A 115343-nucleotide genomic window follows, 5' to 3' on the forward strand; every position below is an offset into this window, starting at 1 on the left:
ACTCCTTTAATCCTAGTCAATCCTATTAATTGTAGCACTCTTATAAGTATTATCAACCAAAAATAGTTTACTGCAAACATTTATGCGAAATATCTTAGTGCGGATCTTCCCCAACAGAAAAACCTCCTGAACCTTTTAACGATTCCGGAGGTTTATTCTATGCACCTAACGCCAAGTAACTAAGGGAGCGTTTCGCTTAGGACGACGATAATACTTATACTGTGGGTAACCAAGCATAACCGCACCAAAACAGCGATGTCCTTCCGGCAGACCTAAAGCTTCACGCAGCGGCGGGTATACGTTAGCGGCTGATGTAAGATAGCCGGCCCAACACGTTCCCAACCCTTTAGAAGCGGCATAAAGTTCCAGATAGGTTAAGGATATCACGCAGTCGGCATGGGCAGATGGGATATCGCCTTGAGAATGAACCATAATCAAGTGAGGCGCCCCACGAAGTATTGCGTCTTCTCCCTTATCCCAAGCCAAGGCTAAGCTCTCCATACTCTTGGCTGTAGCCTGATCCGGAATTTTTGGAGCCATTAATCTTGCCCAGTCAATCACCAACGGCACAAGTCGTCTAACCTCTGCAGCGTTTTCAAAGACGGTCCAATGCACCTGTTGTTTATTGCTCCCAGTAGGTGCATAACGACCTAAGTCAATCAGCTCTTCTAAGAGTTCGTGACTCACGGCCTCCTTTTTATACCTGCGAATGGAACGCCTAGCTGTTAAGAATTGCTTAACTCCTTCAGAACTAGGCAACAAATCCTCTTGCACCAAGGGCCTTAACTATCTGACGTTGTCGTTCCAAACGATGAAGATATTTGACACGAGTAAAAACAGATCCATCTCATAGTCATGGCTAGCATCCGCCATGATGCCTGAGGCAACACAACCATTAGATTAGTTCTATGAACAGTATAACTCAAAGAATGGACAAAATTTTGAGAAGCTCTCATCACAAAAGCGCCCGGACCGATGCAAACCAATCTGGGCGTTTTTTGCTTTTCTAACTCAATAACTGCTTTTTTCATTAATCGTCCGTAATCCCATTCCTGATTTTTTCGTCTTGCATCTGCCGTGCTTTTTTCTCCCTAAGTTTTAACACATTGATCATGGGTATTTTTACAGGAGGCTGAATACCCGACTGAGATGTAACGCTCAACAAATAAGCTCTTGAAATGTGCAGCAAGGTAACTAACCCATTCATTTCAAGCATATTCATGAACTTCTCTTGGGAAATTTCCCTAGCGTCACCTGCAAATAGACCATCCATCTCAAGCTCAACTCTAAAAAGGATTTTATTCTTGATTTTCGCCTTTACCTGAATAATTAAACTCAGAGTTGCCAAGAATTTGTTTTCCTTCGTCTCAACTTCATTGACTTTATAATCAAAGTCAATTGTAACTTCAGCACGTCCTTTTTCCTCCTCAATCAGTCTGGTATCCAAAACCAGCTTACTAACCCTATTACCCAGAAACTGAAAGTCTGCCAATACGCTCTTTGAATTCATGATCCCACCGCCAAAAAATCCATCTCATAATCGGCTATATCATCCTGAATTTCCTCCCTAGAGAAAACTGAATACTCATTCTGTTTAATTTCTTCGAAGTCAATACTGAGCTTAAAATTAAGTTTCGTAGCAAGTTTCCAGAGTTGCTCGACGGTGTAATTGTAATCGCCGCTCTCCAGTTTGGCAACCATAGGTTGAGTTACTCCTAACTTCTCCGCCAGCTTTTTTTGGGACAGATCATACTTCAGTCGATAGTCGAAGATAGCGGTCGAAATTTTGTAATAGATATCATACAACTCGTCTTTCTCGCATGCTTCTTTTCCGCCAAGTCGTTCAACCATTTCCCAGGCGTCCGGTAAACTTGTGATGTTAATCATTATATAAAACCTCCTTAAGCCGCTTTTGTGCTATCGGGATCCTCGTACTATAGCAGTACTGACTCTTTTTCTTATTATCTTTCTCCTCAAAAGCACAAAGCAAAAGGGCATATTTAACTTTGTTATATTCTATGAAAGCAAAAAGGATGCGGATATTCTTTTGGGATTTATCAAATATCATCGAATATAAACCTTCCGCCTGCCGCAGCTCTTCAAACCAATCACTTTTCAAAACACATTTTTCTTTCCGTTCATCTAGGAAACGGAGTCTCTGCTTATATTTCCCCCAGAAATCAGCCTTCTGTCCGCTTCTTTCCAGCATATTTGTTAAGTCAACCTCAAACTCAAAATGTGTCCGGATATATTTTGAGTTGAAAACTTCAGGATAAAGTATGTTTCCCATGCGGTTCATCATTCTAACCTCACTAACATTATATTACCCATAGGTTATATTTTCAATACATATTATTGAAGTATTACTTTTAAGTTATTATTTTAGCAATCCTATCTGTTCAGAACTCATCTTGTTTGACATACTTCTGCGTGAATCACCATATTCCTGCTATTAAAGTAAAATTATGGTCATTTAGTGCACAGACATTTAAGATTGGAGCAATAGCGAAGAACTCTTTATATGCTTAACCATCGTAATGGCAAAAAGAAAAAGAGCCACTTCTGCTCGATTAATTTATAGATGAAATGTCATATTAGAACTCCAACGTATTTCCTGCCGAAGCCCAGGCGAACTCACCTGGGAATTCAGCCGCTAACTTACTCAACATGCCCAATCCAGTGCAGTGATTAGGAGCCAAACAACTTAAATCAAGCCCTCTAAGATACTCTATCGTTTGTTTCTGCTGATCTGGAGCGGCTGGCCCGAGATGGGTCCCGCCAATGATCGCTCGTACTCTGTCCTCACCGGTCACCCGTTTCGCATGTTCTACAATGTTTACCAGACCGGAGTGAGCACAACCGAGAAGTATGACTAAGCCTTGGTCTGTCACATAGAATAGGCTGAAATCATCAGGAATAGTGTCCGGAACGACTTTCCCCTCCTTAATCTCTACTAGTCTGTCATCCACTTGTTCAAAGGCCGATTCACGGGGAATTTCACCACTTAACCAAAGTCCAGGGCTCAACTCCACAGGGTCTCTGTGCCAGTGGAACTCAGCCCCAGCACTCTCAAGTTGCTCTGAACAAAACGGTACACCGTTATATTTGTCCCCTTGCCCATTAAATCCCCGTCCGTAGTGTCCGATAAACAAATCCGGATGAGCGTATACAGGAATTCTTCCCCTATATTGTAGGAACTTTAAAAGTCCTCCCGTATGATCATAATGTCCGTGGCTTAAGATCAATCGATCAACTTGCCGAAGATCGTGCCCCAAGATCTGGGCGTTACTCATGAGATTGCCCTGTTCTCCCGTGTCGAATAATATACGCTCATCCCCAAAATCTAAGAGCATTGACAAACCCCACTCTGACAAGAGCCCCAAGGGAACCCCTACCGTGTTTTCCACCAAGATTGTTACCTTCAGCTTTCTCATTGTCGAACTCCCTTCCACCACTGATTTTAATTAGCAATTCTCAGAAATGTTATGAATTTATTTGCTGTTGCTCAATTGCTCTTATTATAGAAGTCCAGTTTCTGTTCTTCCAAAGCCGCTATGAAGGAACCCATTAACCATCAACTGATCGTTCATAATCAGTCTTGAAGTTCTACCGTTGCCGTCAACAAAGGGATGTATCTTCACAAACTCCGCATGAGTCCATGCCGCAAGCTCTATAACGTTCATTTCAGCCTTGCACGGTAAATCAATATAGAAATTCTTAACCTGTTTGTATGCTTCATTCGGTGATGGCGGAGTATGTCTTGCCCCAGATATGTAAACATCGACATTGCGATATACACCGCCTATCTAGACCATAGGACCGTCCCCCTTTTGCCCTAACTTCCCTTTGTAAGATTATACCATGCTTTAAAAGACAGCAAAAGCCCTGCTTAGCAGAGCTTTTGACAGCGTTGTATGTATTAAAAATTAAAAGGCCTTAAATCCATTGATACTTTGATTCACAAACATATCGAGTATCGGACCAAGCACAAAGCTTAAGAATAGTCGGAACCCTTCAGCCAGTACTAAGGCCACCCCAAAACGGAGCAGAAGCCGTCCCCAGCGTGACGTCGTACGTCGCAAAATACCGTCGAAATCAAGGGCTCCGGCAGCACCCCAGCCGAGCACTAGACAAAGTATAAAAAATCCATAACTCATCCCAGTGGTTAGATCAAACACGGCCTTCACCCCCTTGCCACAACTTATGACGTGACTGCGGGTTTTATGTTTAAATTTCCATATGGCCGCTTGTTTCCTTCCAGAATTCCCAGCCCGAGACTTCGCTTTAGCGTTAGCGAATCCTTCAGCAAGTGGTTACCAAACTTTGTGAAAGCGCGACATGCATAGCGGGGCTGAGCACACGATGTGCGAAGCCGCCAACTGAGCCAAGGTCGCCTCCCGCCATCCTTGGCTCCGGCGACACTAGACCATCCATGGTCGTCGGATGGCGAATTTGGCGGGAACCCCGCTCACCCCATACTGCGCTTGAGCAATTAGTTTGGTCCACGAGCGCCCGGATGAGCGGTGCTAAAGCGAAGTCTCCCCTATTAGATCGCGCTTTTACCCATAAGGTATTTATCGACTTCCCTTGCGGCAAGCTTTCCTTCCTGGATAGCCCAGACAATTAGACTCTGTCCTCTTCTCATGTCGCCTGCGGTGAATACTTTCTCCACATTGGTCTCGAAAACCTCGTATTCCGCTTTCACATTACTCCTGGAATCTCTCTCAAGCTTAAGCTCATTCGGAATCATATCTTCCGGGCCTAAAAATCCCATGGCAAGAAGCACAAGGTCAGCTTTCCAAACTTTTTCGCTACCCGAAACTTCTTGAGGAACCATTCTTCCGGAGGAGTTTTTAACCCAGGTTATTTCCACAGTATGAACTTCTTTAACCTCACCGTTCTCATTTCCGACAATCTTTTTCGTGGAGATGAGGTAATTTCTCGGATCCTTTCCATAAAGGCTTATCGCTTCTTCCTGGCCGTAGTCCACTTTAAGCTTCATCGGCCATTCCGGCCATGGATTAGACTCTTCTATTCTCTTTTTAGGCGGTTCAGGCATAATTTCAAACTGGTAGACGCTCTGGCAACCATGCCGTATGGATGTGGCGACACAGTCAGTTCCTGTATCCCCTCCGCCAATGATAATGACATTCTTGCCCTTGGCGCTTATATAGTTGCCGTCCTTAAGATCGGAATCAAGGAGGCTTTTGGTATTAACCTTCAGGAAATCGACCGCAAAGTGAACACCCTTAAGTTCTTTTCCTTCAACCTCCAGACCACGTGCCTTAGTTGCACCTGCACACAGCACAACTGCATCAAACCTGTCAACCAGTTCCTGAGCACTGATGTCTTTGCCCACCTCTGTATTCAGCACGAATTGGATTCCAGATGCCTTCATGAGTTCAAGGCGCCTTTCCACGACTCGTTTTTCGAGCTTCATGTTGGGTATCCCGTACATCATCAGTCCGCCAGCTCTGTCGTTTCTTTCATACACCGTCACGTCATGCCCTACTGCATTTAAATAATAGGCCGCTGACATCCCAGAAGGGCCTGAACCAACAACCGCGATTTTCTTTCCGGTTGCTTTGGCTTTTTTCGGTGCTACCCAGCCTTCGGCAAATGCCTTCTCAATAATTTCATATTCAATACTGTTAATCGTAACAGACTCCATGATATAGCCTTCTGTGCATGCGCCTTCACACGGCGCAGGGCACACTCTTGACGTAAATTCCGGGAAAGGACTGGTTCTTGTCAGCCTTCTGTAAGCTTCCTCCCACTGTCCCTTATAAACCAGTTCATTCCACTCAGGAATAAGATTGTGCAGTGGACATCCCGATGCCATGCCGTTTAACAGAACCCCGCCATGGCAAAAAGGAACTCCGCAGTCCATACATCTCGCACCCTGAGTTTTTATGACCTCAGGATCCCGGGGGAGCCTTAGTTCATTCCAGTCTTTGATTCTTTCTTCTGGAGATCGTTTCTTTGGATTTATTCTTTCATACTCTAAAAATCCAGTAGCTTTTCCCATTATAAGTCCCACCTTAATTCCTAAAGTCCTTTAATTTTTAAAATGCTCTTCGAACGCGACCATCAAAGCTTCTTCACCGCTTAAACCCGCCTTGTGAGCCTTATCAATGTTTTCAAGCATGCTTTTGTAATCTTTAGGAATGACCTTACTGAATCTCAGCGAAAAGTCTTTCCAGTCATCAAGAACCTTCTTGCCCTGTGGACTGCCGGTATACTCAACATGTTTTTCAATCATTTTCTGAATTTCATTCAATTCCTCTTCAGATTCGATTTTTTCCAGTAACACCATGGACTTGTTGCAGTATATTTCGTCAAAGTCCAGAATATAGGCTACACCACCCGACATTCCCGCTGCAAAGTTTCTTCCTGTTTTACCCAGAACAACCACTTTGCCGCCTGTCATATACTCACAGCCATGGTCACCCACACCTTCAACAACCGCTTTAACTCCGCTATTCCTTACGCAGAATCTTTCCCCTGCGATCCCGTTGATATAGGCTTCTCCTGAAGTTGCCCCGTAAAAGGCGACATTTCCGATCAGGATATTTTTCTCTGGATCAAAGTCAGAAGTCTTCGGAGGATAAACCACAATTTTACCGCCGGAAAGCCCTTTTCCTAAATAATCGTTCGCATCTCCTTCAAGTTCCAGAGACATCCCTTTCGGAATAAACGCTCCAAAACTCTGTCCGGCTGAGCCTACAAAGGTGAGCTTGATTGTATCTTCTGGAAGTCCATTTTCACCGTATCTCTTGGAGATTTCGCTTCCAATGATTGTTCCGACAACCCTGTCTACATTATTGATCTTCAGTTTAGCCCTTACGGATTTTTGGTTCTCAAGCGCCGGCTTGCAAATCCTAAGGAGCTTTTTCATATCGAGTGATTTTTCCAGCATATGGTTCTGCGTCTGGGTGTTGAATCGACTGACATCGGCACCCGCATACGGTTGATACAAAATCTGAGACAGATCGATATTCAAGGCCTTCCAGTGCTTAATAGCCTCTTTGGTTTTAAGTTTATCTGTTCGACCAACCATTTCATTAATGGTCCTAAAGCCCAGTTTAGCCATAATTTCACGCATTTCCTGCGCGACAAATCGCATGAAGTTCTCAACATACTCCGGTTTCCCTGTAAAGTTTTTTCTTAATGTCTTATCTTGAGTGGCTATCCCTACCGGACAAGTGTTGAGGTTACAGACCCTCATCATGACACATCCCAGTGCAATAAGCGGTGTTGTTGCAAAGCCGTATTCTTCTGCTCCAAGCATTGCCGCAATGACAACATCTCTTCCAGAGAGTAACTTTCCATCGGTTTCCAAGACTACTCTGTCTCTCAGCTTGTTGAGAACCAAAGTCTGATGAGTCTCAGCAAGTCCAAGCTCCCACGGAAGTCCTGCGTTCCTAATACTCGTCCTTGGGGAAGCTCCGGTTCCTCCGTCGTAGCCGCTAATCAGGATTACGTCAGCTTTTCCTTTCGCTACCCCTGCAGCAATTGTTCCAACACCAACTTCAGAAACGAGTTTGACGTTAATCCGCGCATCCCTGTTAACATTTTTCAGGTCATGGATAAGCTCAGCTAGATCTTCAATCGAATAGATATCATGATGCGGCGGTGGTGAAATAAGATCTACGCCCGGTGTTGAATGCCTTACCTTGGCAATTGCCGGATAAACCTTACGTCCCGGAAGCTGGCCGCCTTCACCGGGTTTTGCTCCCTGAGCCATTTTTATCTGTATCTCTTTAGCATTCACCAGGTAGTTGCTGGTCACGCCGAAACGTCCTGAGGCAACCTGCTTAATGGCGCTGTTTTTGGTGTCTCCGTTTGCCATGACCTTGAATCGTTCGATGTCCTCTCCACCTTCACCGGTGTTGCTCTTTCCGCCCAATCTATTCATGGCGATAGCAAGACATTCGTGAGCTTCCTTGCTGATGGAGCCGTAGGACATTGCCCCGGTCTTAAACCTTCGGACGATGGAATCAACCGATTCCACTTCTTCAACAGGAATAGTATCCCCTGCATGGTACTTAAAATCAAGAAGATTCCTTAGGGTGTATAGTTCTTCTTCGTTTATCTTTTTGGAGAAATCTTTATAAAAAGAGTAATTTCCTTCCCGGCATGCTTTCTGAAGCAGATAAATGGTTTCGGGATTGTAACTATGGATTTCTCCGCTCTCTTTGCACTGGAAATATCCACCAACTTCCAGGGTGTCTGTATACGGCGAATTTTCAAGATAGGCGCTTTCATGCCGCATCTGATTTTCTAGAGCGATTTCTTCAAGACCTATCCCTTCCACTCTTGATGGGGTCATCGTGAAGTAGTTGTCGATAAGATCCTTTCTAAGACCAACTGCCTCAAAAATTTGGGATCCGTGGTAACTTCGCACGGTTGAAATACCCATTTTAGTGAGAACTTTAAGCATGCCTTTTACAGAAGCCTTTATGAAGTTCTTTTTACCCTCTTCATAAGTCAGTCCGTCCAACAACCCTTTTTCGGAAAGATCCTTAATGGTCTCGTATGCTATATACGGATCAATGGCTGTGACACCATACCCGATAAGGGTACAGAAATGGTGCACTTCCCTTGGTTCTCCCGATTCCAGTACGATTCCAAGGTTGGTCCTGATCTCTTTTCTGATCAAGTGCTGGTGAAGCCCTGAAGACGCTAAAAGTGCTGGGATGGGTGCATAGCTCTCATTGACGCCTCTGTCAGAGAGGATGATGATATTAGCCCCTTCGCTGATCGCTTTATCAGTTTCTTTAAAAATCCTATCCAATGCTTTTTCCATCGATTTTGCCCCTTCTGAGGCTTTATAAAGGATGGATAGGGTAGCTGTTTTAAACTTGTCATTATTGAGATGCTTAATCGTATTCAGCTGTTCATCGGTCAGTATCGGATGCTCCAAGAATAGACTGGCTGAATTTCTTTGATCGGGATCCAGCAGATTTCCAGTATCCCCAAGGAGTATGCTGCTTGAAGTGATGAGTTCTTCTCTTATTCCGTCGATAGGGGGATTGGTGACCTGTGCAAAAAGCTGTTTGAAGTAAAGGTATAGCATCTGGGGTTTCTCAGATAACACAGCGAGCGGCGAATCCATACCCATGGCTCCAACAGGATCAACGCCTTGTATCACCATAGGCTGAATTATTTTCGTTATATCCTCAAATGTATATCCAAAGGCTTTCTGCAGCTTAATCAGGTCCTCGGTTACTTTCTCTGCCTTCACGTTCTCAACCGGTATATCTTTAAGACGGACGATATGACGGTTATTCCATTCTGCATAGGGATGTAATATCGATACACTTTTCTTGATTTCGTCATCGGAGATGATTCTCTTCGCTTCGGTATCGATAAGCAACATTTTGCCCGGTTCCAGCCGACCTTTGTATTTGACATTTTCAGGTTTGATGTCAATGACTCCGACTTCCGAAGCCATGACAACCTTATCATCTTTAGTCACATAATATCGAGAAGGTCGAAGTCCGTTTCTGTCCAGCACTCCGCCGATGACCACACCGTCAGAGAAAGCCATGGCCGCAGGACCATCCCAAGGTTCCATTAAATAGTCATGGAATTGGTAGAAGTCCTTTTTTTCCTTAGACATCAGCTCATTCTTTTCCCAAGGCTCAGGGATCATCATCATCACAGCATGAGGAAGCGACCTTCCAGTAAGGTGAAGGAATTCTAGGCTATTGTCGAACATTGCAGAGTCACTGCCTGATTCGTCGACGATAGGGTAGACCTTTGAGAGATCATCAAAAAGCGGTGAATCGATACATTTCTGTCTCGCCTTCATCCAGTTAACATTCCCGCGAATGGTATTGATCTCGCCGTTGTGAACGAGATATCGATTGGGATGTGCCCTTTCCCAGCTTGGGAAGGTGTTGGTGCTGAACCTTGAATGAACCATAGCCAGCGCCGATGCAAAATCAAGATCTGCAAGGTCAAGATAGAAATTTCTTAGCTGTTCAGCTGTAAGCATGCCTTTATACACAATGGTCTTTGAGGAAAGGCTTGAGATATAGAATGTGCCCCCCTTGTCTTCACTCATCGGAACAATGACTTTCTCTGCCCGTTTTCTTATCATATAAAGCTTTCTTTCAAAATCCATGTCATCCGATATACCATCATCCTTGCCGATAAAGACCTGGATGAATCTGGGCATGACGGCTTTTGCACCTTCGCCGATAGTCGTCTTATCGATGGGAACTTCTCTCCAGCCCAGGATCTTTTGGCCTTCCTCCTGAACAATTTTTTCGAAGGTTTCCATCTGCGTTTTTCTGAAATCATCATACTTGTGGGCAAATACCATACCTACGCCGTAGCTTCCTTTTTCCGGCAAATCAAAACCCAGCCCATCGCATTCCCTTTTGAAGAAATCGTGAGGTATCTGGACCAGTATTCCGGCACCGTCGCCTGTATATTCATCTGCTCCGCTTGCCCCTCTGTGGCTTAAGTTTTCCAGTACAGTTAAGGCTTCATCAATAATATCATGAGACTTTTCCCCCTTGATATTAACAACAAATCCCATGCCGCACGCATCATGTTCAAATGCTGGATCGTAAAGACCCTGTTTCTTTGGTAAACCATAACTTTGCATTAATACACACCCTTTATTGGAGCTTTAGTTTTCTATGATAAAAATTGTAGCATAAATACTTCAATTGAAAACTAATTTTATCAAATTATAATGTATTCTTGTTGTTCTACTGCTTATCGAGTTTAATTTTAATTTTAACATATTTGCGAGTTTTAAATAACTGGAAGCCTTAATGTATTTTGTATTTTTAAGAGATTAATTGTATTACAAAATCACTTTTTAAGCTCCAGTCTTTGTCCAAGCCTTCCCGTATTCTCTACCGTAGCTATCACCTGAACAACGACATTAGCACTCGCAAACAATTCCCTCCAGTGCGATTTAATCTTTTTCCAGTCGTTCGGACTATAGCGATGTAACTTTTCGGAAAAGCCCAGACAATCCGCTTCATATCCCTGAAGCATTTCTATTGAATGCGTAACCATTTGTCCAATTTGTTCCGAAATTGTATGCTCGATTTGCCCTATTTCGCTAGGCGCCAGATCAACTCCATTATCCTCAATAATTCTACCCTTAACTTCAATTGTTACATTGATGTTTAGTTTGTCCTCAATTAATGTTGCTTTAATTTTAGGTTTTGATTTTTCAACTAGAAACGCAAACCATTTACCTTCCTTTTGTACCCGAATAGTGACAGCCCCTCTATTAATCTCATTCGTTATTAAATTATATCCAATAGCTTCTTCTTTATCTAACCAGCCAACCAATTTGGCATCTTTAAATATTCCTATCCCTTCAACTAATACAGCTTTTTTAGGCCCTGCTAATTCCTCACCCCTTTTTTCTTGGGGGTTAATCAACCTGACTTCTGGAGCAACCGGATCCCTGTCAGTACTCAGTAGATTTGAAGTAAAATCCATAAGCTTAACCCCTCCAGCAATCCCCGTGCTTTCTGCTGAGCCTTGAGCTAACTCTTTTAAATTTCTCGATACTGAGATAGATGCCTCAGGTTCTGTTTCAAATAGTGGACTTGCATCTCCTTTGGCAATCATAACATAAGAGCCCGGACGATACTCCCTGAGTCTATTCAAATAATCTATAATAGACAATAAATCTTCTTTTGCTGCTCTTTCCCCAATGATCACCGAATAGGTATCTGCAAAAAAGGGAAACCGGGGCGACCTTTTTGTGAAATCCCGAATTGCCTCTGAGATCGTTAACCCCTTACCCCTCCATACAATTTCCGGTTTAGCTTCCCTTCCCCCTGCCCCTGCCCCTCCTCCACCAACCTCCGCCTTACCAGCCTGCATCACAAAGGAAGATACTTGCCATTTGTCCACACCGTCCTCATCAGTAATCCTATCAAACCCTAAGACCGTAATGATGGCAAGGTTACTAACGTCTCTTTGATCCCAGCATCCAATACAGAGCATTTGCAGAAAAATGACAAGCATGCCAATCCTAATTAGTGACCTCACTTTTTTAATCCCCCCAAGGGCTTTTTCCTAAGTTTAACCATCAATAGAAGAAACACCGGGATAAACAACTCAAACGCAATTCTAAAAAAGGGCCAATAATCGGTCAGGATAATGTGTACCTGTGCAGTATTCCCTAGAATAAAGTCAGCAATATACACTACAAAAACAGCCTTAATACTTAAAACTGCTGTAGAATTTTTAAATCCGAAAACCTGTGTTAGCCCCAAGCATATTAGATAACATAGAAGTGCTTCTTTGATGATAATTCCAGTGATCCAAAAAACCAAAAGGAAACTTTCAAGCCTTTGAAAAACCTCACCAATTTCGATACCCCTTGCCATAGACCAAAAAGGAAGTGCAAACGCACTTGCTAAACTAGATCCAAGTACCCCTATAGTAACTGCCACATCAAAGCTTACAAACAGGGTTACAGCCACCAAGGCTATAATTCCCTTTCTCTTGAGCTCCATGGGCTTGTTAACAAACGGAAAAAGCATTGCCAGCAGACACATTTCTCCATACCAAGATGACGGTGCAATTGAGCCTCTTATTATTGGCAATAGCCCATCTTCCATAATGGGTAGTAATCTCCCTACCTTGAAATTAGTTAAAGCACCCAAGATTGCTACTGTAAAACCTAGCAAATAAATTCCCAATACGAACTGACTTGCCCGAGCGATAACCTCTATGCCTTTGTACGCGCCATAGGTTGCTAAGGCCACGAGACTAGTTAGGAGCCAAATTCTCGGCGTTAGAGGTAGGGTTGTAACTCCTAAAAAGTCAGAGAATTCTCTGGCTACCAAAATATCCATGCCTATCAGAAATAGTATGTAACCTATTCCTAAACCCTTTCCTATAAACTTACCCATAATAACTTCACAGTATTGGAAGATCGTAAGTTTGGGGAAAGATCTTCCTAACTTATAAACGACCCAAAGCGTTAGATATCCAAAGGCAAACGGAATAATTGAAGCCGCAAGCCAGGCGGATTCTTTAGCCTCTTTAGCCGTAAATCCCGGAACATATATTGTTATTGTAGAAGTAACAGAAATAAACAATAACATGGAAACCTGAGTTCCTGTGACTTTTGCCTTTTGCTCCATGTTAATCCGTTCCTTTGCTTGGCTTAGTAGGGCCTTGATTGGTATCCATCCTGGCAGGTTCTTTTGCCCCTGTTAAGCGTGGACGAGTTAGCATTGCCCACCAAGGGGCACGAATAAAGGTATCTTTCAAGTCCCCAGGACTTAAGGGGGCAATCGGAGATAAATAAGGTACCCCAAACGAGCGCAATCCACAGAGATAGAACAAAATAAACATCAGCCCCAGCATAACGCCAACCCCACCTAAAAAAGCTGCTAAAATAATGAGACCAAATCTTAAAATGCGAATTGCAGTTCCCGCCGCATAATTTGGTATAGCAAAAGATGCCACAGCTGTTAGGGCTACGACAATCACCGGTTCGAACCCAACAAAACCAGCATTTACCGTAGCTTGGCCTATAACTAAGCCGCCGACGATACTGACGGATTGTCCAATGGTTCTAGGTAACCTTACTCCTGCTTCTCTTAAAATCTCAAAAAACATCTCCATAAGTAGTACTTCTACATATATAGGAAAAGGTAATTCCTTCCTAGTGATTATTATTATACCCATGAGTTTGTCTGGGATAATTTCCTGATGGAAGGTCATTATTGCTACGGTTACAGCCGGCAGCATTAAGGCCATATTTAAGGCCATAAACCTTATGATCCGAATAAAAGAAGCAAAGATAAATTCGTTGTAATAATCCTCACTGGACTGCAATAGAGATATAAAGGTAGTGGGAACTATTAGTGTCATCGGAGTGTTATCCACAAGAATTGCAACCCTACCCTCCATTAATGAACCGGCGATCTTGTCAGGACGTTCCGAATACTGTACAAGCGGAAATAAACTAAACGGCTGGTCCGTTATCATTTCTTCTATAGTTCCACTACCAGGAACTGCATCGATTTTTATCCTGCTAATTCTAGTTTTGACCTCTTCGATTAGGCTATCTTGGGCAATACCCTTTATGTAACAAAGGGCTACGGTAGTTTTGCTAATTGCTCCAACTTCGATTAACTCAACTTTAAGCCTACTGGATTTTATCCTTCTACGTATTAAGGATAAATTAGTATGATAATCCTCGACAAAGCCGTCTCTTGGACCTCTGACGACAGGTTCAGTTATCGGCTCCTCAATTGCTCTTCCTTCAGGACTACCAACAGAACAAATAAGGGCACGGGGCGAGCCATCTATTATGATTGCAACTCCCCCTTTAAGGACAAAATCCACCAATTCGAGAAAGTCGCTGGTGTCTTTTGTGCTCATTACGGTCAACAATCGATCACTGAGAATCTGGATCGCGTTCGATTTTGTTATCTGTACATTGGAGGGTAAAGAGGTTGTCTCTTGCATGATGGCCTTTAGAATAGCTTCACTACCGATTTTTTCATCAATCATACTATCAGCAAATACAGCGATAGCATTTATAGGCGGTTCACAATTAAGTGTGAACTTTCTAAAGACAATGTCTGCGCATAAATCAAAGATTTTCTGTAATTCCATTAAGTTTTGCTCCAGAGAAGTGGACAGTGGGTGTTTTTCTGGGGGCACTTGATCTGGCTTTTTTAATCCTTTTTCTCCGGAAAAACCAAGGGCCTTTTTAATCAACGACTTAAGCTTTATTTGTGAGCCCCCCTTCCCTATGATAAGACTTGCTATTAATATGAACTTCTTTTGTTTTATTTATCAAAAGAGAAAGCTCGTTTTCTTTATCCCCCTAAATGTTTTTTTCTAACCTTGAAAATTCCTAGTAGAAACGTGGGTATGACCAATTCAAATACCATAGCAAAGGGGGGCCAATAACTACTTAAAATAACACTTACTTGCGAAGCATTACCTAGAAGAACCTCTGCAATAAATAGTTCAGAAATCGCACTGATTCCTAAAACCACTTTGAGTCTTTTCCATCCGAAAACTTGTGTTAGGCCCAAGCATATTAAATAACTCAGCAACGTTGCTTTGATGATAATTCCACTGATCCAAAAAACCAAAAGAAAACTTTCTAACCTTTGTACAACCTCACCAATTTCAATACTCCTTGTTACGACCCAAAAAGGTTGTGCCAATGCACTTGTTAAACCAGATCCGAGTACCCCTATGGTAACTGCCACGTCTACAGTTACAAATAAGGTTATTGCAAATAGTGCTATGAATCCCTTTCTCTTTAGCTCCACAGGTTTGTTGACAAAAGGAAATAGCATCGCAAGTAGACAAATCTCTCCATACCAAGACGACGGTGCCATTGAACCTCGGATTATTGGCAATAGACCCTCTTCCATAATGGGTAATAATCTACCTGCCTCAAAATTAGTTAAAGCAAACAGGACAGACAGCAGAAACCCTAGCAAATAAATACCCAATATAAACTGAACTGCCCGAACGATAACCTCTAATCCCTTATACGCGCCATAAGTTGCCACGGCCACAATACTGGCTAGGAGCCATATTCTCGGAGTCAAAGGTAGTGTTGTAATAACTAGGAAGTCCGAAAATTCCCTAAGAACTAAAACATCCATGACCAACAAGAATATTATGTAGATTATTCCAAAGCACTTGCCTAAAAATTCACCCATAATAACTTCACAATATTGGAAGATCGTAAGTTTAGGAAAATAGCTTCCTAGCTTATAAATTACCCAAAGTGTTATAAATCCGAAGGTAAACGGGAGTATTGAAGCCGCTAACCAAGCGGACTCTTTAGCCTCTTTTGCTGTAAAACCTGGAACATAAATTATTATTGTAGAACTAACAAAAACAAACATCAGCATGGAAACTTGAGTTCCGGAGATTTTCGCATTTTTTTCCATGTTACTCCTCTCCTATCCATTAAGAGCGAATAATTGCAAACCCGTAAGTATCTAATATGCCTCGATTCGAGATTTTTATGAGTGAAAAAGGGGCTGCAACGTAACCTGTTTACCAGTTTGTTGCAGCCCTTTAATATTCATAAATTCAAGCTAACTTTGCCTCATTTTCGGGGTGTCTCAATTTCACAGCATCCTATTAGTTGAAGCAGAGCATCGTTGATTTTAGAAACTTTATCCTCATTCGTCAGGACAATCAAGTAATCCCCCGGGCAAATCATCGTATCCCCTTTGGGTATTATCTCCTGTTCTCCACGTTTAACCGAAACTAGTAAGCAATCTGACGGCCATTTAATTTCTTTGATTTGTTTCCCATCCAGTATCGAGCCCATACACACTGCAAACTCTAAGATAGATTTTGTTTTCTCATTTCCGTTAGCTATCCCCTCACCTTGTTTTTGTAAAATTCTTTCCAGTAAGGACTCATAGATTGGTTTTGAACCTAGAAGATCCGCTACCATATAGGCTACGATTGATACAACTGCCAAAGAAAGCAAATGGTTGAAGGTGCCGGTCATTTCTGTAATTAGAATCGTCCCGGTGATTGGAGCTCTAACTACCGCTGTAAAGTAACCCGCCATAGCCAAGATGATAAAATTGTTAATAAAGCCATTATCAAAATGGAAAAGCTGAACAAGTACCACGCCATAGATATTCCCGATTACCGCGCCGATGGCAAGCAAAGGGAGAAAAATTCCTCCGGGTGCACCAGATCCAAAACTTACCATTGTAAACAAAAATTTACTGACCAGTATGACTAAGAGAATCGCAAGAGGGAAATTCCCAGTAGTAACTAGCGACGCTATCAGCTCATGCCCTCCACCTAAGACCTGAGGTAAACTAAATCCTAAGACTACGGAAATTAAGAGAGGGATAATTATCCAGAACCTTTTCGGGAGCCATTTTTGCCCTGTATATAAATCCTGCGTCCTTAAGAGCGTTTTATTAAAAACTACCCCTAGGACCCCAACGATCGCTCCCAATACTATAATTGAAGCATAAGATTTAAGAGGCAAAACAATCAAATTTGCAAAGTGAAACACCGGTTTCAGACCGAAAAATTGACTAGTCACGAAATCAGCCGATAAGGCTGCGGATAAAGCGGAAAGCAATACGAGAGGAGAAAAGTTTTTATGCACCTCCTCTAAAGCAAACATGACCCCTGCCAAAGGAGCATTAAAGGCTGCAGCAAGACCCGCACTTGCTCCACTGGTGATGAGATATTTTTCTTCGATCTTAATTCTCTTGAAGACTTTACTAAAACCTTGACCGACGGCCGCACCTAATTGAACAGAGGGTCCTTCGCGTCCCATAGAGAGACCTGCACCTATGGCCAAAACTCCTCCGATAAACTTTCCTATGATAACCTTCCACCATTGCATATTGAGTTTCCGTAACAAGACCCCTTCAACCTGAGGAATCCCACTACCACTAATCATAGGTTCATAGTTAACCATCAAACCGACAACATAGCCTATCCCAACCAAAGCCACCACCCAAATGGGAATTAACCAAGGTCTTTGGGACAAATCACGATATACTTCTGTGAGCATGACCCCCGCCCGTTCCAGAGCATAACGATATAGAACCACCACAAGGCCCGTCAAAATCCCCACACAGATTCCTTCAAGTACTAATTTTAAGCGAAAACTATGCCAATGAAATAACGAATTATAGGTATTATGTTTATTTTTCACTGTGTGAGATCCTCCTACAGTTAAGAAAAAATTCAAGCATTAGTTATTCTCCGTAGGATCGAGATAAATGCGAGGAACTCGCTTAGAGATCCCGCAGATTACTTCATAACTAATAGTCCCCAGCCAATCTGCCATTTCTGTCGCTGTGATTTGTTCATAGCCATCTTTACCCAAAATTGTGACGACGTCACCCACGTTCACTTTCTTAATCTTGGTCACTTCGAGCATGGTTTGGTCCATACAGACCCGCCCAATCATCATCGATCGTTTACCATGTATTAGCATTTCACCATGATTAGAAAGTGCCCTACGCAATCCATCCGCATATCCTACCGGGATTGTCGCAACACACGTAGGGTAGGCCGCTTGAAATGTGCGGCCATAACTTACGGTTTCTCCTGTCTTTATGCTTTTGACATTAGACACTTTTGCTTTCCAAGACATAACGGGTTCCAACCCAACATTACCGCCAACTTGAGCAGACGGGGAGAGGCCATAAAGGGCAATACCTGGGCGAACCAACTCAAAATGAGATTCCGGGAATTGAAGGATCGCCGCACTGTTTGCCGCATGGCGAATTGGAATTTTAAGTCCAGAACTCTTGAGTTTGGCATAAAGACCCTCAAAGCGTTTAAGTTGCTCTCTGGCAAACGACAAATCACTTTGATCGGACGTGGCAAAATGAGTGAAAATCCCTTCGATAAATAGATTGGGCAACGCTGAAATTTTAAGGATCTTTGCCAAATCTGCCTCGCGAAATCCGATTCGATTCATGCCTGTGTCAAGCTTTATATGTAATTTCGCCGTTTGGTTTTGTTTCACGGCCGCATCAGAGAGCGCTTGGGCCTGAGACAGTTGAAAAATTGAAGGAATGATCCCTTCCCTTACCAAGGTATCCGACTGTTCCAAATCGGTAGCCCCAATGACCATAACCGTGAGCTCTGGAAACACCTCTTTAATTTCCAACGCTTCTTCCAAGCGAGCAACCCCAAAACGCCGTGCCCCACACGCGATTAACGTTTTCACAACAGGAATTAAACCATGTCCATAAGCATCCGCCTTGACAATCGGCATCATTTCACTTTGGGTATACGCCTGAAGTTTGAAATAATTTTCTCTAAGTGTTTGTAAATTCACCTCAGCCCAGACCTGTCGCAATCTCATGATTTCATCCCCTCTTTCCGTCTAAAGGCTTCAATTCTAACCCGCGTCGCACTTTAGGGAGGTAATCTGCAACTTCTAATGCCGTGAATCCTGACCACCCATACTCTGACGCTAAGCTATCCGCCGATTTCCCATGTAAATAGACTCCCAAACAGGCTGCTTCAAGTGGCGGAACCCCTTGGGCCAACCATGCGAGTATGCTGCCTGTAAGCACATCCCCTGTGCCCCCGGTTCCAAGTCCTGGATTCCCAGTTGGATTGAAAAAGGCGCGACCGTCCGGGGAAGCAATAATGGTCACGGAGCCTTTCAAAACAACCACCGCCTCCCATTCGACGGCTTTGGCCACTGCTAAATCCAGACGATTATTCTCGACATCATCCACGCTGCATTGACAGAGCCGGGCCATTTCACCTGGATGGGGTGTAAGGATCAAAGGACCTCTGCCATTCCTCGAAGTTAGCAAACCTGCTTCTAACGCTACTAGATTAAGGGCATCCGCATCCAAGACAACCGGACAACTTATAGTTTTCAAGATTTCATCTAATACGGATATAAACCGAAGATTCTGCGCTAAGCCTGGACCAACAGCCAAAGCTTGGGCCTTCTCAGCTTGCTTCAAGATCACGGACCAAGCTTCTTCATTAAGGGAATCCTCTCCTGACGCCGACCAAACCGTCGCTTCCGTGATTCTAGCATCCACGTCTTGCGCAATCCCATGAGGAGTAACAATCTGCAACAGTCCTATGCCGCTGCGCAGAGCCCCCTGTCCAGCGAGAACAGCCGCTCCACTCATTCCTTTAGACCCAGCAACAAGAATTCCTTTGCCATGGGTTCCTTTGTGTCCCTTTAGCTTTCGAACGGGGAGCAGAGCGCGAACATCGTCATCGGTTAAAACAAACGTAGAAATCCCTTCATCTTGAAGATAGGAGTTAGGAATAGAAATTGGATCCACAACAACCCTGCCACAATAATCCGGACCTTCACCAAGAAAAAGACCCCACTTAGGGAGTCCAAATGAAACCGTGGTTTGGGCGCAAATCGCGGTACGGTAGACTTTACCCGTGTTGGCCTCCACTCCACTGGGAATGTCGATGGAGATCACCCATCCTGGCGCCCGATTCACTTCACTCACATACTCCTCAATTAAACTGGGCAACGCACCACGCATTCCAATTCCGAAAAGCGCATCCACAACAACATCCGCTTGCGCCAAGGCAAAACGTGTTAAACGGCGTTGTTTCTCCCCTTTGATTTCAAAGCATTTTCCTGTTGTTCCTTGAAAAAGGCGCAAATTTAAGGCAGCGTCTCCTTTGAATTCCTGAGGCTGTGCAAATAGAAAGACGGTAACATCCATGCCTTGGAACACTAACAATCGAGCAACTGCCAAGCCATCTCCGCCATTATTCCCCTTCCCAACTAAGATCACTGCTTTACGGCCGTTTAAATCTCCCTCCTCATCCTTGGGGAGACAACGCCGAATTTCATCGACCACAGCCCAGGCTGCATTTTCCATAAGAAGCAAACTTGGAATGCCATACTGATGAATGGCCCTTTCTTCGATCTGCCGCATCTGTTCCACGCTGACCACACGCACTTTCCCCACCCCGATTCTCTCTTTTTACCTCGACATAATTTTACTTTGCGTGTTCTCCAAATCAGAGAAACTTCCGTTCCTTCCTAGTCGTAACCCATACCAATGAATGAAATCATTCATCCCCTAGCTTAAAATTGCGAACCCCACTGCCTTCGTACGATCGTGGGATAAACTCACTCGCACTTGGCAACCGCCACGGGCCTTGACCAAATCAAGAGCTCTGGAACTGAGATAGACCAGAGGCTCTCCACTTACATCGCTCAAAATTTCGATATCATGCCAAGATAATCCCCGCAGACCCGTCCCCAATGTTTTAAGTACAGCCTCCTTACCAGCGAAACGGGCAGCATAACTCTGGACGCCTTTACCACTTAAGTTTTCCCGTTCTTGTGTTGTGAAAAGACGTTCATATAACTTAGGTTGCCGCTTAAACGCCTGCTCCACTCGTTCAATTTCAATAATATCAATACCCGGATACACTTCGCACACTCCAAATCACAGAATTAACTGCCGCAACTTAGTTTGACCCTCAGCTGAGCCTGCCGCTAGCAGGACATCTTCTCCACGGAGTACAAAGCCAGCCTCTGGTGAAAACTGTTCAAAACCGTCTCGAATCACCGCTACAACCGTTGTCCCCGTGCGCTCACGAATCTTTAATTCCCGCAACGTTTTCCCTATCGCTGAAGAGGTCTTACCTATTTCAATTTCTCCAACATCTAGCCAGCGGGACATGACACGATCCATATATCCCTGCAATTTGTTGAGATGACTTTCAATCTTTAAATCGTTTTCTCGCCTCTGATCCATTAGACCTTTTAAATCTTCTATAAAGGATTGAATTTCTCCTTTTTGATCAAACGATTTGAGAAATCGTTCTGCCATAGCTTTCGATGTTACGGTAATCCCCACGCCTTGATTCACCATAACCACGCCAACATTTTGCAATATGGCGATGGCTCGACGAATGGTTTCCGGCGAGACATTATACCTCCCTGCTAAAGTTGAACGGCCAAGAATTCTTTCCCCTTCGTGATATTCTCCCATCATGATGGCGTGAGCTATATCAATGGCAATTTCCTGATAGCGTGCCTGTTCCAAACCTTCCACCCCTATAAGTTTCATTTACACTATTATAGCATAGCCATCTTCAAGTGGCATCATCCTATTGACTTCCGACAACCCATATGATAGTATGAGGTTGTCAGTTAAACATGTAGAGTTTTTTCTGATCGTAATATAAGGAGGAATAAGTATGGCTGTTCAACTTGGCAATAAACCAGACACCTTTCGTCAATTTGCACTACGGCGAGCCGCTGAGCTTAAACAAAAGATTACCCCTTATATCGAGAAGTGTAAAACCATCCCAACTGGTTTATCGAGTATAGATTCCACCCATTCGACCCGAAAAAAAATTCTCAACTATTTCGACGCCACGCTTCAAGATTGGGAAAATTGGCACTGGCAAATGCAAAACAGAATCACAGACCCTCAAGTCCTAAAGGCTTTGTTTCCCAAATTCCCCTCTTCGGCTTGTGAAGATATTGAACGTGTCGGCAAAACCTTTCGTTGGGCCGTATCTCCCTATTATCTTAGTTTAATGGATCATAAAGATCCCCTTGACCCTATTCGGCTGCAGGGATTACCAAGTCACGCTGAACTTGACGATGAGTTTGGCGAAGAAGACCCGATGGGAGAAGCTATTACAAATCCTGCCCCTTGCATCACCCGACGTTACCCGGACCGTCTGATCATTAATGTCACGAACATGTGTGCAATGTACTGTCGACATTGCCAGCGTCGCCGTAATATTGGTGAAACGGACACCCACGCCGAGCGAACTCAGCTTATAGAAGCGCTCGACTATATTCGGGCAAATCCAGAGATACGAGATGTCCTTGTGACGGGCGGAGATGCTCTACTACTCAGTGATCTAACCCTTGATTGGCTTCTCGGGGAACTTCACGCCATTCCTCATGTGGAAATAAAGCGCCTCGGAACTCGAGTACCTGTGACCATGCCAATGCGCATCACGCAGGAATTATGTTCGATATTGGCTAAATATCCGCCCTTGTATATTAACACTCAATTTAACCATCCTAAGGAAGTAACCCCTGACGCCAAAAAAGCGGCTGACAAACTTGTTGCAGCCGGTGTGGTCTTGGGAAATCAGGCAGTTTTACTCAAAGGAATCAACCATCAACCCGAGGTTATGAAGAAACTCAACCAAGAATTACTCAAAATAAGAGTTCGACCCTACTATATTTTCCATGACAAAAACGTTAAAGGTACACGACATTTTGTTCCACGGATCCAAGACGGACTTGCCGTTATGGAACATTTACGCGGATATACTTCGGGCCTTGCGATACCAACTTATATCATAAACGCCCCCAAAGGCGGAGGCAAAACACCTATTTTACCTCAATACCTAGTATCCCTCGAAAAAAACAAAGCAACGCTACGTACGTGGGAAGGAAAGCTTATCCAATACGAAACCCCCTAAGGCAAAACAGAGGGACAGGTACGTTGTTTCAGAAGACTATCGAACTTAATTGAACTTATAAAGGAGTTGTGCTAAATGACAGAACGTCTCAATAACACCGAAATATCACAACGGATCATGGATGCTAATTCGGATTTGCAACGTTACTTGAACTTAGCGCCTAGCTTTAAACCAAATCCCGCTCACCCTAAAACTGTTAACGAATATCCCCAACCTCCGATTTCCACAGCCCGGTTTCTAAGGCCCAAACTTAAACCTTAGAATTAAAGTTTTGACCCCTCCTCTCCATTATTATAACTTGGCGGTCCTCGCGGACCGCTATTTTTTTGCTTTTTTCCCCTGCCAGGTATCCCGTCGTTCTAACTCCGCATCGATCGCATTGAGAACCTCCCATTTTTTGCGGCTCCAAAGGGGCCCAATAAGCTCCTCAGGTGGGCCATCCCCAGTTAAGCGATGAATCACCATCTCCGGAGGTAAAATTTCCAAACTATCGACGACCAGCGTTACATAGTCTTCTCTCGTCAAAAGAGCGAACGGTTCGCGCTGATAATTTACCCCCAAAGTCGTTCCCTTTAAGACATGAAGCAAATGAAGTTTGATCCCTTGCAACGGCAGCTTAGCAACCGCTTGGGCCGTAGCCATCATCTCAGCTTTCGTTTCTCCCGGTAAGCCAAGAATAACATGGGCACAAACCCGTATTCTTCTAGCACGCAGCTGATCAAGGCCCTTCAAGAATTGCGCATAGTCATGCCCCCTGCCGATCGATTCCATGGTACGGTCATGAATGCTTTGCAACCCCAGTTCGACCCACAGGTAGGTTCTCTGGTTCAGTTCCTCAAGATAATCCAGCACAGCCTCGGGTAAACAGTCCGGCCTCGTTGAAATAGATAACCCAACAACGTTCTCCTCTGCCAAAGCCTCTTCATACACCTCACGCAAGCGTTCTACCGAGGCATAGGTATTCGTATACGCCTGAAAATAGGCGATGTAGTTGGCATTAGGCCATTTCTTCTTCATCCGTTCTGTCACTTCAACAAACTGATCATGAATCGATAACCCTTGACCTCCGGCGAAATCCCCAGATCCCCGTGTGCTGCAGTAGACACACCCGCCCCTTCCCAGCGTCCCATCTCGGTTTGGGCATGTGAATCCAGCATCCAAGGAGACCTTAAAAGTTTTTCCTCCGAATCTTTCCCGCAAATGTTCGTTGAAGGTGTAATATCGCTTCTTTTGCATCATTGATTCCATTCTTGTATTAATTATCAACCGATCTCACTTTATCCAGACTATCTGTCGATTTTGGGCTTATGTCTTGATTTTTTGTGAGCCGCCCCCAAGTATTAATAACATTTCCTAATTCTTTAATTACCGCATCTTCGTATTCTGGCTCTCGATCAGTCTTCTTAATCCATAAGTGTATACGAGCCACAAAGGACTTCAAGTCTTGTTCATTCGGATTAATCGCAATTTCATTTCTCCCTAAGAGCACGAACACGGCTAAAACAGCAATCCCGGCATTATAATCCGGAAAGACTTGATTTTTTATAATTAACCACGCCATATGGGCGGCCTTATCGAAAAGATCGGGGAACCGTTCAGCGCCAAATATAGGGTATTGCTGATCTACGACCCCTTCCACTTTTTCCATCCAACCAAAAGGACAAGCACATCCCACATCCGCGGGACGTATCAGTCCGTAAAAATACTCGATATCCCACTTTGAAAGAAGCCACTTCTCATTCACTGTCTCTCCGTTATTGTTCTGAGCTTCTTTTGTTCCTTCATTTTTTTCCTCCGCAGGGATCGGACATCCCACCTGAACCCAAGCAAAGAAGTCGAAATAACGTTCTACCACTTCTTGTGCGCACAAGGCTGTCTCCTGTTGGAGCCCCATTGGAAATGGGACTTGCATTTTCAGCTTGAATTCCATAATGATTGACCCTTTCTTTCTGAACTAACCCTGATAAAGTTCGAGTTTTTCTCCGCTAGGGCCACGGAAAAAGAAATTATATCGTCCTTCTCCTATGTCCATAGGCTCTGAAGAGGGCACCTCCACCTGATGTTGTTTTAAGTGCTCGATGGCTTTAAAAATATCCACTACCCGAAGAGCCAAATGATTGACAACCCCGTCTTCAAACCGACGACCATCGACGACCTCAACCAATTCCACGACAGTACCCCCTAATTCCAAAAACGCTAACTCTACCTCTCCCGGTTTAATCCGATGGGAAAACTTAAAACCGAGCACCTCTATATAAAACCGAATAGCCGTCTCCATGTCCAAGGCCTTGATTCCAATGTGTTCGACCCCCGTAAAAAGCGTTGTGGTTTCCAACTTCTCCATTTTTATTTACCCCTTCCCTATCTCTATAATAAGAACATAACCCATGATATTTGTTAAGCTTTATCACACGTTATATCCAAGATAGCCCCTTCCAACTCCAAAAGCCTTTGTTTAATCTCCAAACCTCCGGCATACCCAGTCAAACTTCCATTTTTCCCGATCACTCGATGACAGGGAACCACAATTCCGATGGGATTTCGATTGTTAGCCATACCCACTGCTCTCTGCCCTTTTGGATTGTCCACGCTCATAGCAAGATCACCATAACTGCGCGTCTCTCCGTACGGAATACGCCCAAGTTCTTCCCAAACCTTAAGCTGGAAAGGGGTCCCCATTTGATGAAGCGGAATGGTGAACTCCTTGCGTTTTCCGGCAAGATACTCTTGTAATTGTCCTACAGCTTTACGATTCGGGTCGCCCCTCCGCATTAAAAACCATTTTGGGAACCAGCGCGCCGCCCAAGTCCGCAAGGACTGTTCCTCCTCAACTGACGGACCAAGACTTAACCAGCACAACCCCGTCGAAGTAGAAGCAACCGTCAACTCAACCTCTAGGTCTTTAATCATCACCGTTTCCGTCCAAAAAACGATCGTTTGAGCTTGCCAAAGTTCTAGTACGCTATAGCTTGCTAGTTTCCCATCTTGATAGATTTCGAACGAATTTTGATCATTTTCGAGACGATGATTAAGATCAACTGTGACGCTCCATTTAGGCCCTTCGGCACGATAAAGGGCCAATTCATCGTGTGAAGTCCTCATAAGTGCATAAATTAGCGCCGCCAAACCTCGTGTCAAAGTTTCTGTAGACTCCAAAAAGGGCTTTATCCGTTCTTCCAAAGGGTCCACTAAATGTGGAGCAACTTGGGCCAATTGCGCTAGACCCCAGAGAGCGCCATCGCGTAAACTTTCATCTTCTAGCAACCCCGAAAGCATCCAATTAAAATGGCCGCACGTCTTCGGACAATGGGCAAGAATGCTTCCTATGGCCTCGGAAGCATTCCAAGCCGTCCCTCCTGATTCTTCATTGAGCATCCAAAAGTAACGTCGCACAAGTTCAATGGCATAGTTTCGCTCTTCCTGCTCAACGTGATGCACGAAAACCCCTAAAGCCTCTACCGCTCGCCAGAAGACAATCCCATCTTTAACATAAATCCGAGCCATCAATTGTCGATAGAGGTTCTTATTTTCTTCAGCCCAGTCACGCAGTTGCTTCCAATCCCGAATTTCCAGGACACGTTCAACATCTCTTTTCGTAGGCATTGGACTCCCTCTCTCCCGCAAATTCCTCTAGTTTATCCTGCCAGTCGCATACTGACTCATTTTAGGACAATCTTATCATAAGTTAATCTATAAGAAAACTTGTCTCAGGTTCAATTGCCAGGCTCAAGAAATGCACGAACCGTCCCCGAACTTGCATCGTGCACCACGAAGCGGCCTCCTAAAGGAGGCCGCTTCGTGGTGCAAACCCAGACTTAGTGAAATTATATCCAGATCGTGACTTGTGATGATTTTAGTTCCATTGGACCATTCTATTTGAATAAGCTCAAAACAACGACCGCAACCAGCAATAAAGTGATAACCATTCCAATTCTTGGCCATATATCTCTAAAATGTTTGGTACACACTTCTTGATTCTCCCCTCTTGATCGGGAACTTTCCCGCTGCCCTATGAACAGTATCTCGAACTCTGCCCAGAAAATTCAACGTACGAGGTACATTAAGAAACTATATTAAGTATGTCCTTCTGATTTACGAGTAAAACGTTGAATAGCAAACCCAATGATCCCAATAACCAACAAGGCGAAAAAGGCTGATATTATATAGCCAAGAGCTTGTTGCCAGAATGATTGATCAAACCCAGCGATGCCGTAGTCTTTAAATAAGATATGATTCCAAAAATCCCCTAATTTTTTCAGACCAGTAGGAACGAACCCCAGTTTAGCTTGTAAATCTTCTCCGCCCCATTCCCCCCAAGCGGTTCCGGAGGCCAATAAACCCAGCGGTGTCAGCAAGGCAATAACGATCAAGCCTGCAATGTAGCGACCATATTGGATGGGCGATGCAGATTTTTCAGAGTCCGCGCGCATTTGAAGCAGAACGGGGTTTGAACGTTGCAAATAGGCAATGACCAATCCCGTCACAACCCCCTCAACCGGTCCCGCAATGGTGATGTGTGCAAAGGCCATCGCAGGTATCGCAACACCAAGTCCATACGGGCTGTAGAGAGGGGTTCCATTAGCAGCATGAAAAAGCATAGGCTGTAGCCCAAATTCAATTCCAGCACAAAGTGCGGCCATATTGATTCCGATGTAACCAGCAATTCCCGCTCCTATCATGCGACGTTTAGAAAGTATGTCACTTTTCCCTGCGATGAGTTGATAGATTCCGTAACTGACAAAGGGCAATGCAACCCCCATATTGAAGATATTTGCACCCAAGGCCAGAATACCACCATCCCCGAAGAAAAGCGCTTGAATAATTAGTGCGATAGACACAGAGATCATGGCTGCCCAAGGACCTAAAATAACGGCTAGCAGCGACCCGCCTACGGCGTGAGCGGTCGTTCCATCTGGTATGGGAACATTGAACATCATGATAGTGAAGGAAAAGGCCGCACCGACTGAAAGCATCGGAATGTACTTAGCTCGAACCGTACTTGCTGTTTTTGAGGCGGCTACTGCTGCTGTAATTGCACTAGCTATGCCAAGGACCGCATCTGTTTGGGGACTAAGATATCCGTCAGGAATATGCATACTAAAACTCCTCCTCTTTCTCATAATTGAACGAGTGATTTGTTCAAAGACTAGGCAATTTCACTAAAGGCTTGAAACACCTTCCTTTCAAGCAAATAAAAAGACCACAAAGCAGACTCTAACGAGTCAAACCTCCATGGTCTTTGCAAACACCTTCATGGTCTTGCCCTGCAATATTATTATTTCAATTTATTCTACAACTGTTCAGAAATTCCTGCTAATGATGCAAAAAAGATTTCTGCAAAAACCCTCCTCACCTTGGGATCACGACAATTTGGTTTTGTACCCTTTCCACGCTAACCGGAACTCCATACGCCTGAGTGATATTTTCTGCCGTCATCACCTCCGGGCCGCCGGCCACGAAAACCTTCGTATCCTGTAGTAATACGAATTTGTCCGAGAAGCGCAAGGCTAGGTTAAGATCGTGCATGACGGCAATCACCGCAATAGCCTTCTCTTTAGCCGCGGTCTGGATGGTTTTCAACACTTCCATTTGATTTCTCAGATCCAAGTTGCTAGTAGGCTCATCCAATAACAGAACCTCAGGTTCCTGGGCCAAGGCCCTAGCGATGACGACTTTCTGCAGTTCTCCTCCGCTCAGTTCATCTAAGTAGCGAAGAGCAAACTTCTCCAGACCCGTTTTTGCTAAGATCCCGTGCACCAACGCCAAATCCGACGCTGTCGCCTCCCACTTGATGTAGGGTTTGCGGCCCAAGAGCACAGCGTCAAAGACGGTCTGGCGGTTGCTCTCGTAGCGTTGTGAGACATACGCCATTTTAAGGGCTATCGCCAAGCGACTAAGCTTAGACACTTCCTGCCCCTCCAATAAGACACTTCCCTTTTTCGGTAACAAAATCTTGTTCAAGGTCTTGAGCAGCGTCGATTTTCCAGCGCCATTGTTCCCTAAAATAGATAGGAACTCCCCCCTTTGTACAGTAAAGCCTACATTCTCTAATATTGTGCGAGAGCTGTATCTAAATTCTATCCCATTCACTGCTAAGATCATCGCAACTTCGACCCCCTCACCAGAAGATAGAGAAAGAGAGGAGCCCCTAGAAAGGAAGTGACTGCCCCAACAGGCAAAACCACGGGCGCAATAATCCTTCTGGACAGGGTATCTGCAGCCAGAAGGAGCAAGGCACCCATCACCCCAGACGCTGGAATAAGGAAGCGATTGTCCCCTCCGATCAAGCGCTTCACGAGGTGTGGAGCCACGAGACCAATGAAGGCGATGATTCCCAAAAAGGAAACGACTGTGGCTGTGATCAAAGAGGCAAAGAACATCCCCCACTGTCTCGTCTTTTCCACGTTGACACCGAGACCCTTGGCCGTTTCTGCCCCACTGTCAAGGGCATTGTAATTCCAACGGTTAAACAAGAAAAAGAGCAAGGATCCTAAGACTACAAAGGACATAATCCCCAACTCACCCCAAGAAGCCCGCCCGATGTCGCCGAACGTCCAAAAGACGACGGCAGCTACATTAACATCATTGGTGAAATACTGCAAAAGCATAGTGGCTGCGGAAAAGAGAGATCCCAACGCGACCCCAGCTAACACCATAGACTCCGGTGACACTCCCTTATATTGGGCCAGAAAGAGAATGATCATGGTCGTAAGCATGGCCGCTACGAAGGCTGAGATTGTGACAATATAGGGGCTGTTAATCAGCAGCGCTCCTCCGCCTGTACTTGGAGTACTACCTGCTCCCCAGCCGATGATGGCCAGCGCAGCCCCAAAGGCTGCGCCTTGAGCAATACCGAGGGTACTCGGAGAAGCTAAGGGATTTCTGAGAATAGTTTGCATGACCGCACCAGCAACCGCCAAACCCGTCCCAGCCACCATCGCTGCCAGCACTCGGGGCAAGCGGATGGACCAAATGATAATCTGAGAATTCCCCTCGGTTTGGCCGAGTAAAGTCAGTAACACTTGCATGGGAGAAAGCTCGGCTGAACCGGCACTGATGGCATATAAAGCAAGTACTGCTGTCATAACAACCAAACCTAACAGGATTAATTTCTTCTTCCACGTATATCTCAAGTAATGGGTGGTTATCCCGCCCTCTAGCACGCTTTCCTCGCCTACCAACTCTATCACCTTCCTAGCTCCAGCTTTTTGAAGCCCCCTAAATCCCGTTCCATTTCTGAATATAAAGGCTTACCTAGAAGGAACTGATAAATTTCATCACTCTTCTTGATCGGATCGATGTCTTGGAACTGTTGAGGAAAGATAATCTTTCCTGCGTAATAAGAGTCAGCAAATGCCGTCTCTATATTGGTGGAATAGTTATTATAAGGAATCTGGTTATAAACTTGGCCCTTCTTCACAGCACTCAAAGACTGGTACAATGCCGGGTTTTTCTTATAGTCCTCCGTAACTAGCGCATACCCTCCTGCATCAAGAAACAAAATATCCGGATCCCAGCTAATGAGTTTTTCTTTATCGATCATAAAGCTTCCGCTTTTTCCCGTTTCATCCACGACATTTTTTGCTCCAATGAACATAAATGGCGGGTATTTGGCCTGAGTGCTTTCAATCCCGTGCACTCCTTTCATGCCCACAGCCCCTACATAAACTTTTGCTTTATTCCCCTCAGGAACTCCCTTCGTCCGTTCCCCCAGGTCCTTTTCACTTTGTTTGAGATAAGCAACAACATCTTGGGCCCTCTTCTCCTTACCTATGATCACGCCGATCATACTTATGGAATTGTAAAGATTCTCGTCAAACGTCGCCGCATTGCCATAGCTCAGAACGACTACCGGAATGCCCGTCTTGGCTTGAAGTTGATTCGCCTTCTCTTTATCTACGAGAGTGCTAACAAAAATCACATCTGGTTTGACCCCAACCAAGCTCTCCTCATTAGGGGCTGTATCCGGTCCTCCCTGTCCAATACTCGGGAGCTTTTTCAAGTCTGGATAAGCCAGCATATAGGATCTTCCTGGCGAAGGTTTTTTCTCAATTTCTTCAATCCCCACCACCATGGACGCTCCTTCGTCGTAGGTCACCAACCGTAATGCACCGGGTCCAATCGCCACGACCCTTTTGACAGGAACCGCTAGTTCTACCTCTCTCCCAGCCAGATCCGTAATTTTATGTTTCTGAACCTTAGCCACTGTTGGAACTGTCCCAGCTTCCTTCGTACCTGCAGTCCCTCCGCATCCCGCTAAAAGCAACATCGGCATAAGCAGAGCCAATAATAACGCCATCACTTTTCTCATTTTACCCATCCTCTCAACACAGCATCCACACCACAAGCATCATTCTGCATAATGCTGACTATCCCACTTTTCGGATTGTACGGCTCCCCCTCTAAGGCTCGGAGCACCTTCAATCCGATCCGAGCCGCTTGGAAGCCAATCGCCGAACCAGGGCAAATATGCTCGTGAAATTCCACACAACGCTCCCAATCTTTCTTAACTAGTTCGTCCATATTTCCTTCACTCCTTAATTTTGATTTTTCTTTGAATAAAAAAGACCATGAAGCTGACCTTATTAAAAGGCCAGACCTCCATGGTCTATTTTTCATGATTCAGTCTCATCTTCTCATTAATTGTTAATAATTGATAATTGTGTATTCTACATTAACTTCGAAATCCCTGCTTTAGTATGGAAAAATATTACGCCCTCCTGCCGCAAGTCGGTGGGAGGGCTTCGTACTTTGGTAACTTCTTTGGCTTTCTCGGCTAGTACTTTATGAAGCGATTTTGGCACTCGGATGTTGAACTTGCCGGAAAAATCACTGCTCTTTGATACTCACAATAAATCAGATTACAACAGTTTGGTTTTGCATTCTTCCAACTAACCGGAACCCCATACACCTGAGTGATATTTTCTGCCGTCGGCATCTTCGGGAGACAGATCTACAGCACTCCCCCAATCAAAGTCTTTGGTAATATTAAGGGTTGGAAAAGAACCAGGAAATTTAATCTTGACTATTGAAAATCATAAAAAACTATAAACCGTAGAAGGGATTAGCACATTTGTGTAGAATACTATCTGCATAGACAAATATTCATTATGAAAACGAGACCATGGAGGTCTTGACTTGACATTAAGTCTGGTCATTATTTCCATGGTCTTTTTCTATTTACAAGGAGGTGATTATAGGCATATGAGCCCATGCCGGATGTCTTTCCATAGTTTGTAATGTAATGAATTCCACGTTCCAAAACCTTCAAAATCTTGCTGCATCTTACGTGCGAAAATGTCAACTCATAATCCTAAGGAAAGTTTGGATCCTTACGGTATACTATCAACTTCAGACCTAATGATAGCCTGATCTGACCGTCACGATATCATTGGGTCTGACCCTAACTAAAATGAGCCTTTCCCAGGCAACCACAAATGGACTTGTTCTGGTAAAGCTTTTATAATTCTAAAAGAAGGAGCTAAACGAAATGTGTGAATCAAATGCCTATCTCAAAGATGGAGATAACGAAGTCATGCTCATGGAGTCGGTTGATACCATTGAGCCCTACGAAAATGGCCTTAAACTAATGGATAGCTTCGGCAAACAAATGTTTATCAAAGCTAAAATTAAAAACATGACCCTTCTCAATCACCGTATTATTTTAGAAAAGTTACCCCTAGATAACCTCTAGGAGAGCCCTTTATGTGAAAGGAGATCAATTTGTATGTGCAGAGAAAAAACAACGTGGGAAAAATCAGTAGAATTTCATGGGCATGAATGCCCAGGCCTTGCGATCGGCTATAAAGCCTGTGAGGCCGCGATTAAAAAAATGGGTATCCGATTTTCTTCCGATGAAGAAATCATATGTGTAACCGAAAACGATGCCTGCGGAGTCGATGCAGTTCAAGTAATCACGGGCTGTACCTTTGGGAAAGGGAATCTTTTGTATAAAGGCACGGGCAAAATGGCCTTCAGCTTTTATAACAGGTCCAATGGTGAAAGTCTGAGAATGATAATAAAGCCCCTCAAAGGAGAAATGGACCGCCAGCAGCGTCAGGAATACATACTGAACTCGCCTGTAGATCAACTCTTTAATTTCTCAAAGCCGCCGTTTGAGCTGCCCGAAAAGGCACGACTATTTACCACAGTAGAATGTGACTTATGCGGGGAAGGTGCTCCGGAGCATAAGATTCGAATCAATGACGGGAAAAAAGTATGCCTTGACTGCTTCAAAGACTATTCGAGAGGATGGCAATAGCATGGATATAGACTATTTTACCCGTCTCTGGAGCGAGGGAAAGCCTGCCGAACCATCCGGTAAGTCGTTTTGGGACAACAGGGCGGATGAGTTTAACAAGTTGGTTAGTCAAGGCAGTCCTGATCAGCGCATTCGCAAAATCGTTCAATTTTTGTCACAAAAAGGCATTTTCACCCAGAATAGTAGCGTCCTGGACATAGGCTGCGGTCCAGGACGGTTTGCGGTTGAATTTGCCAAGCAATCAACAGATGTTACAGGCATAGACATATCGGATAAAATGTTAGACTACGCGGTGAAGAATGCCGAAGCCGCGAACCTCACCAATGTCTCATTTAAAAAGTTGAACTGGGATGAGGTCAACCTTGACGAATACGGCTGGAGAAAAAGGTTTGACTTGGTGACCGCCATCAACAGCCCCGGGATCCATGATCAAATCACGCTTGAGAAGATGATCGATGCAAGCAAGGGATACTGCTTTTTGTCCAATTTTGTTGATCGTACAGACTCTGTTCAGGACATTATTCGCACGGAAATTCTTAAACTTAAAGGGATCAAATTTTACAGTAATACAATTTACAGCATTTTTAACATCCTTTGGCTAACTGGATATTATCCCAGTATTACCTATGTCGATACGGATCGAGAACATGTCCGAACGGTGGAAGAAGCTTGTGTTTATTATGGTACGCTCTTTGCAACGGAGAATAACTCAGGCGACGAGAAAGACCATTTAATAAATAGCTACCTTGAAGAGATCTCTATCAATGGATTTGTGACGGAGAAAGTTCAGACGAAAACTGCCTGGATTTATTGGAAGGTCTAGAAAGCCATGAAGCTGATTCTACTGAGTCAGTTTCATGGCTTTTCCTCTGCAAAATCTTAGTGACCAGCCTTCACCAATACCTCTTTCCCCCGAAAGACGATGCCCAGCTTGATGATTTTATGGATTCCCCGCTCGAACAGTTCCTGCTGGTATTCCTTCGCTTCGATCTGCTGCAAAGCTAGCTGAGCGATCTGTTCTAGGTCCTTTACTTCCTCCGGATCGACACTCCTAAACTCGATAATTAGGCCTGCCTTGCTCGTATCCCGGGGGATGACCATGACATCATAGCGTCCATACCCGCCCTCGCGGTTGGACTTGATTTCATAATCAGGACGCAACCCTACCAGGAGACCCAACACAAAGGCATGGTAGATCTTTTCCGGTACTAAACTATCATACGTTACTTCCCAGGTATTATGTTTGAGATCCTTAAAGGTCAGATAGATAACAGGGTATTGCCCCTGTTTGTCCATGCAGTCCGAATGCTGACTGATCGCCAGGTTCTCGAAAAGGGAGCTATTATCTGTCGCTGATTTTTCCAAAAAGTAATTCAACATAGACATGTTTAGGGTTTTGCCAAAACGCCGTGGGCGGGGAAGCAGGATTACTTTGGAGCCATCTTCCAGGATATCTTTTATAAATAAGGTCTTATCGACATAGTAGTAAGCTCCTGTTAGCATTTCTCGAAAATCACTGACACCTATGGCAATTCTTTTCTTCATTATTTAGCACCACCTATCTAAGATCGAACATCGGATCTCCGGTGCTATCACGAAGACCGCACGGAATCGTTCTTAGATTTATACTAATATAATTACCTAAAATTTACAAGTAATTGTTGGGGTCTGGCACCGCAGTTTGCATGACCGCACCCGCCACCGCAAAACCCGTCCCAGCGACCATCGCTGCCAATGTCTATACTTTTCTCCCCGACAAGAGATAACGCTGAGGCATATCTTCAAGGGTAATATTCTCGAAACCTGCTTCAGAAAAAATTGCGTACATAACCTTCTCTTCCGGTATCAAACAGTTCCTCACCGCACCTCCAAGAGACACATGCAGATCATTAATATACACTCTGCTATGCGGATGAAAAACAGAAACTCTTCCCCCACTTCTCAGCACTCTAGCCATTTCATTGGCAGCCCTCTTAAGATCATCAAAGTGCGGAAAGGCCGAGTTACACACAACTTCATCGACTGCCTGATCTGCCAAGGGAATATCCTCAGCATCTCCCTCCAAGAACTCTAAATTAGGCCACTGATACTTTTTCTTAGCTTCTGCCAGCATCTGGGGAGCAAAATCTATTGCCACCACGACTCCGGATGGACCCACGGCCTCGATCAACATCGGAACGAGCACTCCCGTTCCCGTACCTAGGTCAAGAACCTTACTGCCTCGGGACAAAGCAAGTTCTCTTACCATATCTTGCAAGCGGTTTATTACCTCATCATGGATAAGAGTATCCCACTTCGCAGCCTTCTCGTCAAAATAGTCTTTCTTATGCACATCCTGCCACCTCACTTTCTACATTAGGTCCACAGATTCACTTTCGTCCTTAGAATACACCTCCATATCCCTTACGGTTGAGTTAAATCAAGTTTCTTAAATCCGCCATAATCCTTAACCATTTGTTCGTAAACAGGTTTACCTAAGAGAAAACTGTAGATTTCCTCACACTTTTTGACGGGATCGATATCTTGAAATTTTTCCGGAAAAATTACTTTCCCGGCATAATAAGCGTCCGCTAAGGCCGTATCGATATTCGTGGTATAAAAATTATAGGGAATCTGACCGTAAACCTGCCCGTTCTTTACTGCACGCAGAGACTGATAAAATGCCGGGTTCTTCTGAGCGTCGGCAAGCACTTTACTGTAGCCTCCTTCATCGATAAAGAGAATGTCTGGATCCCAGCTCACAAGCTTCTCACGTTCGATCATCAAACTGCCACTTTTTCCGGTCTCATCGGCGACATTCCGAGCCCCGATGTTCACAAACGGCGGATACTTAGCCTGAGTGCTTTCAATGCCCTGGGTTCCTTTCACCCCTAATGCTCCCACATAGACTTTCGGCTTCGCTAAATCTGCAATACCCTTTGTGCGCTCTGCCAAATCCACCTGACTCTTCTTAACATAGTTAATGACTTCTTCTGCCCTCTGTTGTGTTCCAATAACCCTGCCGACCAGATCCAAGGAACGATAGACATCATCATTGAACGTTGCCAATTGCCCATAACTCAAGACAACGACAGGAATCCCCGTCTTGTCCTGCAGCTTATCTGCCTTCGCCTTGTCAACCAAGTAGGAGACAAAAATGACATCGGGTTTGACACTCAGCAACGCTTCTTCATCTGGCACGGAATCTATTCCGCCCTGCCCAATCGTCGGAAGAGCCTTAAGTTCCGGATAAGCAAACATATAGGGCCTTCCCGTCGGCACTTTCTTTTCCATATCCTCAATCCCAACGATCCGGTCGGTTCCCTTGGCGTAAGCAACCAGTCTCAATGCGCCCGGCCCGATGGCCACAATCCGTTGAGCGGGAATTTTCACTTTCACCTCGCGTCCAACGAGATCAGTCACTATTTTCACTTCCGGATTTACTTTTCCTGACGCACTTACGGCAACCTGACCTGTCTCCGACTTATTACCTTCCTTTCCAGTTTGAACAGCCGAACAACCCGTCAAAGCCAGTCCTACGATCAGCAAACTAAGAACCCAAGCGCTGCCCTTCATGATCCTTCTACGCATTTCCATAGCCCCTTTCCTCTTCCCATTATTTATCTATCTGAAATTTAACCCGCCCAATCATCATCTCTCGATGACCTTAAACCCATAAAATATAATAAAAAGACCACGAAGTTGACTCTTATGAGTCAAACCTCCATGGTCTTTGCAAACACCTTCATGGTCTTGCTCTGCAATATCATTTATTTCAATACTATATCAGCTATTCTACGATCACTTGCGAATTCCTGCCAAATAGTTCCTTGTTGGAAAATAATTTTCACCTGGGGATCACGACACATTAGTTTTGTACCCTTTCAACAAATAACCCGGACTCCCTTAGGAAAATCCAATCTCCAAAACAATACAATTCGCTCCTTCAGTAAGAAATCATGAAACCGATTCGATAGAATCAGCTTCATGATTTCTTACTCTTGTGATAGTTTCTGTAACACTATAGACTAGGAGCAAAGCCACTACCTTTTCTCAATTTGTTCATCGAATAGCTGAAATATAGGAGGCAATTTAATGAGACATCAATATCCGCTGGGGATATTTTCGTGGTTTGGTTTTGTACTTCCTTTTCAAGAACGACTCAGACTAATCAAAGAGGCTGGGTTTACTACGACCTCTATCTGGTGGGAAGACGAAGACACTCCATGGCCGGTCAAGAAAGAGAGTATGCCTCAATTAGTCAGAGACATGGGTCTAGTCTTAGAGAATTTACATGTCCCATATAATAACTCTAGTGAGTTATGGTCAGAGCGCGACTCCGTGAGGTCCGAATTTATCCAAAGACATATCCGGTGGCTTAATGATTGTGCAACCCATCGTATACCGATGATGGTCATGCATTTGACAGAAGGCGTCGACCCTCCAGCGCCAAATGGTGATGGTACGAAAAGTTTCAGAGAACTCGTGAAGGTTGCCGAGGAGCTTGGGATAATGATCGCTATCGAAAACACCCGTAGAAGTGATAATGTTCCCTATTTACTCTCCAAAATTCAATCGAACTATTTGGGTTTTTGTTATGACAGTTCTCATCACTTTCTATCGGACAAACAGGACTTCAACCTACTTGAAAATTTTGGAGAGCGGCTTGTAGCGACTCATTTGTCGGATAATGACGGACTCGAAGACCGGCATTGGTTACCTGGGCATGGCATTATTGATTGGGTTATGGTAGCCCAACACTTTCCAACCGGTTATCGAAGGTGCTTGACGCTAGAAGCTTATCCGACGACTGAGGAACGCGAGGAGTCTCCTGAGATCTATCTTAAAAGAGCCATTCAAAAAGTTAAAAACCTGCGCGATCAATTAGGTATAGAAGGCTTAAGCGGATAGTGTGGATGCCAAGCCAGTGCTCACTCCATCAAACCAAATTTAACGTTTATCCTGTCTAGCTTTTTTAGCCAAGGCTTTGCCAATACAAAAACGAAGATCAGGGTTGACACTGCGTTAGAAAAATCAAACCAAAAACTTGATATGTAAGCTGCTACTATAGCTTGCCAGGTGATAGGATTGATAAATCCGATGATAAACCAGAGATTCATGACCCATCCAAAGGCGAACCCTGCTACTAATCCATAGATTGATAAGCTTAATCTCCCTTTGAGAAAACCTGCATTTCTCAATATCCCTGCGACAAAACCGATCATCCCCCAGCAGAACATTTGCCACGGGGTCCATGGACCTTGTCCGAAAAATAAATTCGAGGCTACCGCAGCTGTAGCCCCTGTCAAAAATCCCGCCTCCGGTCCGAACGCCATAGCGCTGATTATTATAATGGCTGAAGTCGGCTTAAAATTGGGAATTGGGGCAAAAGCAACCCGTCCTAAGGCCGCAAGCGCGGCCATGACGGCAATAACTACCAATTCTCTGGCTTCCGGCCTACGTTTTTCAAACTTTAAGAAGAAGGGAACCATCGCCACAATCATAAATATTACACTTAATAAACCGTAGTTCTTATCCCCGCTTAACGTCGATAGCACCAACAACAACGGTAATAAAATGATGAACATAATTCTTACCACTTTTGTGTATTTGCTTATCCGCTTATCTTGCATAGTGCAATCACGTCCTCACAAGTCACTGCCTTGGGAAATATTCCTCTGGCCATTCGGTTGGCAGCGGTCGTATAAAAATTATTTCCTGCAAAAAACTCCTTCGCTTTTCCTTCTGATACAATATTCCCGTCAAACATCATGGCACATTGATCAGCATACTCCGCCGCAAATTCGATATCATGAGTTACAATAACGATCGCAACATCTTGGCTACCTAATTTTTTTAAGATTTCACCTAATTCTTCCTTAGACTCTGCATCAAGCCCCTTTGTCGGCTCATCTAATAACACTATTTTGGGATCTAATAGTAATAACTTGGCGAGTGCCACTTTTTGCTGCTCTCCACCACTTAAATCATACGGATGCCGTTCAAAAAATTTAGTGATTCTCAATTCTATGGCAATCCTGTCAATTTCAGTGCTTAGAGTCTCCTTATCCAGTCTAAGCATCGTTGCCGCCTCTTCCAGATCCCCTAAGACGGTATCGCAAACAAATAAAGCCGTTGGATTTTGAGGTAAGAGAGCAAGATTGTTTCGATAAAGTTCTTTAGCTTGGAAAGCCTCTATTTTTTTACCATTAATGACAACCTTTCCTCTATACTGTTTTAGTAATCCTGAAATCACGCCTAACATTGTCGTTTTACCGGTTCCGTTGCCACCTAACACACAGAGTATTTCCCCCGAGTAGGCCTTAAGCGAAAATCCCCGCAAAATGTCATTCCCTGCCTTTGAATACTTAAACCATATTTCTTCGGCTGCAATGACAGGCTTTTGCTTTTGCTTTTGAGCTCGATCATTCACTTGATCATCAAAGACTTTCTCAACCGGAATCATATATTCAGCGAGCCATTTTCTCCCGTCCCGCACGCTTAAAGGACAATGATTGCCCAACCTTATCTCGCTATAAATCCGAATTGCAGACGGCAATCCTTTAAACATACTCTGTTTATGATGACTATTGGCTAATAGTTTGGCTGTTTGCTCTGGTGTATCAAAGCAAACGATTGCTCCTTTTTCCATGACTACAATTCTATCGGCCATAAGGAATACTTCTTCAAGTCTATGTTCTGTTAAAATGACGGTAACTGCTAATTCTCTATTTATTTTGGCGATCGTTGCTAGAAAATCTTGAGCCGCAATGGGATCGAGCTGAGCCGTTGGTTCGTCCAAGATTAGCAGCTTTGGTTGCATGGCCATCACCGAGGCTAAATTCAAGAGTTGTTTTTGTCCGCCGGACAATTCATCAACCGATTTTCTAAACCATCCATCTATGCCAAAGAAGCTCGCCATTTCTGCCACCTTACGACGAATTTCAGAAGTACTTAGCCCTGAATTTTCAAGACCAAACGCCAATTCATGCCAAACGGTATCTGTCACCAGCTGAGTTTCGGGATTCTGCATCACAAATCCAATTTCAGAGGCCGCCATTCTTTGATCTAATTTCTCAATTTCTACCCCTCTATAATATACCGTACCTACCTTACTACCATGCGGTGTAATCTCACGCTTGATATGCCGTAAAAGTGTGCTCTTGCCACAGCCTGACACGCCACATACTAAAACAAACTCGCCTTCCTTAATCTCTAAATTTACACTTTCCAGTGCTCTTTCCTGAGTATTAGGATAGGAAAAGCTCAAGTTTTCTATTTGTAAGCACGCCATTTGCAGCTCTCCCTTACTTCGATAATAATCGGTAAAAGTGCTAATACAGCAAATGCTATATATAGGACAATAGCTTGGGGAGATAAATTCAAAGGCCTGATTGACGGGTAAAATTGCATTGTTCCATATCCTGAAAAATACCCCGCAAAGCATATGCCCGCTAGTACGCTAATCAACCCTAATACCAAGCCATCCCGCGTATCAAATTTAAAGAGTGAAAAGGTCGTTCTGTTTTTCAGTCCATACCCTCTAGCCTTCATTGAATCTGCCGTTTCAATCGCATCCTCCATTGACCAGCTCAGCAGTATGGATATGACTCTCATTCCCTTTTTTACTCTCTCACTTAGACTTCCTGTCCTTTGATCCAACCCTATCGTATGTTGAGCATTGGATATTGTTTTCAGTTGATATTTTAACTTGGAAATCATTCTAATGGTCATTGTAATCAGCAGGGCTACCGCCGGAGTCAGCTTGGCAAACAAATATAGAAATTTATCCGATGTAATAACTTTACTGTAACAAGAGAACCAAGCCAGAATGGCGATCAGAGACGCCGCCGAACATATTCCATACAGTATAGCTTCTAAGGTAATGGGATTGTCCATGAAGAAAAACAACGTTGTTCTTCCTCGATGATTAAATAAAGGATTGCTAACTGCGATTAATAAGAACATGGGGAGGTAAACTAAGAAACTTAACTTCACGCCCCTCCTCCCATTCAAAATGAAAGAGAAAATAAGGGCTGAAATTAAGGTTACTCCCAAAAAAACCGGCTGCATAAAAAGCATCGTAAATACTATCATTACTGCAAAAAATACAAAGCTTACTGCTGGATGCAACGATGAGAATGCTCTGTTCAAAGGCTGCTCTCTCCCTTACTTCCGTAGCCACTTTCTCCCGGTCACTTCTGTCCCAAATCTTTGCCCATATTACAGGTGTAATTCCATTCAATGGTGTCACCATTTTTAAGCTTAGTTTGGTTACACCCATAGTTCGCATACACTTTGTTGACACAATACATCCATCCGCTTAAAGGTCCGCCGTCAAGCTCATAAAGATTATTAATCGCTTTAATATAGGCTGTTCCACTGGAACCTTCATACTGCATCTGAATATTATTTTCGCGAACGACAATCTTCAATACATCAAACACAGTTTCTCCCTCTTTAAACTCTACTTTTGTGGGGGGCAAAATAACTCCATTAGCAGGAACGACATCTTTAAAGTTTTCCTGCTTATCGAGACCTTTAGCAACTGCAGTCTGACAGTTGATGGCAATAGTTACTGCTGGCGTGTCTGTTTTTTCAGGTTGTATAGGAATCAGCACTTGAATGGTCGGCGTTTGCGCAGAAGGAGTAGCTTCAATAGTTGTCGTGGGTGCCGATATGATTTTGGGAGCATTTTCTTGATTTTGGGCGCTATCTATTGTTTTAGGTAGATCTGCTTTAATTGGTTGTTCAACTTGGGATTTACTGCTATCCGATGAATTATTTTTGTTTACTGACCCAAGAGAAGTATTGCTTGATACCTTATTCACACTGTCCTTAGTCAACCCTGATGCAGCTTTCTTATCTACGCCACACCCCGTCAAAAGAAGGGCAACTATTAACAAAAACATGGAAAGAAACGATGCTAGCTTTTTCAAATTATAATCCTTCCCTCACACATCTTCTTATATATGAGGGTCCATATGGATCATGATCATAGCTTATCTAATCGTTAACGGACCCTCATATATTACGCACTCTATTACTCCTGTCCTATATCTTTACCCATATCACAGTAGGTTCAACTGCCGAAAACTGGAATAACGCTCAGGGACGCGGAAGCATCCGCCCAAGCTCCTGGCGTTAGAGTAAGCATGGTTCTAGTTTCCAGCATTAACCGACGAAGTCGGAACCGTCAGGGTTTCTCGGAGCGAAAATCATACAAGGAATTCTTTCCATCTTTTAATCTGACATAAGAGGCTAAGGCCAGCAGGGCTTGCTCGGAAGCAGTGTTATCCGAGTTCCCCGTTAATAGATGTTTAAAACCACCGTCCGCGGATCTAAATTGAAGCAAGGCACTCAATAGTGTGTTGTTATTTTTAATGAACATCGAGTTAGTATCAAGATCGATCCCTAACGACGATAAAGCAATCATTGTTTGGCTAACACTCTCACTACTGTCTGTGCCCCCGGATTTGAATCCTCCCTCCGAATCCTGGAGTGTGCTTAAACAAGCTAACGCCTTATTCACAACAGCCTGCACTTCCGGATGGCTGTCTGAATGGTAAGGGGCTAAAGCCTGAAGAGCCATCGCAGTAATATCCGGATCACTATCACCCGTTCCGTCCAGAGAGAATCCTCCATCAGGCAATTGCTTGTTCAGAATGATTTTTAATAATTTTTCTGTCGTCCATTGAGCAGCCGAAGGTAAATTATAATCACCGCTGTTCAACGCAAGTAGTGCAAAAATCGGCCCATTGATGCCCTGAGCTTCAATATCAGGATAATTGGCGATCTCAGCAATCAAGTCCTTGCCACCGAAATTGCGGGGATCTCCTTTGGCCGCTCCTACAGCCAAGCTTATTCTGGCCAGGTCAGTCACTTTCCGTGTGACGGAGTTCCAATCTTGGCCAATGTACTTCTCGTTTTTCGCCAGATAAGAGGACAAGCCATCGTTGAGGTCCAGCCGACCCAGTCCGACAGTGGGCCAATTATAGACCGTAGGATCAATAATTTCACCTGAAGCAGCCTGCTTAAAGGCCGCTTGGATATAAGCCTTTTCCCAGACTGCTAAACCACTGATAGTTTCATCCACCTGCTGGCGGGTTGTAGCTCCTTCCTTAGGCTGAACTAAATTAGGAACTAGCGTACGTAGTTTGGTTTCTTGATCTGCGCTGATAATCCCTGTCCCTCCCACAATAACCAGCTCGGTGGTTGTTCCTTTGTGGGCGGTTAGGAAACTTGAAGCGGCTTCTGGTATGGTATCATCAACCATAATAACCGGAGAGAAAGAATGCGCAGCCAAATTCCCCGCGGTTAAGGCATCGGCAAAATTTAAACCGGTCACTACATAAACCCTGTCCGTATTAAGGTTTAACCCCTGGGCTATAGCTGTTGCAGTCGCATAACGGTCACTTCCAGCGTAGCGTACCACTCCCGGCAAACGCTGAGTGATATCCTCCGGTATGACGTAACTGCCGCCCACCACAATGGTGGAACTAACTTTTTGCGCAGTCAGTGCTTGAACTGTGGGATCTGGGAGAACCGTTCGTTCCGTGAAAAGAATCGGGATTCCCTTGTAGGCAGCATAACTGGATACAGCGAGAGCATCCGCATAACTATTTTCACCACCATTAGCTATGATGGCCTTCCCGGTTGTACCCAAGGCAGTGGCAATCAGAGCTGCCGTGCTATAACGGTCCGACCCACCATAGCGCAACACATTGTCCGCTCCGTAGACTTTTTCCAGTTCAGCTTGGATAGCCTGGGAAATGACGGCTGTCCCTCCGATTAAAGTAATCTTTTTCGGCGTCATTTTCTGTATTTCTTCCAGTGTTGACGGAGTAAGAGTATTTGTCTCTGTTAACAGGATAGGAGCGTTGAGCTTAAAGGCTAAGGGAACGGCAGCTAGGGCATCGGAAAACGCATAGGCATTAACCAGAACCACATTGTCTGCTCCGGCTTTCCAGCCCTGTGTAGCTACCACATTGGCTGTTTGGAACCGGTCAAGGCCGGCCAAACGCTTAGGCACACTAGAAACATCTGCCATGACAGCATACGTGGAGAAGTGATAAGTAGGCACGGATAGGGTCTTGGTAATCGGGTCAAAAACGCCGCCCAACTTAACCCAATCGTTTTTGGTCGTATTCCACCAATAGATGGCCAGTTGTTGGGTCGTGATCCCGCTGGGAAGATCTCCTGACGCGACAGGGAAACTAATTTCAACGGGCGCATTAAACTGAACAGGCTCTTCCTGGACAGCACCTTTGGAACTTTCAAGGCCAAACTGACGCTGGTATTTAAGAGGATTGAGTACTGTGGCACCTGTGTCGGCCTTAGGTGGAGTCGTCACCTTACCTATCTCGACGGTAAATTTAACCGGAGTGCTCTGATTATTTAACGCTCCTGGCGGCACAGTCAGCTGAACTCCGTCTGCCGCCTGCAGGACCACCCGCTCGGTAGCCGTCGAACTTACAGAGGGAGTATTTTCTGGGAGTCTAGCTCCGGCCTGTTGCTGGGCCGTGACATTAGTTAAGACTGCCAATGCGTCCTGATTAGTTTGGCTGTTTGATCCAGTTGAGCCAACCGGATTAGTGACTGTTGGCTGGGCTGGAATTGAGCTAGCGCTGGTAGCCGTTCCTGCACCGCTGTTATCCGGAGCACCTATGTCTTTGCCCATATTGGTTGTATACCGCCAAACTACTACATCGCCGTTTTTTAAAGTAATTGCCGCTGCACCTACACTTGGATAAACACCATTTACGGAATACATCCAACCGCTTGAAGGACCATCAGTACCTGCGTTGATCCCATTAATCCCGCTGACATAAGAACCTGACCCAGTAACAGCCGCCTGGCCGAGCTTCCTTATCAGAACGGAATAAGCCGTATCACCACTTTCCAAGGGCACGGTTGTCGACGGGAGAATAGTTTGTCCATTCTTTCCGACAACCGTCAAAGTAATATTACTTTGGACAGGCGGCTGCGTAATACTTCCGCTACCTGTCGGCGTGGAATCGGAAACCGTTATCTGTAAAGTCTGAGGATTGCCGACACTGAAGAGAAAATTTAGAGTTGTTGTTCCTGTCGCCTGTTGGGCTAGGTAGCCTTTAGCAATAGTTACAGTACTGCCAGCGGCTGATACCGTATAGTCGCTCCCAGCCGTCAGCGTAGTCCCGCCATTGGTTATACTGGTTAAAATATGTCCGTTAAGCGTCATTGTTATTGGCACATCGGCTTGATTAGCAGTATTCTTGTCAAAAACAGCCGTCACAGGGGTTATAACACTATTATTGTTTCCCTGGGGACTGCTTTCTTGCAGTCTCTGCCAGACCGATTTATGGGCATTTAGATCCCCCAATGCAATCAAGGACTGATAGGTTGCCATAGCATCAGTTTTTCCTGGATTATAAGGAGAGTAAAACGATCCGTCGTCTAACTGAAAACTGAGCAAATCATCCAACATGGTTTTCCCGTTCTTTTTCCAGCCATCCGCCAAGGGATCTTCACCGACAGCCACCAAACCTGAAATTACTGTAGCTACACTGTTTGGATTATCTGTTCCCCAGGAAGCAAATCCTCCTGTATCCTGTTGTATCCCCTTAAGGTAAGCCTTGGCTTTAACCATAGAGTCGGTAACACCAGCTACCGTTTGATGGTTAGCCAGAACCAGCAAGGCCATCCCTGTTTGATCAGGATCACTAGTGTTGTAACCAGTTGAGTAAAAAAATGCTCCGTCCGAATTTTGATATGCCAATAAATTTGATATTGCTTTTTCTTGGTCATACTGTGTTTTCGCAGCATCTAGAGCGAGCATGGCCCAGATTTGGTCGCTCGAAGTTGGACCATAGGAACCTGGGAATGCACCTGTACTGCTGTCCTGTGTCCCCTTCAGTTCTGACAAGAGGTTACGTCCGTTTAAAGTATTGCTTGGATCCTCTCCCTTGGCCAGTGTTCCCAGAATATTTCCGGCAAGACTAGTTTCTTTGCTGCTGTCCCAAGTAGTTCCTATACTTTCCCCTGCACCCCACAGTCCTACAGTTTCCCACCAGGAAGTGGCTTTACTAGAATTGCTTTGATAGTAGTTAAGTACTTTCGTTAAACTAGTTGAATAAGCCGGCGTGGAATCGGAAACCGTTATCTGCAAAGCCTGAGGATTGCCGGCACTGAAGATAAAATTTAAAGTTGTTGTTCCTGACGGCTGTTGGGCTAGGTAGCCTTTACCAATGGAAATACTACTGGCGGTCGTTACCGTATAGTCGCTCCCTGCCGTCAGCGTAGTCCCGCCATTAGTTATACTGGTTAAGGTGTCGTTTCCGTAAACAGCCATGGTTACAGATATATCGGCCTGCTTAGATAGGTTCTTGTCAAAAACAGCCGTCACAGGCGTTATGGTACTGTTCGTATCTGTTGCCGCGTAAGCTGGTTTAGCCAAAGGAATTTGCATAACCAGCGTGGAAATCATCATTACAGCTATCAACAGCCATGAATATAATTTTCGAAACTCTCTTTTCATTTCTATTCTTCCCCTCCTACATACCTCTAACTAAACTATCCCCTCGGTTACTTTGAACATCAAAAAAACCTCTCAACCGATTGGTCAAGAGGCTAAAAATACTGATAATCATCAATTGATGCCAGCACTTTTAACACCTCCCTCTATCGCTCGTAGAGTAGTTGGTGTAAATACAGGTAGGTCTTCTGACTCTGGATCATCAATGTTTCGCACCTTCCCAGACTATGCCAGTGGCCTTCACGAAACATTTCCCCATCACAGCGGCGGGACCGTGCAGGAATTGCACCTGCTTCCTTTTTAACCGAAGCACTCATGCTCCGATACCTGAATTTTTCATAAATTAAAATTTACGTTATCTCCTATGAGCTAGTCCATTGGTTTTCCGTCGGGATAATTCTTCGAGTTCGTCTTCAATATCTATGAACTTCACAAGCCACTGAATCCTCTGCTCCTTTTCCGAATTATACTTCCCAAAGATTTCTCCTCGCGCATCAAGCAACGCTTGCCTGTGCTCTTCCATCTCCTGATTCTTCTCTCGATATCTCACCAGTCAGGCCTCCTTCAAGAGAAACAAAAAAAAGCCTCTACAGAATACCTGTAAAGGGATATAGTGACTCCGCTAGCCGGATAATATACGCTGACTTCCCGACATAAACGACACCTCCCCTATCTTCCGTAGGTTCCTGTGTTGATCTGCAATGAGCAGGTTTCCTGGCTTTAGTTCATCATTACCCCACGTCTTCCCAGATAAAATCCAGTGACATTTTGTGAGGCAACTCCCTATTACAGTGGCGAGACCGCGTCAGATTTTAACTGACTTCCCTTTTAAATTCTTTTCCTTAGAAAAAAATCACTCATTACCTAATATTTAATTGTTTTCATTATAACCTTAACTATAAATTCTTGTAAACCCTGTCAGTGCAAAAATTTACAATTATTAGCACTGATTGTCAAACTAATTGTTGCATTCACTGGGTCTTTCTCTCCCCTATCTGACATAGTCATATCAAGGATGGGGGTGGGCAAATGCAGTTCAATGTCTACCAATTATTTGTTTCAACGTTTGTAATTCATATAATCGATACGTTTGCTTACTCTGTACGGCTTAATTCTGTTAAAAGTCGGCAATTCGCCTTATCCAATACACTCTTTAACGGCTCATCCAAAACAAAGCTGCAAGAATAGGGAAAATCTTTTAATCGAATTATGGTGCTTTCTATTTTTGCAAGCAGATTCTCCGCAGCAATCTCAGCAAAAAAGCTTTCCAGAGATATAGCTGTGGCATAGTATAATCACCTCTCACTTATTATGCTGTTATTATGACATAATAATGTGCAACCGCAATATTGACTATCACGTCAAATTACTTAACCGACTTCCAAACCCTCGAAAAGAGAAAGACAAATTCTTTTTAGACCACTGAGTCAATCTCTTCAGATCCTGCTTGTTGCTAGATACTTTTTTAAGTTCCGTACTTCTGCAGCTCTGAACTACATAATTTGAAGCAATTTCAAAATCCAACATAATTTTCGGTATATCCTCCGCTTCCAGTTCAGGACATAGTGTTGTCCTGAACTCATAGGCCAGCCCGCAGCTTTTTATGATTTCCACGCTTTCTAAAACGGAGGCTAATTCCAAACAGCTTGTCCCTGTAACCTGCTCATATTTCCTGAGCGGAGCCTTTAAGTCCATGGCGATAAAATCCAGTAGCTTATCCTCCATCAACGCTCTCAAACTATCCGGATTTGTTCCGTTGGTGTCAAGCTTTACGAGCAAACTCATGGCCTTCAATTCTTTGATAAAAACGTTTAGATCCTTTTGCAACGTCGGTTCTCCGCCAGTTACAACCACTGCATCGATCATTCCTTTTCTTTTCGCAAGGAATTCGAAAATCTCCTCAGGCAGAATACCCGTTGAACCATCATTTTCATCGATAAGCCTGAAATTGTGACAATAACCACATCTTAAGTTACAGCCCTGCGTGAAAACCACGGACGCTATCTTACCCGGATAATCCACAAATGACGTCTTCACAAATCCTCCAATATTCATGCTAACACCTCTGGCATCACGAATTTTTTCCTCTGAGCGTACTCTTCTTTCTTCCCAAGATTATAGTTCTTGACCGGTCTGAGGTAGCCTGTCACTCTGGACCATACTTCGGCTTCGGCACCACATTCAGGACAATCGAAATGTTCTCCGCTGATATATCCGTGAGAGTCGCAGATACTGAAGGTTGGAGTAATGGAGATATAGGGGATTTTGTGTTTGTTAAATATTTTTTGAATAAGCCGCTTACAAACACTAATATCCTCAATCGCTTCTCCAAGATAGAGGTGCTGAACCGTTCCTCCTGTGTAAAGAGACTGCAATTCGTCCTGTAGCTCCAAAACCTCAAAAATATCCTCCGTATACCCTACCGGAAGTTGGGTTGAGTTTGAATAATAAGGAACTTCATCGCCAGCCGTAATAATTGAGTCATATCTTTTAGTATCCAACATAGCCAGACGGTAAGAGGTTCCCTCTGCTGGCGTCGCCTCTAAATTGTAGACGTTTCCGGTCTCCTGTTGAAATTTAACCAATAGCTCTCTCAAATAGTTCATAACACTCACGGAAAACTCCCGTCCTTCTTCCGTTTCAATGCCTTTTCCCATGAAATTTAGTAACGCCTCATTCATCCCGACGATACCGATCGTACTGAAATGATTGTGCCAATAATGCCCCGTCCGCTCCTTTGAATGTCTCAAATAATAGCAAGAATAGGGATACAGACCCCTTTCTGACTGCTGCTCAATCATTTTCCGCTTAATTTCCAAGGCCGTGCGCCCGATTTCCGCCATATGTTTCAGACGTTCCATAAATTCTTGTTTTGTCTTGGCTAGGTAAGCTAATCTGGGCAGGTTAATGGTAACAACACCGATGGATCCTGTGAGAGGATTGCTTCCGAACAACCCCCCACCTCGTTTTCTCAGTTCACCGGTATCAAGCCTTAACCGGCAGCACATAGATACTGCATCTTCAGGAGACAGATCTGAGTTGACATAATTCGCAAAATAAGGGATGCCATACTTACACGTAATTCTCATAAAGGCATCCGTGACAGGACTCTCCCAATCAAAATCTTGGGTAATATTAAGGGTAGGAATTGGGAACGTAAACACTCTGCCCTTGGAATCTCCTTCCAGCATAACGTCACAGAACGCCAAGTTGAACATATCCAACTCTTCCTGAAACTCTCCATATTTAGCCTCAGTATAGGTTCCGCCGATAATTACTTGCTCCTCTCTCAACGTGGAAGGCACCTTGATGTCAAACGTAAGGTTGGAAAAGGGGCACTGAAATCCAACTCGTGTGGGAACATTGATGTTAAAAATAAATTCTTGCAAGCACTGTTTGACTTGGGTAAAGGTCAATTGGTCATACCGGATAAACGGTGCACAGAAGGTGTCAAAACTAGACCAAGCCTGAGCTCCGGCCGTTTCCCCTTGTGTCGTAAAGGTAGAATTTACGATTTGCCCAAGGAACGATCGCAAATGTTTGGCTGGACCGCTTTCCACCTTGCCAGGTACTCCTCCGAATCCGTCAAGCAGGAGCTGTCTCAAATCCCAACCTGCACAATAGGGTCCGAAAAAGCCCAGGTCATGGATGTGGCAGTCTCCACTTTCATGTGCCTCTCGAATTTCCTGAGGATAGATTTCATAAAGCCAATACTTTTTGGTGAAGACTTCTCGAATGTAATTGTTTAAACCATTAATACTTTTTTGGGTGTTCGCATTCTCACTAATTTGCCAGTCCTTATCTCCTAAGTAGTCGGAAAACATTCCAATCGTCGCCCCAATAAGAGCATCCATCTCACGGGTGCTTTTCCTTTTTTGACGATAAAGGATGAAGGCTTTGGCGGTTTTAGCATGTCCGTTTTCTATGAGGACTTTTTCGACGATATCTTGGATTGATTCTACATCCGGTTGCTTGTCCCTGAATTTTTTCTGTATTACATCGATAACCTGTCGGCCTATTTCTTCAGCCCGCTCATAGTCCGATCCTCCACACGCAGTGGCGGCTTTGAAAATGGCATGTACTATTTTCTCTTGATTAAACGTCTCAAGTCTTCCATTTCTTTTAATAATTTCTGTTATCATCGGTTAAACACCCTCCAATTTTTCAAATTAAAAAGCCCCTTGACGATGAGCGCCAAGAGGCTGTGTATATCCCTGAATACAACACTAACTTATGGAACCCCCCTATCGCTCGTAGAGTTATTGGTTCATTAATAAAGGCAGGTCTTCTGACTTTGGTTCATGAATGCTTCACGCCTTCCCGGTATGAGCCAGTGGCCTCTAGTATGAAACATCTCCCCATTACAGTGGCGGGACCGTGCAGGACTTTTACCTGCTTCCCTTTTAAGCTGTACTCTTAGTACTTGCACCTTTATTTTCCAATATTCAATTGCTATCATGTTATCGTATATCCACCTAATGTGTCAACCAGGAAATTCAATCTTGAAATTATTAATTGCTGCCCCAATTTTTTATTTATACGCCAAACTAGTACTTAACATCTTCTCAATCTCTTTAAGCTCTTTATTGTTACGCTTTGCGTAATCATCCACTTGATCCTTATCAATTCTGTGGATATCAAAATAGTTTGCCTCTTCAGAGGCAAAGTACAGCCCGCACACACTAGCAACAGGATCCATCATATAATGTTCTGTCAAAGTTATACCCGTATTACGTTCTCCCTCTAAAAGCTGAAAAAGCTTTGTTTTTTCAGCATGATCCCGAAGACTAGGATATCCAAAGGCAGGTCTTATTCCCCTAAATGACCCCTTTAATAAAGATCTAAGTTCTAGCTTTTCATCTGGAGAGTACCCCCAATAATCCTTTCTTACCTGAAAATGTAATAACTCTGCAAAGGCTTCTGCCAGTCTATCAGCAAGAAGTTTTACCATAATTGCTCCGTAGTCATTGCCTTGTTCTTTAAGTTTCTCGGCATACTCCTTAGCGCCTATTCCTGCAGTCACAATAAATCCACCTAAATAATCAGTTTTTCCACTATCCTTAGGGGCTATATAATCTGCAAGGCATCTATAGACATTATCCTTGGAAACCGCTTGTTGCCTTAACATATTGAAGGTGGTAACACTTCCATTATGGTACATTTCAAGGTCATCTCCTAGAGAGTTAGCAGGAAAAATACCCAAAACAGCATTTGCTGTAAGTATGTCTTCCCTCTCCAGTAAATCTAACATTTCATTGGCATCATCAAAAAGCTTTTTAGCCTCTTCGCTAAATTTAGGATCTTCCATAATTTTGGGATACACCATGCCCATATCCCAAGCTACAAAGAAATAAGACCAATCAATATAGTTTCTAAGCTCGCTGATGGGGAAATTTTTTAAATGTTTGGTTCCAATTAAGTTTGGAACGTTAATACTTTCCTTATCCCAATCTATTTGAAGTTTCTTTTCTCTAGCTTCTTCGATCGGCACAAGCTTTCTTTCAATTTTCCCGTAGCTTTCGCTTATAGTTTGGTATTCCTCCTCAATTTGAGCTAAATACCTCTCTCTTCCATTCTTATCGACCAGCTTTTTGGCAGCTTCTACGGCTTTAGAAGCATCAACACTATACACGACTCCCTTTGAATAGTTAGGTGCAATCTTTAAGGCTGTGTGAGTCTTAGAGGTTGTTGCTCCACCAATCATCAAGGGGATGTTAAACCCTTGCCGTTCCATTTCTTCCGCTACATTAGACATCTCATCTAAAGAGGGAGTAATCAGTCCACTCAGAGCTATGATATCAGCATTTTCTTTTTTTGCTGTTTGCAGGATTACTTCGCAAGATGCCATTACTCCAAGATCAATAACTTCAAAATTATTGCAAGACAGAATAACGGAAACGATGTTTTTGCCGATATCATGGACATCCCCCTTAACCGTGGCAACGACCACTTTTCCTGCACTGCTACTTTCACTGCTCTTCTTCTCTGCCTCAATGTAGGGTAATAAAACACCCACTGCCTTTTTCATAACTCTGGCGCTTTTTACAACCTGGGGGAGAAACATTTTTCCTTCGCCAAATAATTCTCCAACCACCTTCATTCCATCCATTAAGGGACCTTCGATAACCTCTTCTGCTCTGTCATATTGTCTTCTGACTTCTTCAACGTCTTCTTCTATAAATTCTGCTATGCCTTTGACTAAGGCATGAATTAATCGTTCCTTAGAATCTTGCTCTCGCCAGGCAAGTTTATTCTCAACTTGATCCCCGCCAGACGCTTTGTATTTTTCCGCAAACTCTAAGAGTTTTTCAGCAGAATCAGGTGTCTTATTTAGTACTACATCTTCAACCTTTTCCAGCAGCTCCTTATCTATTTCATCGTAAATTTGAATCATACTTGGGTTTACAATAGCCATATCCATTCCTGCAGCAATAGCGTGATACAAAAACACAGAGTGCATAGCCTCTCTAATGGCATTGTTTCCTCTAAAGGAGAAGGATAAATTACTTACCCCACCACTGACCTTGGCATGAGGAAGATTTTCCTTGATCCATTTTACGGTGTTAATAAAATCGACCGCGTAATTATTGTGCTCTTCAATCCCTGTGGCAATGGCTAAAATATTAGGGTCAAAAATAATATCCGTTGGTGGAAACTTCACCTTATTTACTAATAAATCATACGCTCTTTTGCAAACTGTTATTCGCTTTTCAAAAGTATCTGCCTGGCCTTGTTCATCAAAAGCCATTACCACAACGCCCGCGCCATATCGTTTAATTAACGTTGCTTGCCGAATAAACTCCTCTTCCCCTACTTTTAGGCTTATGGAATTTACGACAGCTTTGCCTTGGATTGCCTTTAAGCCTGCTTCCAGAACCTCAAATTTTGAGGAATCAATCATTACCGGTACTCTGGAAATCTCCGGCTCACTAGCAAGCAGCTTAAGAAATAGATCCATTTCACTTAAGGCATCAAGCAGCCCATCATCAAAGTTTATATCTATAATTTGGGCTCCATTTTCCACCTGTTCTTTGGCCACAAATAAGGCTTCTTCATAGTTTTTCTCTCTGATTAATCTTGCAAACTTAGCTGATCCAGAAACATTCGTTCGTTCCCCAATATTGACAAAATTATTTTCTTTCTTTATGACAATGGCTTCAAGACCACAGTAAACCGTCTCTTTCTCGATCAGAGGGATTTTCCTTGGTTTGATACCCTTAATCGCTGCACTGATCGCTTTAATATGCGCTGGGGTTGAACCGCAGCATGCCCCGACAATATTTAAATGACCTTCCTCTGCCAATTCCTTGACCAAAGCCGCAGTTTCTTCCGGACGTTCCTCATACTCCCCAAGGGAGTTTGGCAGACCTGCATTTGGATGAAAAGTTACATAACGATCTTGTGTTTTGGAAAGATTTTTAATGAAAGGAATTAAATCCTTGGCTCCAAAGGAACAATTTAATCCTATGCCAAGAATTTCATCACCCTTCATAGTGTGGGCAAAGGCTTCCAGCGTTTGCCCGGATAAAATTCTGCCGCTTTTATCAGCAATAGTCCCTGAGATGAAGATAGGCAGGGTTAAATCTCTTTCCTCAAAGACAGTTTCGGCTGCAAATATAGCTGCTCTGGCATTTAAAGCATCAAAGATTGTTTCAATCATTATAATATCGACGCCGCCATCTACAAGCCCCTGTATCTGCTCCCCATAAGCAAGTACGAGTTCATCAAAGCTTATATTTCTTATTCCTGGGTTTTCAACATCTGGTGAAAGTGATGCTGTTCTATTGGTAGGCCCAATTGAACCTGCTACAAAACGCGGTTTACTGGGATCAACGTTCGTAAAAAGATCTGCTTCTTCTCTTGCCAGCCTTGCTCCATGGAAGTTAAGCTCATAGACCTTATCCTCCATGCCATAATCCTTTTGAGATATTCTAGTTGCATTAAAGGTATTTGTTTCAATGATATCCGCCCCAGCTTCTAGATAACGTTTATGAATCCCTTTAATAATCTCTGGATGAGTAATATTTAGAAGGTCATTATTCCCCTTTTGCCCTCTATGGCAATTACAACGTCCTGCAAACTCTTGCTCATTTAAGTTATATCCCTGAATACAAGTCCCCATTGCGCCATCTAGGACAAGAATTCTTTCCTTTAAATATTCCTCGATATTGTATCTCATCAGTTAGCCCCCTTAATTTTGAGAAAGTACATTAGATAGATTTGAACCTAATACATTCACTATAGCATGATAAAATAGATATAGGTTAACTCCAAAAAACTATAGCCTGCTATAGCATAAAACTATAACAGGCTAATTTTTAGAGTTCTGCCAGTGATTATCTATAGATGTTTAGTTACTTCTTCCAATTCTTGCACATAAGCTGTCGCAAGCCTGCTAAGCGTTACACTTTTATGTGAAATCCATCCAACAGTGATCGTTTCGTTAATATCCAAGGGTACTGGGATGATGTTATTGCCGTTAAGGTCAGCACTTAAAACGCCTGTTGAAATGGTGTAGCCATTTAATCCGATCAAAAGATTAAACAGAGTTGCCCTATCACTCACACGGATACTCTTTTTATGAGATAAGGTACTCAATATTTCCTCTGAAAAATGGAAAGAATTGTACTCTCCTTGCTCAAAGGACAAGCAGGGATACGAATCTAAATCCTCCAACGTGACTCTCTCTTGCTTTGCCAGGGGATTTTTAGCACTGATGAAAACATGAGGTGCAGCTTTAAATAATACTGTGAACTCCAAATTATTTTCTTTCATAAGCTTATTGATTACCTTTGAATTGAATTCATTGAGATACAAAATACCGATTTCGCTGCGAAGGTTTTTTACATCCTCCAAAATTTCATAGGTTTTTGTTTCTCTTATGGTAAACTCATATTCCTCCAAGGCATATTTTTTTAGGAGATTTACAAAGGCATTGACAGAAAAAGCATAGTGCTGGGTTGAAACAGAAAAATGCTGGGGGGATGGCTTTGCATCTAGGTAACGGTTTTCCAACAATTCTGTTTGCTCCAATACTTGCCGTGCATAGCCGAGAAATTCCGCCCCCTCAACTGAAATACTAATTCCCTTGTTGGTGCGCTCAAAAATCGTGATATTAAGCTCTGCTTCCAATTCTTTTATTGCGTTGGAAAGGCTGGGCTGAGCTATGAATAAACGCTTTGCAGCCTCATTAATGGAGCCCCAGGTTGCGATTTCAATTGCATACTTAAGCTGTTGAAGTGTCATTTTTCTCACCTGCCTGTTCTTTTGACAGTTTCCTAACCAAGAAGCTGCTCTGTTTTTCCATCCCGCAGACCGGACAGTTTTGAAGCGCTAGCGGCACCTCAAGCCCGCACTCATCCATTAATTCAGTATTTACGAGAATTTCCGTGGTAATTCCATCGGCTGCGATTTCCCCATTTTTGATCACAATAGTTCGTTCACAAATCTCAAAGATCATATCCAAATCATGACTCGTGATAATTTTTGTATGTTTAAAGCTATGAAGCAGCTCCATGACCCTTCGTCTGGATTTCGGATCAAGAGCAGCCGTGGGCTCATCCATCACCAAAATGTCAGGCTGCATAGAAAGTACAGAGGCAATAGCCGCAGCACGCTTTTCTCCTCCTGACAACTTGAAGGGTGCACGATCTTTCAAATGAAGTATTCCCACCATCTCCAAAGCTTGAAGGACACGCTTTTCAACTTCTTTTTCGTCAAGTTTATAATTGCGAGGGCCAAAGGCCACATCATCATAGACTGTTGTCATGAATAACTGATCGTCCGGGTCTTGGAAAACCATACCAAGTCTTTGACGAATCATGGGGAGTGTTTTTTTCGTAACATGAACGTCCCCCACACAAACTTCTCCCTGGCTTGGAAAAAGAACCCCCATGAGCAGCATAAGCAACGTGGATTTTCCTGCTCCATTGGCTCCAATGATTCCCACCGACTCTCCATGGCGGATACGAAAGGACATTCCTTTGACCGCTTTATGTTCATCTGGATAACTATAATGCAAATCCTTGACCTCAAGTTTATGATGACTCATCGTATCACTCCCGTTATCAATGAACCTATTAACAAAGGAATATTGTAAATCCTTGCCACCGCAAAGAATAAGACCCATCCCGCCAAATAAGCCAAATCCCAGACTTTAATTCCCTTAAAGCCTCCTGTATGGTACTCCCCAGTAAAACCTCTTAAACACATCGCTTCATAAATACGCTGCGCTCTGTCAAACGTCCGGAGAATAAGCTGTCCTGCCAATGACCCCCAAGCGCTCCGGTGAACCCCCTTCTGCTCCGGAGCCCGCAGTGAATACGCCCTTAATGTCCGAGCAACCTCCTCCATCAGTACCGAGATATAGCGATAGGTTAAGAGCAGCTGCAGCACAAATATGCGAGGGATTTTCAGCATCCTTAAGGCCCCCGCCAGCCTATCCATCCCTGTCGTGGCAATGAGGAGGAGAGCCGCGGTGACGGTTAATCCGCTCTTGACTAAAAGTGAAAGGAAGGTGACCCACCCTCTTGACAGTTCTATTCCGCCCAACAAAACGATTTGATGATCGAAAAAAGGGTTTAGGATACCGATTCCAATAATGAAGGGCGAAACAAGCAAGATCCTCGCAACTATAGGTTTTACTGGCAGTTCTGCTAGAGCAAAGACCATCGAAGGATAAATAAGAAGCGGCAGCAGGCCGCTAACATCGTATTTCCCAAAGGATACGACCACAGTTAGATAACTAACTGTGGTCAACAATTTCACGAGAGGATGTATTTGGTGTATGGCGGTTTCTTTCCGGGCCAGGTCATCGAGAATCCGCATATTATATAATGAATTCATGATGTTCGACATATCAACAATCCAATCCTAATTTCCAAATTAAAGACAGGGTTATCCTCCCCACCTCAGAACTATTCAAGCCTGGGTTCCCTTTTTCCTTCTTTTAGCCAAACTGATGCCTGACCCCACAAGGCCCGCCAAAACAAGCGTCATCCCACCACCTACCAATCCGGCGGTACTCGTTCCTCCACTTACAGCAGGCCAAGATGCTTCGCTTTCTCCAGCACTTTGTTCCGTTCCTTTTTCTGGTGCCTTAAAGTCATAACCAGGCAAAAATGCCGTTTTATTCTGTATTTCAGACAGGCTTTGATGAATGCCATCTTGCGCCTCCAGCTCCGCCTTACCCGCCGTCTTAAACATGGACCATTCCAAACCATCAGGATTTGAAGAGGCAAACCAGGATAACACTACCCCTGAAAGCACTGCAACAGCAGCAAGTCCTGCCACAACCTTCTTTATCGAAATATTCCCAATAGCCTCTCCTGAGCCGGCCTTTTCAATAATTTCTGGGCGCGACTTCCAAATATAAGTTACAATAGCGGTTGTGACAAGGCCCTCTACCACACCGATTGCAAGATGAATGGGCTGCATTAATAAGACAAACGTCCCAAACGGTAATTCGGTCTTTCCGGAAAAGAACGTTTCCAATACGACCCCGAAAGCACCCATTTGAAGGCCTATAATAGCTGTAAGCATCGATGCACCAAATATTCGCTTTGTAGAATACCCTTTTCGCATGAGCATTTTATAAATCAAGGGGTAGGCAATAAAACATGGAAAAAAACCGAGATTAAAGACATTACTACCTAAGGCCAGCAAACCCCCATCTGCAAAAAACAAAGCTTGTATCGTGAGAACTGACGCCATAGTAAGGAAGCCCGCATAGGGACCCAGTAAAATTGCAAGAATTAACCCTCCTCCCAGATGTCCACTGGAGCCTGTTCCTGGTATTGAGAAATTAATCATCTGGGACGCAAATATAAAAGCTCCCATCACTCCCATCAAAGGAATTTTCTTTTCATCCATCTCATTTTGCACTTTCTTAATCGAGTAAGCCGCAACACCCGCTGTTGCAACCCACATGGTTCCACCAACTAAAGGTGAAATCAAGGCATCTGCCATATGCATAACTATCTCTCCTTTTTTCTCTTTTTCGAACGGATGATTCATTTGAATGCGGCATTTTTGTTTAGTATTTAACCCCCTTCTTTTTAAATAAAATAAAAAGGCCAAGGAAATAGACTTTAAAAAGTCAAACCTCCATGGCCTTTGCAAACACCTTCATGGTCCTGCATCTTCAATATTTGGTTAATATTTCTTTTATTCTACATCCGCTTTCTAAATCCCTGCTAAGTTTATGACTAACTAAAAAAATTTTGAAGAAAACAGGAAAAGATCATTATTTAATTAAAGGTGCGTTTATATCCATGCTTTCTCTAGGTAGTCTTATTGGCGGACAAAAGCGTGAACTCACTCCCCTCAAAAATATAAATTAAGTTCAAAAGGAATTTACATATTCATGTAGAATATCTTTAGCATAGACAACAATCCAATATGAAAAAAAGAGACCATGGAGGTCTTGACTCGACATTAAGTCTGGTCATTTTTTCCATGGTCTTTTTCATACAGGATATCCCTTCTGGGCTGTCGAATATAATAGTTATAACTTGAATTATGATGTTAATCTATGGCCTTTATTAATTTTCAAAAAGAAGGAGCAAAATGTAATGTGTGAAGCAAATGCCTATCTTAAGGATGGAGAAAACGATATTTTATTCATGGAGTCGGTTGATACCATAGAACCCTACGAAAACGGTCTCAAACTCGTGGATATCTTTGGAAAACAAAAGTTTATTCAAGCCAAAATCAAAGATATGGCTCTTCTCAACCACCGTATTATTTTAGAAAAGACGGAACTTTAATAACGAGAGGAGGAAACCTTCCTTTATGCCTATTCCTGACGGATACTTAAATCCTCAGACCGATGCTGTGTTAGACCTCGTCACTGCGTTCTTCCTTCAAGGTGACTTCCAGAAGGGAGATGAGCGGAATGGATCTTCCTCTTTGGCTGCAAACTAATAGTCCGCCTGCACCCTCTCCTTCGACTAAAGTAAAGCAGTCCAATTTTATTCAAAAAACTCTTCAAGGAATTATTCATTTTGTACGGGAATCCGTCTATTCTGAGGAGATCGCACTTCGCCCTGGATTCCTGCAAGCCCTGGATCCCAGGATGAAGCTCTTGGCCATTTTTTCCCTTCTCATAACCGTCAACCTCCTGCGCCATTTACCCTTGCTTTGGGGGATCTATCTGGGGATTCTAATCCTCGCTATGTTATCCAAGGTACCCAGTCGCTTCCTTATCCAGCGGGTTTGGTTCGTTATTCCCTTATTTACAGGGATCATGGTTTTGCCTTCCATCTTTAATTGGGTGCGACCCGGTGACCCCCTCTGGATGCTTTGGACGTTCTCGACCCCGCACCATTTAGGGCCGATTCATTTTCCACCTGAATTAACCATCACTCGCCAAGGCTTTTGGGGAGCAATTCTCCTGATCAGTCGAGTGGGAATTTCAGTCACTCTCGCAGTTCTCCTCACCCTGACGACACGTTGGAACAACCTGTTGCGTGCGTTGCGAACTTTTTTTGTTCCTAAGATTTTCATTGTTACGCTGGAAATGACCTACCGTTATATTTTTGTGCTTATTACACTGCTCGAAGACATGTTCTTAGCGCGCAAAGCACGTGATGCAGGGCGTTCCTCTGGAAGTGAACAACGGCGTTTCGTGGGTTCATCCATTGCCCACCTTTTCGGTAAATCACTACAAATGAGCGAAGAGGTCTATACCTCAATGGTCGCGCGAGGCTATACCGGTGAAATTTTTACTCTTCAGCGTTTTCAGCTACGCTGGGTGGACATCTTTAGCGCGGGAGTCAGCCTCATGGCGTGCTTAACACTTTATGCTGCCGACAAAGTCTTAGGAGGATAATACATTGTCACAACAAACCGCTCCCCTTTTCGAATTAACGGACCTTTCCTATGCTTATATTCCCGAGCAGCCCGTCCTATCTGATATTCATCTTCAGGTCTATCCCGGACAAAGCCTTGTTATTCTTGGAGCCAACGGAAGCGGAAAGTCCACACTCCTTAAAATTCTTGCCGGACTCGTTCATCCTACATCTGGTCAAATCTTGGCCTTTGGACAGAACCTTACTGAAAAAAAACTGCAAGATCCTTCCTTCTTATCTGAGTTCCGCCAACGTGTCGGCTTCATTTTCCAAAATTCTGATGCCCAACTCTTCTCCGCCACCGTTCGGGATGAGTTATCCTTTGCGCCACTCCAGGTTGGCCTCTCTGCCGAACAGGTTGAACAACGGATCGTTGAAACTGCTGACCTACTAGGAATCACACCCCTATTAGACCGCCCTCCCTATAAATTGAGTGGTGGGGAGAAGAAAAAAGTCGCTTTAGCCTGTGTTCTAACTGCCAACCCCGAAGTTTTATTTCTCGATGAACCCACGAATGGGCTCGACCCACGCACCCAGTTTTGGCTCGTAGAATTTATTTCAGCCCTCCAGAGCGCAGGAAAAACGATTATTACTGCCACACATGACCTTTCCATTGTGGAAGAAATCGCTCAGCGTGTGATCGTTCTGCGCGAAAACCACACGATTGCAGCAGACAGCACAGCGTACGAAATTCTCAGTAACCGCGACCTTCTTCTCGATGTTAACCTCATTCATAAGCGCTCTCATTTTCACATCGGTGGAGCTAAAGAGCATGGATAAGGCCACAGATTAATCGTTAAGAAAATGGTTAAAAAGAAAGGAGATTTTTATGTCCATCACACTTCAATCGATAGGCACAATCCATACCCCTTATTTTGCCTTTAATACCCCTCATCAGCCGCTTCCTGACGCACCCGGCGATTTCTGGATCACGCTCAATCCCGAGTATGCAAGTGCTCTGAAATCTTTGGATAATTTCAACTATATTTATGTCCTCTATCATCTCGATCAAGTAACCCCTCCCGTCGAACTACTGACCCACTCCCCTTGGGCTCCCGAACTTGAAATCGGACTGTTTGCGAGCCGTTCCCCTAAAAGGCCCAACCCTATCGGGCTAAGTATTGTGCAATTAAAAGAAATCCAAGGCAACGAACTCATCATTTCGGGAATCGACGCCTATAACGGAACACCTTTACTAGACATCAAGCCCTATATTCACTTCCGAGACAGCATAAAGAGTGCTAATAACGGCTGGTTTGATACCCTCCCCGACAAAGACCATACGATAGCGCATGCCCTTGGACTTGCCCACGAACATGAGCATGAACATGAACATCCCCATCCACATGTCCACCACAATGATCACGATCATAGTCATAATCACCTTAAACATCGTCATGAACCTAACGATTAAGAGCTAACGGCGAACGGAGCAATACATGTTTAATGCGATTCTTTTATTTATTTTAGCTGGTTTAGCAGAAATTGGGGGAGGTTATTTGATTTGGCTTTCCCTTAGAGAAGCAAAGCCATTTTGGTATGGAATAATTGGGGGACTAATTCTCATCGTTTACGGCATCATACCCACATTACAGAAGTTCCCGAACTTTGGTAGAGTTTATTCCGCTTACGGGGGTGTCTTTATTATTCTCGCAATCCTATGGGGTTGGGGAATCGATAAAAAAGTGCCTGATGTATATGACTGGATTGGATGTGCCATTTGTCTTGTCGGAGTCTCTATCATGTTATGGGCTCCACGTCATTAACTTTTGGCAAGAACTCAAGACATGACCGGGAAAAAGGGTGGTGGCTAGATTATACAAATCTAGCCACCACCCTTTTTTCTGCTGCTTATACTACGTCTGTATCCAAGTTCGCTCCCGCGAACTGACTATAATAAAGATCGGCATAGAAGCCCTTCTGAGCAAGAAGTCCATGATGGTTACCCATTTCAATAATATTTCCTTTGTTCATCACGAGGATCAAATCTGCATCTCTGATCGTCGAAAGTCTATGAGCAATGACAAAGCTTGTTCTTCCACTCATCAGTTCCGTCATGGCGCGTTGAATATAAATTTCCGTTCTTGAGTCAACACTACTGGTCGCTTCATCCAGAATCAAGATTGCAGGATCAGCAAGTATGGCTCGCGCAATCGTGAGGAGTTGCTTTTGACCCTGCGAAATATTGGAGGCTTCCTCATTTAAGATGGTGTTGTATCCCTCTGGAAGAGTTTTAATAAAGTGATTAGCATGGGCAGCTCTTGCCGCCTTTATAACCTCTTCTTCAGTTGCACCTTCCCGACCGTAAGCGATATTCTCCATGATCGTGCCATTAAAGAGCCATGTATCTTGGAGCACCATACCGAAAATATTACGCAAATCTCCACGTTTGATATCCCTGATATCCACGCCATCAACCGTAATCTTGCCAGCCTTGATTTCATAGAAACGCATCAATAAGTTGACCAGAGTCGTTTTACCAGCACCCGTTGGCCCCACTATAGCAATCGTGTTTCCCTGCTTGACATCAATATTCATGCCCTTGATAAGGGTTTCATTCTCTTTATAGCTAAAATCGACATTTTTGAAGCTGACGTCTCCCTTAGGGAAAGCGATAACCTTAGCATCTGCACGATCCGGCAATTCTTCCACTTCATCTAAGAGCTCAAAGACACGTTCGGCCGAGGCTACGGTTGATTGAATAATGTTTGCTATATTGGCAGTTTGAACGATGGGCATGGTAAATTGTCTTGAATACTGAATAAAGGCCTGGATATCTCCAATCGTTATTCTCCCATTCGTGACAAAAATGCCGCCAACAACACTGACAATAACATACCCCAGATTGCTGACAAATCTCATGAGGGGCATGATAATACCTGAGATAAACTGGGCTTTCCACCCTGCATCGTAGAGTCGGTTATTGATTTCATTGAAGGTCTCGATGGATTTCCCCTCATGTCCAAAGGCCTTAACAATAACATGACCGGTGTACATTTCTTCGACATGCCCATTCAGTTCACCCAGAGATTTTTGCTGAGCTGCAAAGTGTTTTTGAGAGTGTTTGGCAATACCGGTGGTTACTAAGACATAAAGAGGGAGCGTTAAAATAACAATCAAGGTTAGAAGCGGGCTGATGGTTAGCATCATGACGATAACCCCAATAATCGTTACGATCGACGTGATCAATTGGGTAAGACTTTGCTGTAAAGTATTGGCAATATTATCCACATCATTGGTGACTCGACTCAAGATTTCGCCATGTGTCCTAGCATCAAAAAATCTAAGCGGCAACCTCGATAGCTTGTCATCCACGTCTTTGCGCAGATCATAAACTGTTTTTTGAGCCACTCCAGCCATAATATATTGTTGAACATAACTAAATAAGGCACTCACAAGATATAACCCTATTAGAATCAGAACGATTCTGAGGATATAGTCAAAATCAATTTTCCCGCCATTCAAGGCCATAATTTTGGCAATCCCAGCTTTAACCTGAGCCAACCCTCCCACTACCTCTGGGGTCGCTGTTTTCGGATTAGCCGCCAATTTGCTTAGCATATCTTGCTGGGGTACCAGCTTGGCCAACGTCATTTTGCCCATGATGCCTTCAAACAATTTCGTTGTGGCATTACCCATAATCTTCGGTCCCAAAATACTGAACACGGTGCTGAGAATGGCGAAAATGACGACGATACTTAACTGAATTCGGCGTGGTCTTAAATACCGAAGTAGCCTTAATAAAGTACCTTTGAAATTCTTGGCCTTTTCCACAGGTCTGCCAATGGTTCCACCAGGTCCTCCCTGTCTTCCTCCCATGACTCCCTGTTGTGGTTTATTAACGTTACCTTCACTCATGCTATTTCTCCCTCTGAAAGCTGTGAAGCTACAATCTCACGATACACCTCACAGGAATTTAACAGTTCCTTGTGCGTCCCAATTCCAGCGATCAGTCCATCATCTAAAACGATGATTCTATCGGCATCCATTACAGTTGTAACCCTTTGCGCGATAATAAACACCGTCGCGTCAGCAATTTCAGGCTTAAGAGCCGCTCTTAACTTAGCATCTGTTTTAAAATCAAGGGCTGAGAAGCTATCGTCGAAAATATAGATTTCAGGTCTGCGAATTAAAGCACGGGCGATGGAGAGGCGTTGCTTCTGTCCACCCGAAACATTCGTTCCACCCTGGGCAATCGTATGATCAAAGCCTGCTTCCATTTCTGTTACAAAATCAGTGGCTTGTGCTACCTGAACGGCATGCTTAATCTCGTCTAAGGTGGCATCTTCCCGGCCATATTTGATATTATCCGCAATAGTACCCGAAAACAGAACTGTTTTTTGAGGAACAAAGCCTATTTTGGCTCTCAAGCTTTCTTGGCTCATTTCTCGAACATCCACCCCATCAACCAAAACACTTCCACTTTCAACATCATAAAAACGTGTAATTAGATTGACCATCGTCGATTTGCCCGAGCCAGTCCCTCCGATTATTGCCGTAATCTCTCCTGGTCTTGCGCTAAAGTTTATCTTGCTGATCGCAGGTTGTTCTGCACCAGGGTAGCTGAAGGATACATCCTTAAACTCGACGAACCCTCGTTGTATACTCGTGGAATTGCCCTTAGAGGGATCCTTGATTTCCGGTTCAGTATCCAGGACTTCATTGATTCTCACAGCCGAAGCCTGAGCGCGCGGGACCATGATAAATAACATAGTGAGCATGAGCAAGGAGAAAAGAATTTGCGTCGCATATTGGATAAAGGCCATAAGAGATCCAACCTGCATATCTCCATTGTTGATTCGAATACCCCCAAACCAAATAATGGCGATCGTCGTAAAGTTCATAATCAACATCATCATGGGCATTAAGATGGCCATAATTTTGTTTACCTTAACCGCGTTATTCATAAGGTCCGAGTTAGCATCATCAAATCTCTTCTTTTCTTGATCAATACGATTGAAAGCCCGTACCACTCTAATACCTGTAAGATTCTCACGTAAAACAAGATTCAATTTATCGATTTTTAGCTGCATCAGTCTAAAAAGAGGTATGCCTCTGGTGAGCACAATACCAATAATGGCAAAGAGGACAGGCACCGAGACCAAAAGTACCCAGGTCAGACCCCGATCTTCTTGGATGGCCATGATGATACCACCGATACATGTTAACGGTGCGCTGATCATCATACTTAGGATCAAAACTGAAACCTGCTGAACTTGAGTTACATCATTTGTCGTTCTGGTAATTAAAGTTGCAGTGCCAATCTTGTCGAACTCATGCAAAGAAAAGCTTTCAACTTTTGTGAAGATCTTTTCGCGCAATATCCTCCCAAAACCCACAGCGGTTTTGGAAGAAAGGAAGGTTGCAATAATGGCACATAAGGTGCCCCCTGCTGCGACAAGCAACATGAAACCACCAACTCTTAGAATATAATTGACATCTTTGTTCACGATCCCGTGGTCAACAATATTCGCCATCAAGGTTGGTAAATAGAGATCTGAAAGGACTTGTAAGAAGAGCAGTACGATAACAACCGCGATATAAGCAGTATAAGGTTTTAAAAATCGATACAATTTAAACACAACATCAATCTCCATTCTCTTTAATCTCTAGCCCTGAGGATGAAATTCAGTTCACTTTTCTTGACTTTTCAGAAGCCTTTTCAGCACCTCTAAACCTTCGAGTATTTTATTGAGTTCTTCCGGGGTACTTTTGTTTATTGTTAGAGCAATGTTTTCTTCAAAACGTTCATGAAAGGTTTTATGCATCTCCACAAAATTTGGAGATATACTGACATAAACCACTCTTCTGTCTCGTTCACTTCTTGTTCTCTCTACCATTCCTAACTTTTCCATCTTGTCTACAATACCGGATACAGTACTATTAGATAAACTAAGCTTGCCACTTAATTCCGTGATTTTGAGCGTTTTTTCCTTACTTATAATTCCCATGATCATCATTTGAAGGGTTGTAATACCTGTATCCTCCACTACTTTAGTCATCTTATGCCTGAAAAGGAGCATGACTTCCTGAAGAAGCTTGGCAATCTTCATATTTTCATTTTCCATTTGTTAACCGCCTTTATCCTAGTATTTCGAAGTTAGAATATTTACCCTGATAATATTACGTTTATAAATATTCCGTACTCGAAATATATTACTCCTTAAGTATATAACTGTCAACCACAATTCCATCGTGTCTCGAAATGACAAAAAAACGGACATTAACTGCCCGTTTTTTGCACTGTACATTATTCATTTAGCTTACAATTTCGCTTTTCTTAATGTGGTTTAGCCTGAGGTTGAGGTTGGGAATATTGAGGATTATTGCGCGTATGGTCATTATAGCCTGGCGCAACTTCCTTCCCACCGGCTGGTTGTGGATCTTTTCCATACTGGGCTGGCCCGCCATACTTCTCGTTCGGGTTCTCCTCATAGGAAAACTCGTTACCTTGATTCCATGGACCTCGACTATCTCCCTGACCTGTTGACATATTCATGTATTTCTTGGAGAAATCCGAATCCCGGAAGTCTTTGTTAACACCAGTTCCTTTCAAGGTGTCAATCGCTTGCATAAAGGAGAAGTTATGAGATTCTTCGCGACTCAAGAGAAAACGAATCATATCTTTAACCCCGGCATCATCTGTTTGTTGGAGAAGCCGCTCATAGATAAGTTTAGCCCTCAGTTCTGCTCCGGCATTTGACGAAAGGTCAGTATAGATATCTCCCATTGAGTTGACGAAGGTCGAGCTCCAAGGAACACCTGCAGAGTTAACCAGAAGTGGTCCACCTCCAAGCAGGGCCATATGATTCGCTGAGAAATCTTTAGGAATGCTATCGACGGGACCAATCAACATGCCAAGACACTCACCCACCATTTCTAAATGGCTCAACTCTTCAGCCGCAATATCTTGCAGTAAGTCCCGTATTTTTGGATCATTACATCCTAAACTCTGAGAAAAATACTGCATGGCTGCTTTAAGTTCACCATTGCCGCCCCCAAATTGCTCCAGTAACAAGACAGCAAAACGGGGATCTGGTCGATCGACATGTACCGTGTATTCCATATCTTTAACATGCTTAAACACTTGAAAAGACCTCCCTTAGTTTTTTTTTTGCAATATAAGGCGAAATTTGCTCACTTCAAAGTATAGTATCTATCGATAGCAGATTTTTATTCTTGGAATTGTTTCCCTCACATGAAATATCGTTATACCTGTTTGACGAATTCTAACGTTTCTTGTTATACTAATTACGAGCTTCATCTTGATTCTTGATTCTTGATTCTTGATATTAAATTATAGTCTTAAAATGTGATTTATGGTCAATTTAATAATTAGTAGGTTCGGTTGGGGTAAACTTCGCGAAAGTGAAGGACGCTAAAGTCATGGGTCTAAGGCCTAATTTTGAAAGCACGTCGAATAGACTTTTGAAATTAAGCGAGGATCGCCAGACTACAAGAATCAACTTCTCTGGGGAGAGTAGTCTTTTAGACTACTCTCTTTTTTTACCACTAGTGGCTTTCGCCACAAAGATCAACAATTTTGGAGGTGTATTAATGCAAATTGGAATCGCCATCAGTATCTTTATCTTTAGCTATTTCTTTATCATCACCGAGAAAGTTCCTCGCGCCGTGACCGCCGTTTTCGGTGCCTCACTACTGATTATCTTAGGCGTTCTCACACAAGATAAGGCGATTCATCACATCGATTGGAATACCCTAGGACTCTTGATTGGTATGATGATCATCGTTGATTTAACCCGACGATCGGGGGTCTTTGCCTTTCTTGCCATTTGGGTAAGCAAAAAAGTAAAAGGAGACCCCCTCCTACTTATGCTCTCCTTATCCTTACTCACGGCGTTCATATCCGCACTCTTGGATAACGTCACGACCGTCTTATTAATTGTCCCGATAGCCCTCTCCATTGCTGAACAACTGGAGGTCGATCCAACTCCCTTTCTCTTCAGTCAAATCATCATGAGTAATATCGGCGGTACAGCCACTCTGATCGGAGATCCACCCAATATCATGATCGCCGGACAAACAGGTCTCAGTTTTATGGATTTTATTCTTAATCTTGCTCCTGTTGTGCTCGTCATTATGGCGGTTACTTTATATATCTTTTATCTAATCTATCGCCGCAAATTGGTGACCAAAGAAGAATTAAAAGCCAAACTCAGGATTCAAAATGAATGGGATCACATTAAGGACTTTGCCTTGCTCAAGAAAAGCCTTTTAGTCTTGAGCATCGTCATTCTGGGATTTTCTTTGCATTCTGTCCTTCACCTGGAAACAGCCACCATCGCGCTTGGTGGGGCCATGCTCCTAATGATCTTGGCCCATGAAGAACCCGAAGATGTTTTCTTATCCATTGAATGGCCCACACTCTTTTTCTTTGCTGGTTTGTTCGTCCTGGTCGGAGGGCTTATTGAGGTGGGAGTCCTTGACCGTCTGGCAGAGTGGAGCATGGGCTTGACTCAAGGGGACCCTCTCCTTATGGTTCTGTTAATTCTGGTTATATCTGCTCTACTGTCTTCGTTCCTTGATAATATTCCATACGTCGCAACCATGATTCCCCTAATTCAGAAACTAGCTCTACTCAGTCAGCTCACCCCAGCACAAACTCAGCCCCTCTGGTGGGCTTTGGCTTTAGGCTCCTGTCTCGGCGGAAACGGAACCTTAGTCGGTGCCTCCGCCAATCTCATCGTAGCAGGAATCGCTGAGAAAAACGGTACCAAAATACGCTATATTCAATTCCTTAAAGTAGGCTTTCCTCTAATGATTCTCTCCGTTGTAATTTCAGCAGTGTACCTCGTCATACGTTATTATTAACTTAAGCATCCAGCGACTCACCATCCATAAAAACAGAAACGCTGGGTGAGTTTAAACTCACCCAGCGTTTCCATTTTCAATTTAGCTATTTACTCATGTTTAGCACTCGACTGGTTAGCTTGTTGCTTAACTTTCCGTATGTGGTACCAGGTAGATGCGAATAACACTAACGTAAAAAAAGCAACACTAGTACCTTGATCTGTCATTAAGTCCAAGCCCGAGTCCCCCTTTATATCTCTCATTATCTCCACCTTAACATTTCTAGCTTAAAATTGGCTTAAAAACAAAAAAGCCATCGTCTCCCCCGTGGGAAAACGCTGGCCTTCTCAATTATCGACTAACTGTTAAATTTATCGATGGATTGCTGTAATTCTTTAGCTAATTGTGATAATCCCCCGCTGGCATTAGCGATCTCGATCATTGAAGCTGTTTGCTCTTCTGAAGCAGCGGAGACTTGCTGCGTACTAGCCGCATTTTCTTCTGCAATACGAGCTAAGGTTTTCAAAATCTCCGTGATTTGGTCTTTTTTCTTTTCCATTTCTTGCCCTGAACTATTTAACTTGTTAACAATTGTTTTTGTCTCTTCAATAGCCGAAGCTATGCCCTTGAATCGTTCATCTGTAACTGTGACACTATCTTCTTGTTCTTTGGTAATGACAGAGCTTTTATCAATGATATCAACTGCATTCTGAGAATTGATTTGTAATTCTTTAACGATCTCAGCGATATCTCTGGTTGAATGACTGGATTGTTCTGCTAACTTCCTGATTTCTTCGGCTACAACGGCAAAGCCTCTTCCTGCTTCACCTGCTCGTGCTGCCTCTATGGCCGCATTCAAAGCCAATAAATTGGTTTGATCCGCTACAGCTTGAATCATTTGACTAGCAGAATTGATTTTTTCCGCGCTTTGATTTGTTTTAATGATTCCCTCTTGTATTCGTTCCATATAACGTTCTCTTTCTGCAGTTCTTTCCTTTAGTTCGTTAATGGAGACAGTGCCTTCATTTTTCATTGTTTCTACGGTTTCCGCAGAATGGTTTAACTCAACTAAATACAGTTGATCTTGTTCAATTAAATTTCCTAGCTCGATAATTTGCCTAACGCCGTTCTCCGTATCGCCCGCCTGTTCTGTGGCGGTTCCTGCAATTTGCTCGATCGTTTTTGCGATCTCTTCAACGGCTTTGGCCGACTCTCGAGATATTAAGGTCAGTTCTTGTGATGTGTTAGTAACTTCACTTGCCGTTTCCAAGAGACGGCTCGTTAATTCCTTCTGATTGATATTGGCTGCCTTGATGACTTGTCCAAGTATTCCAAGCTCATCATTTCTTTCCGTCAAAGCTTCTTTGATCTTATCAAGATCGTGTCCCTTATATTTATTTTCATATAAAACAACATCCGTTTGGATTTCTTTGATTTCTTTTAATTCAATATCTACCCCAATTGCCCCCATAAACTTGCCATTAATGATGATCGGCCGCATTATACTCGTCATTAAAATTTTACTGCCATTCAGATCATAAATATAGGGTTCAATAATTGAAACCTTGCGACTTTCCTTAGGGATGGTGTACCATGCTTCAGAATAAACATTCTTAAGAGCTACCACTTCGATAGTTTCGTTTTCCCAATAGACATAAGCAGTAAATTTCCCATTATCATAGTAGTCCGAACTCCTAAAGTTCTCATCTTTGCCATCAAAGGCATTGGGCTCCCAGAAGGTGCTTAGGGAAAGGAGTCCTTTATTCTCCTTTAATAGCTTTTTTTGTAGTTCCAGGAGGGCTGTCCTATCTGTATTACCCGCCTTTTTTAGCGTTATTAACTCATCAAGGAGTTTTTTAGAAACATCGACTCCTCTTTCCAAAACTATGTAATCCCCCATAGATCCCCTCTTTAAGAATTCTATGGCAAAGGCTAATAATTTCAAAGTTAGGCTTGTACGAAATAATATAATAGCCAAGAAACCTACAATGCTTAAAGAGAAAAACATTAACGTAAAATTTGAATTTCTAAACACCAACTCTAATAAAACCATTATTCCGGCATAGGCTAAAGGCAACTTGTTTTGAGAAAAAATTGATTTCAAGAAATTACCCCCTCAAACTCACTAACTAAGCCCCTTCTACTCAGAAAAACATCAATATCTTTTGCCGACATGGCCAGTCTAACGTGCAAATCTGATTAATCTTATAATTTCGACAGGATAAAATAAATTCCTCCTATTTCATAAGAAAATTTCCAATTTCGCCTGATCACGGTACTTTGTCCACCTCAGTCCCGAAAAATTCCACTTCCCTGCTTGGTTATTCCCGCGACATCAGTTATACTGATACTAGTCTTGCCATAGCATAGATGGCACAGAAATTGCATGAAAATCTCAAGGAGGTCGATCCCATGAATAAACAAATCGTAAATACTCAAAACGCACCTGCGGCCATTGGCCCTTATTCCCAAGGAGTTAAGGTAGGAAATCTAATTTTTACATCTGGACAACTTCCTCTAAATCCGCAAAGTGGAGAATTGGTGGCTGATATTGAGGGCGCAACCAAGCAATCCTTAGATAATGTCAAAGCGATTCTAGAATCCGAAGGCGCCAGCATGGATAAAATCGTTAAAACTGTCGTTTTCCTGCGGGACATGAATGACTTTGCTGCGATGAATGCTGTTTACGCCACCTACTTCCCCAGTAACCCACCAGCCCGTTCTGCTGTACAAGTCGCGCGTTTGCCAAAGGACGCTATTGTGGAAATTGAGGCAATTGCTCTTGCCGAATAGTGAATTGGAACATAAAAAGAGCAAGGGGTCCCGTAATGGAACCCCTTGCTCTTTTATATAGTGCTATTTAGCTTTGATTTCTAACCCTTTTGGCAGATTTACAAATCTATATATTTTTTCCTCAATTAGAACATTAATCCAATTATTGCATACCGTGTAGTATGAATCAGATGATTCTACATTTTATATAAGGGGGCTTGCCCATGACATCGTTAAAAGGGCAGCGGAGTTATTATTACCCAACACAACCGAACAGGGTTTCCCCGATTCAGCGCCAAGGAGCTAACCCTGTTCAACCACCAATTCCTTCCCCAGCTTCCCAACCCATGACTCAAACGATGACCCAGCCCATAGTTCAACCCATAACTCCGCCTATAACAAAATCACCGGTCCAATCTGTTACTCCTATTCAGAAGCCCATTCCATCTTCTCCTCAGAATCTTCCCTCTTCCGTTACGACCGGGTCTTCTAACCTCTGGCAACAGCAAGCCGGAGTTCTTATAAAACAATATGGTCCCTCGCTCATCAAACAATTTGGCCCTCACTTGGCCCGTAATGTGGGCTATCCCCTTGCTCAGCGTTTTGGACCTCCTCTAGCACGTAAAGTGGGGATTCCCCTCGCTCAACGTATTGGCGCTCCCCTGGCACGCAAACTAGTTCTTCCTCTCGTTAAACGAGCAGGATTTGCACTTATTCGGCGCCTGGGACTTCCATTCTAAAGTTATTCCCAATTGAAAACTGCTACTTTACTAAAAAAAGCTGTTGACCCATTAAACGTCAACAGCTTTTGCGTTAGTATAGATTAGTAGTGTAAGCTCTCCTCTATTTTACGATCAGAACAGGACACTCTGCTCGTTGGAGGACGCGCTGACTGACACTACCTAGCACAGATCCAGCAATTGGTCCGTAGCCATGACTTCCCATGATGACCAAGTCAATATTTTCTTTTACAGTTTCTTCTAAAATCATGCTTGCAGGGTGTCCTTGCATTTTTTTCTTCTTCAAAGGGACATCAGTTACATCCATTCCCTCAAGTGAAGCTTCTAATGCAAGCTCCCCTCCTTGTTCGATTTGTTCTGGAGGGACTACAAAACTAGAAGCTGCAGCATAACCCCAATACGCCTCCGGGATATACGTAACGAAGAGAAGCTCCACTTCCGCGTGAAATGTCCGGGCCAGTTCCAAAGCAGTTTTTAACGCACGACGCGAATACTCCGACGCATCTGTTGGCACCAATATTTTTTTAAACATAAAAACCCTCCTAAACCATTTTAAGAATCCCAGATTCCTTCCTAAGACACACTAATACATTCTACGCGTAATATTTTAATCCTCCTTGGGAAAGTATTCTTTTCCCATTTTCATTCAAGTTTTAACTTCTATGATAATTATTATAATTATTTTCCCGTAGTTATTTTTTCAGAAGGAACTTCTTAAATGATGTAGAATACATAGTTAGACACTCAAATGCTCATCCTAAAAAAAAGAAGGTGGATTTAAAATGCAAAACGAGAAAATGATTCAAGCTGTCAATGATCAAGTAAATAAAGAACTCTTCTCAGCCTATTTTTATCTTGCCATGCAAGCGTATTTCTCATCCCTCAACCTAGATGGGTTTGCCAATTATTTTCGAGTTCAGGTTCAAGAGGAACGGGATCACGCCTTAGGCTTCTTTAATTATCTCAATAAAATCGGCGGTAAGGTAACTTTTGCCGAAATCCAAAAACCCCAAAGCGAATTTTCCAGTCCGCAGGAAGTCTTCGAACTAGCTTTAAAACACGAGCAATTTGTTACCCAGTCCATTTATTCTCTCATGAACATTGCCCGGGAAATCCAAGATCATACAACCGAGATTTTTCTTCAATGGTATATTACGGAACAGGCGGAAGAAGAGGAAAACATGGGTCGTGTTCTGAACAAACTTAAACTTATAAAAGGAGACGGGGCAGGCCTCTTTATGATCGATAGCGAGCTCGCCCAACGAATCTACACTCCTGCGGTAATTCCCGGGGTAATCATTTAATTCGCATCCCCTTCTACGCAAGTATTTCTTCCTTTCATAGAAAACTTAGCAAAAGGCTGTTGACAAGTTTAAATGTCAACAGCCTTTTCAGCGCGTTCAGTAAAGTTCTTTATTTTACAATAAAAACAGGACACTCCGCTCGTTGGAGGACGCGCTGACTGATACTGCCCAATATAGAGCCTGCAATCGGCCCGTGCCCATGGCTCCCCATTACGACTAAATCTATGTTCTCTTTTTTAACTTCTTCAATAATTATGGTCGCCGGGTGTCCCGATAGTTTCTTCTTCATCAAGAGGACATCCCCCACATCGATCCCTTCAAGTGTGGCCTCTAACGCAAGCTCTCCTCCTCGTTCAATTTCTTGCGTCGGAACTACAAAGCTACGAGCTACATAAGGGTCCCAATATGCTTCCGGGGGGGACATAACAAACAGAAGTTCAATTTCTGCGTGAAATACCCGTGCTAGTTCCAAAGCAGTTTTCAACGCCCGACATGAATACTCCGAGGCATCCGTTGGCACCAATATCTTTTTAAACATAGCTCAACCTCCTAAAATCATTTTAGTTCATTGGACCCCTATGTATACTAGTCTGCTACTCTGTGAGTTTTTTGCCAAAACTGATTATAACTCCTCACAACTGAAGATTAACACTGTGTCCATAATAAGTCAATATGGATACATTAACTTTTTCTATTCCTATTTCGCTAAATATTGAGCTTATATGTCGTATTTACGAGTATTTTGATACCCGTGTGCTTAGCACCTTATTTGGTATAATAAAGTATAAAAACATATATACTCTTTACATAGAACATAAGTTCTGATAAAGTAGTCTTCTAGAGGTCATATGTGCCATACTGGAGGAACCGTTGCAGATGAGGAATATCTGATGAGTGCTCTTGTCCAGTCTGCTTTGAGGAGGATACTTGAATGAAAGTGCTTATGAAACCCATTGAAATGGTCGCCCGTTTTTCTCAAGATGGTACTCCACGTCCTGTCAAATATATGGTTACTTTCGAAGGGGAATCTGTTGTCATTCGAATTGATAAAATCCTTTTTAAAACAGAGGAAAAACTAGCTGGAAATAGAATGATTCTATTCCGCTGCCAAAGCGAGATTAACGGAATACTCAAACTGTTCGAGCTGAAGTATGAATTGAATACATGTCGTTGGTTCCTGTTTAAAATTTAACGAGCTCGTGCTATTTTAAAGGAACTTCAACAGTTGCAGACATTCCAGCCTTTCCTCGTATCATAATGAGGGAACTACTGTGTTACTTCATATAGCTGCAAATCTCGTTTTGACCTAATTAAAATTCTCAAGTAATGATTGGCTTCTCTTAATACATGGTCTGCCAACAGTGGAATAATTATAGATTTTATTTTACATGTTAGTAACCCTTCTGTGCCTGCTGCTTTAAAGTCCCTGAGGGATCGGGTTACCGTGATAGCTTCCCGTGTTAACTGGCCAATATTTGTATTATTTTGTACTCCTTCCGGTACTTTTTGCTCAAGTTTATCAAATCGTCTGGCAAAATCATTGGCCTTAACAATTAGACCGGATTCCGTAGGATCCAGTAGATGGCTAATAAACTGAGCGTGCTCCGCCATTTGCCTATTCCAAAACCTTTCCTCTTCAATAGCTTCGCTTACGAAATCAATAACCAAATGCCTTTGCAAACGTTCTAAATGTTTCATGTAAAAAACCGCTTCTCTCCGGATATGAATTAATAAAAGAGGAAAATTAAACGTGAACAATCTACATTGGAGCATTCCTTCCAGTATGTTGGTCTTAAAGTGAATTATAGCATTGGTCAGACCAATAGCTTTTTGATTTAAGACACTGACTTGGGCCTCCAGTTGTATCTGATTTACTCCCGCATCAGGGGTCAGTCTATTTACTTCCGTAGTCATAACCGATTCGATAGGAATACCGGAAAGTTCTTGAGTAATTTGTTCTGCCCGAAGAGTCTTATCCGTTATCCATTCTCCCGAATTAAATGCTTCTCTACTCACAACGCCGTTAGCCAGGATTATAGCCTCTTTTAATACTTCGGTAAATTGGGATTTAAACAGATCTGCTTGCTGAGCATACGATGCATCCTTGCCGACAAACCCAGCCTCTAGAAATATCGAATGTTCTTTCATAATCCGCCCAAAGAAGAGGTGTAATTCCAGTGACTCCCGTACGAAATCGCCTGGTAGCAAAACTCCGTTCAAGCATATCCCTCCCCATTTGTTCTCTGCAATATTTAATTATTGTATGAAGATAATTTATTCCACATATCTTTTAAAAAGACCCCCAGTCGCAAACGCTTGTTAGGTATTGACTCATAGCTTGAGTCAAAGAAAAGCATTTTCTACTGCGATCGGAGTAGTTCTTCCTAATGCTTTACATATATGTAACATCGTTTTTGATACCTGTTGTCACAGAATAGATTGTTATTAGTTGCAGAAAAGCCCCGGCACGCCGAGGCTTTTTACATTGCTCTAAATTCGGTAAATCAATTCAGTAAATCATTATTTCTCCTTTGCTGCTAATTCATTTAATTCTTGGGTTAAATCCCCATTCAATTTTCCAAGAGTTTGTTTGTCCAGAGGGCTTACCTTCGAGCCTGCAATCGTTGGATCAAGAGATTCTTCAATCTTTTTATAAAGATCGGGGTATTTCTGTTTTGCGTCATCCTCAAAGGGTTTCCAAGCATCTTCTAACTGAGGCCCAGTTACCTTAACTTTCGCTTCATCCCCCGCGTCAATAGCCGTTTTCAAATCTGCTGTGATGCTAAGCATCTTTGTCACGCCTGTTTTGATGGCTGAAGGTGTTTGAGTAGATATCCCTTGTTTGGATGTGTCTTGGGATGTTGTTTGACCCGTCTTGGTTGCGCCGCATCCGGCGATAACCACTAAGCTGATTACGAGAGTTGAAGCAAGAATTATACGAGATAATTTCATTGAACTAGCCTCCTAAATATTAACTTTAATCTTCTTAACGTATTTCATACGATTCTTTTGGCAAGTATTATTTGGCATTTATCCGTTTCCAAAGAATGACGGATAGCGCACTAATCACTAAAACAATCTGGGGAAGAGCGCTCTGCCATGATGGATAAAGAGCTAGAAAATCGATATTGGGTATACTCGAAGCAGTTGTGGATGGTAGTGTACCAGCCAATTGCAAACCATGAATCCCCATTCCGGTAAACTTAATACATAAGTAAAAGACGATCACACTAGAAACCATGAAAAAGGGACGGATGGGAAGTTTCAATCCTAAGCGAATCATTAAATAAGCCAGCGCGCCAAGTAAGCCAAATCCGACGATTAAGCCAAGCACAAGTGCTTGCATACTAATTTGATTGACCATACCGATAAAGAACAAGACTGTTTCCGTTCCTTCCCTGAAGACAGCTAGAAAAGAGAGAACCCCCAAAGAAACCATCCGCCCGGTATCCAAAGCAGATTCACTTTTACTGCGGATATACTTTTGCCAATCAGCAACATTGGATTGACTATGCAGCCAATAACTCATGTATAAGAGCATAACAGCTGCAAATATACCGGTCCATCCATTGATCAGGGCATTGTTATTACCGAATGCGCCGGAAGAGAATACATACTTTACAATGATCGCGACAATAACGCTGAGAAGCAGACCTCCTACAACCCCTAGCCAAATCCATCCATTGCCTTTGGTTCGACCGGACTTCTTGACAAAGGCCAGTAAAGCAGCAATCACTAAGAGTGCTTCAAGGCCTTCACGTATTAGGATCATAGCGGCATCCCAAAACGTATACCCAGATTTACTCGCCAGTGGGCTCAAGTAATTAATCATCTGATCCAGCAATTGAATCGCGCCTTGATAATTGGGTGGATTCGCAGAAAGCATCGCATTTACAGTGACCATGTCTCTTTCTGAATTGCTATAAACGGCTGCAGATTGAGCAACTACAACTCCTTCCACGCTTAACCAGGATTCCCGTACTTTTGAAATCTCGCCCAGCGCTGGTTGCTGTTGATGATCTTGGGCTTTGATCTTAGCTTGTTGCAATAGAATGATGAAATCACTCAGTGAAATAGTTTCTTGTTTGAACTGTTGACCCTTGGGAAACTCTCCTCGAATAAATTTCTGATTCACGTTTTTAAGCCCTTGTAAAGCCTGGGTTATGTTCTCTTGTTTAGTTTGGATAAAAGCATAATCCACTTGACCCAAATTGGATTCAATATCTTTATACGCATCTCTAGATTCCTGTTTTACGCCATCTTCAATTTCTCCCCACTTATCGCGAAATTTTTGATAGTTTTGTTTTGCTTCTGATAAATGTCCTTGATTGGTCTCCGTTAAGGCTTGATCGATATAGAGTTCCGCCTTGGCCATGTTATCTGATGCCTGAGTTGAGGCCCACACTTTAACAGGACTAAACGTGATTACCAGTATCGTTAAAATAAGTAATGTGGTTTTAAATCCTCGCATCATTTTCACCTCCTTGAAATCTAATGATTATGATAACTATTCTCATTTAGATTCTATGCTTTAATTCATATTACGTCAATGGTTTTTGTTGGTAATAAGCGAAAGAGTTATTACCTCCTTGGTCAAAGGCCTACCAGCGGGTCCTACATTTTTCCACAATAAAAAGGGTAAAAAAATCCGAGGATATCCCCCGGATTTTCTATATACAAGTATTTCTTGTTACTTGAATTACCCTACCAACCTAATTATTAGGCTTATGATTTAGTCTTGAGTTGGGATCTGCTTGGCCGCTGCGACTGCTTTGGCGAGTGGGCACTCATCGCTGTGTTTGTCCCCACAGTGAAAACACATATCAGCTAAAGCCTCAATTGCTTTTTGTTTTTTCTCTGCATTAAACATTTATAAACCTCCTTGCATTCCTGTATTTTGGTTGACACCTCTTAGACGCAGAAAAGGGCCAATAGGATAGTATAATGGACTTAATTTTTTTAAATGTGAAAAAGTCCCGCCACACTGAAACTTACAGTAGGCGGGACGTTTAAATTTACGCTTTTAGTTCCTTTTCTAGGATCTCAATCATGCGCACCTTATTCGGCACTTTCCCAACCAGCTTAACCACCCCGTTAATCACGAGTGCAGGCGTACTCATGACCCCGTAAGACATAATCTTTTGCATGTCTTCGACCTTTTCAACTTGGGCTTCAATCCCCAGCTGAGCAATACCCTCTTTAGTTACTTTTTCTAATTTCGCACAATTTGAACACCCGGAACCTAAAATTTTAATTTCCAACAGTCTCAACCCCTTTTTCTTGCTACCATCCTAACGTTCAGCAAGATGCCTCATCATAGCTTCCCCTTCTCTAAATTGCTGAGCAAGAATCTTCTGGACATTCTCTAGGATGGTTAATACTTCTGGGTATTTGATACGGTACATTACCCTTAAGCCCACTTTAGTCGATGTAATAATTTGTTGTTTGCGCAAAATACTCAAGTGTTGAGATAAATTTGACTGTTCAACTCCCAAATCCTCGATTAGCTCACAAACGCACACTTCCTCGTTATTCTTCGCTAATCGTTCAAGAATACGTACCCGAGTAGGATGAGCTAAAGCTTTAAAAAAGTCACTCTTCATGGATATGATCTGTTCTTCCATATAAATCCCTCAAATTCTATTTTTATTATACTCTGCCCATGAAGCATTCAATTAATAATATTATAATATATTATTTTGCTTAATTCAAATCCACACTTTCCTTCAAAACGACTTGGGCATTCGTTTAATCCAAAATCCACCTTTGAAGTTTTTCGGTTCAAACGAAATTACAAACGCCTTGGGACAGAACTTATCGAGAATCTCTATCAACTTACGTTCATTACTTCTCTTCGCCAAAACCTGCATCATCAACCGATGCCCATCCTTACCATCGGCTAACCAGGAAGTGACACCGTATCCACATTCCCGTAACTTTGAGGGCAATTCTATTTCCACACAATCTACAGTCACTTGAACCGTCACATATCCTAAAGCTATATACTCCTCAATTCGGCTGCCGATATACACTCCTAATCCAAAACCGATACAGTAAGCTGCTAAATTCCAGGGATTGTCCAAGTTTTTCAGAACCAGCCCTAACCCTGTCATGTAAACAAAAATTTCACCCATAGAAAGAAGCGCTGCCAAAACTCTCTGGCCTTTAATGACAAAAATCATGCGTAGGGTATACAAGGATACATAGACCACGTTAATTCCGATAATGGTAAGTATAATTCCCATAATCTCCTCCATTTTCAACAACCTAGTTCTTTCTTATCTTAGCCTTTATTCTACCTCTTTAAGCTGGACATTGTCACCGCATAAATTAGGATTTCTTTTATTCTACCTATACCATGCGGACACGATGATACTCTACGATCTTCAGGAGAAGCTGGGAAAAGAAAAGAAATGAATAGAACTCCCTAGCGTGCAAACTACCCCCCGATTTACATCGAGGGGTAGTAACGCTTATATTATTCAGTTCGCTCCAAATTATCTGTTAATCCTTCTTTTTCCTCTTCTAAAAAGGCCCGTAACAAATGTGCCATGCCTTGATAGAAATCAGTATCCGCTTTCATCTCTAATACATTCACGAACTCAAAAATCCACGAATTGAGATGAGCCTGAAAAAACTCTACTTGCCATTCTTGCAGCCGTTTCTTATCCTCAACCTCTTGTGCTAGACTGGTACGGCGACAAAGCTCGGCCATAAAGAAGAGCTCGAGGGCGATATGATCCGGAATGAGATCCCAGCCCTCGGCAAAGACAATCTCCCATTCCTTTAAAATACGATGCATATCCTGAGCTGGTTCTTGCCACAGCCGCCCATACGTGCCATCAATATTGCGATGGGTATAGCATGACTCATAGGGAAACGTGAGCTTTGATCCCGGCACATTTAACAACGCATCATAGTCAAGTTGAAGTTCTTCAAAGTATCCGGGATCCGTTTCTGCTCTTTTTAAGGCTTTTAAGAGTTGATCCTTGCCTGAAACGTCGGGTAGCCCCATTTGAAGTTTCTCACGAAAACTTGGATTTAACCACGAATCATCGACTTTGCGAGCTAAGGCTCCTGCAAATAAATTGTATAGCACTGCACGTGTTGCCGACTCGTTCAGAAAATCCGTCGTCTGAGCCATTGATTCACCTTCTTAGACTTTTTCAACTTTCACACGGGAGTCATAAAAAGAACAGCTTCCACCAATCTTATCTTCGAGGCAGACATTTCCGATCGAATCGTCAACTCGCATAGCATAGTTAATGTTTACCCCTTTGCCGCGCTTCGAATCTCCTGGAACATTTTTACCGTCAATGACAGCATCAGCCGCGCCATAGTTCCAGTGGCCATAGCCAACGCTAGCGATTACTACCCCTGGTCGCACACCCGGGCGCAAGCGGACTTTCCCTTTAACTCCATCTTTATTACTAGGTCCACTCACTTTAACTAAGTCGCCATCGTTTAGCCCGAGTTTTTGCCCATCTTCATTATTCATCTCCACAAAGTTCTCAGGTTGAATCTCCGTTAGCCAGGGTGCTGAAATGGTTCTACTATGCGTTTGGAACGCTTGTTTGTAAGTGGTGGCAATAAAGGGGTACCCGTCATCCTTAATTTCTTGGTCCTTAGCATCCCTCACCGGATAGTATGCGGGAATGCCATCGAAGGTTTTACCCGTCATGGAATCTTTGGTCGTCGCTACTTTTTCGGCGTAAATAGTACATAGGCTAGCTACTTTACTTTTCATCATGAGTCCCTCATAGGCCCCACCTGCATCAAAAACTCCGCCCCGATCAAGGATATATTTAACTTGAGATTCTTCAGTAACACCTGGTATTTTTCCATATTGGCTCGCAAAGTTAGCTACCAATTTCAAATACCAATCTTCTTCCTTATTGAGCGGCATCCCCGCCCCAAAACCATTATCTCCAAACCCGGAAAGGTTCATTCTCTTAGCTAGGTCAATGCAGATGTTTTCCAGTGACTTTGTTTGGGGCAAAACATGCGTCATGGGTTGACGAACGTCAGCCACTAACCCCAAAATCGTCGGTGGGGCCCCTAAAGCATTCCATTGTTCCATATAAGTGACCTCGGGCAGGATATAATCAGCATACATAGAAGTATCTCCAATGACAATATCCGTTGAAATGAAGAGTGGTATTTTCTTGGTATCCTTAAAACCGGCAATTACTCGGTCTTTCATCCCAGGTATAGCATAAGCGGGTGTTCCCATGTGCAACCAAAGTATCTTCGCGGGATAAGGATACCCATCGATCACTCCTGCCACAACCTCTTGGTAAACATCCTTGGTTAAGGGAAACCAAGGGCGTTTGGCAGGATAGCCATTTTTCTTGAATTCGGTGGAATCTTCATAGTTTGCCTGTTCCCGCGAAATCCGAATTCCCTTTGGCTTAATCGCACCCGCATGAAGTTTAGCCACTTGGTATTTTCCGTTCTTATCTCCCATATAACTCAGGGTGGTTCCACCCGCTTGATACCCGCCACGATGGTCAACATTACCTACTAAGAGGTTCAAGATACACACAGCTCGACCTGCTTGAAATCCGTTCGTGTGCTGTACTGGGCCTCGATAAAAATCTGCCACAGCAAGCTTCCCGTAAGATGAGAATTGATCGGCAACCCGAACAATTTGTTCTTTGGGGACCCCACAAATCTTTGCATAGTCGTCAAGACTTTTTTCCTTGGCACCTTCCGTTAAAAGCTGGAAGGACGTTTTACAGGCTATTCCATTAATCGTCGCTTCTCCGAGCAAGTCTCCGGCATCGGCTTTCCCTGCTAACGTCGCGACTCCGGCGACTAAAACGACGTAGTCATCTTTAGTTCCTCCAAGCCCCGCTTCATCTCCACGCAAATATTTTCCATTATCCTTGCGCACCAAATAGGTGGCGTCCGACCAGCTCGATTCTCCTTTTTTTGCAGCGGCATCTTTAGAAGGCGCTTCTAAGAACGATTGATCATAGCGTTTGTTATCGATAATCCATTGGATTATTCCTAGGGCTAGAGCAGCATCCGTTCCGGGTAGGACAGGAACCCATTCATCGGATTTAGAGGCACTCACGGAAAAACGCGGGTCCACCGTAATCAACTTACCCTTATTTAGTTTGAAATTAGCTAATTTACGGCTTAACCCGTTCATCGGGAAATTTGCTTCCCCATAGTTGGCTCCGAAATTGAGTATGAGCTTGGAGTTTTCAAAATCAGGCTTCAGATGCCCCTTGCCCGCAAAGGTAAAGGAAGTAGCAATATGATGGCTCTGTTCACAAACCGTCGTGTGTTCGAACCAGTTAATCGAGCCGAAAGAATTATTCACAAAACGTTTTACAAGCTCAGAACGACTATTCTCAATCCGTCCTGCTAAGAAGACAAATTGATTCGCTTTGGGACCCAGCTCCGGAGCTTCCGGATCGATCGGGGTATTTAAATCGTTAACGGCTTTAAGTCCCTCGACATTCCCTTCTCCAAAAAGGTTCCCGCCTTCAATAATTTCCTTATACGCTTGATCCCAACTAATCGCCTGCCACTTATTCTCTCCCCGTTTGCCTGCTCGTTTTAAAGGTTGTTGAACCCTTAGTGGATCATAAAGTAGTTGCAAACCGGCTTGCCCACGAGGGCAAAGTCTCCCTGCTGACTTGCGGGCTTCTTTCGGATCAGTATCATATTTAAGAGGAGTATCCGTTGACATCTGGCTATAGGGATTGCCATCTAACTTAATAACCACGCCGTCTTTAATTTTGCCTCTTAAACTACAGTCGCTGCGACATCCTAAGCAGGTCGAATAGACAAAGCTTACGCTGGGGTCAGTATCGAGTGCATCTTCGGCCGGAGAACCATTTTTCCAGCTTGGAATCCCTTTGGGCATAGTATCCGCGAACACCATAGGTGCAACAGCCATCGTTACGCCAAAAGCAGCAGCACCCTGGAGAAACTTTCTACGTGTTGTTTCCATCTTATTGTGCAACCCCCTTCGTGGTTGGAGTGGATTTGATTTCCTGTGCGCCAGGGCGATTCATGGGCAGAACCGTATAGAAGAACGTCAATACCGCCGTAGCCGCCACTGCTATACCTATCACAATTCCAATATCTCGCCCAGAAGCAACATACTCGACAATTTTGCTTCCCGTAAGTGGTAATTTTTGACCACCGATCACGAGGTTTATCCGCATGGCCAGCACTCCGATAATCGTGAGAAGAGAAGCAGTCACCACCGCCGGGAGACTTTGGCGGGCTTTTTTAGAGAGTAGAATTAAGAAAGGAACAAGCATCCCGAGAACGTTTTCTAGGCCTAAGAAACTCCATCCTTCGCTATGCAAGAGGAAATACCCGGCAGCATACCCAGATTCGGAGGAATACCAGAGAACAATAAAGTAAATAATCATGAGGCTACCATCAACCAAAATGAACCATTTCATGAGATTGGCAATGTCCGCAATTAAAGATTTTATATCATCGTTTAAACGGCCAAATTTAAACTTCTCCACAAGCATCACAACAATGATAAACAATCCTGTGCCTGAAACCATGGCCGACATCAGGAAAATAATCGGCATGAGCGGCGTATGCCAAATGGCGCGAGCTTGCACATTGCCTAAAATAAATCCCGTATACCCGTGAACTGCCAAAGCAAGTGGAACCCCAAGAGTTCCGAAAAACTTAGCTTGTTTTTTGTCATTTTCTTTAGACGCTTCGGACATATCCGTTTTACCAAAGAGCAAAAAGCGGTAGAGGGATGCTTTAAAGCCGCCTTGGTTTAAACCCTTCACGAAGTCCTGACGGAAAAGAAACCAAGCATAAATCATGAGGCAAACCGGATAAAGAATGAGAAGATAAACTCCCCAAGACATCGCCGACGTGAGATGAACATGTGTGAAAAGATTGATGAACCTCCCCGGCTGAGATAGGTCAAAGAGAAGGTGCAGGGGAGCAAAGAGCAGCAAGACAATCGCCATGATAACCCCAACTTTGGACACCTTTTTATACTTTTCAATCCCGAAAACCGTCCCCAAACTTGTTAATATGAAAGAGCCTGCGCTCATCCCAGTGTAGTAGAAATACAAAGCAATGAGTAATCCCCAGTAGATTTCATGGGGCACGTCAAAGAAATGAACAGTCAGCATCAATTCTCACCCCCGACGATTTTTAGCAGATTTGGACGCAATGACTTTTCATCCGCTCCAATGTAGTAGGTTTGCGGACGATTATTCGTTTCTGGCTTGCTCACCGTCACAGCCTGTGTGGCGAGTAATTTAGACACTTCACTATTAGGATCATTTAAGTCCCCAAAGAAACGAGCGCCCCCAATGCACGTGTTAACACAAGCCGGCAGAAGGCCCACCTCTACTCGCTCATGACAGTAGGTACATTTTTCAGCCGTTTTACGCTCTGGATTAATAAACCGAGCATCATATGGGCACGCCGCAATACAATACCCACACCCGATACAACGATCATAATCGACAAGCACTGTTCCGTCTTCAAGTTGGTAGGTGGCCTTAACGGGACAAACATTGAGGCAGGATGGATTCTCGCAGTGATTGCAAAGGCGAGGCAACCGATGGCGGGAAACATTCGGAAATTTCCCCGTCTCTAACTCCTCGACCCAAGACCTATTGACACCCAGCGGCACATTGTTCTCACTTTTGCAGGCCACTGTGCACGCGTGACAGCCTACACACTTGCGCAGGTCAATCACCATGGCATACCGTTTTCCCATGGTCTCATCTCCTTATTGTTATAAGTGCTTGCCACCTTCGCCAAATACGGGCAGGCGCCTGATTTGTTCTTCGGCACCCTATCGGTCTTAACAGCCTTACTTACAGCCTGGGCTCTCAAGACTCGGAGGCAGGTGAATTCTTCACCTGCCTCCATCTTATAGCAGGATTAATCCTGCATATAGCGGGATTATTCCTAAACCTACTTCTCTTTATCCCTATATAAAATCAAGTCCCTGTCAGGATTCTCCTGACATTTCAAACGGAGGAAAACGGGGGACAGGGAGAAACGGGGGGACAGGTACGTTGTTTTCAGATAATGAAAACAACGTACCTGTCCCCCCGTTTCCGTTTGCCTGTCCCTCCGTTTTTCCCACAGCTAACGTTCCCACTAAAGTAAAAACTTATAGTCTCTTTTTCCGCTAATAATACGCCGGATTTCTACCATCTCATTATTCAGCAAAACGTAAAACACCAAGTAGCTATCGACTATCAAAATACGATAACCTTGCCGTGTTAGTCTTCGATTTTTTGGCGTTGTGCCGGTCAGTGGGAAATCCTCAAGCATTAAAATGCCCTGTTCAATATTTTCAGCCAATTTAAGTGCGACAGCAGGATTGTCGCTTGCTATATAATCAACAATTTCGGCCAGATCCTGTTCTGCAGCCTCTGTGATACTAATTAGATGCTTTGGCATGGATGCGGCACCTTATGTCTACCATAACATCGCGGAACGGGCGGCGTTTTCCGGCACGGCTTTGTTCTTCGGCCTCGTCCAGCTTTTCATAAAGGTCTAATAGGGCTTGCTGTTCCTCAAAGAGCTGCTGACTCATGATGACTAAATGTCCGTTGCCGTTCTTGGTGATAAAAACAGGTATTTGCTCATTTATACAAATTTCTTCGATCTCAGGGGTCTTGTTCCTCAAATCTGAAACAGGACGGATTACTGGCATATCGCTCACCTCACCCTTAATAATATATCATTATTATATCACTATTTTGACAAAATAAATACCTTTTGTTCTTTGTTTGCTGCTATTGTGCTAACAATTTCCTCCTAGCACCCTCCAATACTCTCCGTGACCTCTCCACTTCCTAAGCTTTTCCATTGCTCCATTCCGCCCACGAGAACCTTCAAGTGTTGCGGGTCATATCCTTTACCTACCAGAGTTTGCCAAGCAGAAAAGGCTCGCACTCCCGTGAGGCAAATGAGAATAACATCTCTATCTTTGTCTATTTTAGTTATTTGAGTTTCTACCGACCCCAACGGAATATTGATAGCCTGAGGAACATGCCCCGTCGCAAACTCACTGCGTTCACGTACATCGACAATCTGCCAGTTTTTTTTCGTTTTAATCCCTTCATCCAATTGACTGGCCGAAATCATAGATTCCGCGGTTAACGTCTTAGGAGGAGAGGCTTCCGAACCAGTGGTCGAATTCTCAGAAGTATTAAGTGTCAGGTTTCCCGACTTTCCTGAAGACACTTCTTGTTTTCCCGCAGTTCCTGCCGAAGATGTGCCCGAGGGCGAATTTGTAGTTCTAGGAGTTCCGCATCCCGCGATAAACACTGCTATAAGTAAACCAAAACTTAACGCTCGCATTATTCGGGTAACGTTACTTAACAATCTCGAACCCTCCCTGTCGTAAACTCCATTAACTAACTTCCCAGACTCCGACTTCTAGCGAGTCTATCCATAAAAAGTTTCTCGATTAAAACATACCCTTTCTTGTCCTCTTTGCCAATTAGGAAAAAACCTGACACGTGTCAGGTTTAACCGTTAATAATCCCATTTTCCATGGCGTACCGTACAAGTTCAGCACGTTTTCGCAAATCAAGCTTCTCCATCACTCGGGTTTTATACGTTTCCACTGTTTTTACACTAATATGAAGGAATTCGGCAATTTCTTGGTTCGTATGCCCAAGTGCCAAGTACTTAAGAACTTCTCGTTCTCTCTCGCTCAGTCCTTTTTCCTTCTTATCTTTGTTGCCTGATGTTTGCGGACCGACCATCTGATAAAGCAAGGTCGCAGCCATAGGGGGATAAATATAAAGTTCTCCCCGAGAAACCGTTCGGATGGCTGAGAGCAATTCCACATCCGCAGCCTTTTTCAGAACATATCCTTTCCCTCCTGCTCGGATGACAGCTTTCATATATTCTTCATCATCATGCATTGTCAAAACCAAAATCTTCGTCGTCGGATACTTCTCTAAGATACGTTCAATACACTCTAAACCACTGAGCTTGGGCATGGTTAGATCAAGCAACACTAAATCAGGCTGAGTCTTCTCCACCATCTCAACCACTTCTTCCCCGTCGGCTGCCTCACCCACAACCTCAATATCATTTTCAAGATTCAATAAAACTCGTAGCCCCGCTCTCAGTACGGCATGATCGTCCCCGAGTAGAATTCTCAGTTTCTTTTCAGACATGAAACTCCTTCTTTCTTTGCCCTTAATTCATATAAGTCCAACTATACTTCAGAGGGAGTAATTTCTCTGAATGAGTTTCCTTTATCTGGTATCTTAATGAAAACGGTTGTTCCTTTTCCCTTTTGAGACTCGATCTTAAAGGTCCCCCCTAGTAAAGCAGCCCGCTCTTGCATCCCAAAAAGTCCAAGTCCCCGTCCGGGTTGCACGACCGTTTGATGAGGGTCAAACCCTTGTCCGTTGTCTTCAACAATAGCAGAAACCAAATCTTCCCGCCAATCCAGCAACACGGAAATCATACTGGCCTCAGCATATTTAGCGACATTGGTTAAGGCCTCTTGAACTATACGGTAAAGCGCCACCTCAATTACAGCGGAAACACGCTGCTCTTGAAACCCCGTGACATTAAAATCAACTTCCGTCCCAAATTTAGTTTCATATTCCCGGATGTAACGTTCTAAAGCTGGCACCAACCCCATGTCATCTAGGACACTGGGCCGAAGTTCCCGTGCTAAGTGATGCACTTCTTCCAACGTCTGCGCAACGGTCTGGCGCATTTCTTGCAATCGATCCCCCACAGCACAAAAAGAGGCTTCAGACTCTAGAACCTTTAATCCTACCATTAAGGAAGTTAACGCCTGACTTGTTTCGTCATGAAGCTCTCGCGAAATGCGCTTTCGTTCTTCTTCTTGGGCTGTCATAACTTTTTCCAAGAGTTGAAGACGCATCTCCTCTTTTTCCCTGAGTTCAACCATCAAATCCTCACGTTCACGATGATTCTGACTCAAGGATTCCGTCATTTGATTGAACGCTTCTGTCAAAACCCCAATTTCATCTTGAGAATGAACCATCCCCTGAACATCCAGTTCCCCTTGCGTTACTCGTTGGGTTAAGGATACTAACTCACGGATCGGCTGGGTTAGAACACGAGTTAGCAAGACTGCAGCGATAATCCCCAGAGCGGACACAAAAAGCGCAATCAGTAGAAGGTTCCAGGTCATCAGGAGCACCGCTTTTTGTAACCCATTTTCATCCATTCCGATCCGTGCTACCCCTAATTTCCCGTTCAAGATAGGCACAGCAACATCACGAACGACCCCTACTTCTGTACGGAAAACCGTCAAATGATACTTATCGGCTCCAGCCACAGCATTCGCTTTCAGTAGTTCTTTAGGAAACGCCTCGCCAAACGTATGCGCCAAGACATTCCCTTGCGGATCCACAATAAACAGATACAAGACATCCTCATTGTTCTTGAGCGTGTTTTGCAGTAATTCATAGACAGAATAAGCATTATTGATTAAGAGCTCATTGGTAGCTCTTGCCGCGACATCACTCCCGATCGAAACTGCCCTCTTGTCGAGTTGATCTCGCAAATTGTTCGTTAAGATATTTCCCATCTGCCAAACAATCATGCTACTCAAAAGAAGCACAACCCCAACGACTAGGCCTAGGATTTTATACTGCACTCGGACATGTCTGAGTTGCTCCTTGATATAATTGACAAAGGGATTTCTCATGCTTTTTTCACTTATACGTTTAATTCTTGACTTCAATGTCATAAGAATCCTCTTTCTCGCTAACTTTAATGACTAACTGCCAATTGGAAAATTCTTAGAGTGTGTCTCCTAAAATCACTTCTTATCCTTTAGAGCAGCATTCGCCTTCACCATCGTTTGAATAGGCTCATAGGCTGCATTATTAGGCAACACAAAACGATCATATAAGAGAGCCTGCAAGGCCTTCTTACCGATAGGGTCATTATCCATTTGTAACAATGCTTCCAACAAAGCCGCTTTGAGATGAGAATCAATACTTTTGTTAACCACAACTGGAGGGCTTCCAACCTCCGGAGACTGTGCAATAATGCGTACTTTTGCCGCTAGTGAAGGGTCCTTAGCCACTGAATATTGATAAACCAAAGAATCCACTCCTGCTGCCGATACCACATTGTCCAAAACGGCTTTAATCGAGTTATCGTGACTGTACGTATAAACAATTCGTTTGAAAAACTCAGTGGGTTGGCTGTTCAAAAGTGTAACCATATAGGTTGGTGCAATCGTGCCAGAAAAAGAAATAGGATCAGTGAAGCCAAACACCTGGCCCTTAAGATCTTGAAACGACTGAAACTTACTATTCGAACTCACGATAACATAGGACTGATAGGTTGATTTTCCATTCACTTCTGGAACGGCCAATAACTCAAGGTTTTCTTGTTCCCTCGTGACATAAGCCCCAGAACAAATAAAGGCCACGTCAACCCCTTGGTCACGAACGAGATCATTAATTTCCTGATAACTTTGACGCTGGATCAATTGTACTGGTCTACCAATTTTCCTTTGGAGATAATCGGCCAAGTCCTGATAATTATCTAAGGTCTCACGAGGAGATAACACCGAAGAAATCCCCACCCGCAAGACATTCTGATTCTCCATAGGCTTTGGATTGGTAAGCGAATGATCTGTTGGTTTAACGCTAACCATGGGTAAGCGGTCAGCACTTTGGCAGCCCACAAGCACCAGCACGATGAATAGGATGGTTAAAGTCAAACCAAATTGCCGACCCAGTTCTTTAGCTCTCCAAAAGCGCATACCTTTCTCCCCTTTGAGTATTTCTATACTAGAATATGATTTCGTTTTTATTCTATTATTTCCTGCATCTTCAATCTTATTTCTGTAATTCCTTGAGACATCGTGTCACTTATGCGAAATGCGATCGTTCATGTGATACCAGCTCGATATTGAGATGTAATTCCTTCAAATATTTGGTATAATATGATAACTGGAGGGAGTCATATGCCATTATCAAAAGAAGCAAAAAAATATACATATGCTGATTATCTGGAATTTCCAGACGATGAACGATGGGAAATCATTGACGGAGTACCCCATATGCAATCAGCGCCAACTTGGCAGCACCAAACCATACTTTTGGAATTAGCCACACAGCTAAGAAACTATCTATCCGACAAAGAATGCCGAGCATTTATTTCTCCCTTTGACCTAAGATTACCTAAGATTGACGAAGATGATGAGCACGCTACTATAGTAATTCAACCTGATATACTAGTAATCTGCGATAAATCGAAACTTAAAGGGACTGGGTATTGCGGTACACCAGAATTGGTCATTGAAATATTATCCCCTCCAACAGAAAGGATCGATAGGCTCACTAAATTTTGGGCCTATGAAAAGGCTGGCGTGAAGGAATATTGGATCGTGGCGCCAGACACAAAGATCGTAAGTATATTCACTTTACAGGATAACAACAGATATGGAAGACCTGAGTTATATACTGATGCAGATAGTGTCGAGGTATCAATTTTTCCCGATCTTGCCATAGATTTAAGCACAGTTTTTAATTATTAGTAATCAAGTCCTCCCACATTTACTCTATTCACTGATTCATTGAGTCTATGTGAACTACCACTACCCTAAAAGGATAGTGACTTTACGCCCGTTTATATAAAGAAACTTGGCTAACGCCAAGCCTTGGCGAAGGCGGTCGCCTTAGTTGCACTGATGCGCTGGCCGAGGCTGGCGAGAAGGGACCCACCTGAAATTTTTACTTTCTGATTGGTATAAATTAAGATGAGAAGAAGGAACCTCTGTTCCTTCTTCTCATCATTCTATTTAACACCTACTACCCTCTTATGGACAATCCCTTTTTGTCAAAATACTTCTTCCCCAAGAACAAACTAACATTAACTAAGCCGATCATGACAGGCACTTCTATGAGCGGACCGATGACTGCGGCGAACGCTGCTCCTGAGCTAATTCCAAACACCGCGACAGCAACAGCAATAGCCAGTTCAAAGTTATTGCTCGCTGCCGTAAACGCTAAGGTGACCGTTTGACTATAGGGAAGTCCTTGTCGCCAAGCCATGTAAAATGAAATAAAATACATAATTGTAAAGTAACACAACAGCGGTATCGCGATTCTGACAACATCCAAAGGTACGGAAACAATCGTCTGGCCTTTGAGCGAGAACATGATAATAATTGTAAAGAGCAAGGCGATTAGCGCAAGAGTGCTAATCTTGGGAATGAATTTTTTCTCGTACCACTCTTTTCCTTTCATAGGCAATAAGATGAAGCGCGTAAGCATCCCCGCAAAAAAAGGAATTCCCAAATAAATAAGCACACTCTGGGCGATCTGCCAAATACTGATGTTAACGTTAATACTCAAGCCAATACCAAGCCATCTTGGTAGGACGGTAAGAAAGATGTAAGCATAGATTGAATAGAAAATCACCTGAAAAACGGAATTCAGAGCAACCAATGCTGCTGCATACTCTGAGTCTCCTTTAGCTAGACTGTTCCAAAGAATAACCATGGCAATACAACGGGCTAAGCCAATCATAATAAGTCCGGCCATATATTCTGGGTAGTTATGCAGAAAAAGCACGGCGAGAGCAAACATTACAATCGGTCCCACAATCCAGTTTTGAACTAACGATAAGGTCATGACCTTACCATTTCTAAAGACACGTCCGATTTCCTCATATTTCACTTTTGCTAGAGGTGGATACATCATCACTATTAATCCAATAGCAATAAGAATATTGGTCGTCCCCACTTGAAATTGGTTAATCCAACCAGCCGTACCCGGAAAAACAAACCCAATACCCACACCGACTGCCATCGCCAAAAAGATCCACAAGGTGAGATAACGATCCAACGTTGAAAGCTTACTGCGAAGGGGTAGCGCATTATTCATTGTTTTAGCCTCCTCTAATCCTAAATTCATTAATATTTTCCCGTCCGAATTATTTGGGCAAACTCATTCGGTAACTCAGAGACCTCAATTGCCGTGGCCGTTGCCTCATAATCATAAGGTACTTTTCGAAAATCAACCGTTACGTCTCGTGCAAAAGATATAAGTGCATATATAGCTTGAGGGTCCCCGTGTTTTGGTTTTCCGACGCTGCCTACGTTAATAAGCAATTTATCCTTCAATACCATGGTAAAAGGAAGATGGGTATGACCACAGATGAGAATGTCTGTGCCAGCAAGAGCAATAAGTTCACTAGCATAATCTTCAGAAATTTCTTCCGTAACGTATTCATTTAGGCGATTAGGACTGCCATGGACTAAAAGCAATCTTTTACCTGCGATATTAACCCTTATTTCTTTGGGGAGATTTCTCAAAAACTCTTTATTTTCTTCAAAAGTATGCCTCTTAGTCCACGTTATTGATTCATGCCCTAAAGCCTCGGCTTCAGCGTCCTTATAGTCACAACCACAAATAAATCGCTGATAACCAATTCCATCGTCATAGTTACCCATGACTGTCGGAATGTTCTTCTCTTTGATTAAATCAATCACTTCATTGGGAAACGGGGCATATCCTACTAAATCGCCAGTACAATAAACACTGTCAACTTGTTGTTCTTCAATATCTTTTAGTACGGCCTTTAGCGCAATGACATTGGCGTGAATGTCGGATATTATTGCAACTTTCACAGCAAATTCCCCCTATTGTTATAAACTAACTAAACCCTTGAGCCTTAACTGGTTTTAAGTAGGGCATCCTTTGGCATGCATAAGCCGTTCTTCGTCTTCCTCGATCTTGGGAAACGTCGGCATAAGCAAATCAAGCAGAGGATTTTCCATATTCAGCGAATAATAAATCCATTGTCCTCCCCGACGTTCATGCACAAATCCCGCTTGGCGAAGCCGCCTCATATGTTGGGACACCCCAGGCTGGCTTATCCCTAAGACTTCTGTCAAATCACAGACACATAACTCCCGACCCTGCAGTAACGCTAAAATTCTCAACCGCGTTTTATCCCCCAGGACCTTAAATTCTTCTGCCATCTCCTCTATGCGCGGTTCAGAGCCCAAACCCTTACCTCCTTCCTCATATCACACATTGCTTATATAAGTATATTATTATACGTTTTCTAGAATTGCAACCATCAATTCACTATTTGCGTGCTCTCGAAATTTTTTCAATTCCTTTCTTGCATTTTGAGGATTAAGTGCTAGAATGATTATATTACAAGTTTATAATATAATCATCTCGTAAATAAAAGGAGGCAATACCATGTCAACTGTACAGCTCATCCAAGATCAAGATGCATCTCCGGAAGTAAAACAACTCTTCGCCAACCTCGAGAAAGAAAAAGGAATGGTCCCTCCTACGTTTCGCGCCTTAGCGAACTTTCCTGATTACATGAAAGCCACCCTCATGAAAATGAAAACTGTAATGGCTCCTGGAAAACTCGACGCTAAAACAAAAATGTGGATTGCCTTGACCACATCCATCAACAACGGCTCAGACATGTGCATCGCCAGTCATACCAAAGCGCTAAGAAACATGGGGGTCACGGATGAAGAACTGTTAGAAGTGATCGCGGTCATTGACGGTTCAACTGGGATGAACCGAGTGAATACTGGGCTTCGCATTTTCCCTCAAGAGTAACCCCTTCTAACCCGAAATAACCCCGGAATGACCGCGGCCATTCCGGGTGCATAAAAATTAAAGCGCATACTCCGTGGTCATGAAGTTAATACTTCATAAGAATCTAATATTATAAAGAGGTGTCAATTAAATGTCAGAAAACAATGTAGGTTGCTCCTGTCAAAGTGGAGCCCCGATCCAACTCAACGACTTAGTGAAAGAACCAACGAACACGAACATCTCAGCCCCCTCTACCTCACCTAAGGCCGAAGGGGATAAGGAAACAAATTGGTATCTTCCTTATATGAATGCCATCACAGAGGGGAAAGAAGTCGAGGAGAAAAAAAGTCCAGTTGCCCTATTTTACTGTGCTGGAGCCTCAAATGTCGGACAATCCACTGTGACAGGCTGTGTGGAAACAGCAGGCATCTTAGGCTATAACCGTGTCGCCCTCCTTTGCTTGGCCAGTATTTCTGCTGGTTTAAAAAATATGTTTAACGGTGCTAAAAACGCCCGAGGGATCGTTGCTGTCGATGGATGTCCGATGTCTTGTGCCAAGAGAACCCTAGAAAAGGCCGAGCTCAAAGTCGATCAGCATCTTATTGTCAGTAAAGATTTAGACGTTCCTAAAAATTTTCGTATCAGTGATGCTGGCGCTATCAAACAAGTAACGAATGCTTTGGTTCAAGCAGTCCTCAGCATTGATTAAGGAGGTCATACTATGGCTACAATATCACCCCTCCCCGTAACTAAGCCAAAACGATCGTATATTTTAGCAAGTGTGGCCACAGGAGCCTTTCTCTCCACGTTTGACGGTGGAGTCGTTAACGTCGGACTGCCACGTATGGCAGTAGAATTCAAGGTCAGTCTTTCCATGATCCAGTGGGTGCCTTCTGTTTACCTGCTGACCATGTCTGCCTTACTCCTTATCTTTGGCACGTTAGCCGATATGTTTGGGCGAAAAAAAATTTATAATGGTGGGTTTGCTTTAGTGGCCATTTTTTCACTCCTCTGTATTATGACCAATAATGTCTACCTCTTGATCCTGACACGAGTCTTGCAAGGGGTCGGAGGAGCTATGATCATGGCTAACGGTTTAGCCATTGCCACAGAAAACTATCCCCCCGAACAACGCGGGAAAAACATTGGTTTCCTTGGCTCAGTAGCCGCTATTGGCAGCTTGGCGGGACCTTCAATCGGGGGGATTGTAATTGGACTCTGGGGATGGCGCATGATTTTTTTTCTGATTACGCTTGTGGCAACCACCGGTTTCCTTGCTTCGTACTTTATCATTCCAGCCGATCATGGCAAAGCCCGACCCAGTAAGAAATTTGATACCTGGGGAGCGATTTACGTCATCATAGGGATGGTTAGCTTCATCTACAGCGTCTCCAATCTCAATGATTTTGGCTGGTTCTCCCCAACAATTCTTGTCACTGGCTCAATTTTCCTCATCAGCCTTATTGCCATCGCTATTCGCGAAAGAAAAGCGTTGAACCCCATTCTAGACTTCGAACTCTTTAAAATGCGAATTTTCTGGACCTCCATTGTGGCTGCACTCATTTCCTTCATCACCATGTATTCCAGCACCGTACTCCTCCCCTTTTACTATCAAAAAGTCTTAGGATATACGCCCCAACTGGCTGGACTGTTTATGATGGCCTTTCCCCTTGGCATGGCTATAATGGCAACCTTCGCCGGACGGCTTTCGGACAAAATCGGCTATACCTTCTTAACGAGCAGTGGTATGATCCTCAATGCGCTCGCTTTAATTCTCTTAGCTAACGTCGGCAAAAACACCCCAGTTATGCAAGTAATCCTTGCCGTCTTCGGCATGGGAGCTTCCTTGGGCCTCTTCCAAGCACCCAACAATTCCTGCATTATGGGTACAGTTCCTAAAAATAAATTAGGCGCAGCCTCTGGAATAAGCCAACTGGTTAAAAACTTGGGTATGGTCTTAGGTATTACCCTTTCCGTCGCTATTTTCCAGCATAGCATGGACTCCAAGGTTTCCCTCCCCTATGTGACCGCTTTTTTGCATAGCACGGGGATCGTCTACTATTTAGCTGCTGGTTTAAGTATCATAGGAGCCCTATTTTCTCTCAATCGTGGAGGCAACAAAGTTATTCCAAAAGGTTAATAATAGGCTTACACCGATATGTTGCTAAACTTGACAGTGACCTTCAATGGCTCATACAGTTAAGTAAGAGCCATTTTGTTTTTTTACCACACCACATATATTTCATGGGAGGAAATTTTATGATTCAAGTGGTCATTCCAGGCCGAGGAACCCTGAACCTTGAAGTATTAGTCCTCGATTACAACGGAACATTAGCCTTAGACGGGCAAATGCTCAAATCTGTTCGGGATCATATCCGTCGTTTATCTCCCCTTCTAGAAATTCATATTCTAACATCGGACACCAATGGTACCGTGGTACAGCAATGTGAAGGCTTGCCCGTGCAGGTAAAATTATTGGAGAGCACTGACCATACCCAAGAAAAAGCAGATTATTTGTTGCAGTTCGGTTCCCGGGAAGTTGTCGCAATCGGAAACGGCGCAAACGATCAATTAATGCTCGAAAAGGCGCATTTAAGTATTGCTGTCATTGGGTTTGAGGGAGCCTCTCTGCAAGCTCTCCAGTCCGCTGATTTGGTGGTCAATAGAATAGAAGATGGTTTTGGTTTGCTCTTAGAAACTCAGCGTCTCAAGGCTACTTTAAGACGTTAGGATCTAAAATAACTACATTTTTCCTGTCTGCACCCGTGAGGATGCCGTTCTACGTCAGTGCACACGATTGGATCTGAAGGCTGGGTTAAAGAAATGTTCAGTAGTTCCTTAACTAAAGCGATGGCTTCAGTCAAAGCGTGCCGAACAAAGTTTTTACAACAACATGGCCCCGTTTCTTGGGCGATCACGTTGACAATTTTGGCGACAACCGTCATGGTCGTGACGGTTTCTCGATCTTTAGGACAAGCAGCCCCTAAAATAACGCTGAAACAGGCCCCAATTCCCGGCGCAATCCCACAAACCCCTGTCAATCCGCAATATCCGCCGATGGCCTGCCGATGCGTTCGATTTAGAACCTCGAGAATTTGGGCCTCGGTTATCTTCAGTGTACCTTCATTTTTAAGAGCAGCCATTAAAGCCCCCGCAGCGATCCATGCATTTTCGCAGCCTAACATGGGCACTTGATCTTTAAAATTCATCAAGGCTTCAGCGATTTCCAAGGGGTCCTGGGACTCACTCGCCAGCACATGTTCCTTAACCAGGTCAAAAATGCCTCGGCCATGGCACTCATCACAGATATAATGGCCGTTGGCACAACAAATATTTGCTGTCTCCTGTTTGCCGCAGTTCTCACAAGTAAGCTCACGACCGTTATCGAAGTATTCTAATGGACTTCCACAAATCTTGCAATTTTCCGTGTTACCTTCTAAATGCTGACCAGCACTTGAGTCAGACCCTCAGCAGTTTGTAGAGCTATTAGTTTGTGAACTATTCAGCAATTCAATCACAGAAAGGCTCCTTCCTTTGGTCTTTTTTGAATAAACTCTTGGCAGTTCTCAATGATCTTCCAGATCATTTCATCGGTTATTCAGTAGAAGTTAAAACTTGCTCGGTTTTCAACGCGGGCTATTCCGGCGTTCTTCAATACTTTCAGATGATGAGACGTTAAGGGTTGGGAAAGCCCCGCTGCCTCCGCAATCTCATTCACACTTTTACACTCTTTAGCCAAAACTTTTACAATATGCAACCTATTTTCGTCGGCTAAAGCTTTTAGGAATTGCTGAATATCTTGATATCCTTCCATTTCATCACTCCCCTACGGATACATATGAGGATTGTATCATAAATTGTTATTTATATCAAAGATCGTTTATATCTCTTAAACTTTGCCCCAGAAACCGAGTCAGCATGAACTCATAGACTTCTTTGTCACTATCTGCGCTTAAAAGAACCGTTGGTTCTACATATACAAAAGAATCAAGGTCCAACGTCGTAGTACGTTGGACCTTGATTCACTGACTCTAGACAAAGCTTCACTAAATTAACCCTCGTCAATATGCTCTAATCCCTGACGATAGAGCTCTGAGACATGAGCGTCGTGCATAGAATAGTAGACCATCTTTCCCTCCCGCCGGTATTTGACAAGATCACTATTCCGAAGCACCCGCAGTTGGTGAGAGGTGGCAGATTGGCTTAATCCTAATAATTCTGCCAGATCACAAACGCAGAACTCCGAATTTGCCAGGGCATCCATAATTCTGATTCTCGTCGGGTCACCCAGTGTCTTAAATAATTCCGCCAGCTTATTTGCTCTGTCAAGAGTAATGAGTTGATCCGAATACTTATCGATCACCTCATGATGCACGCATAAGATATCACACACGGCGTCCTCTATAGTTTCGTGCTTATCAACAGCAACGTCAGCCTCTGCCTTTTTCACAATCATACTTTCACCCCGAACTTAAAATGAATGAACCTTGTACCTTCATTCTAACACAGAGTGCTAGCGTGCCGCTACTTTAACTGCCCGCGATGCTGGAACGGTGAACCTGTCCCCTTGTTTATGCCCCTGTTTATGATACCACCTGACACGCATGGCGTTCATAATGGCCAGCAAGGCAACCCCTTCGTCGGCGAAAATAGCCATCCACATATTGACCATCCCAAAGATTGCTAATAAAATAACCAGCAGCTTCACGCCCAAAGCAAAACCAATATTTTGCCAGATAATCGTCTTTGTATATCGAGCGATCTGGATAGCCTCCACAAGCTTGCTCGGCTGATCGTCCATAATCACGACATCCGCGGCTTCGATCGCTGCATCTGACCCTAAACCACCCATAGCGATCCCCACATCCGCTCGTGTCAAAACGGGAGCATCGTTGAGTCCATCGCCTATAAAGGCTATTTTCCCCTGTCGTTTTGCTTGACTAAGCGTCTCAAGCCAAGAAACCTTATCTTCTGGCATTAAATCAGAGTGATATTCGCTTACAGCCAATTCTTCAGCCACTGCTTTAGCTACGGCTTGGTTATCCCCAGTAAGCATGACCGTCCTCATGCCCATTTGGTTTAAGCGAGCAATTGCTGCAGGGGAATCTGCCTTCACTCGGTCAGAGATCGTCAATTGCCCAACATAACCTCCGTCTACGGAGATGTAAACCACTGTCCCTGGCCCCTTGTCAACCATAAGTCTTGGAATTGAGATCCCAACCTGTTCCAATAATTCAGCTTTACCCACGAGCACAGTCTGTCCATTATAGCTGGCTCTAATCCCTTGACCCCTTACTTCTTCATAACTCAGCAAGCCTGCCAAAGCACTGTCTTGAACGTCTTTGCCATACTTCTCGCGAATTGATTTAGCAATGGGATGAGGGGAGTGAGCTTCCGCACTGGCGGCAATTTCCAGGAGTTCCCTTTCGGTATACCCTTTTGCCGGGCTGATTTCTACAACTTGGAAGACCCCTTCCGTCAGAGTTCCCGTCTTATCAAACACCACGGTGCGAAGATCTGTCAACGCTTCTAAATAGTTCGCTCCTTTGATCAAGATCCCGTGGCGTGAAGCGCCCCCGATCCCGCCGAAGTAGCCCAAGGGAACAGAAATCACTAGGGCGCAAGGGCAGGATATGACCAATATTGTCAGTGCCCTATAGAGCCAAGCCTGAAAATTTCCGTCACTCAAAAGTGGAGGCACTAAGGCAATTCCTAACGCTGCAACAACAACAGCAGGGGTATAAAAGCGCGCAAAGGTCGTAATAAACTTCTCCGTGGTTGCTTTGTGGGTACTGGCATTTTCGACCAAGTCTAAAATCTTTTGTACTGAGGACTCAGCAAATACCTTCGTAACACGTACCGTCAAAACCCCAGTCGTGTTGATCATTCCAGCCGAAATGGGGTTCCCCACTTGGACTTTTCTCGGCACCGACTCCCCTGTCAGAGCGGATGTATCGACAAACGAATTACCGTTCACAATTTCACCGTCTAAAGGGACCTTTTCTCCTGGGCGAACCAAAATTTGCTGTCCGACCTGCACTTCTTCGGGATCAACTTTGATCACATCCAACTGATGAACTAGATTGGCATACTCCGGACGGAAATTTAGCAAGGCCTGAATTGAATTCCGTGAACGGTTTACCGCCCGCTCCTCTAAGTATTCACCCACTGAGTAGAACAACATGACTGCAACCGCTTCAGGCAAGGCATGAATAGCAATCGCCCCGACGGTAGCCAAAGACATCAGAAAGTTCTCATCAAAGAGTTGTCCCCTGAATATATTGCGGACAGCCTTAGCTAGGACTTTGTAGCCTACTATAAAATAAGCCGTTAAATAGACCAAATACTCCATAACTTCCCAAGAACTATTTTTCCAACGCGACTCAAACACCAAACCTACTGCAAACAGAGCACACGCAATCATAATCCTCGTAATTCTCCACTGATTCTCCTTATTCACCGCAGCAGTATTGTCTGGACTCTCCACCTTTTGCTTCAAATGGATCGGAACAAGTTTTACTCCCGCCTCAATTTTTTCCATAATTTCCTGAGCCTGCACTACTCGTGAAGGAGGCAAAACAACAGTTTTAGTCGCATAGTTGATCGTCGTCTCTCCTATTCCTTCCGTTGCACTCAGCATTCTCTCCATTTTGGCCGAACAATTGGCACAAAATTCCCCTTCAATACGATATTTCACTCGTTCTTCTAGCTCAGATATTAGTTCAGACATTTGTTCCCCTCCTAAACACACATCTATGTTCATATGACTATATATTCATATGAAAGATAACACAATTACTCTCCTATTGCAATACAAAAATGCACGTTAAAATTTATAATCCAGCGTGCATCACTCTGTAGAAACCTTTCTGCTCCGATAGTCATGGCTAAACCTTCCGAACCTCATCATAGATTCTGCTGTGGCTGATTCCGCCGTAAAAACGAACAACCCCGTTAACCGCTACTAGAGGTAAGGCAAAGCCGTTCTTAAACATAGTATGTGCGGTATCGCAGCCCTTTAAATCATCCTCAAAAACATCAATAAACTGCAACTGCACATCAGTCGCTAGATCACTTTCCCTGCAAAACTGGACCAAATCCTCATACATTTCCCCCATAGTTTTTTCCTTCTCTGAACCACAGGCCCCACCGCAACTGCACGTACCGGCCGGAGCCTCTTCGCGAATCCCGAACACATCCACTTGAACCATATCGTTTCCTCCCCACGTTAATAATTAACTTTATATCCACTTATTGTAATTTAAGAACACCCTTGAAGAACTTAACAGGCTCTATTCAAGTATGGCCTTAACAGCTGTTAGAACCTGTTCTAACTCCTCATCCGTATAGTCGATTTTGTTTTCCCGTTCGATACCAAGACTAGTCACCAAAAAATGCTTATCCGCCTCGATCCTTGCACCGTCGAGAACCTTCTTGCCGCATCCTTTAATGCATCCCTCGATGAGCACCCACTGTTTCGCATACTTTGCCGCATCAGCCAACCTCTTAAGATCCTTCTCCTTAAATTGTTCTCCCCCCAACCGCACGAATTTTCCGTATCCCTCCTTTTCCAATAAGGTTGCAGCTTTATATGCCATTAACGATACATTGGAACCGCCAGGACAAGTGACTAAACACAGAACGCTATTATTGTTTTCAAGCATACCTATTTCCTCCTTCATAGTTGTTGACCGCCGCAATTCTTTGACATAACATCTCCCTTCTACAGTATATATCTACAAATTTACATAAAACGAAAAAAGTTCAGTAATATTATTATAATATAATAATATTACTGAACTTTATAGATGTAAAAACTATTTTTTTCATTGTCGACTTCGAATGTCGCTTTGCTTTGTTATATAAGGTCACAGGGTAAGCAACTTATCCCCTTTGATTTCATCCGCGCTCCAAGCGATGACGGCAAAGTTCCCTTCCGAATGCTTATCAACCTTGTTGATCCACTCAATCTCATTGCTTGCCTTGGCACTCAGCAGTTGATTCGTTGTACCCGTGTGATACAGTGAAGAATTGATAACCCACCATTTCGTCGCAATCCCTGCACGTTTCAAATCTTCTTCGAGGCGCATTGCTTCATACACGGGTGTGGCTTCGGCAAGCGTAACAATGATGACCTCAGTTTCGTTAGCATTGCGGAGCCGTGGCAACAGATTTTTCACCGATTCAGGAATGTCGCCTTGTGAACGCTGGATTTCTTTGTGATAGCTCTGCGTGGAGTCAAGCAGCAGAAGCGTATGACCGGTCGGAGCCGTGTCGATGACAACGACTTGATCTTCTGCCTTTTCCACAATCTGTGCAAAAGCTCTGAACACTGCAATTTCCTGGGTACAGGGGGAGCGCAAATCTTCCTCAATATAAGCTATATCCTCCTCGGACATGGTTTCTCTGGCCTTGGCAAGCACTTCGTCTTGATATTTTTTCAGTTCAGCCTGCTCGTCAATATGACTCATTGTGATGTCACTGGTCTCATCGATCACGAATTTGAGATGTGCCGCAGGATCAGTGGTGGTAAGGTGTACCTTTTTACCTCTTGCGGATAATCCCATAGCAATCGCCGCCGCAATGGTCGTCTTTCCCACACCCCCTTTGCCCATGGTAAAGACGACCTTTTTATGGGTATTATACAGATCCTCAATGACATCCTTAAGCTGAGGAATTGCCTGAGCCTGTATCGTTTCATCACGGACGATATAATTATCCTTAGTCAGCAAGGCTCTTACATTGTCCATACCTGTAATGTTATAGGCTCTGAGCGGCACAGTGTATGTGATAAGGGTTTGTAAACCCTGTGGCATTTCAGCCAGCGCTTTCTGCTGTTTTTGATAGAGACTCTCAGAAATACTGTCATCATACGAGGTCAGTACACCGTTAATGACCATTACCTGATTGTTTACACCAATGTCCGCAAGCTCTTCAGACGCTCTTTCAGCTTCTTTAAGAGGTGCTGCTTCGGGACGTGAAACGAGAATGAGGGTTGTTAATTTGCCGTCGGCTAAGGTTTCCACAGCCTTTTTATAAATCTCTTTTTTACTTTCCAATCCGGATAGTTGTCCCAAGCAAGAGGCACCATGGGTGCTTTCACTAATGAAGTTGCTCCATGCAGATGGTAGTTGTAGCATTCTCAGGGTGTGACCTGTTGGAGCAGTATCAAAAATAACATGATCGTATTCTATTTGCGTTTTTTCGTCGGTTATAAAGTTGGAAAACTCATTGAAGGCAGCAATTTCAACAGTACAGGAACCGGAAAGCTGTTCTTCCATATTGTTAAGCACGGCATCGGGCAGTTTGCCACGGTAGGGAGAGATAACACTTTCTCTGTATTCCGCTGCCGCCTGGATGGGATCAAGGTTGGCGACAACTAGATTCGGCACTTCTTTGATGGGAATACCCTTATTCGTCAGCTCAGTGTTAAAAACGTCCTGCAAGTTTGAAGCGGGATCAGTGCTGATGAGAAGCACCTTTTTGCCACTGTCCGCAAGGGTGACCGCAGTAGCACAAGCTGTTGAGGTTTTACCGACACCGCCTTTGCCAGTATAAAACAAATATTTTGTAAGCTTAATTTTCTGTGGATTAAAAATCTCCATCCTTAATTACCCCCGTTTGTTATTATCGAATAATCCAGGATTAGCAATTCTCATCGGAACAACCACATCCTCCTGAACTTTGAGGAATGATTTTAAATCCCTTTTCTTGCTCACCCAAGAAGCTAATCGGGATATTGAGGAGCTTCGCAAATTCCTCATTGCTAGGATATCTACCTGTTATCAAAATTTCACCCTCTAAAACAGTAATAGGCAGTTCATCAACCCCTTTAGTATTGATAAAGTCATTTACCGCCTTATTGTTGACAAATTCCATCGGTGCATTGGTAAGATTGAAACGGTCGACCTCAATACCGTTTTTCTTGAGTGAATTAAGAACGGTAGAAATCCGAAGCAATTCAGTGTCAACACCTATACCACATAGACCTGTGGGACAGCACATAGCGGTTTCAAATATCTGCATTCTTTTCATAAATAATCGCACCTCAATTTTATTTTATAAAGACAACTGGCTTCAGGTGGAGTCTTCAACCCCTTCTGAAGATGAGTTGAACTTAACCTCAACAGCCATGTCTAAGATCTCTCTCGTTGCTATTATGCCTTATCATTGTTATTTCATTAAGCAAGTTTTTTGCTGCGTCACAGCCCTCTTTGCTCAAGGAATAGTACATCCATTTTCCATGACGGTGGCTACCAACAAGTCCCGAATCACATAACATCTTCATGTGGTGTGATAAGGTGGATTGCGAAATATTCAGATCTTCTAGGATTTCGCAGGCGCACCTCTCTCTGCTTTGTAACATTTCAAGGACCATCAACCGATTGGGATCGCTAAGTGCTTTAAATACTTTTGCGTTGGTTTCATATTTGATTTTCATATTTATCACCTCATATCGATTTTCGTAGATATGTATATTATATATGTCATATCGAATAATGTCAATACGATTGAGATTGAGAATGGAATTTGTATAGTGCATATGAAATGGCATGAGGGATTGATACAATCCAACATGCCATTTTTGTTACTTACGACAGGGCTGGTGATACAGCAGCCACATACGAGTCACCCTTTACCTCCTAAGTAGGCCCGTTCTAATCCGGCAAGATTCTCACTTACTTCCGCGCTTTCCCTAATTAGCACCTACGATCATAGTGTGTCAGAATCTATTTTACAATTAATACAGGACAGTTAGCCCTTTTTGCTACCTTATGACTAACGCCTCCCAGAACAAACTCCTGTAAGCCGTTTAAACCCCGACTTCCTATGACAATGACGTCAAATTTACCATCATTAGCATATTTTACGATCGAAGGCCCTGGCTCACCGTGAATAAACTTCACTTTAAAATCGACCGTTGCCTGTTTCAACTTCTCTTGTATTGGGACCAATTTTTGATGTCTTTTTAAGGTTATAGCGTCTGTATCCAAATCACGTAATACGTCTGATTTAGACGCCTCACTGTTGACTACATAGACGATCTCGATGTTCGCATCGGGGTTATTCCGCATTAAAAAGATAGCTTTTTCAGCGGCTCTTAAGGAATGTTCCGAGCCATCGGCCGCCAAAAGGATTTTCTTAAACATAAGTTCAACCCTCCAATTTTATAGTTACCGTTGTCTCTTGCTCAGTGTTTAGGTGGCCCAGAGTCCAAATCAGTATGCGTTGCCAATTTATCAATCAATAGGGAACTCTGTTCGTTTAGTCCACTTAAAGTAACCTTGATGTCATATTGCCTGTATTTGAAGACGATTTTATCAATCGCAGCAACGGCTGAATTATCCCAAAGAGTTGCATTGCTAAAGTTTATATCCACTTCTTTAATATCATCATGGTTATCGGTCCTGAAATCAAATAAATTAATTAATTCTGTTACAGAGACGAAAAATAACTGCCCACTAATCCGGTATGTTTTCATCATACCGCTATTTTCTATTCGTTTTTTTACATGCACCTTCGATATTTTAGAGGCGAAAAAGACAGCACTTAGAAGAATTCCCACTATAACGCCCATCGCTAAATTATGAGTTGTTAGAACCATCAAAACGGTAATAATCATCACGAATGCATCACTTTTAGGCGTAATTCGTAAGGTTTTAAGAGATTGCCAGTCAAATGTCCCAATTGCCACCATAATCATAACGGCAACTAAGGCTGCCATAGGAATTTGCACGACATAATCTCGAAGACCCATAATTAGAACGATCAAGAACGTTCCTGCAATAAACGTTGATAATCGACCTCTTCCACCGGATTTCACATTAATTACGGACTGACCAATCATGGCGCACCCGGCCATCCCTCCGAAAAAACCGACCACAATATTTGAAAGGCCCTGCCCCTGACTTTCTCTGTTTTTATTACTTCCTGTATCTGTCATGTCATCCACAATGGTGGCACTCAGCAAGGATTCAGTCAGCCCTACCAGCGCTAGTGCAAAGGAATACGGCACTATAATCATTAAGGTCTCAAAGGTTATAGGCAGAGTGGGGAGAGAAAAGCTGGGGAAGTAACGTGTAATGATTCCCATGTCCCCGATTACGGGGACCTTAACGCCAAGCAGCATGGCAATTCCAGTAATGACCACGATCGCCACCAGCGTCGAAGGAATTGACTTTATCAGCAATGGTAATCCGTAGATGATCGCTAAGGCCCCCATGGTCATAGCGTACGCTTGCCATGTTTGTCCAAAAAGATAAGGTAATTGAGACGTAAAAATCATAATAGCTAAAGCATTAACAAAACCAACCATAACTGAGCGAGGTATAAATTTCATATACCTTGCCAGTTTGAGTGTCCCAAATAAGATCTGAAATAGTCCTGTTAAAATTGTGGCGGCAAACAGGTACTCTATACCATGGTCTTTTACTAAGGTGATAAATAATAGAGCCATTGACCCTGTCGCCCCAGAAATCATGCCTGGCCTTCCACCGACAAAAGCAATTAGAATCGGAATCATAAAAGATGAATACAGCCCCACCATGGGGTCAACCCCTGCAATAATTGAGAAGGCGATCGCCTCAGGAATTAAAGCCAGTGCAACGACAAGCCCTGCCAATACGTCATTTTTAATATTGCCAAACCATGACTCCCTGAATGATAGTGTTTCCATTACTAACCTCACTTTTTTAAGATAAATTACTATTCAATAGTGTTACCCCTCTGAGCAAAAAGAAAATACTCGTTACGGACTAACTCATTGAAACATCAATTTTCGAGGGGCGCCCGTCGTACGTTATCACAAATGAACATAAACGTCAATTTGTGTAAACATTCTATATTTGGTTAAAGTTTGCCTTCTTTAAGCTCATATTGTACAATATAGTTATCAGTTCTTATCAATAGTAATCACAAGTAGTGTAGCAAAGGATTAAGGAGTGAGTCCATATGGCCGAAGATAAAGAAATAATGACCATACGCCAGGTGGCTGAATACCTACAAATCAGCGAGGTTACCACCTATCGTTTGGTTCAGGACGATAAAATTCCCGCCTTTAAAATTGGTCATAGTTGGCGGGTGAAAAAAGAAGATCTTAACGAGTTTATTGAAAAGCAAAAACGCGGGGAAAGGTTCTAATAATTGGAACTATTACCCACTTATAACAATGAGCAAGAGGTGTTAAGGATGAGCTTAAAAAAATCCACACTTTCTAGGGTTAGTCCACCGTGATAAGTCAATTATCACAGATTAAATATTAAGAGGCGGATAATGCTAAGAGCGTGCTATTAATTAATAATGTTATAAATCTAGTGGAAAAGGTTCTTGGATTGAATCGTATGCTATGAATTGGCCAATCGGCATGGGTCCAGATTTTAAAGGGATTTATGATCGCCACACGGGGCAAGTTGAGCGTTTTATGGCAGGAAGTAGTAGATCAAGTTCCAGGCCACCTGTATCCGGAGCTCTCAGCGACCCAAACGTACGAGAGGGAATTAGACATGACCTTCTTAAGCAGCTAAATGAGGAAATTGAGCTCTTGGATATGGCCGGAAATACCTTCTCTCAGGAACGAGTTGACCGGGGAGAAGTGACGCTGGTGTTTTTCGGGAGCGCACTCAATAACTTCGGCGTGCCAAACTTTTTACGTAGCTTCCTTGATTTAGCACCGTCCCCTCAGCCCAGAAGCACGAATCAGGGCGAGCTAGCTCCAGAAACGCCCAGCTTTTCCGGCTATATTTTTAAGATCCAGGCAAACATGAATGCACAGCACCGGGACCGCATCGCGTTTATCCGGATTTGTTCCGGCCGCTATGAGCGAGGTATGAACGCGATTCATACACGTTCTCACAGACGACTTCGGCTCGCTCAGCCTCAACAGTTGTTTGCTCAGGAACGAACCATTCGGCTGTTATAAAGAAGGTGCCAAAAGCATATTAAAACCCCTACTAGTGATATTTTTATCATATTTCGTTATCAAATTAGCCGTTAAACACGGAACCAGCGAAGCAACTAAAAAACAATCACAAACTATTGAACAAATCAGAGATCTTGTCCTGGCAAAAACAAAAGATAAGTAAAACTTCATCACTTCTTATTACAGATTGAACTCTACTTACAAACTGAAACAAAATCTTATCCAAGAATACTTCATTATCCAGGTAGTAAATGGAGTATGACGGATTGGATTATAAGTAATATGCCAGATCACAAAACCTATCTTGAACCGTTTTTTGGCTCTGGTGCATTCCTTTTTAATAAAGGAAGATCGAAAAACGAAACAGTTAATGATATTGATGGTAATGTAGTAAATTTATTTCGAGTAATTAGAGAACGTCGTAATGAATTGCTGAATTAATAAGCTGGACGCCATATTCACGAGAAGAATATTATTTATCTTACGAAGATGTGGAAGATGAACTTGAAAAGGCAAGAAGATTCTTGGTTCGAATGTGGCAAGCAATCGGAGGCAAGACCAGTGATCGTACTGGTTGGAGAAGCGCAATTGATTCTAATGGTGCTCATAAGACAAAAGAATGGTCCGTCGTTCCTGAAAAGATTCTAGCTGTTGCTGAGCGCTTGAAAGCTGTTCAGATTGATCAAACCTGCTACGAAACTAATTGAACGTTATAATCGTCCTGATGTATTGATTTATGCTGATCCACCTTACATACTAGCTACTAGAAGCAAGAGGATGTATAAGCATGAAATGGCTGAAGCTGATCACCTCCAACTATTAGATGTTTTAGACGCTCATTCCGGACCGGTACTCCTTCCAGGCTACGATCATCCAATTTACGATGAACGATTAAAACATTGTAAACGTGAAACTAAATCTGTCAAAGCTGAGGCCGATAGAGATCGTCAAGAAATTCTATGGATTAATCCTCTTGCTGCATCTAATTACCAAGAAAGGCAGCTTAGTCTGTTTGGGTGAAAATGCAATGAATATTCTCAACCTACCAGAATACAACATCCTAAATATCCTCGAATCAGACGATGCTTACCGTATAGGGGTGGAGACAGCTAAACCACCTCTTTGTTGTACTCACTGGGTGTAAGGCTAACCTCTACAAGCACACTAAGCGTGTTCAACTTATTATGGATTTGCCCATGCACGGTAAACGAGTGGGTATTGAAGTTCACCAGTTGCGTTATAAGTGTCGGGAGTGTGGACAGACCTTTTACGAACCATTACCCAGCACGGATGATAAACGAGGCTGCACTAAACGTCTCATAGAGTACATAGAAAAACAATCGTTGAAGCGTACTTTCGTCAGTCTATCCAACGAAATAGGGCTTAACGAAAAGACGATCCGGAATATCTTTCGTGACTACATGAATCGGCTGGAGAAAAGCGTGCGTTTTCAAACACCACAGTGGTTAGGTATTGACGAGATTTACATCATCAGACCCAGATGCGTAATAACTAATATCCAAGATAACACCATTATTGACATTTTACCTGACCGTAACAAGCCAACCGTGATCACCTACTTGCAAAGTTTACCTGACCGTCAACGGATCAGTTACGTGGCCATGGATATGTGGAGGCCATACCGTGATGCTGTGAGCCTTGTATTACCCCAGGCTCAGGTTGTAGTTGATAAGTTTCATGTCGTTAAAATGGCCAACCATGCACTAGAAACCGTGCGTAAGTCTGTACGAGAAGGGCTAACGCCCAAGGAACGCCGAACCCTGATGCACGATAGGCACATCTTGCTCAAACGGCAAGCAAACTTAGATATCAGGGAACAATTAATACTTAGCTCATGGACAGGCACTCTAAAGGACTTAGGGTTGGCTTATGAGCTTAAGGAAGAGTTTTATAGGATATGGGAGATACAAAGCCAACAGGAAGCATTATACCGCCTAAAACAATGGCGTGAGCGTATTCCTGATCATCTGATCTTTGCGTTTAAAGATTTGCTCTCAGCCCTTAAAAACTGGCAAGATGAGATATTCGCCTATTTTGATCACCCGATTACTAATGCCTATACAGAATGCTTAAACGGCCTTATACGTGTTATGAACCGTATGGGTCGAGGGTATTCATTTGACGCTCTACGAGCTAAGATTCTCTTTACTGAAGGAACCCAGAAGGTCAAAAAGCTTAACTATAAACAGCAAGACTTCTCAAAATTAACAGACTCGGACTTAACATATTCGTTTGTAACAATTGTTCGAGAAAGTCCAGGAGAAACAAACCTTGGTGTGGACATTTCCACACTTATCCGTTTATTGGAAGAAGGTAAGATTTAAAGTTTTTCCACCACATAATCCGGATAGCCAAAATTAATTGCACAGGCTTTATAACTTGCATAGAATATTGTATGAGAGTCAATTACTCAATGCAGCCAAGGAGAACATGAATTAAAGGATGAGTGGTATTTAAGTGGACATATGTATTGAAAGCATCTGGGCGGAATTTAGTACACCGCTAAAGAGCTTTATTAAAAAGCGGGTCAAAAATGAACAGGATGTCGATGATATTCTGCACCGTATCCCCATCCGCCCAACATGTTATGGCCCCAACCCAACATATGAATTCCCCCTTCAAAATAATTTTCATTCCTTTAGAATGTCCTTATCCGTTGATAAGCTCATGACCGTTTTCGGTATCGATTACAAGTTTAATCCGAGTATGGGAGGATAAGATGCGCAAAAAACTATTTCTCTCCACGCTAGTCATCGTTCTAATCACCCTAACCTTTAGCATGCTTTCCGTCCATCTCGTCTTCCAAGAACAATTTACTGATTATCTTACTAAAACAAACGAAACGATCTTGGAAGCGTTACCTTCTCGTCTAAGCGCCCTTTATCTGAGTAAGGGCACTTGGGATCCCGCCTCTCTAGATCAAGTAAGCCAATCCCTCCCGGTCGGCACAATTGTCACACTGACCGATCCGAACGGTAAGTTCATTGCCACGTTAAACAGCTCTAGGGGCAGCATGATGCACGGTCGTGCCTGAATGGGGATGGGCGGCTACGGACACTGGGGTGGATACGTACCTAGCACAGTTCCCGCTCCTGCCACGAGCAGCAACTAACCCACATTTCTAACCGGGGCCAACCTTTTTACTTAATTTCTGAATATCTCATTATTTTATCCCTTGAGTCTTTCTCAAGGGATACTAATTATTCGCCATCACTTCGTCACCATGTTATGTGAGAAAAGAAAAAAAAACCAATGTTAAAATACATTTACAAATTTATCCTAAAAGGTCTTGCTTTTTTATAAGCAAAAAGGGGTGCCTCTCCTAAAAATTACTTTTTTAGGGAGAGGTACCCCTTAAATTATTCTTCTCTGACTCAAATAACAGAACCCGGCTTGGCCCTTCATTAGTCAATTGGACATGCCTATTTTTCCATTGGCATATTTGGATCAGCTGACCACTCATAAATAGATGCTTCGTAGTTTCTAACTTTATCAAAGCCAACGGCTCTGAGGACCGTGCTAAGATAGCCCGATCTTATACCCATAGTTCAGTAAACTACAAAATCGTCTTGAGGAGTAACTCCCAAATCAGCCATCCTCTTTATGATTTCTTCAGGTCGTTTTGGAGTTCCATTTTCATTGAGCACTGATGACCATACTAGGTTCTTCGTCCCCTTAATATGTCCTCCTCTGGCTTCTCCGGCATCTTGACTCCCTTTATATTCCTTTTCCGTTCTTGCATCTATGCTTACCGTTTTGCCAAGATTTGTATAGACATAATTCTTGTCTGCTGAATAGCTTTTATCAAACTCTTTAAGAATCAACCCCGTAACTAGGGCAGGCTTTGGAGAGGCTTCTTTGGTCATTTCATAGCCCAGTTCTTTCCAATAAGGATTCCCTCCGTATAAAAGTTTAACATTGTCAAGCCCCGCCATTCTAAGTTGCCAAACGTTTCTTCCGTCAGAACCCGGTCCAGGCAGTACATTGGACGTGAATACCACAAGCGTGCTGTTAGTTACTCCATAAGACTCCAGCTTTTTTGTCAGCGCCTCTTTGTCCAGAGTCGTACCCCATAATGGATCCCCTGGTTTTCCAACTATCTGTGAAAGTCCATGCCAACCAATTCCAATGGCTCCTGGGATATGTCCCTTTTCATAGACATCTGGCTTGCTAGTATCAACTAAGATTGCTGTCTGATCTCCCAGCCTTTTTTTGAGTTCCTGGGGGGTTATAAATAAATCGCCTTTTGGGTAGATGGAAAGGTCAGCTGCTTGTTTAGTTTGGCCTGAGTCTACAGAATTCAAAGGTTTCTGTGGCCATGTTGCACAGGCACCTAATAATATCATTAAACTCAATAAAAGCGCCCCAATGCTAAAAAACCTCTTCTTAAACACTTTTTCCTACCTCCTTTTTCTTATCGTTCCTAACTTGCTTGATGAGCACCGTAAGTGCACTAACGGCAAACAACATTAACAACCCTGTTACAAACGTCTTGGTAGTTCCGGTTAGCATACCTCCAATATAGGAGTAGACAATGGTTGCTGGTAGTTGTCCAATGCCTGTGGCAATAAAAAATGTCCAGAATCTCATAGATGTTAAACCTGCTCCGTAACTCACAATGTCAAAGGATATAAATGGAAGTAAGCGGGCAATTACGATAGCGTATTTCCCATATTGTTTGAAAAAATGATCGACCTTCTCTAAAGCCGTCCGTGAGGTTAGTTTCTCTACCGCTGCTCTTCCTAAGAACCTAGCAATATAGAAACATAATGCTGCCCCTACCATAGCACTCGACCACGAAAGAATCGCGCCGTATACCCAACCAAACAAACTAGCGTTAGCAAAGGTGATGATAAAGGCGGGCAGAGGTGCTACTACAGACTGGAAAATCATCAGAAGAAAAGAGATTATCGGAGCCCAAATGCCAAATCCCAAGATATAACCCCTGACTAAATCGACATCCATATTGCTGAGAATGAAAAAAACTTGCTTGATATTTATTTTTATTACAGGGACAAAATTGTATAACGCTAGCACTGCCAACAATGCCAATAGTTTCCCTCTGTACCCACTTAAAATGTTTTTTACCACACTCACCCTTCCAATTATTTTAGATAAATTCGTTTATAATGTTTAGCTTCTGGTTTTCCTTAATGTCCCGTGAAAAACTTGCGAACTTTATTTCGCTAATAGCTTGGCATAGGGCCAACCAGCCTGGCCATTTTCCAGAATCATGAGTCTGGATTCTGAGATTCCTTGATCGGTTAAATATTGAACCGTATTTTTAGCTCCACCGGCACCTTTAGGGCAAACGACTACAATCGGATCCTGTGAAGCCTTCAATTCTGGTAAAACCTTAGCTACCTTGGCTTTTTCCTCATCCGTTTTAACTGGATAAGCGTAGGTTGGGATAACCCCTTGAATATGATGGGCATTATATTCTTTTTCCACCTGAATATCCACGATTTTCAGAGGACTTTTCTTCTCAATAGCTTGCTTAAGCTGATCGGCGGTATAATATTTAAAGTCTGTGATCGCCTTGCCAGGCAAGGCTGACGTGCTATTCGCAGCCGTATTGCTTGCGGGTGTACCATTCGTCGTAGTTGGTGTGGTTTGCCCGGTGGTGCTACTGGAACCGCAACCGGACAATACCAAAGTTAATGTTACAGTCAAAGCTAAAACTAAAGTTTTACCAACGATCATATTCTTTTTCACGAAAATTTCCTCCTTTAAATCTTGACATTCAGGCCACTTGCACGGCACCATCAGAAGTTGAATAGCATAGCCAGTTTAATCAGGCTCTTTTAAACACAATTTCGTACTTTCACCTCTTTCCCAGTACTGCCGGGGATGGTCCCTCGGCAACCTTCCAATGAGCTTCCCTCAGGATTGTTTGACAACCCTCCACAGAATAACCCCGGTTGGTTTGTTTCTGGACATCCCTTGGGTTTGAACCTTCCTCCGCCCACAAAATACTAGCCCCCGCCAGAACCCCCATGCCGTTGGGTTCATGCGTACAATTTAGGGGAACATCATACCCTATTCCCAGGCGAACGACTGCCAGGATCAGTGCCATTTCTGCTTCGGTCACGATTCCCTCACGGGCGAGTATAGTACCCGGGATAGGGATACGTCGGGCGGCGCCGCTAAAGATGGGAGCCATATCCCGAGTGAGCAACGTCATTTCCGTTAACTCCTCAACGCTGTGTTCCCCACCTACGGGTTCCACGCACGTTGCAATCGACAAGCCCGCCTCCTGGGCTGCGCGGATGGTTCGCAAACGAGTTTCTGGCTTAATGAGCGTTACCTTGCCTTCCCTCAAGCGGACCGCATGATAGATTCCCTGAAAGCCGGCTTGGCGCAAGGCCTCGGCACCCTCTCGTCCGAAATCCCCTGTATTAGCAAGCAAGACTGCTTCTGGACCCAGAGCAGCCCGCACCTCACGCCCAATCTCCAGAAACTCGACAAAACTAAAATTGGCCGTCGTCATCAGGTAAATTGCATTGGCTCCTGCCTGTTGAAACTGATCGCACCGTTCAATAATTTCCTCCAACCCTAGCACCGTAGCCGTCTTGAAAATCCCGTGACAGGAGGCAAAGGAGCAAAAGGCACAATTACGGGGACAGGGTCCAGCATTAATACCCACCTGAGCATGCACCTCAGCCA

115 protein-coding genes, 3 pseudogenes and 4 riboswitches (1 of these 122 running past the window's edge) are annotated in these 115343 nt (G+C 43.4%); of the genes and pseudogenes, 31 read left to right on the plus strand and 87 right to left on the minus strand.

Translation table 11 applies throughout. The annotated features are described in order from the left end of the window. Positions 1-165: 165 nt before the first annotated feature. From DSOL_RS04010 to DSOL_RS04095, 19 genes are all read right to left on the minus strand, one after another. Positions 166-774, minus strand: coding sequence for a nitroreductase family protein (locus tag DSOL_RS04010; RefSeq protein ID WP_282433522.1), 609 nt, complete (start codon positions 772-774; stop codon positions 166-168). Positions 775-1030: 256 nt separating this feature from the next. Continuing rightward, the gene (locus DSOL_RS04015) at positions 1031-1510 is read right to left on the minus strand and encodes a protein-export chaperone SecB (RefSeq protein ID WP_083642298.1); all 480 of its coding nucleotides are present in this window, start codon (positions 1508-1510) and stop codon (positions 1031-1033) included. Then, positions 1507-1887 (minus strand): helix-turn-helix transcriptional regulator, encoded by a 381-nt coding sequence (locus tag DSOL_RS04020; protein WP_075363613.1) that lies wholly within the window; start codon positions 1885-1887, stop codon positions 1507-1509. The genes DSOL_RS04015 and DSOL_RS04020 overlap by 4 nt, the downstream gene beginning before the upstream one ends. After that, positions 1880-2302, minus strand: a complete 423-nt coding sequence (locus DSOL_RS04025) for a hypothetical protein (RefSeq protein ID WP_207649598.1) — start codon at positions 2300-2302, stop codon at positions 1880-1882. Before DSOL_RS04025 ends, DSOL_RS04020 begins: the two co-directional genes overlap by 8 nt. A gap of 292 nt (positions 2303-2594) precedes the next feature. Beyond that, complete coding sequence (locus DSOL_RS04030; RefSeq protein ID WP_075363615.1) at positions 2595-3434, minus strand: MBL fold metallo-hydrolase; 840 nt, start codon at positions 3432-3434, stop codon at positions 2595-2597. Positions 3435-3518: 84 nt separating this feature from the next. Next, the gene (locus DSOL_RS04035; RefSeq protein ID WP_345788360.1) at positions 3519-3806 is read right to left on the minus strand and encodes a Fic family protein; all 288 of its coding nucleotides are present in this window, start codon (positions 3804-3806) and stop codon (positions 3519-3521) included. Positions 3807-3926: 120 nt separating this feature from the next. Continuing rightward, positions 3927-4178, minus strand: a complete 252-nt coding sequence (locus DSOL_RS04040; protein WP_235838679.1) for a hypothetical protein — start codon at positions 4176-4178, stop codon at positions 3927-3929. Between the two features lie 124 nt (positions 4179-4302). Beyond that, a complete protein-coding gene (locus DSOL_RS27080; protein WP_170871438.1) occupies positions 4303-4596 on the minus strand; it encodes a hypothetical protein in 294 nt (97 codons plus the stop codon). Further along, positions 4547-6028, minus strand: coding sequence for a glutamate synthase subunit beta (locus tag DSOL_RS04045; protein WP_075363616.1), 1482 nt, complete (start codon positions 6026-6028; stop codon positions 4547-4549). The genes DSOL_RS27080 and DSOL_RS04045 overlap by 50 nt, the downstream gene beginning before the upstream one ends. Before the next feature lie 30 nt (positions 6029-6058). Continuing rightward, complete coding sequence (gene gltB / locus DSOL_RS04050) at positions 6059-10621, minus strand: glutamate synthase large subunit (RefSeq protein ID WP_075363617.1); 4563 nt, start codon at positions 10619-10621, stop codon at positions 6059-6061. Positions 10622-10833: 212 nt separating this feature from the next. Continuing rightward, positions 10834-12036 carry a Ger(x)C family spore germination protein gene (locus DSOL_RS04055; protein WP_075363618.1) on the minus strand — a complete coding sequence of 401 codons (1203 nt, stop codon included), beginning with the start codon at positions 12034-12036 and terminating at the stop codon, positions 10834-10836. Next, the gene (locus DSOL_RS04060; protein ID WP_075363619.1) at positions 12033-13139 is read right to left on the minus strand and encodes a GerAB/ArcD/ProY family transporter; all 1107 of its coding nucleotides are present in this window, start codon (positions 13137-13139) and stop codon (positions 12033-12035) included. Before DSOL_RS04060 ends, DSOL_RS04055 begins: the two co-directional genes overlap by 4 nt. A 1-nt stretch (position 13140) precedes the next feature. Further along, positions 13141-14625 (minus strand): spore germination protein, encoded by a 1485-nt coding sequence (locus tag DSOL_RS04065; RefSeq protein WP_235838680.1) that lies wholly within the window; start codon positions 14623-14625, stop codon positions 13141-13143. Between the two features lie 206 nt (positions 14626-14831). Continuing rightward, complete coding sequence (locus DSOL_RS04070) at positions 14832-15929, minus strand: GerAB/ArcD/ProY family transporter (RefSeq protein WP_075363621.1); 1098 nt, start codon at positions 15927-15929, stop codon at positions 14832-14834. Between the two features lie 161 nt (positions 15930-16090). Beyond that, positions 16091-17683, minus strand: coding sequence for a H(+)/Cl(-) exchange transporter ClcA (gene clcA / locus DSOL_RS04075; RefSeq protein WP_075363622.1), 1593 nt, complete (start codon positions 17681-17683; stop codon positions 16091-16093). 39 nt (positions 17684-17722) lie between these two features. Beyond that, entirely contained in the window at positions 17723-18847 is a 1125-nt protein-coding gene (gene alr, locus DSOL_RS04080; RefSeq protein ID WP_075363623.1) for an alanine racemase, read from the minus strand. Between the two features lie 4 nt (positions 18848-18851). After that, on the minus strand, positions 18852-20441 hold the full coding sequence (locus DSOL_RS04085) for a bifunctional ADP-dependent NAD(P)H-hydrate dehydratase/NAD(P)H-hydrate epimerase (protein WP_075363767.1): 1590 nt from the start codon (positions 20439-20441) through the stop codon (positions 18852-18854). Positions 20442-20564: 123 nt separating this feature from the next. After that, positions 20565-20921, minus strand: coding sequence for a holo-ACP synthase (gene acpS, locus DSOL_RS04090; RefSeq protein ID WP_075363624.1), 357 nt, complete (start codon positions 20919-20921; stop codon positions 20565-20567). 15 nt (positions 20922-20936) lie between these two features. Next, entirely contained in the window at positions 20937-21539 is a 603-nt protein-coding gene (locus DSOL_RS04095) for a GntR family transcriptional regulator (protein ID WP_075363625.1), read from the minus strand. 154 nt (positions 21540-21693) lie between these two features. On the opposite strand from DSOL_RS04095, the gene eam reads away from it, so the two are divergent. After that, a complete protein-coding gene (gene eam / locus DSOL_RS04100) occupies positions 21694-22944 on the plus strand; it encodes a glutamate 2,3-aminomutase (RefSeq protein ID WP_075363626.1) in 1251 nt (416 codons plus the stop codon). A 75-nt stretch (positions 22945-23019) separates the two neighbouring features. Then, complete coding sequence (locus DSOL_RS04105; RefSeq protein WP_075363627.1) at positions 23020-23205, plus strand: hypothetical protein; 186 nt, start codon at positions 23020-23022, stop codon at positions 23203-23205. A gap of 57 nt (positions 23206-23262) precedes the next feature. On the opposite strand, the gene mnmL is transcribed toward DSOL_RS04105, so the two are convergent. The 10 genes and pseudogenes from mnmL to DSOL_RS29930 form a co-directional block, all read right to left on the minus strand. After that, entirely contained in the window at positions 23263-24180 is a 918-nt protein-coding gene (mnmL, locus tag DSOL_RS04110; RefSeq protein ID WP_075363768.1) for a tRNA modification radical SAM protein MnmL/YtqA, read from the minus strand. 19 nt (positions 24181-24199) lie between these two features. Continuing rightward, the gene (locus DSOL_RS04115) at positions 24200-24874 is read right to left on the minus strand and encodes a hypothetical protein (RefSeq protein WP_075363628.1); all 675 of its coding nucleotides are present in this window, start codon (positions 24872-24874) and stop codon (positions 24200-24202) included. Positions 24875-24898: 24 nt separating this feature from the next. Next, entirely contained in the window at positions 24899-25279 is a 381-nt protein-coding gene (locus tag DSOL_RS04120) for a VOC family protein (protein WP_427854375.1), read from the minus strand. Positions 25280-25341: 62 nt separating this feature from the next. Beyond that, a complete protein-coding gene (locus tag DSOL_RS04125; protein ID WP_075363630.1) occupies positions 25342-26547 on the minus strand; it encodes a DVU0298 family protein in 1206 nt (401 codons plus the stop codon). A gap of 470 nt (positions 26548-27017) precedes the next feature. Then, complete coding sequence (cbiM, locus tag DSOL_RS04130; RefSeq protein ID WP_075363631.1) at positions 27018-28040, minus strand: cobalt transporter CbiM; 1023 nt, start codon at positions 28038-28040, stop codon at positions 27018-27020. Positions 28041-28293: 253 nt separating this feature from the next. Next, entirely contained in the window at positions 28294-29046 is a 753-nt protein-coding gene (locus DSOL_RS04135) for an ABC transporter ATP-binding protein (RefSeq protein ID WP_075363632.1), read from the minus strand. Further along, positions 29043-30125 (minus strand): FecCD family ABC transporter permease, encoded by a 1083-nt coding sequence (locus DSOL_RS04140; RefSeq protein ID WP_083642313.1) that lies wholly within the window; start codon positions 30123-30125, stop codon positions 29043-29045. Before DSOL_RS04140 ends, DSOL_RS04135 begins: the two co-directional genes overlap by 4 nt. A 5-nt stretch (positions 30126-30130) precedes the next feature. Further along, on the minus strand, positions 30131-31255 hold the full coding sequence (locus DSOL_RS04145; protein ID WP_075363633.1) for an iron ABC transporter substrate-binding protein: 1125 nt from the start codon (positions 31253-31255) through the stop codon (positions 30131-30133). After that, on the minus strand, positions 31252-31467 hold the full coding sequence (locus DSOL_RS04150) for an FmdE family protein (RefSeq protein WP_045575188.1): 216 nt from the start codon (positions 31465-31467) through the stop codon (positions 31252-31254). The genes DSOL_RS04145 and DSOL_RS04150 overlap by 4 nt, the downstream gene beginning before the upstream one ends. Before the next feature lie 146 nt (positions 31468-31613). Then, positions 31614-31766: pseudogene (locus tag DSOL_RS29930) on the minus strand (toxin-antitoxin system HicB family antitoxin); the annotation flags it as partial. Between the two features lie 668 nt (positions 31767-32434). Between DSOL_RS29930 and DSOL_RS04160 the strand changes: the two are divergent. From DSOL_RS04160 to DSOL_RS04170, 3 genes are read left to right on the plus strand one after another with little or no spacing between them, the layout of a single operon-like run. Continuing rightward, complete coding sequence (locus tag DSOL_RS04160) at positions 32435-32638, plus strand: CooT family nickel-binding protein (protein ID WP_045575189.1); 204 nt, start codon at positions 32435-32437, stop codon at positions 32636-32638. A 33-nt stretch (positions 32639-32671) separates the two neighbouring features. Next, positions 32672-33205: an FmdE family protein gene (locus DSOL_RS04165; RefSeq protein WP_075363634.1), complete on the plus strand. Its 534-nt coding sequence runs from the start codon at positions 32672-32674 to the stop codon at positions 33203-33205. 1 nt (position 33206) lies between these two features. Next, the gene (locus DSOL_RS04170) at positions 33207-34028 is read left to right on the plus strand and encodes a class I SAM-dependent methyltransferase (protein ID WP_075363635.1); all 822 of its coding nucleotides are present in this window, start codon (positions 33207-33209) and stop codon (positions 34026-34028) included. Between the two features lie 56 nt (positions 34029-34084). On the opposite strand, the gene DSOL_RS04175 is transcribed toward DSOL_RS04170, so the two are convergent. From DSOL_RS04175 to DSOL_RS04185, 3 genes are all read right to left on the minus strand, one after another. Beyond that, a complete protein-coding gene (locus tag DSOL_RS04175) occupies positions 34085-34750 on the minus strand; it encodes an AAA family ATPase (protein ID WP_075363636.1) in 666 nt (221 codons plus the stop codon). 193 nt (positions 34751-34943) lie between these two features. Then, positions 34944-35537 carry a class I SAM-dependent methyltransferase gene (locus DSOL_RS04180; RefSeq protein WP_075363637.1) on the minus strand — a complete coding sequence of 198 codons (594 nt, stop codon included), beginning with the start codon at positions 35535-35537 and terminating at the stop codon, positions 34944-34946. A 71-nt stretch (positions 35538-35608) separates the two neighbouring features. Then, on the minus strand, positions 35609-36781 hold the full coding sequence (locus DSOL_RS04185; RefSeq protein WP_427854373.1) for an iron ABC transporter substrate-binding protein: 1173 nt from the start codon (positions 36779-36781) through the stop codon (positions 35609-35611). Between the two features lie 498 nt (positions 36782-37279). Here DSOL_RS04185 and DSOL_RS04190 point away from each other — a divergent pair, with 498 nt between their 5' ends. Further along, positions 37280-38095, plus strand: coding sequence for a sugar phosphate isomerase/epimerase family protein (locus tag DSOL_RS04190; RefSeq protein WP_075363638.1), 816 nt, complete (start codon positions 37280-37282; stop codon positions 38093-38095). Positions 38096-38115: 20 nt separating this feature from the next. Here the strand turns inward: DSOL_RS04190 and DSOL_RS04195 are convergent, their stop codons facing one another. The 6 genes from DSOL_RS04195 to DSOL_RS04220 all read right to left on the minus strand — a co-directional run bounded on the left by DSOL_RS04195 (position 38116) and on the right by DSOL_RS04220 (position 47247). Beyond that, the gene (locus tag DSOL_RS04195; RefSeq protein WP_235838681.1) at positions 38116-38772 is read right to left on the minus strand and encodes an ECF transporter S component; all 657 of its coding nucleotides are present in this window, start codon (positions 38770-38772) and stop codon (positions 38116-38118) included. A gap of 26 nt (positions 38773-38798) precedes the next feature. Further along, the gene (locus DSOL_RS04200; protein ID WP_075363639.1) at positions 38799-40478 is read right to left on the minus strand and encodes an ABC transporter ATP-binding protein; all 1680 of its coding nucleotides are present in this window, start codon (positions 40476-40478) and stop codon (positions 38799-38801) included. Beyond that, positions 40460-41281, minus strand: a complete 822-nt coding sequence (locus DSOL_RS04205) for an energy-coupling factor transporter transmembrane component T (protein WP_235838695.1) — start codon at positions 41279-41281, stop codon at positions 40460-40462. The genes DSOL_RS04200 and DSOL_RS04205 overlap by 19 nt, the downstream gene beginning before the upstream one ends. A gap of 98 nt (positions 41282-41379) precedes the next feature. Further along, on the minus strand, positions 41380-42123 hold the full coding sequence (locus DSOL_RS04210; RefSeq protein WP_235838682.1) for a DUF4430 domain-containing protein: 744 nt from the start codon (positions 42121-42123) through the stop codon (positions 41380-41382). Between the two features lie 257 nt (positions 42124-42380). Then, positions 42381-46700 (minus strand): X2-like carbohydrate binding domain-containing protein, encoded by a 4320-nt coding sequence (locus DSOL_RS28375; RefSeq protein WP_075363640.1) that lies wholly within the window; start codon positions 46698-46700, stop codon positions 42381-42383. A 158-nt stretch (positions 46701-46858) separates the two neighbouring features. Continuing rightward, positions 46859-47043, minus strand: a riboswitch (cobalamin riboswitch). Positions 47044-47052: 9 nt separating this feature from the next. After that, a complete protein-coding gene (locus tag DSOL_RS04220; RefSeq protein ID WP_075363641.1) occupies positions 47053-47247 on the minus strand; it encodes a hypothetical protein in 195 nt (64 codons plus the stop codon). A gap of 137 nt (positions 47248-47384) precedes the next feature. Beyond that, positions 47385-47573: riboswitch (cobalamin riboswitch) on the minus strand. Between the two features lie 153 nt (positions 47574-47726). Here DSOL_RS04220 and DSOL_RS04225 point away from each other — a divergent pair. Beyond that, positions 47727-47855: pseudogene (locus DSOL_RS04225) on the plus strand (lipid II flippase family protein); the annotation flags it as partial. Positions 47856-48053: 198 nt separating this feature from the next. Here DSOL_RS04225 and DSOL_RS04230 read toward each other — a convergent pair. The 7 genes from DSOL_RS04230 to DSOL_RS04260 form a co-directional block, all read right to left on the minus strand. Beyond that, the gene (locus DSOL_RS04230; protein ID WP_075363642.1) at positions 48054-48752 is read right to left on the minus strand and encodes an anaerobic ribonucleoside-triphosphate reductase activating protein; all 699 of its coding nucleotides are present in this window, start codon (positions 48750-48752) and stop codon (positions 48054-48056) included. Then, positions 48749-50839 carry a ribonucleoside triphosphate reductase gene (locus DSOL_RS04235; RefSeq protein WP_045577080.1) on the minus strand — a complete coding sequence of 697 codons (2091 nt, stop codon included), beginning with the start codon at positions 50837-50839 and terminating at the stop codon, positions 48749-48751. The genes DSOL_RS04230 and DSOL_RS04235 overlap by 4 nt, the downstream gene beginning before the upstream one ends. Before the next feature lie 119 nt (positions 50840-50958). Then, positions 50959-51145, minus strand: a riboswitch (cobalamin riboswitch). 83 nt (positions 51146-51228) lie between these two features. Next, complete coding sequence (gene metH, locus DSOL_RS04240) at positions 51229-54876, minus strand: methionine synthase (RefSeq protein WP_075363643.1); 3648 nt, start codon at positions 54874-54876, stop codon at positions 51229-51231. 161 nt (positions 54877-55037) lie between these two features. Further along, the gene (locus tag DSOL_RS04245) at positions 55038-55943 is read right to left on the minus strand and encodes a LysR family transcriptional regulator (protein WP_045576978.1); all 906 of its coding nucleotides are present in this window, start codon (positions 55941-55943) and stop codon (positions 55038-55040) included. Continuing rightward, a complete protein-coding gene (locus tag DSOL_RS04250) occupies positions 55924-56748 on the minus strand; it encodes an energy-coupling factor ABC transporter ATP-binding protein (protein ID WP_075363644.1) in 825 nt (274 codons plus the stop codon). The genes DSOL_RS04245 and DSOL_RS04250 overlap by 20 nt, the downstream gene beginning before the upstream one ends. Then, positions 56745-57554 carry a cobalt ECF transporter T component CbiQ gene (gene cbiQ, locus DSOL_RS04255; protein ID WP_075363645.1) on the minus strand — a complete coding sequence of 270 codons (810 nt, stop codon included), beginning with the start codon at positions 57552-57554 and terminating at the stop codon, positions 56745-56747. Before cbiQ (DSOL_RS04255) ends, DSOL_RS04250 begins: the two co-directional genes overlap by 4 nt. Positions 57555-57617: 63 nt before the next feature. Next, positions 57618-58670 (minus strand): energy-coupling factor ABC transporter permease, encoded by a 1053-nt coding sequence (locus tag DSOL_RS04260; RefSeq protein ID WP_075363771.1) that lies wholly within the window; start codon positions 58668-58670, stop codon positions 57618-57620. 599 nt (positions 58671-59269) lie between these two features. Here DSOL_RS04260 and DSOL_RS04265 point away from each other — a divergent pair. Genes DSOL_RS04265 through DSOL_RS04285 form a run of 6 tightly spaced genes read left to right on the plus strand, consistent with a single transcriptional unit; the run spans position 59270 to position 62313 of the window. Beyond that, the gene (locus tag DSOL_RS04265) at positions 59270-59464 is read left to right on the plus strand and encodes a CooT family nickel-binding protein (RefSeq protein ID WP_075363646.1); all 195 of its coding nucleotides are present in this window, start codon (positions 59270-59272) and stop codon (positions 59462-59464) included. Positions 59465-59489: 25 nt separating this feature from the next. Beyond that, complete coding sequence (locus tag DSOL_RS29440) at positions 59490-59621, plus strand: hypothetical protein (RefSeq protein ID WP_282433523.1); 132 nt, start codon at positions 59490-59492, stop codon at positions 59619-59621. Continuing rightward, positions 59593-60528, plus strand: coding sequence for a cobalt ECF transporter T component CbiQ (cbiQ, locus tag DSOL_RS04270; protein ID WP_075363647.1), 936 nt, complete (start codon positions 59593-59595; stop codon positions 60526-60528). The genes DSOL_RS29440 and cbiQ (DSOL_RS04270) overlap by 29 nt, the downstream gene beginning before the upstream one ends. Positions 60529-60532: 4 nt before the next feature. After that, positions 60533-61327, plus strand: coding sequence for an energy-coupling factor ABC transporter ATP-binding protein (locus DSOL_RS04275; RefSeq protein ID WP_075363648.1), 795 nt, complete (start codon positions 60533-60535; stop codon positions 61325-61327). 49 nt (positions 61328-61376) lie between these two features. After that, positions 61377-61961: a tRNA (N6-threonylcarbamoyladenosine(37)-N6)-methyltransferase TrmO gene (gene tsaA / locus DSOL_RS04280; protein ID WP_075363649.1), complete on the plus strand. Its 585-nt coding sequence runs from the start codon at positions 61377-61379 to the stop codon at positions 61959-61961. Between the two features lie 25 nt (positions 61962-61986). Further along, positions 61987-62313 carry a YnfA family protein gene (locus DSOL_RS04285; RefSeq protein WP_075363650.1) on the plus strand — a complete coding sequence of 109 codons (327 nt, stop codon included), beginning with the start codon at positions 61987-61989 and terminating at the stop codon, positions 62311-62313. Positions 62314-62398: 85 nt separating this feature from the next. Here DSOL_RS04285 and DSOL_RS04290 read toward each other — a convergent pair whose 3' ends face one another. From DSOL_RS04290 to DSOL_RS04305, 4 genes are all read right to left on the minus strand, one after another. Continuing rightward, positions 62399-64405: an ABC transporter ATP-binding protein gene (locus DSOL_RS04290; RefSeq protein WP_075363651.1), complete on the minus strand. Its 2007-nt coding sequence runs from the start codon at positions 64403-64405 to the stop codon at positions 62399-62401. Continuing rightward, a complete protein-coding gene (locus DSOL_RS04295) occupies positions 64402-66129 on the minus strand; it encodes an ABC transporter ATP-binding protein (protein ID WP_075363772.1) in 1728 nt (575 codons plus the stop codon). The genes DSOL_RS04290 and DSOL_RS04295 overlap by 4 nt, the downstream gene beginning before the upstream one ends. Before the next feature lie 51 nt (positions 66130-66180). Next, positions 66181-66615: a MarR family winged helix-turn-helix transcriptional regulator gene (locus DSOL_RS04300; RefSeq protein ID WP_075363652.1), complete on the minus strand. Its 435-nt coding sequence runs from the start codon at positions 66613-66615 to the stop codon at positions 66181-66183. 212 nt (positions 66616-66827) lie between these two features. Further along, entirely contained in the window at positions 66828-67634 is an 807-nt protein-coding gene (locus tag DSOL_RS04305; protein WP_075363653.1) for a manganese catalase family protein, read from the minus strand. A gap of 255 nt (positions 67635-67889) precedes the next feature. Further along, positions 67890-68008: riboswitch (cyclic di-GMP riboswitch) on the plus strand. Between the two features lie 72 nt (positions 68009-68080). Between DSOL_RS04305 and DSOL_RS04310 the strand changes: the two genes are divergently transcribed. Beyond that, positions 68081-69379: an ArsB/NhaD family transporter gene (locus DSOL_RS04310; protein ID WP_486598765.1), complete on the plus strand. Its 1299-nt coding sequence runs from the start codon at positions 68081-68083 to the stop codon at positions 69377-69379. 337 nt (positions 69380-69716) lie between these two features. On the opposite strand, the gene DSOL_RS04315 is transcribed toward DSOL_RS04310, so the two are convergent. Further along, positions 69717-71462, minus strand: a complete 1746-nt coding sequence (locus DSOL_RS04315) for a methyl-accepting chemotaxis protein (protein ID WP_235838683.1) — start codon at positions 71460-71462, stop codon at positions 69717-69719. A 308-nt stretch (positions 71463-71770) separates the two neighbouring features. On the opposite strand from DSOL_RS04315, the gene DSOL_RS04320 reads away from it, so the two are divergent. Both DSOL_RS04320 and DSOL_RS04325 read left to right on the plus strand, forming a co-directional pair. Continuing rightward, positions 71771-72151, plus strand: a complete 381-nt coding sequence (locus DSOL_RS04320) for a RidA family protein (protein WP_075363655.1) — start codon at positions 71771-71773, stop codon at positions 72149-72151. A 203-nt stretch (positions 72152-72354) separates the two neighbouring features. After that, positions 72355-72870 carry a hypothetical protein gene (locus tag DSOL_RS04325; protein ID WP_075363656.1) on the plus strand — a complete coding sequence of 172 codons (516 nt, stop codon included), beginning with the start codon at positions 72355-72357 and terminating at the stop codon, positions 72868-72870. A 103-nt stretch (positions 72871-72973) separates the two neighbouring features. Here DSOL_RS04325 and DSOL_RS04330 read toward each other — a convergent pair whose 3' ends face one another. Continuing rightward, positions 72974-73402 (minus strand): universal stress protein, encoded by a 429-nt coding sequence (locus DSOL_RS04330; RefSeq protein ID WP_075363657.1) that lies wholly within the window; start codon positions 73400-73402, stop codon positions 72974-72976. A 250-nt stretch (positions 73403-73652) separates the two neighbouring features. Between DSOL_RS04330 and DSOL_RS04335 the strand changes: the two genes are divergently transcribed. Then, on the plus strand, positions 73653-74174 hold the full coding sequence (locus DSOL_RS04335) for a ferritin (RefSeq protein WP_075363658.1): 522 nt from the start codon (positions 73653-73655) through the stop codon (positions 74172-74174). Positions 74175-74283: 109 nt separating this feature from the next. Here DSOL_RS04335 and DSOL_RS04340 read toward each other — a convergent pair whose 3' ends face one another. Then, positions 74284-74712: a universal stress protein gene (locus DSOL_RS04340; protein WP_075363659.1), complete on the minus strand. Its 429-nt coding sequence runs from the start codon at positions 74710-74712 to the stop codon at positions 74284-74286. 393 nt (positions 74713-75105) lie between these two features. Here DSOL_RS04340 and DSOL_RS04345 point away from each other — a divergent pair, with 393 nt between their 5' ends. Then, on the plus strand, positions 75106-75366 hold the full coding sequence (locus DSOL_RS04345) for a hypothetical protein (protein ID WP_075363660.1): 261 nt from the start codon (positions 75106-75108) through the stop codon (positions 75364-75366). 74 nt (positions 75367-75440) lie between these two features. Here the strand turns inward: DSOL_RS04345 and DSOL_RS04350 are convergent, their stop codons facing one another. The 17 genes from DSOL_RS04350 to DSOL_RS04425 all read right to left on the minus strand — a co-directional run bounded on the left by DSOL_RS04350 (position 75441) and on the right by DSOL_RS04425 (position 90924). Beyond that, entirely contained in the window at positions 75441-76394 is a 954-nt protein-coding gene (locus tag DSOL_RS04350; RefSeq protein WP_075363661.1) for a DUF2935 domain-containing protein, read from the minus strand. A gap of 300 nt (positions 76395-76694) precedes the next feature. After that, positions 76695-77126, minus strand: coding sequence for a hypothetical protein (locus DSOL_RS04355; protein ID WP_075363662.1), 432 nt, complete (start codon positions 77124-77126; stop codon positions 76695-76697). 67 nt (positions 77127-77193) lie between these two features. After that, on the minus strand, positions 77194-78648 hold the full coding sequence (locus DSOL_RS04360) for an FTR1 family iron permease (protein ID WP_075363663.1): 1455 nt from the start codon (positions 78646-78648) through the stop codon (positions 77194-77196). Positions 78649-78906: 258 nt separating this feature from the next. Beyond that, the gene (locus DSOL_RS27830) at positions 78907-79044 is read right to left on the minus strand and encodes a hypothetical protein (protein WP_170871440.1); all 138 of its coding nucleotides are present in this window, start codon (positions 79042-79044) and stop codon (positions 78907-78909) included. A 145-nt stretch (positions 79045-79189) separates the two neighbouring features. Continuing rightward, positions 79190-79435, minus strand: coding sequence for a thioredoxin family protein (locus tag DSOL_RS04365; RefSeq protein WP_075363664.1), 246 nt, complete (start codon positions 79433-79435; stop codon positions 79190-79192). 30 nt (positions 79436-79465) lie between these two features. Next, positions 79466-79798, minus strand: coding sequence for an ArsR/SmtB family transcription factor (locus DSOL_RS04370; protein ID WP_075363665.1), 333 nt, complete (start codon positions 79796-79798; stop codon positions 79466-79468). Positions 79799-79900: 102 nt separating this feature from the next. Then, on the minus strand, positions 79901-80431 hold the full coding sequence (locus DSOL_RS04375; RefSeq protein WP_207649599.1) for a DUF2179 domain-containing protein: 531 nt from the start codon (positions 80429-80431) through the stop codon (positions 79901-79903). A gap of 221 nt (positions 80432-80652) precedes the next feature. Beyond that, positions 80653-81318 carry a TorD/DmsD family molecular chaperone gene (locus DSOL_RS04380; protein ID WP_075363667.1) on the minus strand — a complete coding sequence of 222 codons (666 nt, stop codon included), beginning with the start codon at positions 81316-81318 and terminating at the stop codon, positions 80653-80655. Positions 81319-81330: 12 nt separating this feature from the next. Then, on the minus strand, positions 81331-84141 hold the full coding sequence (locus tag DSOL_RS04385; RefSeq protein ID WP_075363668.1) for a molybdopterin-dependent oxidoreductase: 2811 nt from the start codon (positions 84139-84141) through the stop codon (positions 81331-81333). Between the two features lies 1 nt (position 84142). Beyond that, on the minus strand, positions 84143-85309 hold the full coding sequence (gene nrfD / locus DSOL_RS04390) for an NrfD/PsrC family molybdoenzyme membrane anchor subunit (RefSeq protein ID WP_075363669.1): 1167 nt from the start codon (positions 85307-85309) through the stop codon (positions 84143-84145). Further along, the gene (gene dsrO / locus DSOL_RS04395) at positions 85309-85905 is read right to left on the minus strand and encodes a sulfate reduction electron transfer complex DsrMKJOP subunit DsrO (protein ID WP_075363670.1); all 597 of its coding nucleotides are present in this window, start codon (positions 85903-85905) and stop codon (positions 85309-85311) included. The genes nrfD and dsrO overlap by 1 nt, the downstream gene beginning before the upstream one ends. A gap of 389 nt (positions 85906-86294) precedes the next feature. Next, complete coding sequence (locus DSOL_RS04400; protein ID WP_075363671.1) at positions 86295-86600, minus strand: type II toxin-antitoxin system RelE/ParE family toxin; 306 nt, start codon at positions 86598-86600, stop codon at positions 86295-86297. Further along, positions 86581-86856: a type II toxin-antitoxin system Phd/YefM family antitoxin gene (locus DSOL_RS04405; protein WP_075363672.1), complete on the minus strand. Its 276-nt coding sequence runs from the start codon at positions 86854-86856 to the stop codon at positions 86581-86583. Before DSOL_RS04405 ends, DSOL_RS04400 begins: the two co-directional genes overlap by 20 nt. Before the next feature lie 104 nt (positions 86857-86960). Then, positions 86961-87530: a rhodanese-like domain-containing protein gene (locus DSOL_RS26660; protein WP_083642301.1), complete on the minus strand. Its 570-nt coding sequence runs from the start codon at positions 87528-87530 to the stop codon at positions 86961-86963. A gap of 146 nt (positions 87531-87676) precedes the next feature. After that, a complete protein-coding gene (locus DSOL_RS04415; RefSeq protein ID WP_075363673.1) occupies positions 87677-88336 on the minus strand; it encodes a response regulator transcription factor in 660 nt (219 codons plus the stop codon). A 41-nt stretch (positions 88337-88377) separates the two neighbouring features. Then, positions 88378-89895, minus strand: a complete 1518-nt coding sequence (locus DSOL_RS04420; RefSeq protein WP_235838684.1) for a HAMP domain-containing sensor histidine kinase — start codon at positions 89893-89895, stop codon at positions 88378-88380. Positions 89896-89967: 72 nt separating this feature from the next. Further along, positions 89968-90924 (minus strand): substrate-binding domain-containing protein, encoded by a 957-nt coding sequence (locus DSOL_RS04425; RefSeq protein WP_075363674.1) that lies wholly within the window; start codon positions 90922-90924, stop codon positions 89968-89970. A gap of 204 nt (positions 90925-91128) precedes the next feature. Here DSOL_RS04425 and DSOL_RS04430 point away from each other — a divergent pair, with 204 nt between their 5' ends. Beyond that, entirely contained in the window at positions 91129-91701 is a 573-nt protein-coding gene (locus tag DSOL_RS04430) for a Uma2 family endonuclease (RefSeq protein ID WP_075363675.1), read from the plus strand. A 274-nt stretch (positions 91702-91975) separates the two neighbouring features. Here the strand turns inward: DSOL_RS04430 and arsB are convergent, their stop codons facing one another. From arsB to DSOL_RS04445, 3 genes are read right to left on the minus strand one after another with little or no spacing between them, the layout of a single operon-like run. Next, positions 91976-93052 carry an ACR3 family arsenite efflux transporter gene (arsB, locus tag DSOL_RS04435; protein WP_075363676.1) on the minus strand — a complete coding sequence of 359 codons (1077 nt, stop codon included), beginning with the start codon at positions 93050-93052 and terminating at the stop codon, positions 91976-91978. 29 nt (positions 93053-93081) lie between these two features. Continuing rightward, positions 93082-93798: a metallophosphoesterase family protein gene (locus DSOL_RS04440; protein WP_075363677.1), complete on the minus strand. Its 717-nt coding sequence runs from the start codon at positions 93796-93798 to the stop codon at positions 93082-93084. A gap of 54 nt (positions 93799-93852) precedes the next feature. Continuing rightward, positions 93853-94179 carry an ArsR/SmtB family transcription factor gene (locus DSOL_RS04445; protein ID WP_235838685.1) on the minus strand — a complete coding sequence of 109 codons (327 nt, stop codon included), beginning with the start codon at positions 94177-94179 and terminating at the stop codon, positions 93853-93855. 202 nt (positions 94180-94381) lie between these two features. Here DSOL_RS04445 and DSOL_RS04450 point away from each other — a divergent pair, with 202 nt between their 5' ends. The 4 genes from DSOL_RS04450 (at position 94382) to DSOL_RS04465 (ending at position 97468) form a co-directional block, all read left to right on the plus strand. Continuing rightward, the gene (locus DSOL_RS04450) at positions 94382-94759 is read left to right on the plus strand and encodes a carboxymuconolactone decarboxylase family protein (protein WP_075363678.1); all 378 of its coding nucleotides are present in this window, start codon (positions 94382-94384) and stop codon (positions 94757-94759) included. A 130-nt stretch (positions 94760-94889) separates the two neighbouring features. Beyond that, on the plus strand, positions 94890-95447 hold the full coding sequence (locus tag DSOL_RS04455) for a putative zinc-binding protein (protein WP_083642302.1): 558 nt from the start codon (positions 94890-94892) through the stop codon (positions 95445-95447). 12 nt (positions 95448-95459) lie between these two features. Continuing rightward, the gene (locus DSOL_RS04460; protein ID WP_075363679.1) at positions 95460-96878 is read left to right on the plus strand and encodes an MFS transporter; all 1419 of its coding nucleotides are present in this window, start codon (positions 95460-95462) and stop codon (positions 96876-96878) included. Positions 96879-96997: 119 nt separating this feature from the next. Then, on the plus strand, positions 96998-97468 hold the full coding sequence (locus tag DSOL_RS04465) for an HAD family hydrolase (RefSeq protein ID WP_075363680.1): 471 nt from the start codon (positions 96998-97000) through the stop codon (positions 97466-97468). On the opposite strand, the gene DSOL_RS04470 is transcribed toward DSOL_RS04465, so the two are convergent. The 11 genes from DSOL_RS04470 to DSOL_RS04520 form a co-directional block, all read right to left on the minus strand. Further along, positions 97465-98256 (minus strand): DUF5714 domain-containing protein, encoded by a 792-nt coding sequence (locus DSOL_RS04470; RefSeq protein ID WP_427854374.1) that lies wholly within the window; start codon positions 98254-98256, stop codon positions 97465-97467. The genes DSOL_RS04465 and DSOL_RS04470 overlap by 4 nt on opposite strands. A gap of 80 nt (positions 98257-98336) precedes the next feature. Continuing rightward, positions 98337-98552, minus strand: coding sequence for an ArsR/SmtB family transcription factor (locus tag DSOL_RS04475; RefSeq protein ID WP_083642303.1), 216 nt, complete (start codon positions 98550-98552; stop codon positions 98337-98339). A 237-nt stretch (positions 98553-98789) separates the two neighbouring features. Next, positions 98790-99194, minus strand: a complete 405-nt coding sequence (locus DSOL_RS04480) for an ArsR/SmtB family transcription factor (RefSeq protein ID WP_075363682.1) — start codon at positions 99192-99194, stop codon at positions 98790-98792. Positions 99195-99251: 57 nt separating this feature from the next. Next, positions 99252-101468, minus strand: a complete 2217-nt coding sequence (locus DSOL_RS04485) for a heavy metal translocating P-type ATPase (protein WP_075363683.1) — start codon at positions 101466-101468, stop codon at positions 99252-99254. A 157-nt stretch (positions 101469-101625) separates the two neighbouring features. Continuing rightward, the gene (locus DSOL_RS04490) at positions 101626-101949 is read right to left on the minus strand and encodes a hypothetical protein (RefSeq protein ID WP_207649600.1); all 324 of its coding nucleotides are present in this window, start codon (positions 101947-101949) and stop codon (positions 101626-101628) included. A gap of 81 nt (positions 101950-102030) precedes the next feature. Next, entirely contained in the window at positions 102031-102402 is a 372-nt protein-coding gene (locus DSOL_RS04495; protein WP_075363684.1) for a putative zinc-binding protein, read from the minus strand. Positions 102403-102606: 204 nt separating this feature from the next. Continuing rightward, complete coding sequence (arsA, locus tag DSOL_RS04500; protein ID WP_075363685.1) at positions 102607-104343, minus strand: arsenical pump-driving ATPase; 1737 nt, start codon at positions 104341-104343, stop codon at positions 102607-102609. Between the two features lie 40 nt (positions 104344-104383). Further along, a complete protein-coding gene (gene arsD / locus DSOL_RS04505; RefSeq protein ID WP_075363686.1) occupies positions 104384-104773 on the minus strand; it encodes an arsenite efflux transporter metallochaperone ArsD in 390 nt (129 codons plus the stop codon). Positions 104774-104861: 88 nt separating this feature from the next. Next, positions 104862-105179 carry an ArsR/SmtB family transcription factor gene (locus DSOL_RS04510; RefSeq protein ID WP_075363687.1) on the minus strand — a complete coding sequence of 106 codons (318 nt, stop codon included), beginning with the start codon at positions 105177-105179 and terminating at the stop codon, positions 104862-104864. A gap of 289 nt (positions 105180-105468) precedes the next feature. Further along, the gene (locus DSOL_RS04515; RefSeq protein ID WP_075363688.1) at positions 105469-105888 is read right to left on the minus strand and encodes a universal stress protein; all 420 of its coding nucleotides are present in this window, start codon (positions 105886-105888) and stop codon (positions 105469-105471) included. Between the two features lie 41 nt (positions 105889-105929). Further along, positions 105930-107414, minus strand: coding sequence for a SulP family inorganic anion transporter (locus DSOL_RS04520; RefSeq protein WP_075363689.1), 1485 nt, complete (start codon positions 107412-107414; stop codon positions 105930-105932). Between the two features lie 275 nt (positions 107415-107689). Between DSOL_RS04520 and DSOL_RS04525 the strand changes: the two genes are divergently transcribed. The 8 genes and pseudogenes from DSOL_RS04525 (at position 107690) to DSOL_RS04550 (ending at position 111711) form a co-directional block, all read left to right on the plus strand. Next, positions 107690-107878 carry a helix-turn-helix domain-containing protein gene (locus DSOL_RS04525; protein ID WP_075363690.1) on the plus strand — a complete coding sequence of 63 codons (189 nt, stop codon included), beginning with the start codon at positions 107690-107692 and terminating at the stop codon, positions 107876-107878. 170 nt (positions 107879-108048) lie between these two features. Further along, positions 108049-108644 (plus strand): annotated as a pseudogene (locus DSOL_RS04530) (peptide chain release factor 3); the annotation flags it as partial. Positions 108645-108884: 240 nt separating this feature from the next. Further along, positions 108885-109097, plus strand: coding sequence for a DNA adenine methylase (locus tag DSOL_RS28670; protein WP_282433525.1), 213 nt, complete (start codon positions 108885-108887; stop codon positions 109095-109097). Positions 109098-109189: 92 nt separating this feature from the next. Then, on the plus strand, positions 109190-109363 hold the full coding sequence (locus DSOL_RS28675; protein ID WP_235838688.1) for a hypothetical protein: 174 nt from the start codon (positions 109190-109192) through the stop codon (positions 109361-109363). 70 nt (positions 109364-109433) lie between these two features. Beyond that, positions 109434-109676, plus strand: a complete 243-nt coding sequence (locus tag DSOL_RS28680; RefSeq protein WP_235838689.1) for a hypothetical protein — start codon at positions 109434-109436, stop codon at positions 109674-109676. Between the two features lie 164 nt (positions 109677-109840). Further along, on the plus strand, positions 109841-111001 hold the full coding sequence (locus DSOL_RS04540; protein WP_235838690.1) for an ISL3 family transposase: 1161 nt from the start codon (positions 109841-109843) through the stop codon (positions 110999-111001). 133 nt (positions 111002-111134) lie between these two features. Beyond that, positions 111135-111395 carry a hypothetical protein gene (locus DSOL_RS27085; RefSeq protein ID WP_139314379.1) on the plus strand — a complete coding sequence of 87 codons (261 nt, stop codon included), beginning with the start codon at positions 111135-111137 and terminating at the stop codon, positions 111393-111395. Position 111396: 1 nt separating this feature from the next. Then, a complete protein-coding gene (locus DSOL_RS04550; RefSeq protein ID WP_207649601.1) occupies positions 111397-111711 on the plus strand; it encodes a hypothetical protein in 315 nt (104 codons plus the stop codon). Positions 111712-112225: 514 nt separating this feature from the next. On the opposite strand, the gene DSOL_RS04555 is transcribed toward DSOL_RS04550, so the two are convergent. The 4 genes from DSOL_RS04555 to DSOL_RS04570 all read right to left on the minus strand — a co-directional run. After that, positions 112226-113071: a sulfurtransferase gene (locus DSOL_RS04555; RefSeq protein ID WP_075363691.1), complete on the minus strand. Its 846-nt coding sequence runs from the start codon at positions 113069-113071 to the stop codon at positions 112226-112228. Beyond that, the gene (locus tag DSOL_RS04560) at positions 113064-113768 is read right to left on the minus strand and encodes a TVP38/TMEM64 family protein (protein ID WP_075363692.1); all 705 of its coding nucleotides are present in this window, start codon (positions 113766-113768) and stop codon (positions 113064-113066) included. Before DSOL_RS04560 ends, DSOL_RS04555 begins: the two co-directional genes overlap by 8 nt. An 87-nt stretch (positions 113769-113855) precedes the next feature. Further along, positions 113856-114392 (minus strand): rhodanese-like domain-containing protein, encoded by a 537-nt coding sequence (locus DSOL_RS04565; RefSeq protein WP_235838691.1) that lies wholly within the window; start codon positions 114390-114392, stop codon positions 113856-113858. Between the two features lie 109 nt (positions 114393-114501). Beyond that, on the minus strand, positions 114502-115343 hold the 3' portion of the coding sequence (locus DSOL_RS04570) for a radical SAM protein (protein ID WP_075363693.1). It continues 160 nt past the right edge of the window; the window shows 842 of its 1002 coding nt (coding positions 161-1002); its start codon lies beyond the right edge, outside the window — the gene reads right to left on this strand; it ends in the stop codon at positions 114502-114504.

This window comes from Desulfosporosinus metallidurans (assembly GCF_001936615.1).
GTDB lineage: Bacteria > Bacillota > Desulfitobacteriia > Desulfitobacteriales > Desulfitobacteriaceae > Desulfosporosinus > Desulfosporosinus metallidurans.

Excerpts from the sequence above, each read along its gene's own strand:
- DSOL_RS04465 (WP_075363680.1), top strand. The coding sequence starts at position 96,998 with ATGATTCAAGTGGTCATTCCAGGCCGAGGAACCCTGAACCTTGAAGTA.
- DSOL_RS04460 (WP_075363679.1), top strand. The coding sequence starts at position 95,460 with ATGGCTACAATATCACCCCTCCCCGTAACTAAGCCAAAACGATCGTAT.
- DSOL_RS04230 (WP_075363642.1), bottom strand. The coding sequence starts at position 48,752 with ATGAATATTGGAGGATTTGTGAAGACGTCATTTGTGGATTATCCGGGT.
- tsaA (WP_075363649.1), top strand. The coding sequence starts at position 61,377 with ATGTCCATCACACTTCAATCGATAGGCACAATCCATACCCCTTATTTT.
- DSOL_RS04285 (WP_075363650.1), top strand. The coding sequence starts at position 61,987 with ATGTTTAATGCGATTCTTTTATTTATTTTAGCTGGTTTAGCAGAAATT.
- DSOL_RS04370 (WP_075363665.1), bottom strand. The coding sequence starts at position 79,798 with ATGGAAGAACAGATCATATCCATGAAGAGTGACTTTTTTAAAGCTTTA.
- DSOL_RS04170 (WP_075363635.1), top strand. The coding sequence starts at position 33,207 with ATGGATATAGACTATTTTACCCGTCTCTGGAGCGAGGGAAAGCCTGCC.
- DSOL_RS04345 (WP_075363660.1), top strand. The coding sequence starts at position 75,106 with ATGAAAGTGCTTATGAAACCCATTGAAATGGTCGCCCGTTTTTCTCAA.
- nrfD (WP_075363669.1), bottom strand. The coding sequence starts at position 85,309 with ATGCTGACTGTTCATTTCTTTGACGTGCCCCATGAAATCTACTGGGGA.
- DSOL_RS04115 (WP_075363628.1), bottom strand. The coding sequence starts at position 24,874 with ATGGAATTCAAGCTGAAAATGCAAGTCCCATTTCCAATGGGGCTCCAA.
- DSOL_RS04515 (WP_075363688.1), bottom strand. The coding sequence starts at position 105,888 with ATGTTTAAGAAAATCCTTTTGGCGGCCGATGGCTCGGAACATTCCTTA.
- DSOL_RS04060 (WP_075363619.1), bottom strand. The coding sequence starts at position 13,139 with ATGGAGCAAAAGGCAAAAGTCACAGGAACTCAGGTTTCCATGTTATTG.
- DSOL_RS28375 (WP_075363640.1), bottom strand. The coding sequence starts at position 46,700 with ATGAAAAGAGAGTTTCGAAAATTATATTCATGGCTGTTGATAGCTGTA.
- arsA (WP_075363685.1), bottom strand. The coding sequence starts at position 104,343 with ATGGAGATTTTTAATCCACAGAAAATTAAGCTTACAAAATATTTGTTT.
- arsB (WP_075363676.1), bottom strand. The coding sequence starts at position 93,052 with ATGAATAATGCGCTACCCCTTCGCAGTAAGCTTTCAACGTTGGATCGT.
- DSOL_RS04480 (WP_075363682.1), bottom strand. The coding sequence starts at position 99,194 with ATGATTGTGAAAAAGGCAGAGGCTGACGTTGCTGTTGATAAGCACGAA.
- DSOL_RS04300 (WP_075363652.1), bottom strand. The coding sequence starts at position 66,615 with ATGGAAAATGAAAATATGAAGATTGCCAAGCTTCTTCAGGAAGTCATG.
- DSOL_RS04360 (WP_075363663.1), bottom strand. The coding sequence starts at position 78,648 with ATGATGCGAGGATTTAAAACCACATTACTTATTTTAACGATACTGGTA.
- DSOL_RS04335 (WP_075363658.1), top strand. The coding sequence starts at position 73,653 with ATGCAAAACGAGAAAATGATTCAAGCTGTCAATGATCAAGTAAATAAA.
- cbiM (WP_075363631.1), bottom strand. The coding sequence starts at position 28,040 with ATGCATATTCCTGACGGATATCTTAGTCCCCAAACAGATGCGGTCCTT.
- DSOL_RS04420 (WP_235838684.1), bottom strand. The coding sequence starts at position 89,895 with ATGACATTGAAGTCAAGAATTAAACGTATAAGTGAAAAAAGCATGAGA.
- metH (WP_075363643.1), bottom strand. The coding sequence starts at position 54,876 with ATGAGATACAATATCGAGGAATATTTAAAGGAAAGAATTCTTGTCCTA.
- DSOL_RS04320 (WP_075363655.1), top strand. The coding sequence starts at position 71,771 with ATGAATAAACAAATCGTAAATACTCAAAACGCACCTGCGGCCATTGGC.
- DSOL_RS04355 (WP_075363662.1), bottom strand. The coding sequence starts at position 77,126 with ATGAAATTATCTCGTATAATTCTTGCTTCAACTCTCGTAATCAGCTTA.
- DSOL_RS28680 (WP_235838689.1), top strand. The coding sequence starts at position 109,434 with ATGTATAAGCATGAAATGGCTGAAGCTGATCACCTCCAACTATTAGAT.
- DSOL_RS04175 (WP_075363636.1), bottom strand. The coding sequence starts at position 34,750 with ATGAAGAAAAGAATTGCCATAGGTGTCAGTGATTTTCGAGAAATGCTA.
- gltB (WP_075363617.1), bottom strand. The coding sequence starts at position 10,621 with ATGCAAAGTTATGGTTTACCAAAGAAACAGGGTCTTTACGATCCAGCA.
- DSOL_RS04405 (WP_075363672.1), bottom strand. The coding sequence starts at position 86,856 with ATGCCAGTAATCCGTCCTGTTTCAGATTTGAGGAACAAGACCCCTGAG.
- DSOL_RS04165 (WP_075363634.1), top strand. The coding sequence starts at position 32,672 with ATGTGCAGAGAAAAAACAACGTGGGAAAAATCAGTAGAATTTCATGGG.
- alr (WP_075363623.1), bottom strand. The coding sequence starts at position 18,847 with ATGAGATTGCGACAGGTCTGGGCTGAGGTGAATTTACAAACACTTAGA.
- DSOL_RS04290 (WP_075363651.1), bottom strand. The coding sequence starts at position 64,405 with ATGAGTGAAGGTAACGTTAATAAACCACAACAGGGAGTCATGGGAGGA.
- DSOL_RS27830 (WP_170871440.1), bottom strand. The coding sequence starts at position 79,044 with ATGTTTAATGCAGAGAAAAAACAAAAAGCAATTGAGGCTTTAGCTGAT.
- dsrO (WP_075363670.1), bottom strand. The coding sequence starts at position 85,905 with ATGGGAAAACGGTATGCCATGGTGATTGACCTGCGCAAGTGTGTAGGC.
- DSOL_RS04455 (WP_083642302.1), top strand. The coding sequence starts at position 94,890 with ATGTCAGAAAACAATGTAGGTTGCTCCTGTCAAAGTGGAGCCCCGATC.
- DSOL_RS04070 (WP_075363621.1), bottom strand. The coding sequence starts at position 15,929 with ATGGAAAAAAATGCGAAAATCTCCGGAACTCAAGTTTCCATGCTGATG.
- DSOL_RS04125 (WP_075363630.1), bottom strand. The coding sequence starts at position 26,547 with ATGCCTACGAAAAGAGATGTTGAACGTGTCCTGGAAATTCGGGATTGG.
- DSOL_RS04325 (WP_075363656.1), top strand. The coding sequence starts at position 72,355 with ATGACATCGTTAAAAGGGCAGCGGAGTTATTATTACCCAACACAACCG.
- DSOL_RS04475 (WP_083642303.1), bottom strand. The coding sequence starts at position 98,552 with ATGGAAGGATATCAAGATATTCAGCAATTCCTAAAAGCTTTAGCCGAC.
- eam (WP_075363626.1), top strand. The coding sequence starts at position 21,694 with ATGGCTGTTCAACTTGGCAATAAACCAGACACCTTTCGTCAATTTGCA.
- DSOL_RS04485 (WP_075363683.1), bottom strand. The coding sequence starts at position 101,468 with ATGTCTGAACTAATATCTGAGCTAGAAGAACGAGTGAAATATCGTATT.
- mnmL (WP_075363768.1), bottom strand. The coding sequence starts at position 24,180 with ATGCAAAAGAAGCGATATTACACCTTCAACGAACATTTGCGGGAAAGA.
- arsD (WP_075363686.1), bottom strand. The coding sequence starts at position 104,773 with ATGAAAAGAATGCAGATATTTGAAACCGCTATGTGCTGTCCCACAGGT.
- DSOL_RS04245 (WP_045576978.1), bottom strand. The coding sequence starts at position 55,943 with ATGACACTTCAACAGCTTAAGTATGCAATTGAAATCGCAACCTGGGGC.
- DSOL_RS04510 (WP_075363687.1), bottom strand. The coding sequence starts at position 105,179 with ATGAAAATCAAATATGAAACCAACGCAAAAGTATTTAAAGCACTTAGC.
- DSOL_RS04260 (WP_075363771.1), bottom strand. The coding sequence starts at position 58,670 with ATGCATATGGCAGATGCCTTGATTTCACCTTTAGTTGGTGGAACCATG.
- DSOL_RS28675 (WP_235838688.1), top strand. The coding sequence starts at position 109,190 with ATGTGGCAAGCAATCGGAGGCAAGACCAGTGATCGTACTGGTTGGAGA.
- DSOL_RS04490 (WP_207649600.1), bottom strand. The coding sequence starts at position 101,949 with ATGGTTCAAGTGGATGTGTTCGGGATTCGCGAAGAGGCTCCGGCCGGT.
- DSOL_RS04380 (WP_075363667.1), bottom strand. The coding sequence starts at position 81,318 with ATGGCTCAGACGACGGATTTTCTGAACGAGTCGGCAACACGTGCAGTG.
- DSOL_RS04235 (WP_045577080.1), bottom strand. The coding sequence starts at position 50,839 with ATGATAACAGAAATTATTAAAAGAAATGGAAGACTTGAGACGTTTAAT.
- DSOL_RS04025 (WP_207649598.1), bottom strand. The coding sequence starts at position 2,302 with ATGATGAACCGCATGGGAAACATACTTTATCCTGAAGTTTTCAACTCA.
- DSOL_RS29440 (WP_282433523.1), top strand. The coding sequence starts at position 59,490 with ATGCCTATTCCTGACGGATACTTAAATCCTCAGACCGATGCTGTGTTA.
- cbiQ (WP_075363645.1), bottom strand. The coding sequence starts at position 57,554 with ATGTCGAACATCATGAATTCATTATATAATATGCGGATTCTCGATGAC.
- DSOL_RS04185 (WP_427854373.1), bottom strand. The coding sequence starts at position 36,781 with ATGGAAATGCGTAGAAGGATCATGAAGGGCAGCGCTTGGGTTCTTAGT.
- DSOL_RS04425 (WP_075363674.1), bottom strand. The coding sequence starts at position 90,924 with ATGCGCTTTTGGAGAGCTAAAGAACTGGGTCGGCAATTTGGTTTGACT.
- DSOL_RS04375 (WP_207649599.1), bottom strand. The coding sequence starts at position 80,431 with ATGGAGGAGATTATGGGAATTATACTTACCATTATCGGAATTAACGTG.
- DSOL_RS04045 (WP_075363616.1), bottom strand. The coding sequence starts at position 6,028 with ATGGGAAAAGCTACTGGATTTTTAGAGTATGAAAGAATAAATCCAAAG.
- DSOL_RS04340 (WP_075363659.1), bottom strand. The coding sequence starts at position 74,712 with ATGTTTAAAAAGATATTGGTGCCAACGGATGCCTCGGAGTATTCATGT.
- DSOL_RS04105 (WP_075363627.1), top strand. The coding sequence starts at position 23,020 with ATGACAGAACGTCTCAATAACACCGAAATATCACAACGGATCATGGAT.
- cbiQ (WP_075363647.1), top strand. The coding sequence starts at position 59,593 with ATGGATCTTCCTCTTTGGCTGCAAACTAATAGTCCGCCTGCACCCTCT.
- DSOL_RS04450 (WP_075363678.1), top strand. The coding sequence starts at position 94,382 with ATGTCAACTGTACAGCTCATCCAAGATCAAGATGCATCTCCGGAAGTA.
- DSOL_RS04020 (WP_075363613.1), bottom strand. The coding sequence starts at position 1,887 with ATGATTAACATCACAAGTTTACCGGACGCCTGGGAAATGGTTGAACGA.
- DSOL_RS04495 (WP_075363684.1), bottom strand. The coding sequence starts at position 102,402 with ATGCTTGAAAACAATAATAGCGTTCTGTGTTTAGTCACTTGTCCTGGC.
- DSOL_RS04550 (WP_207649601.1), top strand. The coding sequence starts at position 111,397 with ATGCGCAAAAAACTATTTCTCTCCACGCTAGTCATCGTTCTAATCACC.
- DSOL_RS04525 (WP_075363690.1), top strand. The coding sequence starts at position 107,690 with ATGGCCGAAGATAAAGAAATAATGACCATACGCCAGGTGGCTGAATAC.
- DSOL_RS04430 (WP_075363675.1), top strand. The coding sequence starts at position 91,129 with ATGCCATTATCAAAAGAAGCAAAAAAATATACATATGCTGATTATCTG.
- DSOL_RS04195 (WP_235838681.1), bottom strand. The coding sequence starts at position 38,772 with ATGTTCATCATTTTATTACCGTTGTTGTTGGTGCTATCGACGTTAAGC.
- DSOL_RS04415 (WP_075363673.1), bottom strand. The coding sequence starts at position 88,336 with ATGTCTGAAAAGAAACTGAGAATTCTACTCGGGGACGATCATGCCGTA.
- DSOL_RS04065 (WP_235838680.1), bottom strand. The coding sequence starts at position 14,625 with ATGGAATTACAGAAAATCTTTGATTTATGCGCAGACATTGTCTTTAGA.
- DSOL_RS04150 (WP_045575188.1), bottom strand. The coding sequence starts at position 31,467 with ATGGACGAACTAGTTAAGAAAGATTGGGAGCGTTGTGTGGAATTTCAC.
- DSOL_RS04330 (WP_075363657.1), bottom strand. The coding sequence starts at position 73,402 with ATGTTTAAAAAAATATTGGTGCCAACAGATGCGTCGGAGTATTCGCGT.
- DSOL_RS04015 (WP_083642298.1), bottom strand. The coding sequence starts at position 1,510 with ATGAATTCAAAGAGCGTATTGGCAGACTTTCAGTTTCTGGGTAATAGG.
- DSOL_RS04160 (WP_045575189.1), top strand. The coding sequence starts at position 32,435 with ATGTGTGAATCAAATGCCTATCTCAAAGATGGAGATAACGAAGTCATG.
- DSOL_RS04520 (WP_075363689.1), bottom strand. The coding sequence starts at position 107,414 with ATGGAAACACTATCATTCAGGGAGTCATGGTTTGGCAATATTAAAAAT.
- DSOL_RS04145 (WP_075363633.1), bottom strand. The coding sequence starts at position 31,255 with ATGAGAAAAGTGATGGCGTTATTATTGGCTCTGCTTATGCCGATGTTG.
- DSOL_RS04540 (WP_235838690.1), top strand. The coding sequence starts at position 109,841 with ATGGATTTGCCCATGCACGGTAAACGAGTGGGTATTGAAGTTCACCAG.
- DSOL_RS04190 (WP_075363638.1), top strand. The coding sequence starts at position 37,280 with ATGAGACATCAATATCCGCTGGGGATATTTTCGTGGTTTGGTTTTGTA.
- DSOL_RS04400 (WP_075363671.1), bottom strand. The coding sequence starts at position 86,600 with ATGCCAAAGCATCTAATTAGTATCACAGAGGCTGCAGAACAGGATCTG.
- DSOL_RS04205 (WP_235838695.1), bottom strand. The coding sequence starts at position 41,281 with ATGATAGTATTTACGATGCTTTTTATGCAGCCGGTTTTTTTGGGAGTA.
- DSOL_RS04250 (WP_075363644.1), bottom strand. The coding sequence starts at position 56,748 with ATGAGTCATCATAAACTTGAGGTCAAGGATTTGCATTATAGTTATCCA.
- DSOL_RS04265 (WP_075363646.1), top strand. The coding sequence starts at position 59,270 with ATGTGTGAAGCAAATGCCTATCTTAAGGATGGAGAAAACGATATTTTA.
- DSOL_RS04030 (WP_075363615.1), bottom strand. The coding sequence starts at position 3,434 with ATGAGAAAGCTGAAGGTAACAATCTTGGTGGAAAACACGGTAGGGGTT.
- DSOL_RS04135 (WP_075363632.1), bottom strand. The coding sequence starts at position 29,046 with ATGATCTTAGCAGTGAATGGGATAGAATTTAGATACAGCTCTCGCACA.
- DSOL_RS04200 (WP_075363639.1), bottom strand. The coding sequence starts at position 40,478 with ATGGCGTGCTTACAAATAGAAAACTTGAGCTTTTCCTATCCTAATACT.
- DSOL_RS04385 (WP_075363668.1), bottom strand. The coding sequence starts at position 84,141 with ATGGAAACAACACGTAGAAAGTTTCTCCAGGGTGCTGCTGCTTTTGGC.